The sequence below is a fragment of the Pantoea sp. RG18 genome, from assembly GCF_025910075.1.
In the GTDB taxonomy this organism is placed as follows: Bacteria; Pseudomonadota; Gammaproteobacteria; order Enterobacterales; family Enterobacteriaceae; genus Pantoea; species Pantoea agglomerans.
In genome coordinates, this window is sequence record NZ_JAPCIL010000014.1 from 56,697 (window position 1) to 172,039 (window position 115,343).

The following is a 115,343-nucleotide window of genomic DNA, read 5'->3' on the forward strand; positions in this document are numbered from 1 at the left end:
GGTCCGCTGTTTATCGGACTGCTGATCGGCACGGTGCTGCTGGTGGGTGCACTGACCTTTATTCCTGCTCTGGCGCTGGGCCCGGTGGCTGAGCATCTGCAACTTGTTCAGGGACAATCCTCATGAGTCGTCAACAACAGGCGTTATTTGACGCAGCATTGCTGCGTACCTCGGCCTGGGATGCAGTGAAAAAGCTCGATCCCCGGGTGCAGTTCCGTAACCCGGTGATGTTTGTGGTCTACCTCGGCAGTATTCTGACCTCGCTGCTGGCGCTGGCGATGCTGACCGGCCGGATCAGCGGCAGCGCCAGCTTTACCGGGGCGATTGCGGTCTGGCTCTGGTTCACCGTGCTGTTCGCCAACCTGGCGGAGGCGCTGGCAGAAGGGCGCAGTAAGGCCCAGGCCAGCAGCCTGAAAGGGGTGAAAAAGACCAGCTTTGCCAAAAAACTCTCAGCGGCGCGCTATGGCGCCGAGTGGCAGCAGGTCAGTGCCGATGAGCTGCGCAAAGGCGATGCCGTGCTGGTGGAAGCGGGCGACATCATCCCCTGCGACGGTGAAGTGATGGAAGGCGGTGCCTCGGTGGATGAGAGCGCCATTACCGGTGAGTCCGCACCGGTGATCCGCGAGTCGGGCGGTGACTTCGCCTCCGTCACCGGCGGGACCCGCATTCTCTCTGACTGGCTGGTGATCACCTGTAGCGCCAACCCGGGCGAAACCTTCCTTGACCGGATGATCGCCATGGTGGAAGGTGCGAAACGCCGCAAAACCCCGAATGAGATCGCCCTGACCATCCTGCTGGTGTCACTGACCATCGTGTTCCTGCTGGCGACCGTGACACTCTGGCCGTTCTCGGCATGGGGCGGAACGCCGGTCAGCATCACGGTGCTGGTGGCGCTGCTGGTCTGTCTGATCCCGACCACCATCGGCGGCTTACTGTCGGCGATTGGCGTGGCGGGGATGAGCCGGATGCTGGGTGCTAACGTCATTGCGACCAGCGGGCGTGCGGTGGAAGCCGCGGGCGATGTGGATGTGTTGATGCTGGACAAAACCGGCACCATCACGCTGGGTAACCGTCAGGCGACCCAGTTCCTGCCCGCGCCGGGCGTCAGCGAAGAGCAACTGGCCGACGCCGCACAGCTCGCCTCGCTGGCCGATGAGACGCCGGAAGGGCGCAGCATCGTGGTGCTGGCGAAACAGCGATTTAATCTGCGTGAGCGCGATCTCAGCAGCATGGGTGCCAGCTTTATTCCGTTCTCTGCGCAGACCCGCATGAGCGGCGTAAACGTGCAGGATCGACTGATCCGCAAAGGCGCGGTCGATGCGGTACGTCGCCACATCGAAGCGAACCATGGCCGTTTCCCGGCCGAGGTCAATGCGCAGGTAGAAGAGGTGGCACGCAGTGGCGGCACGCCGCTGGTGGTGTCAGAGGGCGCGAACGTGCTGGGCGTAGTGGCGCTGAAAGATATCGTCAAAGGCGGCATCAAAGAGCGCTTTGCCGAACTGCGCAAAATGGGTATCAAAACGGTGATGATCACCGGCGATAACCCGCTGACGGCCGCAGCGATTGCCGCGGAAGCGGGCGTGGATGACTTCCTGTCAGAGGCCACGCCGGAAGCCAAGCTGGCGCTGATCCGCCAGTATCAGGCGGAAGGGCGTTTAGTGGCGATGACCGGCGACGGCACCAACGATGCGCCAGCACTGGCGCAGGCGGATGTGGCGGTGGCGATGAACTCCGGTACCCAGGCGGCGAAAGAGGCGGGCAACATGGTCGATCTCGACTCGAACCCGACCAAGCTGCTGGAAGTGGTGCACATTGGTAAACAGATGCTGATGACGCGCGGTTCGCTGACCACCTTCAGTATCGCCAACGACGTGGCGAAATATTTCGCCATCATTCCGGCGGCGTTTGCGGCGACCTATCCGCAGCTCAACATGCTTAACGTGATGCACCTGCACTCGCCAGCCAGTGCGATTCTGTCGGCGGTGATCTTTAACGCCCTGGTGATTGTCTTCCTGATCCCGCTGGCCCTGAAAGGTGTCAGCTACCGCCCACTGAGCGCCGCTGCGCTGCTGCGCCGCAACCTGCTGATTTACGGTCTGGGTGGCCTGCTGGTGCCGTTTGTCGGCATCAAAGCGATCGATCTGCTGTTAGTGTTTTCAGGCATGGCCTGAGGAGAGAAAAATGAGTCAGTTACGTCCGGCAATTTTACTGTTGTTGCTGCTTACGCTTGTTACCGGCGTGGTTTATCCTTTGCTCACCACCGGTCTGGCGCAGTGGCTGTTTCCGTCCCAGTCCAGCGGCTCGCTGCTGGAGGAGGATGGCGTGGCGCGCGGGTCGGCGCTGATTGGCCAGAACTTTACCCAGCCCAACTATTTCTGGGGCCGCCCTTCAGCCAGTGGTGATAAACCTTATAATCCGCTGGCCTCAGGGGGCAGCAATCTGGCCGCCAGCAACCCGGCGCTGGACAAAGCGGTAGCCGATCGCGTCGCTGCGCTGCGGGCCGCGAATCCGCAGGCACCGGCCGCCGTCCCGGTTGAACTGGTCACCGCGTCAGCCAGCGGGCTGGATCCGGATATTTCGCCACAGGCCGCCCTTTGGCAGGCACCGCGTATCGCCGCCAGCCGCCAGTTGCCGTTGCCGCAGGTCGAGGCGCTGATAGATAAGATGACGCATCGTCCGCTGCTGCCATTCCTCGGCACACCGACCCTCAACGTGTTGCAGCTGAATATGGCGCTCAACGAACTGTAATGGTGTTAAGAGCCTATCCCATTAGGCTATTTTATTTGTCAGTCTGAACCTGGGCAGTGCTCACAATCCTCACGTACTACGTGTACGCTCCGGTTGTTCCGCGCTGTCCGTGTCCAGACTGTCTGCAACAATTACGCCTACTGGCATAGGCTCTAAGGAAGCGATGAACCACGAACCCCAGCGTCCCGATCCCGACGCGCTGCTGCAGGCTAACCGCGAGACTCATCGCGGGCAGCTGAAAATTTACTTTGGTGCCTGTGCTGGCGTGGGTAAAACCTACGCCATGCTGCAGGAGGCACAACGGCTGCGTGCGCAGGATCTGGATGTCTTAATCGGCGTGGTAGAGACCCATGACCGGCCGGAAACCGCACAGCTGCTGACAGGGTTAACTCTGCTGCCGCGTCGCGCAACCGGCCGCTCGCGTCATGCAGAGTTTGATCTTGATGCCGCGCTGGCTCGCCATCCGGCGGTGATCCTGATGGATGAGCTGGCGCACACCAACGTGCAGGGCTCGCGCCATCCCAAGCGCTGGCAGGATATTGAGGAGCTGCTGGAAGCGGGCATCGATGTACTGACTACTGTCAACGTACAGCATCTTGAGAGCCTCAACGATGTGGTGGGCGGCGTCACCGGCATTCAGGTGCGCGAAACCGTGCCCGATCCCTTTTTCGACAGCGCCGACGAAGTGGTGCTGGTCGATCTGCCGCCCGACGATCTGCGGCAGCGGCTGAAAGAGGGCAAAGTCTACATTGGCGACCGCGCGGAACGCGCCATCGAAAACTTTTTCCGCAAAGGTAACCTGTTCGCCCTGCGTGAGCTGGCCCTGCGTCGCACCGCCGATCGGGTGGATGATCAGATGCGCGCCTGGCGCGATCAGCAGGGACGGGAGCGCGTCTGGCACACCCGCGACGCCATTCTGCTCTGCATTGGCGACGACAGCGGCAGTGAAAAGCTGGTGCGCACCGCCGCCCGACTGGCGGCGCGGCTTGGCAGTGAATGGCATGCGGTCTATGTCGAAACGCCCCGGCTGCACCGGCTGCCGGAAGCGCGGCGACGGGCGATTCTGCGTACGTTACAACTGGCGCAGGAGCTGGGCGCGGAAACCGCGACCCTCTCTGAACCCGATGAAGCCGAAGCGGTACTGGGTTACGCCCGCGCGCACAATCTGGGCAAAATTGTCACCGGTCGTCGCCCGCTGCGGCGCTGGCGGCGTGACAGCTTTGCCGAACGGCTCGGCCAGCTGGGGCCGGATCTCGATCTGCTGGTGGTGGCGCTGGATGAGCCGCTGAAGGATGCGCCGCATCCGCTGCCGGATGGCCGCGTCACCAGCGAAAAATGGCGTATTCAGCTGCGCGGCGTAATGATGGCGCTGGTGCTCTGTATTCTTGTAACCGCCGCCGGGCAGTCGGTGCTGATCGGTTTCGATCCCGCCAACTGCGTGATGATCTATCTGCTGGCGGTGGTGATCGTGGCGCTGCGCTATGGCCGCTGGCCGTCGGTGATCGCCACGGTGATGAATATCGTCGCCTTTGACCTCTTCTTTGTTGCCCCCACCGGCACGGTGGCGGTCTCCGATCTGCAATATCTGGTGACCTTTGGCGTGATGCTGGCGGTGGGCGTAATCGTCGGCAATCTCACGGCAGGCGTGCGTTATCAGGCGCGGGTGGCGCGCTACCGCGAGCAGCGGGCGCGCCAGCTCTATGAGATGGCGAAATCGCTGGGCAGTGCGTTAACGCCGCAGGATATCGCCGCCACCAGCCAGCGGGTGCTGGATGCCACGTTACAGGCGCGCTGCCTGCTGCTGCTGCCGGATGAGCAGGGCGAACTGCAACCGGTGGGCGATGCGTTACCGGCCAGCGAGCCGGATCGCGCGATTGCTAAATGGAGTTACAGCAAAGGCCAGCCTGCGGGTGCGGGCACCGATACCTTACCGGCGGTGCCTTATCAGATCCTGCCGCTGAAAAGTGGCGCGCACTGCCGGGGTTTGCTGGTGGTGGAGCCGCAGAACCTGCGTCAGCTGATGATCCCCGAGCAGCAGCGGCTGGTGGAAACCTTTACGGTGCTGATTGCTAACGCACTGGAACGGATGGCGCTGTCGCATAGCGAGGCGGCGTCCCGGCTCTCGGCGGAGCGTGAACAGCTGCGCAATGCGCTGCTGTCAGCGCTGTCCCACGACCTGCGCACTCCACTGACCGTGCTGTTTGGTCAGGCGGAAATGCTGATGCTCGACCTGGCCAGCGACAACTCAAAATATGTGCCGCAGGCCAGTCAGATCCGCGAGCAGACGCTGAGCACCATCCGGCTGGTGAGCAACATGCTGGATATGGCGCGCATTCAGTCGGGCGGCCTCAACCTGCGTGAGGAGTGGCTGGCGCTGGAAGAGGTGGTCGGCGGGGCGCTGAGCAGCATGGCACCATCACTGAAAGGGCATGAGGTCCGGCTCGATCTGCCGGACGACATCGTGCTGATCAAAGGCGACAGCACGCTGCTGGAGCGGGTCTTCACCAACCTGATTGAGAACAGCCTGAAGTATGCCGGTAACAGCGCACCACGCGGCATTCGCGCCTGGCGTGCGGCATCACGGCTGGAGATCTCGGTCTGGGATAGCGGACCGGGCATTGCCGAAGACGACTTAAGCCGGATATTCGATAAATTCTGGCGGGGCGACAAAGAGTCGGCGGTGCCGGGCGTCGGACTGGGTCTGGCAATCTGTAAAACCATTATCGAGAGCCACGGTGGTCAGATCTGGGCAGAGAACAGGGCCGAAGGCGGCGCGGCATTTCGTCTCTCGCTGCCGCTGCCGCCGGTCCCTGAAATTTCTGACGAAGGGCTGAAATAACTTCACAGTTGATCGGTTATACTCCCGGACCTGTTTGATTATTCGTGGGATTGTATGGAACGTTTTACCGAAAACCTGATGTATGCATCGCGCTGGTTGCTGGCCCCGGTTTACATTGGACTTTCGCTGGGATTGCTGGCGCTGACCATTAAATTTTTCCAGGAAATTTTCCACCTGCTGCCCAACATTTTCAGCATTGCGGAAAACGATTTGATCCTGCTGCTGCTGTCGCTGGTGGATATGACGCTGGTTGGCGGCCTGCTGGTGATGGTGATGTTGTCAGGTTATGAGAACTTCATCTCTAAGCTCGATATCGACGAAGATAAAGAGAAGCTGAGCTGGCTGGGCAAGATGGACTCCGGCTCGCTGAAAAACAAAGTCGCCGCCTCCATTGTCGCCATCTCCTCAATTCACCTGCTGCGGGTGTTTATGGAAGCGCGCAACGTCGAAAACGACAAGCTGATGTGGTACGTGATTATCCACCTGACCTTTGTGCTCTCCGCCTTTGTGATGGGCTGGCTGGATCAGATGTCGCGCAGCGATAAAAAACCGAAGTAACCTCTCTGGCGGCCCGCTGAGGCGGGCGCCTGCTTTACCCTTTCCGCTCTGCTCCCCCTGAACGACCCGCTGGCTGTGAGGCCGGACGCGTGCCCGCCAGCTGCGGCATCACCTCTTTGATCATGGCAAAAAAGTGTTGCAGCCTGGCCGGGTAGTAACTCGCCCAGGGATAGGTCAGCCACACCGGCAGCGGCGGTGCCTGCCACGCAGGCATCAGCTGAACCAGGCCGCCATCCGCCAGATCTTCCTGCACCGCCCAGGACGAGACGATCGCGGCTCCCATCCCTGCCAGTGCCGCTTTGCGCACCGCATATAAACTGTCGCTGCTCAGCCGGGGCGTAATCGCCAGGTTCACCGGCTGGCCGTCGTCAATCTTCTGCAACACCACTTCGTTACGGTAAAAACTGGTCAGTGCCAGCCACGGCAGATCGCGCAGCTGTTCAACCCGCTCTATCGGCGGCTGCTGCGCCAGCAGGTGCGGGGCGGCCACCACAATACGCGGCACTTCTGCCAGCAGTATCGCCACCACCGAAGGATCGGTTGGCGCGCCGACCTGAATGGCGCAGTCCACATTCTCCGCCATAAAGTCGGGCGTGCGATCATTCAGCATCCACTCAATATTGAGCCGGGGGTAGCGGTGCAGATAGTCCACCAGCGGGGCGATCAGCTGATCCTGGCCAAAGGCGTGCGGGGCGCGAACCCGCAGCGTACCCACCGGGTCATCGCTGGCCCCGGTCAGCTCATCTTCCAGCGCATGCCAGGTCGCCAGCAGCTGCCGGGCCTGGGCGTAGCAGCGCTCGCCATCATCGGTAAGCTTCAGCGCATGGGTGGTGCGCAGGATAAGCTTGAGGCCCAGCCGCTGCTCCAGGCTCTGCAGTCGGCGGCTGACGGTGGGTTGTGTCGTGCCGAGCTGCGCGGCGGCGGCGGATAAGCTGCCGCTCTCTACAATACGGATAAAAGTCTGCATCAGATCGATGCGATCGCTGCTGTTAGGATTGTTCATACGCACCACGTATAACGGTTTTGCCTGATGTCAGTCTACCGCGTATAACCGCAATGCGCTTTAATGGCAGGACGAAATGATGAGGATTACAGCATGTCAGCCATACAGACCCAGACTCAAAATGAACCGCTCTCTGCGCCGCTGGTGTTTACTCTGGCCGCCGGTGCCGGACTCAGCGTCGCGTCGATCTACTACAGCCAGCCGATGCTGGATATCATCAGCAAGCAGTTTAACGCCGGCATCGGCGCGGTCGGCATGGTGCCGATGCTGACCCAGGCGGGCTATGCGCTGGGCATCCTGCTGCTGGCTCCGCTGGGCGATCGCCATGACCGGCGCACCATTATCTTTATCAAAGGCTTAATGCTGGTGGCGGCGCTGCTGCTGTGTGGTTTTTCCGGTGGACTCAGCGCGCTGCTGATTGCCAGTTTTATCACCGGCCTGACCGCCACCGTGGCGCAGGATATTGTGCCCGCTTCGGCGGCGCTGGCGCCGGAACGCAGTCGGGGTAAAACAGTCGGCACGGTGATGACCGGGCTGCTGGTGGGCATCCTGCTGTCGCGGGTGGTCAGCGGGGTGGTGGCAGAGTATTTCGGCTGGCGCACCATGTATATGATTGCTGCGCTGGCGGTGCTGCTGATTACGCTCACGCTGTGGCGGGTACTGCCGCGTTTCGCGCCAGGCACCTCGGTGAGCTATCCGCGCCTGTTGCTGTCGCTGGTTCACCTGTGGCGTCACCATCAGACGCTGCGTCGTGCCGCACTGGCTCAGGGGCTGTTGTCAGTGGGCTTTAGCGCCTTCTGGTCGACGCTGGCGTTAATGCTCAGCGACCGCTTTCATCTGGACAGTGCCGTGGCCGGGGCGTTTGGTTTAGCCGGTGCGGCGGGTGCCATGGCGGCACCGCTGGCGGGCAGTTTTGCTGACCGCATCGGTCCGGCAAGGGTCACGCAGGCTGGCGCCGCGCTGGTGACAATCTCCTTTGCGCTGATGTTTCTGCTGCCGCTGCTGCCAATGCCAGCCCAGCTGGCGCTGATTGTCCTCTGCACCATCGGCTTCGATTTAGGGGTGCAGGCCACCCTGGTGGCGCATCAGACGCTGGTCTATGGCCTGGCGCCGGAAGCACGCAGCCGCCTGAATGCGCTGCTGTTTACCGTGGTGTTTATCGGTATGGCCACCGGTGCGGCGCTGGGAAGTCTGGCGCTGGCACACTGGGGCTGGAATGGCGTGGTTGCGCTCTCGACCTTAGCCGGTGCCGCCGCGCTGGCGGTCCGCTTCGCCAGTCGACACCTGAAAAACTGACACCTCGCCCGTCAAAAAATGTGCCAGGCTTATTCATAAACCCGAAATAATCTGGAGTGTTATGAACTTTTTAGCCTGGACAGCAGCGACGGGCGGCCTTCTGCTGCTGATGTCGCTGGCTTCCGGTTGGATTCACCGGGGGCCAGTCACCTCATTTGGTCTGTTCCTTATCGCGGGCATTCTGTGCGGCCCGTGGGGATTTGATGTTATCCACATCGATATTGTTACCCATTCCGAAGCCGTGGCGCACATCACTGAAATCACCATGGCTGCCTCGCTGTTCATCACCGGCCTCAAGCTGCGTCAGCCGCTGCAAAATAACTGCTGGCACACCGGGCTGAAACTGGCTTTTCCCGCCATGCTGCTGACCGTGGCCGCGATGACCCTGCTGTCGCACTTCCTGGTGGGATTAGACTGGCCGATTGCACTGGCGTTTGGTGCCATTGTCGCGCCAACCGATCCGGTGCTGGCGAGCTTAATCTCGGTCAACGATGCGCAGGATGATGACTCGCTGCGCGTGGCAATCTCCAGCGAAGCGGGTATGAATGATGGTTCCGCGCTGCCGTTGCTGATGCTGGCGCTGCTGCTGTTTAATGGCGAAAGCCTGAGCGTGGCGATGCTGGGGCACTGGGGTGCGGTCGAGGTGCTCTGGGCAATTGGCGGCGGTCTGATCATCGGTTTCGTGCTGGGGCAGTTGATTGGCCTGCTGGCGACCCGACTGCGCAATGCCAATGGCGATGTGGCGCCCAATGATTTCCTGGCGCTGGCGCTGATTGCACTGAGTTATTCACTGGTGGAGTGGCTGGGTGCCTCCGGCTTCCTGGCTGCCTTCGCCGCCGGGCTGGGATTACGCCGTGCTGAGATGGGCGTGTTCCGTCGCCATCAGCCGGACGATCTCTCTGACGACGAGCGCGTGCTGCCCTCTGAAGCACTGGTGAACCCTAATAAACGCCTGGCGCATCAGGGCGACAACAATATGGTGAAGTCGATAGGGTTTGTGGTAGGCGACGCCCTCTCTTTTGGCGATACTATTGAACGTTTACTGGCGGCTGGCATGATGGTGGTGCTGGGCGTCACACTGGCGCAGCACTGGAACATCTACGGCGTGCTGATCGGCCTGGTGCTGTTTGTGGTGGTGCGGCCACTGGCCGTCTGGCTGGTGACGCTGCGCGCCGGACTGCCGCTGGGGCAGCGTCTGCTGATTGGCTGGCTGGGCATCCGCGGGATTGGCAGTCTGAACTACATCGCCTATGCCTGGACGCACGGTATGGAAGGCCCGCAGATGGAAATTATGACCAATATGGCGTTAACGCTGGTGGTCTGCAGCGTGGTGGTCCACGGCACCACCGTGTCGCCGCTGCTGAACTGGCGTCAGAAACGCCTAGAAGCCCTTCAGCGTAAGGTTTAACCCGAACTAACAGGAGTTAAGAATGAAAGTAACTCAGATAGTGCTGCTGAGCATCCTCGCCACCGGCAGCGCGCTGGCGGCGGACGAGGCTGACACTGAGCAGAATGTTTATGCCAGTCAGCTGTGCCACATTGTCAGCGGCGAGAAAAAGGTCGCCAGCGCGGATCAATATGTCGACCAGATGAAGTCCACCGTGGCGCGCAGTCAGTCGTCATCGGCGATGAATCAGCCCGAGTTCGATGAAGAGTCCGCGCGTGAAGTGGCCAGTGCCTGGCTGCAGCTGGGAGATGATGAGCGTGCCAAACTGCGCGTTAACGAACAGCAGTGTGAGCAGGCCGTGATGGCGCAGTTCCAGCAGGAAGATTAACCGCATCGGATTAAATAAAAACGCGCCTGCCGGGCTAATACTGATCAGTTAAGATTAAATTTGTAAAGGCTGTCACAGTCAAACGTGGCAGCTTTTTTTATGTGCGAGCGAGCCGCAAGTGCGGGCCTGCGCACCTCTGCTGCTGCCGGGCCGTCCTCGCGCCGCTCACGCGGTACCTTCGGCTTTGACGGCGTGCCGACGAACCGTTCGGGGATCGGCCCTCCCTGGCCGGCCCCGACCTGTCCACGCTTCCCGGCGTGGACTTCTGGCCCACCGTCACGCCTCAGCGCTGCGGATAACCCTTTCAGCAGCAGAGGCGCTCAGGCCTCCACTTTCGTGCCCTTTTTAACAATACACACTGAAGTTTCAGAGCAGGCCGGTGCCGGGCAGGGGAAGGCAATCCGCAGCGCTGAACAGAATGAGTCTGCCAGGAGAGCCCGCAGGACGCGGGCGAAAGGCGGGGCGGCACAGGATGTGCCATCCCCGGCGGTCCGTCAGGCAGAGGAATGACGTGAAGGAACCGCGCAGCGGCACGAGGACCGCCAGCCCCTGCCCGGCACCAGACTGCGTTATCACCTGTCGCTTAACTGATCAGCATTACGCCTGGCGGGCGCGTTTTTTTATGGCTTTTCAGGGGCCATTGCGTACATAATCGCCAGCCATGGCACCCGACTTGCATCTGTTGATTCTACTGCAGCCTGCCGCAACGGTTTGCTCACTCTTCTGGTATCACATAACAGGCATTATGATTACGCGTCGACGCTTTATTCTCGGCACGGGAGCGCTCGGGCTCTCCATGACCACCGGCAAAATATTTGCCCGCGATGACATTATTCCCCTCTGGCCGGACGATCCGCCCGGCGGCGGCGGCCCATCGGGCCAGTTGCATATTAACAGCACCGGTTCCTGGTCAAATATCGTCAGCCCGGCGATTCAGCGCTTTAAACCGGAAAATCCCAATGGCGAAGCGGTATTAATTGCAGCGGGTGGCGGTTATCGCTGGATCGGCATGGGACGCGAAGCCTGGCCGGTCGCGCGCTGGCTCAATGCCAATGGCTATACCGCCTATGTGCTCAGCTACCGGCTGCCGCATGAGAAGTGGCAGGCGGGGCGGCTGGCACCGCTGCAGGATGCGCAGCGTGCCATCCGGCTGGTGCGATCCTTTGAGCGCAAGGTGCATGTGCTGGGCTTCTCGGCAGGTGGGCATCTGCTGGGGCTGGCGGCGGCGCGTCCGGACTTTGAATCCTATCCGGCCATCGATCCGCTGGATGAAGTGGTGCCCAAAGTCGATAGCGTTGGTCTGATCTATCCGGTCATCACCCTGGAAGCGCCTTATCAGCACACCAATACCCATCTGATGATGGTCGGCAAAAATGCCACGCCGCAGGATGAGGCGAACTGGTCAGTGCAGAACTACGTAACCCGGCAATATCCGCCGACGTTTCTGGCGCAGGCCGAGGACGATCACACCTCAAATCCGTTTAACACCGAGCTGATGCGCGACACCTGTCGCCGTAATCGTGTGCCGGTTGAGCTGATTCAGATCAGCAAAGGCGGGCATGGCTTTGGCCTTGGCAAGGCGGGCACGCCAGCGGCGTTATGGGATCAGGCTTATGTTCGCTGGCTGGATCGCGTGAGCTGAGTTGCACTGGCGCGGTGCACGACTGCACCGGGGGATCCGTTCTCCCCCTGCCTGGCGCAAGGTCACCAGATCGAAGGTGACCCTTTGTCCCGGTCCCGGTTAATGCTGCGCCCTCTGCCATCTTAAATCTCCCAATCCAGAGCCAGACCCAACCCCTAAATATTGATATCAGCGGACTAGGCTGACAGGTCAGGGCGCATTAATAACTCATTCTTATTTATCACGTTAACGAGGATGTATGGAGCTAAGGGGCACTCACGCTTATTTCTGACTCTGTATACAATAAGATGAAAATCTCCTGCCGTTAGTACGGTACAAAATAGCTAAATAAGGACGCTTTAATAATTATCTTAATAAACAAACGGATCTGATTAATTCCCGGGCAAAGAACATTCCTATCTCCTATCCTTTGCTTCTTTTTTTCGCCATTACTTTGCTTTTTCCACCGATATATTGCCAGTTGATACAGATCAAAAATTGGCCAGAAATATCAGGTCTTATGGATTATAAAAAAACTAATGAAAGCGTTGAAGCGGGCGTGTTCGGATGACGCAATCGTCTTTCAATCCAAAGCGATTCTTCTTTTAAGCTTTATTTTGGCTGATTCTGCTACAGATGGTCGTAATAAAACCCGTAAGTTTTGAACTAAAATAAAAATCCCACTTTATTGTCTTCGTTAACGTTAGATGATTTCATAACGGCTACGCATAAGATGAGGCAAATCAGACAGCAATCCATCCTGGTCAGTTTATCGGTGGTTTCTGATTTAACTAAGAAATATTTAAGTTTTTCTTGCCGGCGATGATAAGCAACAACATCTTATTGCACTCTGTCGGATGAGTATTAAGGTCAGTCTGCTTCTCCGCCAGAACAGACTTATTTATTATTACTTTTTATTAACGATGTGGCGAGGTAGATAGTCAGGATTTTAACACACAACAAAGCGTTATATGCATGACGATCATCGAGGCATCGCTATTACAGACCAGGAACAGTGGAAAGGCGTGGCCAGGGCTGATTAAAAAGTGATGTACAAATAATGAAGTGATGTTTTTTAAATACCTGAATAAAAGTTATTATCTTGTTTTCATCATTGTTCTGGAGAACATCATGCTACCGGGTAATGAAGTAAATTTTATTGGCTATCTTATTGAAGGGAATGTGGTTTATTTACACAAGACAAAGCGACTAATTTGTTTGAATGGGTATGGTGAAGATATCATCCTGAGAAAAACCATGTCGCACGTATTAGAGTATCTTTTTGAAAATGCCACTATTGATGTTGTCACGGATTCGGAACTTATGGAGAACGTCTGGGATAAACATGGACTGAGTTCTTCTACGCAGCGGGTCTGGCAGGTTATGTCTAATTTAAAGTCGAAGCTCTTTTTTCTGGGTTTAAGTGATGATGTGATCCTGAGAGTTTCGAAGAAAGGCTATCTCCTCAAAAGCGACAGTGTGGAGAGGCTATTTAGCAGTCGTATCACTTCAGGCATTCATTAAATACAGCGATAAATTCACTAACGATAATCCTGTGGAAATGGACGTCGAGCCTGTGAATATAATCGGTAGTCATTAAATAATTTCATATATAAATGGATTTAATTACTGTCGGTTCGGTTTTTCCGCTGTTAATCAGCCTGGCTCTTGCTGGGTGTTGAAAATATGAAAAGAAACGCAGGTTTTACATTTCGCGTCAGCGGGCGCATTAATTTTCGTTGGGCGCAGTTGCAGGAAAAAACTGGCCCTGATGACCAGTTTTTCCCAATAGTATTCTTTTCGGGGAATTAACGCATCGTCACGAACTCTTCGGAGGCGGTCGGATGGATCGCCACGGTGCTATCGAAGTCCTTTTTAGTGGCACCCATTTTCAGCGCCACAGCGAAGCCCTGCAGCATCTCATCCATGCCGAATCCGATACCGTGAATGCCGACAATCTTCTCATCTGCACCCACACAGACCAGCTTCATGCGACACGGCTGACGATGCTGGGTTACCGCAGTGTACATGGCGGTAAATGACGATTTATAAACCTTCACCTGGTCGTCGCCATACTGTTCCCGTGCCTGCGGCTCGGTCAGTCCCACGGTACCAATCGGCGGATGACTGAACACCACCGTCGGAATATTGCTGTAATCCAGATGCTCGTCCGGTTTGTTGTTAAACAGACGCTCAGAGAGACGACGGCCCGCCGCGACCGCAACCGGCGTCAGCTCAACCGCACCGGTGTTGTCGCCCACGGCGTAGATGCCTGACACATTGGTGTTCTGGAATTTATCGACTTTGATATAGCCTTTGTCGTCCAGCGCGACGCCAGCGGCGTCAATATTCAGGGTATCGTTGGCGGGCTCACGGCCAATCGCCCAGACCAGGCAATCCACGGTATATTCGCTGCCGTTTTCCAGCTGCAGCGTCAGGCTACCATCGCCGTTTTTAATCACAGCTTTTGGAATAGATTCGGTATGCAGCGCCGGGCCTTCGCTGTTCATCACTTCGACCAGCGTTTCGGTGAGCAGCGGATCGAAGCTGCGCAGCGGCGCGTGTTTACGGACGAACAGATGCGTTTCTGAACCCAGCGCGTTAACCACGCCAGCCAGCTCAACCGCAATGTAGCCTGCGCCAATGACCGCAGTGCGTTTTGGCAGCGCGTCCAGCTCAAAGAAACCGTCGGAATCAATGCCGTACTCTGCACCCGGAATAGAAGGGTGGACCGGACGACCGCCGGTGGCGATCAGAATATGGTTAGCGGTGATAATCTCGCCGTTGACTTCAACGCTGTGCGCATCGACAAAGCGGGCAAAGCCTTTGATCACTTCGACTTTGTTTTTACCCAGCACGTTGTCATAGGAGTTGTGGATGCGATCGATGTAGGCGCTGCGGTTTTTCACCAGTGTGGCCCAGTCGAAGCGATTCACGGTGGTGTCGAAGCCATAATCCGGTCCGTAGAGATGGATCGCTTCGGCGATTTGCGCGGCATGCCACATGATTTTCTTCGGCACGCAGCCCACGTTCACGCAGGTGCCGCCCAGCTCTTTCGCTTCAATCAGGGCACATTTCTGGCCATACATAGCCGCACGGTTAATTGAGGCGATGCCGCCACTGCCGCCGCCAATGGCGAGATAGTCGAAATGTCGGGTCATTGAAGTATCCATCCGGTTGCATAAAAAATTGGGGTTGAGTGTAACGCTGCGGGTCGAAATGACGCAAAGTTTGCGCCTATGATTGTAATAGGGTTCTGTTTTTTCACTCGCTTACAGGGAAGCATACCATGCACCTTACTTTTCTCGGCACCGGCGGCGGTGCTCCCAGCCTGCAACGTAACGTCACGTCTATTGCTTTTACCCGCGCGCTGAGTGGTGAAACCTGGCTGTTCGACTGCGGGGAAGGCACACAATTACAGTTTATGCGATCCAGCCTCAAACCGGGCAAGCTGGATAAGATTTTTATCACCCATCTGCATGGCGATCATATTTTCGGGCTGCCGGGATTACTCACCAGCCGGTCAATGGCCGGGCTGACCACACCGATGACGGTCTATGGCCCCAGGGGATTAAAAACCTTTGTTGAGACGGCGCTGTCGATCAGCGGCTCTTACACCGACTACCCGCTGACCATCGTTGAGATTGAGGCGGGCTGGACGCTGGACGACGGTGAGTTTCGTATCAGCGCCTGGCCGCTGAGCCATCCGGTGGAGTGTTTTGGCTATCGCATTGAACAGCATGACAAACCCGGTCTGCTGGATGCTGCGCGGCTGAAAGCGGAAGGGGTGCCACGCGGCCCGTGGTTTCAGCAGCTGAAGCAGGGTGAATGCGTGACGCTGGAAGATGGGCGGGTAATCAACGGTGCTGACTATCTTGGCCCCGCGACACCCGGCAAAACGCTGGCTATCTTTGGCGATACGGCACCTACTGAGGTCGCGCTGCAACTGGCGGCCAATGTTGACCTGATGGTGCATGAAACCACGCTGGAGGCCGCGATGGTAGAAAAAGCCAACGGGCGCGGGCACTCCACCACACTGCAGGCCGCCGAAGTGGCAAAACGCGCCGGGGCAAAACGGCTGATCGCCACCCATTTCAGTTCACGCTATCTGGCAAAAGACATGAACCGCCTGCTGGCGGAGTGCCAGACGATTTTTCCCTGCACCGAGCTGGCCTGGGATCTGGCGGTTTTTAACCTCTAATGATGCAGTGCGGGATAAGTGAAAAACAGCAGATGGGTCAGGTTAAGGCCAAAGTGCAGGGCGGTCGCCAGCCATAAGCGGCCGCTCCAGTGCCACGCCAGCCCATATAACAGCCCGGCCAGGGTGGCGAAGATCACCAGCAACAGGCCGCCGCTCAGATGCACCAGACCAAACAGCAGCGCGCTCAGTAACAGCGCAGGGATGCCGCCCACTACCTGCTTTAATCGCTGCTGCAGATAGCCACGAAACAGGGCCTCTTCCGCCAGCGAAACAAAGAACAGGTTGGCGAGCATAAATGGCCCCAGCCAGTCCGGTGTATGTCGCTCAAACGCTAATCCGCTCAATAATACCGCGCAGTACAGCAGCAGCGGAATGGCGGCGATCAGCGCCAGTGCGGCGGGTAGCCGATAGCGTGGTGGCGTGGCAGGCGCGCGAAACAGCGTCGGCAGGCAGGCCAGCAGTACAAAAGGAATAAGCGCTTTATCGAAGTTAAACCCGAAGCTGAAAGGCACGCTGCGCGGTCCGGCCTGCACATCCTCTGCCTTAAGGGGATTATTAAAGCCTGGAAAAAGATGGAGGAGCAACCCGATGGCGATCAGCACCAGCAGCGCTTCGGTCCCTATTTGTCGTCGATGATGGTCACGGTCATAAATACGGAGTGCCACCACAGCGGCGGTGCCGGTAAACAGCAGCAGCGCCGGCCACGCTAATACGTCCTGATAAAAACCCAGCAGTGTGGCGAGCGCCAGTAATAATAATGCCAGCCGTCGGGCCGGTTGCAGCGCGGCCAGCGCGCCAGCCAGTATGATCCACATGGTAAAGACCTGATACAACGCCGCAGCACCGGTAGTGAGCGGCGTAGAAGACAAAGAGAGTTATTCGGGTACGATCTGGTTAACCGCGTAGTGGCCGGTACCCGTCGGAACCAGTTTCTGGTGCAGCCAAGGCAGCAGGGTATTCATCTGCTGGGCCAGTTTCCACGGCGGGTTAATCACGATCATGCCGGAGGCGGTCATGCCGCGCTGATCGCTGTCGGGACGGGCCGCCAGTTCGATCTGCAGAATATTGCGAATGCCGGTCGCTTCCAGGTCGCGCAGCATATGTTTGATCTGCTGGCGTAAAACCACCGGATACCATAACGCAAAGACGCCGGTGCCAAAACGTTTATGGCCTTCCTGAATCCCTTTCACCACTGCCTGGTAGTCGCTTTTCATCTCATACGGCGGATCGATCAGCACCAGACCGCGACGTGACGGCGGTGGCAGTTTCGATTTTAACTGCTGATAACCGTCGGCACGATCGACGCGGGCACGGTTGTCTTTGCTGAATTCGTTACGCAGCAGCGGATAGTCGCTGGAGTGCAGCTCAGTGAGTTGCAGTTTGTCATCTTCACGCAGCAGATGGCGGGCAATTAGCGGCGAACCCGGATAGTAGCGCAGCGTGCCGCTGCGGTTCAGCGCACGAATCGCATCAAAATAGGGTTGCAGCAATTCCGGCGCATCGGGCTGCTGCCAGATACGTGAGATGCCTTCCAGATATTCACCGGTACGCTCGGCGTGCTCGCCGCTAAGCTGATAACGGCCTGCGCCCGCATGGGTATCCAGGTAGAAAAACGGTTTCTCTTTCTCTTTCAGCGCCGTGATGATCAGGCTCAGAACGGTGTGCTTCAGCACGTCGGCGTGGTTGCCAGCATGGAAGCTATGGCGATAACTCAGCATTGTTTATCCTGTTGAATGTATAAGGTTTTAATTGATGGAAAATCAATTTATACCAATTATTACCTCACGTATTACCCACAGAACGACGCACAGCAACCGACGCAGGAAAAGCATGAGAATCCGCGATTATATCAGGGATGACCCACTGATGGGCCAGAAGCGTGATAACAAATCGGGATTACCGCGAGCCGCTCAGGGCGGGGCGTGTGGTTCCCGGCACGCAGTCACGGAAAGCGACCGCAAATCTTCCCCGACGCGCCAGCCAGCATTACGTGCATGAGATAAAAGCGTGCATCTTCCGTGCTGCTATTCGCGCGTTTCTTCCCCACCTCATCCTGGCTGCCATTGATTTTCGCTACACTAAGCCGCATGTTACTTAGATTGCGTTGCGCGACCCGCTGCGCCCCATACATCTATAAAGGACTGCGCTATGACCAATCCGCTACTGACATCTTTTACGCTACCCCCTTTTTCTGTCATTAAGCCTGAACATGTGGTGCCTGCCGTGACGGAAGTGCTGAGCCACTGTCGCGCAGAAGTCGAAAAAGTCGTGGCGCAGGGTGCGCCGTATACCTGGGATAATCTGGTTCAGCCGCTGGCGGAAACCGACGATCGCCTGAGCCGTATCTTCTCACCGGTCAGCCACCTTAATGCGGTGAAAAACAGCCCGGAGCTGCGTGAAGCCTATGAGCAGACGCTGCCGCTGCTCTCTGAATACAGCACCTGGGTTGGTCAGCATGAAGGGCTCTATCAGGCGTATCGCAACCTGAAAGAGGGCGATCAGTACGCTGCACTGGATCTGGCGCAGAAGAAAGCGGTCGATAATGCCCTGCGTGATTTCGAACTCTCCGGCATCGGCCTGCCAAAAGATAAACAGCAGCGCTACGGCGAAATCGCCGCGCGCCTCTCTGAGCTGGGTTCGGCTTACAGCAACAACGTGCTTGATGCCACCATGGGCTGGAGCAAGCTGATTACCGATGAAAGCGAGCTGGCCGGCATGCCGGAAAGCGCGCTGGCGGCGGCTAAAGCACAGGCTGAAGCCAAAGAGCAGGAAGGCTGGCTGCTGACGCTGGATATCCCAAGCTATCTGCCGGTCATGACCTACTGCGACAACGCCGCGCTGCGTGAAGAGATGTATCGCGCCTATGCGACGCGCGCCTCCGATCAGGGTCCGAACGCCGGTAAATGGGATAACGGCCCAATCATGGCGGAAGAGCTGGCGCTGCGTCACGAGCTGGCACAGCTGCTGGGCTTCGACTCCTACGCCGATAAATCGCTGGCGACCAAAATGGCGCAAAGCCCGTCCCAGGTAATCGACTTCCTTAATGACCTTGCGGAACGCGCCCGTCCGCAGGGTGAAAAAGAGCTGGAGCAGCTGCGCGCCTTTGCCCGTAAAGAGCACGGCGTGACCGAGCTTAATCCGTGGGATCTCACCTATTACGGTGAAAAGCAGAAGCAGCATCTCTACACCATCAGCGATGAGCAACTGCGCCCTTATTTCCCGGAAGAGCGTGCGGTCGCCGGTCTGTTTGAAGTGGTGAAACGCATTTACGGCATCACGGCGAAGCAGCGTAACGACGTTGAGGTTTATCATCCTGACGTGAAGTTCTTCGATCTGTTCGATGAAACCGGCGAACTGCGCGGCAGCTTCTATCTCGATCTCTACGCCCGCGAACATAAACGTGGCGGTGCCTGGATGGATGACTGCGTCGGCCAGATGCGTAAAGCCGATGGCAGCCTGCAGAAGCCGGTTGCCTACCTGACCTGTAACTTTAACCGTCCGGTGAAAGGCAAACCTGCGCTGTTCACCCATGACGAAGTGATCACCCTGTTCCATGAGTTTGGTCACGGCCTGCATCACATGCTGACCCGTATCGAAGCGCCTGGCGTCTCCGGTATCAGCGGTGTGCCATGGGATGCAGTCGAACTGCCAAGCCAGTTCATGGAGAACTGGTGCTGGGAACCGGATGCGCTGGCCTTTATCTCGGGCCACTTTGAAACCGGCGAACCGCTGCCGAAAGAGCTGCTGGATAAAATGCTGGCGGCGAAGAACTATCAGGCTGCGCTGTTTATCCTGCGTCAGCTGGAGTTCGGCCTGTTCGATTTCCGCCTGCATACCGAGTTTAATCCGGAGAAAGGTGCTCAGATTCTGGAAACCCTGCGCGAAGTAAAAAGCCGCGTGGCAGTGGTTCCGGGTCCGGAATGGGGCCGTTTCCCGCACGCTTTCAGCCACATCTTTGCCGGTGGCTATGCGGCGGGTTACTACAGCTATCTGTGGGCAGACGTGCTGGCGGCGGATGCTTACTCCCGCTTCGAGGAAGAGGGCATCTTCAACCGTGAAACCGGTCAGTCCTTCCTGGATAACATCCTGACGCGTGGCGGTTCTGAAGAGCCGATGGAGCTGTTCAAACGCTTCCGTGGCCGTGAACCGAAGCTCGATGCGATGCTGGAACATTACGGCATTCAGGGATAAGTCGGTTCGTGAAAATCTGTTTGCTCGATGAATCAGGCGCCGGAGACGGCGCCTTATCACGTTTAGCGCAGCGCTGGCAGCTGGAGCACGATGAAGACGCACTGCTGGCGCTGGTGCAGACCCCGACGCACCTTGAACTGCGCAAGCGTGATGAGCCAAAGCTGGGCGGCATTTTTGTTGATTTCGTCACTGGCGCGATGGCCCATCGCCGTCGCTTCGGCGGTGGACGCGGCGAAGCCGTCGCCAAAGCGGTCGGCATCAAAGGCGGTTATCTGCCGGATGTGGTCGATGCCACCGCCGGGCTGGGACGAGATGCGTTTGTACTGGCGGCGCTGGGCTGCCGGGTGCGAATGCTGGAGCGTCATCCGGTTGTCGCTGCGCTGCTGGAAGATGGATTGCAGCGCGGGTATCAGGATGCGGAAATTGGCCCCTGGCTGCGCGATCGGCTGACGCTGATTCATGCGGCCAGCGCACAGGCGCTGGGGGATATCACGCCGCCGCCGGATGTGGTCTATCTCGATCCTATGTATCCCCATCGCCAGAAAAGTGCGCTGGTGAAAAAGGAGATGCGGGTGTTTCAGTCGCTGGTGGGGCCGGATGAAGATGCTGACGCATTACTGGAACCCGCTCGCCGGCTGGCGAAGAAACGCATCGTGGTTAAACGGCCAGACTATGCACCGCCGCTGGCGGGTATTGTGACGCAGGCGGCCGTGGTAACCAAAAGCCATCGCTTTGATATTTACCCACCGCTTTAAAGCATAAAAAAGCCGGCTCTGCGCCGGCTTTAATCATTTATACGACGAAATTACGCCTCGTCTTCATCGCGCAGCGGCACAATCAGCATGTCGATATGCACGGTGTTGATCAGCTGACGGGCTGAGGACATCAGCTTGCTCCAGAAATCCTGATGATGACCACATACTACAAGGTCAACGTCATATTTTCTGATCGCGTCAACCAGTACCTGGCCGAGGTCGCCACTGCCGCTCAGCGTCTCACTGATCGGGTAGCCCGCCGCATCTGACAATCCTTTCAGCGCCGCATGCGTCTCTTCAGAGATACGCTTCTGCATATCCCCTAAGTTGACATCAATCAGGCCGGTGTAGAGGTCGGAGTAATTGACATCAACGTGAATCAGGGAAATTCTGGCATCGTACGGACGAGCCAGCGAGACGGCCTTATCCACCAGCAACTGGCTTTCGGGAGAAAGGTCTACTGCAATCAGGATATGTTTATAAGCCATGATAAAACTCCTTTCACGAGGTTAAGGATGGCATCCGGTGTTCCTGCCGCGTCACAGCTTAGCGAAATCCCTTGCGCGAGCGGGCGATGAGCGCCACCAAAGTGTCTACCTGCATTGCAGGTGATGATGTTGTTATGTCCTCAGTATAGCCTTCTCCCACTGTAAATGCTGCCGTTGCCGCCTGGCTTATGAATAAGATCAAGGCTATGCCAGATTTACTCGCGCTGAACGAAAATCATCGTTGGAAAAAATGTAAAGATTTCTCCTACACTGAAAAAAGGCGGTCCGATTCGCAACCGCTCAGGGGGTCGAAAAACTTTCGCAGTCCGGTGATTCAGTGGCTGGTTATTTCTGCAGGTGGACTCAGTGTCTGACGCTGGGCCTGTTGCTGCGATTCCAGCCGGGAGGGGGAGAATATGATCAGCACTATTGCGCTTTTTTGGGCGCTTTGCGTGGTGTGTATCGTGAATATGGCGCGCTATTTTTCATCTCTGCGCGCTCTGCTGGCGGTATTACGCGGTTGTGATCCGCTGCTGTATCAGTATGTCGATGGGGCGGGTTTTTTCACCTCTCATGGTCAGCCGAGCAAGCAGGTGCGGCTGGTCACTTATATCTGGGCAAAGCGCTATCTTGATCATCACGACGATGAGTTTATCCGGCGCTGCGAGCGGGTGCGTGGGCAGTTTATGCTGACCAGTGCGCTGTGCGGACTGGTGGTCATCAGTCTGGTGGCGCTGGCGATCTGGCATTAAAAAAGGGCGACTTGCGTCGCCCTTTTTTTTGCTGGCATCACACCAGTTTTAAGGCAATCCAGTAGAGCGAACCTGACAGCAGAATACAGACCGGCAGGGTGAAGATCCACGCCATGGCGATGTTCTTGATGGTCCGGCTCTGCAGCCCGCCACCGTCGACCAGCATGGTACCGGCAACCGATGAGGAGAGGATATGCGTGGTGGAGACGGGCATGCCGGTATAGCTGGCGACGCCAATCGACAGCGCTGCTGTCACCTGTGCTGACATTCCCTGCGCATAGGTCATGCCTTTTTTACCAATCTTCTCACCAATGGTGGTGGCAACACGACGCCAGCCAATCATGGTGCCGATGCCCAGCGCCAGCGCGACGGCCACAATAATCCAGATAGGCGCATACTCGATGGTGCCAAGCAGGTCGCTTTTCAGCTTATTGAGGAAGCGTTTGTCATCTGGCGAGGTTTCCTGCAGACGAGCCGCTTTATCAGCGGTATCGGAGATACACAGCAGCAGACGACGCATCTGACCGCGCTGATCAACCGTCAGCTGATCGTAGCTCTGCAGGTTATTCAGCAACACCTGCGCACCCTGTACCGCCTGTAATGCGCGCGCGCTGTCACAATGGAACTCCTGCGGGCTGCTTGCTGGCACTTCTTCCGGCGTTGGCAGCTTAGGCGGTGCCATCTGGATGATGTGGGTCAGCGAGGCGTTATGCTGCTGATAATACTGCTCCAGGTGATTGACTGCATCGCGGGTTCGCGTGATGTCGTAACCGGAGGCATTCATATTCACCACGAAACCAGCAGGTGCCACGCCAATCAGGACCAGCATGATCAGGCCGATCCCTTTCTGACCGTCATTCGCACCGTGGGAGTAACTCACGCCAATTGCCGAAACAATCAGGGCGATACGGGTCCAGAACGGCGGCTTTTTCTTGCCGTCGATCTTCTCACGGTCAGCAGGCGTCATATGAATACGCGCACGCTTTTTGGTATTGCTCCAGTAGCGACGCAGTATAAAGATTAAGCCGCCCGCCATCACCAGGCCGACAATCGGCGACAGGATCAGAGAAAGGAAGATGTTCAGCACTTTCGGGATGTTGAGCGCATCAACCACCGAGGTTCCGCTCATCAGGGCGTTGGTCAGACCGATACCGATAATGGCGCCGATCAGCGTATGGGAGCTGGAGGCCGGCAGACCGAGATACCAGGTGCCGAGGTTCCAGATAATCGCCGCCAGCAGCATAGAAAACACCATGGCGAGACCGTGAGCCGATCCAACATTTAACAACAGATCGGTGGGAAGCATATGAACAATAGCGTAAGCGACACTCAATCCACCGAGCAGCACGCCAAGGAAGTTAAATACACCCGCCATGACCACAGCAAGCTGGGCACGCATGGCACGCGTATAGATGACCGTCGCAACTGCGTTGGCCGTGTCGTGGAAACCGTTGATCGCTTCGTAAAACAATACAAACAGCAGGGCAAGAACCAATAACAGGCTAGTACTGAGGTCTAGACCAGCAAACAGATGTAGCATAAACGTTACGCCATTTTTGGAGGACATGAACGCGGCGCATTATCCGCGACAACGTGCTGTATGGGAAAGGAAAATATAGCGCTAATTTAACCTTTCGATGTAAGGCGTAAGGGTAACTCAGAGAAAAAGGGTTAGATATTAGACAGATACAATATGACACATTTGCGGCATTTTTTTGACGCTGGCGTCTCAGTGAGCAGATCACTACAATCTGCGCCTTTCCAGTTAAGTGAGCGAGTCGTAGTGGAACAGTTTGACGTTATCATCATTGGTGCCGGTGCCGCAGGGCTGTTCTGCGCCGCCCAGGCCGGGCAGCGGGGACGCCGCGTGTTACTGCTGGATAACGGCAAAAAGCCGGGACGTAAAATTCTGATGTCTGGCGGTGGCCGCTGCAACTTCACCAATCTCTACACCGAACCGGCGGCGTATCTGTCGCACAATCCTCATTTCTGTAAATCGGCGCTGGCGCGTTATACCCAGTGGGATTTTATCGATCTGGTTAATCGCCACGGCATCGCCTGGCACGAGAAAACCCTGGGCCAGCTCTTCTGCGACGACTCCGCCCAGCAGATTGTCGATCTGCTGCTGGCCGAATGTGACAAGGGCAATGTCACCCTGCGGCTGCGCAGTGAAGTGCTCAGCGTGGCGCGCGATGAAAGCGGCTATACCCTGCAACTTAACGGCAGCACGGTTCAGGCGGAGAAGCTGGTCATCGCCAGCGGCGGTCTGTCGATGCCAGGCCTGGGCGCCACGCCGTTTGGCTATAAAATAGCGGAGCAGTTCGGGCTGAGCGTCTTCCCGACGCGGGCGGCGCTGGTGCCCTTTACCCTGCACAAACCGCTGCTGGAGCAGTTGCAGACGCTGTCAGGCGTCGCGCTGGAGACCACTATCGATGCGCAGGATGGCACCCGCTTCAAAGAGGCGATGCTGTTTACCCACCGCGGCCTCTCCGGCCCGGCGGTGTTACAAATCTCCAGCTACTGGCTACCCGGAGAATTCGTCACCATCGATCTGTCGCCTGCCACGCCGCTTGAGGCGTTTCTGACGGCGCAGCGTGAAGCACACCCGAATCTCAGCCTGAAGAACAGCCTGGCGAAAATCCTGCCGAAGCGTCTGGTGGAAGTATTACAGGCGCTGAAGGTGGTGCCGGATATCACCCTGAAGCAGCTCAACAGCAAACAGCAAACCGAGCTGGCGCAGACGCTGCACGCCTGGCGCATTCAGCCAAACGGTACCGAGGGATATCGAACTGCTGAAGTGACGCTGGGCGGCGTGGATACCACACAGCTCTCCTCGAAAACGATGGAGGCGCGCGCGGTGCCGGGACTTTACTTTATTGGTGAAGTGGCTGATGTCACCGGCTGGCTGGGCGGCTATAACTTCCAGTGGGCGTGGAGTTCCGCCTGGGCCTGCGCCCAGGCGTTGTAAGGCGCTTACCAGCGCTGATGCACGTGAGGTGCGATCTTCTCCTGATAGATCTGCTTCAGCGCCGCCATCGTATCTGCAGAGAGCGCATCGACATCGCTGGCGCGGGCATTGGCTTCAGCCTGTTCGCGGTTTTTCGCGCCAGGGATCACCACGCTGACATCTTCGTTCATCAGGATCCAGCGCAGGGCAAACATCGCCATGGTGGTGTCGCCAGTGACAAAGCGGCGAATCTCGTCAACCGCCTCCAGCGCCACCTCATAAGGCACGCCGGAAAAGGTCTCGCCTTTATCGAACGCTTCGCCATTACGGTTAAAGGTGCGGTGGTCGTCAGCGGCAAACACGCTATCGGCACGCATTTTGCCGGTCAGCAGGCCCGACGCCAGCGGCACACGGGCGATGATCGCCACATCACGGCGTTTCGCTTCACGCAGCAGCAGTTCAGCCGGACGCTGGCGGAAAATGTTGTAGATCAGCTGAATTGACGAGACGTTTGGAAACTCCAGCGCCTTCAGACCTTCTTCAACTTTCTCAACGGAGACACCGTAGTGACGGATTTTTCCGGCAGCGACCATCTCATCCATCACCGCAAAGACGTCCGGGTTGTAGTAGACCTCGGTCGGCGGGCAATGCAGCTGCACTAAATCCAGCGTGTCGGTTTGCAGGTTCTCGCGTGAACGGTCAATAAAGGCGTTGAGGTTTTCAGCATTGTAACCTTCAGCCACATGTGGCGAGAGGCGACGCCCCAGCTTGGTGGCGACAAACGGACGTTCACCGCCGCGCTGATTCAGCACTTCTGCGATGATTTTTTCGGAACGGCCATCGCCATAGACATCGGCGGTATCAATAAAGGTGATGCCCGCATCCAGCGCAGCATTCAGCGCGGCTTTGGCATCCTCCATGCTCACTTCCCCCCAGGTTCCGCCAATGGCCCATGCGCCAAAGCCAATTTCGGAGACGCGCTGACCGGTACGGCCCAGTGTTCGTAGTTTCATGCAAACATTCCTCGATGCGTTTCAGACAGGGTGACAGAAAGCGGCTAACCAATGAGCTTAGCGCTTCCTGGCAGAGAGGCGATGTGACGTCGTTGCAGACCTGCACGGTAAAAATGCGATGCTGCTACGCCATGCTGCTGGTTACGTTGAAGATTTCAGCGGAAAACGGCATGGGCAACGCCACTACCGCTTCGCTAATTAATTGATTTTAAGAAATTTCACCCGAAATTAAACAGGCGAGAGTGTGGATTCGGTCACATACTTCAATTTTCAGGCCAATAAGTGGATCGCCATGTTTAAATTTGTTAAGTCGGTCTTTGCCAGTCCCGAGAAGTTTTTGCAGATCATGACCCGTCAGGATATCAACGATTCTATCGCTGAAGGTGAGCGCATCATCATTGATGAAAACGGTAATATCTCGGTTAACACGCTGAGCGAGGAAGTCCATGAAGATTTTTCCCGCCACGTGAATACGTTAAAGGGAGTGTGAGGTGGGTACCGCAATATTTATGGTGTTGATGGTCAGTGGTTACTGGTACACCAGCCGTGATTTGAACAGCCGCTTTAAAATCCGTCGTTCGTCGGGCTGGGATGTCTATTTCCTGGTCGCGCTTTACGGTTGTATTTTCGTCCTGCAGGGTGTGTTCGCGACCGGCATCGTCTGGTTACTGCTGCTCTGTATCTCCGGCATCGCCAACGCCGTCCAGATGATCCCCGGCGTTCATCTGAAGTGGCAGGTGGAGTTTATGAACTGGAGTTTCCTGGGCATCCAGGCTCCGGTGGTGATCATGCTCGCCTTTGCCATTCTGCTCTGTCTCTATCGCTCAAACTGGGCAGGCAGCGCACGACTGAACGTTTCCGGTCGTAAAGACCTCTATCAGCGACTGTCACGCTCCAATGGCGTGGAGCAATTATTGTTTCAATGCATGGAAGAGGGCGAACTGGCGTGGATTACGCTGAAGTCGCGCCGCATTTACATCGGCATGGTTCATGCCTCGACCTTTGAATATGAAAGCACCAAAAACATCGTGCTGATCCCGATGCTGAGCGGATATCGCGACAGCAAGACGCTGAAGCTGGCGGTGGAACATAACTACAGCAAGTGGTACGCCGAGCATGGCATCACGCTCGACTCGAAACCCAAAGATGCGATGTCGTTCCGTAAAGTGATCATGGTTGACCAGATTGAGAGTCTGTCACTGTTCGATCCGGCCAGCGCCACGGCGCTTTCAATGGGACATCCGCAGGAAGTGGAGAAGAGCCAGGGTAATGACGATGCGGACAGCCCGGACGATGAAAGCCGGGATGCCGCGGGTTAATCGAGCCCGATCTGTTTCCCTTAATGACAGCGCTTCATCAGGGGAAACAGATTCCACCTCACACCATATTTTCCGCCGTAAACAGCCGAAAGGCCACTTTCCCCGCCTGATAGACATCCGGCTGATAGCCGGTTTCGAGATGACTCAGCATCAGATCAATCGCTAAACGGGCATGCTGCTGAGCATGCTGGTCCAGGGTAAAGGCCACTTCATCGTTCAGCAGTAGCTGGCGGGTGACATCATAAAGCTCATGGGTGATGTAGGTGCATTTACCCAGCAGCTGGTGGGCGCGCAGGGTGTCGCTGACATCACTATTCCCCATGCCGGTGTTATAGACCCCTGCAATCGCCTGCGACGGACGCAGATGGCGGGCCAGCTCACTGCGGATGGTTTCCCGCTGATCCTGACCCGACAGCACTTCACGCAGATGACGCTGCGGCGCGCGCTGCTCCATGGCCTCACGAAATCCCGCGATGCGCTGACGATGGGCGCGGTAATCAAAACGGCCACTGACCATCAGAATGTCGCCGGGCTGATTCACTGTCTTACTCATCAGCAGTCCGGCTGTACGTCCCGCCTGATATTGGTCGATGCCAACATGACACAAGCGGTCGGCATCGGGCAGATCGGTGACAATGGTGATTACCGGCACATTGCGGCTGCGGCACAGCGCCAGTGCCCGATAGATGGGCGGCGAGTCATGCGCAAAAACAATGATGCCGTCGCGGGTGCTGCTGCGGGCGATAATGCTTTGCGCCAGCAGCTCAGGCTGCGCTTCGGCCACCAGGGTTTTGTGCAGTTTCAGGCGGCGATAGCCAAGCTGACTGGCGACCTCGCTGAAATGGGTGGTGAGCTGCTGAAAAAAGGATGAGCCGTTATTGCTGAGGAACACCTCAATCTGCCACGGATGCTGGTACTCCTCTGGCAGCAGACGCTTCAGCCCCACTTCGCGTGCGGCTTTCAGGACTTTACGGCTGGTCTCCAGGGAGACGCCGCCGCGCTCATTCAGCACCCGATCGACCGTCGCAATCCCGACGCCTGCCATTTTTGCCACCACCTCTAAGGTGAGCTTTTTCATTCAGACTCCATGCGAAAATGGCAAATTGACTGCTGCCTGCCAGACTGTTTATCTCTTCTAACCGGTTAAAAGTAAAAGATAAAGCGATTTAATGATGGAAAGCCATCAACAGCGCTACGCCGTGGGGTTTTACCTGCAGTGCGGTCGTCTGGCTAAAAAGCACAACTGGCCGCTGCCTGGGCAGATTTACCGTTAAGCTTGTGACGAGACAATCAACGAGGAATGAATATGGCTCAGCAAAAAGAGGTTCTGATTATTGGTGCTTCACGCGGTATCGGTCTCGCGGTGGCGCAGGCCTTTGCCGATGAGGGCTGGCAGGTCACGGCCACGCATCGTAGTGGCATCCCGGAGCAGGGTAACCGGCCAGACATTCACTGGCATTCGCTGGATATGACCCACTCATCAGCGGTTCAACAGTTTGCCAGCCAGCTCAGTGGCAAGTCGTTCGATGCGATTCTGATTAACGCCGGGATTTCCGGGCCTGCGCACCAGAAAGTGTCGCAGAGTGACGATCAGGCGCTGGCGCAACTGTTCCTGACCAATGCGATAGCCCCTGTTCGCAGCGCAGAGATCCTGTTGCCGCTGCTGAAACAGGATGGCGTGCTGGCGCTGACCTCATCCCAGCTCGGCAGCCTGAATGAAAATCCGGAGGCGCAGATGCCGATTTACTCGGCAAGCAAAGCCGCACTGAATATGCTGAGCCGCACGCTGACACCGGCAGTGGAAGCGCAGAGCGGGACGCTGCTGACGCTGCATCCCGGCTGGGTGAAAACGGATATGGGCGGCGAGAGTGCGCCCCTGACGGCAGAAGAGAGTGCCGCCGGTATCGTCCAGCAGCTGATCCAGTGGCGCGGTCGTGGTGGTCATCACTACGTCGATTACGCCGGCCAGCAACTGCAGTGGTAGGCTGAAGCGGGGCGGTTACGCCCCGATGTCACGCAGCGCTTTACCCTTCATCAGATTGCGTTCAATGTGCTCCAGCGTCACATGTTTGGTCTCCGGTACCAGCATCAGCGTCAGCACGATAAACACCAGGTTGAGCGCGCCGTAGAACCAGAAGGTGTTGGCATTACCCAGTTGATCCAGCATGGTCAGGAAGGTGGCGCCAACAATCATATTGCCGACCCAGTTAGTGGTGGTGGAGGCGGTAATGCCGAAATCACGCCCTTTCAGCGGCTGAATCTCTGAACAGAGCAGCCAGATCACCGGCCCGGCCGCCATCGCAAAGCCGACGATAAACATCAGCAGCATCGCGACAGCAAAGTATTTGCGGAAATCTGTTTCAACGCCGATGTGCAATAGCGTTCCCAGCACGCCCATGCCAACCGCCATCACCAGAAAACTGGTGGTGAGCATCGGCTTGCGACCCCAGCGATCGACAAAGAAGATCGCAATCAGCGTGGCCAGCATATTGACCAGCCCGACAATCACCGTGCCCCACATCTGCTCACTGGTGCTGGAGAAGCCGGCGATGTTGAAGATTTTAGGCGCGTAATACATCACCACATTCATGCCGGTAAACTGCTGCATAACCTGTAGCAGCATACCCAGCCACACCGCGCGGCGGAAATTGCCATTAGAACGGAACAGCGACCAGCCGCGCTGCTTCACCTGCAGGCTTTCCCGGATCTCTTCCAGCTCCTCCCGGGCCTGTTCGCTGCTGTTACGCAGCCGATCCAGCACCCGCTGCGCCTCGTTAAAGCGTCCGTGCGCCGCCAGCCAGCGCGGACTGTTGGGCAGAAACAGCACGCCGATAAACAGGATCACCGCCGGAATGGCGATCACGCCGAGCATCCCGCGCCAGTTACCGCTGTAGCTGAACGCGGTGTCGGAGAGATAGGCCACGACAATGCCGGTGGTCAGCATCAGCTGGTACATCGAAATCATTGAGCCACGAATACGTTCAGGCGCAATCTCCGCCAGATAGAGTGGCGCGGTGTAAGAGGCGATCCCAACCGCCAGACCCAGCATCACGCGGGCACAGACCAGCAACTCCACATCCGGTGAGAAGGCTGACCACAGCGAGCCAATGACAAACAGCGTCGCGCCCGCCAGCATACTTTTCTTCCGTCCCAGCTTTGATGACATCCAGCCCGCCGCCAGTGCGCCCAGCGCCGCGCCAAACATCATCGAACTCACTACCCACTCCTGCTGATGGTTAGTGATCTGCAAATCCTTCGCCAGAAACGGCAAGGCACCTGCAATGACGCCGATATCCAGACCAAACAGCAGGCCGGACAGCGCAGCCATAAAACAGACGAACCAGGTAAAGCGGTTCTGTTGATTTCCCGATTTTTTTGCCGCGACCATGCGAGTCTCCTTGCGGGGGTTCTGTGTCAATATTGTTAATGTTATGTAAACATAGTCGATGCCAGTGTGGGGGCGATCACACTTCCGGCTATCACCGGTGCCACACAGCATTGCTGCGATAAGAAAGCATCAGAGATCAGCGGGTTGGTTCAGGAGAGGGAAACTGCGGCCGGGGCACGATTACGCAAAACAGGGCGCGTCAGGTCAGGTTTTGCAACTACCCGCCTGCGGCATTACACTGCCGCTTTACTGCTATTGATTGAAGGTGCTTATGTCTGAACCTTTCCAGCGTCAGCCGCTGCCTCTGCCGGGCGGCCATAAAAAAGTCCTGCTGCACTCCTGTTGCGCACCCTGCTCGGGTGAGGTGATGGAAGCGATGCTGGCATCCGGCATTGAATACACGATCTATTTCTACAACCCGAATATTCATCCGCTCAAAGAGTATGAGCTGCGTAAAGAGGAGAATATTCGCTTTGCCGAAAAATTTGGTGTGCCGTTTATTGATGCGGACTATGACCGGGATAACTGGTTTGAGCGGGCGCGCGGCCTGGAGTGGTCACCGGAACGGGGTGAACGCTGCACCATGTGCTTTGATATGCGCTTTGAACGTACGGCACTCTATGCCCATGAGAACGGCTTTCCGGTGATGACCAGTTGCCTGGGTATTTCGCGCTGGAAAGATATGAAGCAGATTAACAGCTGCGGAGTCCGCGCAGCGGCGGCGTATCCGGATCTGATGTACTGGGATTTTAACTGGCGTAAAGGTGGTGGGTCGTCGCGCATGATTGAAATCAGCAAGCGCGAGAGTTTCTATCAGCAGGAATATTGTGGCTGTGTCTATTCACTGCGCGACACCAATCGTCATCGCGTCACCCAGGGACGTGAGCGTATTAAGATTGGTGTGCAATATTATCAGCCGGATGAATCCTGATTAACCTGGATCGCGGAAAGCGTCTGCCGGCGCATATCTGCGCGCTGAGCGCGTAACAGGCCGGACTGTTACGCCACAGCTCTGCTTTATGCTTTCCGCCCGACCGTAACTGCACAACGCACAGGGATCATCAACGTCGTCCAGCTGCTGCTTTGCCTCGTCCTTCATCAGACGTTTACGGCAGACGCTCGGCGTGCAACCCATAATCTGCTTAAAAGATCGGGTAAAAGATTGCTGGCTTTCAAAATGGTATTTCAGCGCCAGGCTGATGATGGGCGTGCGGCTGTTTTTTAAATCATGAACACTGGCGTTAAGCTTTTTCTTACGAATATATCGCGCCAGGGTTTCATTATGATAACGGGCAAAAAGTTTCTGTAAATACCACTTAGAGTAACCCGCCTTTTCTGCAATATCATCAACGCTTAAACGCTGGTCCAGATTATTATTAATCCACTCAGTGATAGAGACGATCACGCTTTCGTTATATTTATTTTCGTTCATAGAACCCCCTGTTTGATTTAAGAAGATTCTAAAATATTTATCTTAATGTGCTTATTCTTTGCGTAAAGATTTTTCAGGATTTTAATCGTTATCTCTGAAGATATTCATTTGAGGGGGTGTTATTAATAAAAAAGATGAATTGTGATTAATCTGTTGGTAATTGTAGGTGAATGAATAAGTGGTTCCGCGGGACAATAATCAAAATGAGCCGTGAGTCCGCAGCCAGACTCACGGTTTACCTTGCCGGAATCTCTGTAATCACGGCTATAGCACGGCACATCAATAGATTTTTGGCTGCGACATGCCAGGCTTACGGCTCACCTTTAACCTGGAGAACCCCCCGGATGAGCCCGACATACGCGCTGAAAAAACCGCTTGCCGCCTTGCTCACCTCGCTGGCGTTATTTGCTCATGCACCGGCCAGTGCCGCTGGTGTGTATGGCGAACAGCTGGAAGGATTTCAATACCCCTATCCGTTGCAGCATTTTGATTTTAAATCCCAGCAGCAGCCGCTGAGTATGGGCTATATGGATGTGAAACCGGCGCAACGGGCCAACGGCGAAACCGTGGTGCTGATGCACGGTAAAAACTTCTGTGGCGCGACCTGGGAAGAGACCATTCGCGCACTCAGTCAGCAGGGATATCGCGTTATCGCGCCCGACCAGATTGGCTTCTGCAGCTCCACTAAGCCAGCCAGTTACCAGTACAGTTTTCAGCAGCTGGCAGATAACACCCATCAGCTGCTCGCCCGGCTGGGTGTGAAGAAGGCGGTGATTATGGGTCACTCCACTGGCGGAATGCTGGCAACACGTTATGCGCTGATGTACCCGGAACAGACGCAGAAGCTGGTGCTGGTTAACCCGATCGGGCTGGAGGACTGGAAAGCCAAAGGCGCACCGTGGCGATCCGTGGATCAGTGGTATCAGCGCGAACTCAAACTCAGCGCAGAGGGCATTAAGAAGTATGAGCAGCAGACCTACTATGTCGGTCGCTGGAAACCCGAATATGACAAGTGGGTTGATATGCTGGCCGGACTCAACAGCGGGCCAGGCCACCAGAAGGTGGCGTGGAACTCCGCCTTAATCTACGACATGATCTTCACGCAGCCCGTATTTTATGAATTCGGCGATCTGAAAGTGCCCACCACGCTGATGATCGGCACCTCAGACACGACTGCCATCGGCAGTGATATCGCCCCGGCAGAGGTGAAAGCCCGGCTGGGTGATTACGCGGTACTGGGGAAAGAGGTCGCAAAACGCATTCCGGGGGCGCGCTTAATCGAATTCCCCGGTATGGGACACGCGCCGCAAATGGAAGAGCCGGCAAAATTTAACCAGACGCTGCTCGACGATCTGGCGCGTCCCTGAACCGTCAGGCGCTGCGGCGCCTGACCTTAGATCGCCACGCGTTTCTGCTTTTTACTGAGGTACATCTGCTCATCGCTGTCGTGCAGCAACTGCTCCAGCGATTGCGGATGCGCCGCGTCAAACTCCACGACGCCGGACGAGAATTGCAGGCGGTAACGGCGGTTCAGACTGACTGATTGCTGTTGCAGATAACGGTCAAACTGCAGGAGCAGCGCTTCGCTCTGCTGCTGCTGCAGACCATTAAACAGCACCACAAACTCATCGCCACCCAGACGGGCAAACAGATCCGAATGCTTAAACACCACTTTCATCGCATCGGCAAAGTCCATCAGCGCCCGGTCGCCTTCGCGGTGGCCCAGCGTGTCATTAATCTGCTTAAATTTGTCGAGATCGAGAAAGGTCAGGCAGGCAGGCCGGTTTTTCAGCCGGCACTCGTTCAGCACCATCTGTCCCAGCGTCATAAAGCCGCGACGATTGGTGATCTGCGTCAGTTCATCACAGGTGGCAGTCTGAAAGGCGACCAGTTCCGCTTCGGCCATGGCGGCCAGGTCGCGCATCGTGGCCTGATCCTCTTCATTAAACTGACGCGGTTCACGACCAATGATACAGAGGGTACCCATTTTAGCGCCGCCCGGTGCCCGCAGCGGACAGCCGGCATAAAAGCGGATATGCGGTTCGCCGGTAACCAGCGGATTATCATAAAAACGTTCATCTTCTGCGGCATCTTCAACGATCATGATCTCATCCTGCAGGATGGCATGACCGCAAAAGGAGATGTCGCGGGGCGATCCTGCGGGTTCATAGCCCTGAGCGGATTTAAACCACTGATGGTCAGCTTCCAGCAGGCTGACTAACGCGATAGGAACGTCATACAGGCGGCGCGCCAGACGGGTTAAACGATCAAATCGTTCTTCCGCTGGTGTGTTCATTATGTTCAGCGCACGCAACTGCGATAAACGTTGTGCCTCGTCGGCAGCGATTTCAGGTGCTTTCATCACAGAGCCCTTTATTTTTTTAGCTCAAGCCAGGTTCTGGTGTTTGCCTTACGGCGAAGAAGAAGAGCGTGACATAGCCATCACGCTCTTTATAAGGAGGGGATCAGAGCACTTTTTGTTCGGCGAGATCAAGGGCGAAATAGCTGAAAATCAGGTCTGCACCGGCGCGTTTAATCGCACCCAGGCTTTCCAGCACCACATTGCGTTCATCAATGGCACCGGCCTGAGCGGCGAATTTGATCATCGCGTATTCACCACTCACCTGATAAGCCGCCAGCGGCAATTCGGTACGTTCACGGATATCGCGCAGGATATCCAGATAAGCACCTGCCGGTTTCACCATCAGTGAATCCGCGCCCTGCGCCGCGTCGAGCAGCGATTCACGGATCGCTTCACGGCGGTTCATCGGGTTCATCTGGTAGGTTTTACGGTCGCCTTTCAGCGCCGTTCCGGCCGCTTCACGGAACGGGCCGTAAAACGAGGAGGCGAATTTGGTGGAGTAGGACATGATGGCGGTCTGAGTGAAGCCCGCCGCGTCCAGTGCCCGGCGAATCGCCTCAACCTGACCATCCATCGCCGCTGACGGGGCGATGAAATCCGCACCGGCTGCGGCGGCAACGACGGCCTGCTTACCCAGGTTTTCCAGGGTTGCATCGTTATCGACGCCGTGATCACACAACACGCCACAGTGGCCGTGGCTGGTGTATTCACAGAAGCAGGTGTCAGACATCACGATCATTTCTGGCACGGTATCTTTGCAGATGCGGGACATACGTGCCACCAGACCGTTCTCGTTCCAGGCATCGCTGCCGGTGGCATCGGTATGGTGCGAAATACCGAAGGTCATCACCGAGCGGATACCCGCTTTGGCGATGCGCTCAATTTCATAGGCGAGACGTTTTTCCGGAATACGCATCACGCCAGGCATCGCCTGAATCGCTTTGTAATCGTCGACTTCTTCTTCAACAAAGATGGGCAGAGCCAGATCGTTCAGGCTCAGTGAGGACTCCTGGAACATTTCACGCATTGAGGCGCTGGCGCGCAATCTTCTTGGGCGCTGGATAAGGGAATAATCAGACATTTTCATTCTTACGCAGGTGAAAAAAGTGACAACAGTTTACTCCCTTTGCCCGCGAGGGATGAAGGTTTGTGTGCGGTCAGGAGAGGGGAAAAGAACTCTCCCGCCGGGCGGCGGGAGAGCAGAACGATTACTCGTTGATATCCGGATGCTGTTGCACCAGGTTTTTACGTTTCGCTTCCAGACGGGAGATCTCTTCGTCGATATCTTCGATTTTGTGCTCGATGTTATCGTGATGTTCCTGCAGGATTTCGCGCGCTTCTTCCATATCAGAAGCCGCCGGTGTCGCGCCTTTCAGGGGCTTATTGGCAGTTTCTTTCATGTACAGACCGGTAATCAGACCAATCACTGCCACCACCATCAGATAGTAGGCTGGCATGTAGAGGTTATTGGTCGTTTCTACCAGCCAGGCAGCCAGCGTTGGCGTCAGACCGGCAACCAGTACCGAGATGTTAAACGCACTCGCCAGCGCACTGTAGCGGATGTGCGTCGGGAACATCGCAGGCAGTGAAGAGGCCATCACGCCAGTAAAGGCGTTGAGGATCACTGCCAGCAGCAGCAGACCACCAAAAATCAGTCCGAGTACGCCACTGTTGATCATCATAAAGGCAGGAATCGCGAAGATCATCAGGGCGATACTGCCGATGATGACAAACGGACGACGGCCGAAACGGTCACTCATCATGCCGATCATTGGCTGGACAAACAGCATACCGATCATGATGGCGATGATAATCATCACACCGTGGTCTTCGCTGTAGTGCAGGTTATGTGACAGGTAGCTCGGCATGTACGTCAGCAACATGTAGTAGGTGACGTTAGTGGCGATAACCAGACCGACACAGGAGAGCAGGCTGCGCCAGTGTTTGGTCGCAATCTCTTTAAACGATACCTGTGGACCATCCTGCAGGCCTTCGCGGTCGCCCTGTTCCAGTTTGTCCACGTGCTGCTGGAATGCCGGGGTCTCTTCCAGCGCATGACGCAGGTAAAGACCGATAATTCCCAGCGGCAGCGCGACGAAGAACGGCAGACGCCAGCCCCACTCAAGGAAACTCTCTTCTCCGATAATGGAGGAAATCAGCACCACCAGGCCCGCACCGAGCACGAAGCCCGCAATCGAACCAAAGTCGAGCCAGCTTCCCATAAAGCCGCGTTTACGGTCAGGCGAATATTCGGCCACAAAGATTGAGGCACCGGTATATTCACCGCCCACCGAGAAGCCCTGAGCCATCTTCGCTAACAGCAGCAGAATAGGAGCCCAGATGCCGATGGAGGCGTAGGACGGTATCAGGCCGATACAGAAAGTACTGACCGACATGATGATGATGGTGATGGAGAGGATTTTCTGACGACCATATTTGTCGCCCAGCATACCGAAGAACAGTCCACCCAGCGGGCGAATCAGGAAAGGAACAGAGAAAGTGGCGAGCGCCGCTATCATCTGAACGCCCGGCGAAACGTCCGGGAAAAAGACCTTACCCAGCGCATAGGCCACAAAGCCATAAACACCGAAGTCGAACCACTCCATCGCGTTGCCCAGAGAGGCCGCGGTGATGGCTTTACGTAAACGGGTATCATCGATGATAGTCACATCATCGATCCCAATTGGTTTTACACGCTTCCTACGCAATTTCATAGAATTACCCTGTATTGGAACACGAAAGTCCTCAACGGCGCGAGCCGGGTGTGAGTCGTTCAGACCGCTGCGTTGAGAAATTTAAGCATAGCCGTAAATAAGCACTGTTTATGCGCCGGCAGACACAATAATTACTGTTGTGATTATTGCGAACAGCGACAGAGTATACCGTTTTTGTGTGATATCTGTCATGTTTGGGCTACATCCGGCCTGTTTTTACAACAAATAGAGCTGTTTGCAACCGCAGAAAAATTATCACTGAGCGTGACGACCGCCGTTTTTTTCAGCAAAACAGGGTCAAAGAGAGGGAAGTTACGGGCCATGCTGGCACCGGAAGCGGTTATCCGCTTTGCATCACAGGGCGGAGAGCAGAAAGATGAGTGAATGTTGCTCGACTGGCGGTTCAGCTGCAATCTGCTCTGGTTCAGACGTCGGGTTCCTGCCGGGTCTGAAGAGCCAGCTCCCGCTCAATCGGCTGTTCGCCCCGATCGGTCAGCCAGGCAACCAGCGCCGTGTTGTCCATCGGGCGGGCATAATAATAGCCCTGGATAAAGACCACGCCGCGCCGTTGCAGATAGCTGAACTGTAACGCGGTCTCAACGCCTTCTCCCAGCACTTCCAGCTCAAGCTCATGGCTGAGCTGGATAATGGCGTCCAGCACCGGCGTTCTGCCTTCCAGAGATTCAATCGCGTTGATAAAGCCGCGATCGATTTTCAGATAATCTATCGTGAAGGTCTGTAAATAGCTCAGCGAACAGTGACCGGTCCCAAAATCATCAATCGCGACCTTCATTCCGCAACCACGTAACTGCTCCAGCTTGCGAGCCACCTCAGCGCCATCTTTGATCAGGCTGCGTTCGGTCAGCTCCAGGGTAATCAGGAACTGCTTATCTTTGATCCGTTCGGCAAACTGCAGCATATCGTCGACAAAGTCAGGATGCTGCAGATGATCCGCCGCCACGTTAATGGCCAGGTGGAAATGGGGCTCAACCTGCCACGCCTGCACATCCTCTGCAATTAAATCGAGCAGATGGCGGGTCAGCGGCACAATCATGCCTTCCGCTTCTGCTGCGCCGATAAAAATATCTGGCCGCACGCCTTTACCGTCGGGCGTTGTCCAGCGCAGCAGGGCTTCAGCGCCGCTGCAGCGTTGCAGCCGGTTATCGTAGACCGGCTGATAGTGCGCCCTGAACTGGCCGCTGGTGATGGCCCGGCGAATCTCATCGCGCCATGAAATACGCCGTTTCAGCCAGTTCGCCATCAGCATCATCAGCAGAATAGAGAAGATAGCGGCCATCGGCATGATGATAAACATCACCTGACGCCAGGCCGAGATCAGTTCAGAGGGTGAGGCAATGAGGGTGACAGAGAGCGGATAGCGATGGGAGATAGCCTGATAAATCATGGGTTCAAACCAGCTGGACGCGGCGATGTGCGGATCGCCAAACGAGATCGGCGCGCCGCCGCTGAACGTCATGCTGAAATGATAGAGATGGCTGCTGCTGATCGCGCGCATAAAATCGATCAGATACTGGCCATCAATCACTGCCCAGAATCCCTCGCCATCGGGCAAATCGCGCATAAAAATCACGGCCGGACGATTCGGTACGCCCGTTGTTCCGGCAATGGACAGACTCCACCAGGCTTTTCCGGTAACCGGCGCGTCGCGCATGATCATCTCTTTCAGCAGGCCTGGGCGTGAACCATACACCGATGAGCAGGCGATGTGATCCTGCTCCATTTTACCGATCGCACGAAAATAGGGGTTTAGCGAGCCAATGCGCTGCAACTGGTTTTCAATCTGGCTGCAGGGCTGATGATGAAACTGGCGCAGCACGGTAATCATATCCCAGGCGCTGTCGCTCATTCTCTCAGCCTGAGATAACAGCGTATTCGCCGCGGTGACCTGCTGCTGATGCACGGTGTGGCGCGCATCCAGGGCGGTGAAAAAAATGCCAATAATCAGAGGCAGCACGCCGGAAATAATAATCACCAGCCTGGCGTAGTCGCGTTTTCGTTTCAGTAGCGGCACCGCTGAATCCTCTGAGTATTATTGGTGTTATGCGGAGGTGCTGATCAGTGGCGCAGCATAGCATCTCTCCGGGCGGTGCAGATTAGCGTTTTTGCGATCAGGAGAACTGACTAAGGTCAATTATCGACCAGACATTGCATTTTTTGACAGATTGTTTGGTTTTCGTTGCGATGCAGCAAAACAATCAGGTGAAAACGGGAGGCAGGCAGGGCAAAAGGCCGATCCGCCGCAGTGGCCAGGAGAGACCCTGGCCCGTCACAGGGCGGGCGCAGGGCAGGACGTTTTATTTAATCGGCAAAATAGATCTGTTTCAGCGCTACTTCAACGCCGCGCAGTTCGGCAAGGCCTTTCAGGCGGCCAATGGCGGAATAACCGGGATTGGTGCGCTTATGCAGGTCGTCCAGCATCTGATGGCCGTGATCGGGACGCATGGGAATCGCCCGCAGGTTGCCCGCCCGACGGCGGCGCTGCTCTTCCGCCAGAATAACCTTGATCACGCTGACCATATCGACGTCGCCCGCCAGATGCGCCGCTTCATGGAAGCTGGCCGGGTTTGCCTCGCGTTTCGTGGCGCGCAGATGGATAAAGTTAATGCGGTCGGCATAGGTTTCCGCCATCTCAACCAGCGCGTTGTCGGCACGCACGCCATAGGAGCCGGTACAGAAACAGAAACCGTTGTGCAGGCTGTCCACGGTTTCTTTCAGCCACTGCATATCTTCCTGGGTAGAAATAATGCGCGGCAGGCCCAGAATAGGACGTGGTGGGTCATCCGGATGCACCGCCAGTTTAACGCCCGTTTCCTCCGCAACCGGCACGATGGCGCGCAGGAAGGTGGCCATATGCTCGCGCAGTTTCGCTTTGTCGATGCCGTCATACTGCGTCAGCTGCGCCTGAAACTGCTCCAGGGTGTAACCCTCTTCGGCGCCTGGCAGACCGGCGATAATATTGCGCACCAGGGTGCTTTTCTCTTCTGCGCTCATGGCGGCAAAGCGCTGAGCGGCGGCCTGCTGCTCGGCAGCGCTGTAATCCTGCTCCGCCCCCGGACGCTGCAACAGATAAAGCTCGAAGGCCGCGAAAGCGTCGGCGTCGAAGCGCAGCGCTTTTGCGCCATCCGGCAGCGTCCAGGCGAGGTCGGTTCTGGTCCAGTCCAGCACCGGCATGAAGTTGTAGCAGACGGTATCAATGCCGCAGGCGGCCAGATTGCGTATCGACTGCTGATAATTGGCGATATAGCGAAGGTAGTCACCACGCTGGGTTTTAATCGCCTCATGGACCGGGATGCTCTCTACCACCGACCAGACCAGACCTTTTTCCGCCAGCAGTGCCTGACGCGCTTTAATCTCCTCAACCGGCCATACCTCGCCGTTAGGGATATGGTGCAGCGCCGTCACAATGCCGGTCGCGCCCGCCTGACGCGCATCATCCAGTGAGACCGGGTCGTTGGGGCCGTACCATCGCCATGTATGTTCCATTTTTACTCCTCAACTGTGATGTGGCCCAGTGGTCAGGCCGCTGGACCAAGAGTATGATAGTGGAAAAAACAGGGCCGTGATCCGGATCGCAGCATGACAAACTGCATCGGTGAAGAGATCGCTTTTACGTGCAATCAGAGGAGAGGGTGATGACGCTGCCAGTAATAAAAACCGAGCGCCTGTACCGTCAGATCGCCAACGTCATCATGGCCGGTATCACGCGCGGTGACTTTGTGGCAGGTGGGTTGCTGCCACCGGAGCGTGAGCTGGCAAAACAGCTGGGTGTCAGTCGTTCATCAGTGCGTGAAGCATTGATTGCGCTGGAGATGACCGGCTGGGTCGATATCCGCACGGGCAACGGCGTTTACGTCGCCCAGCCGCTGCCGCAAGCCGTGGTTCCGCACGAGAGCGAAACCTGCAGTCTGCAGGATCTGTTGCAGGCGCGTGAAGCCTTTGAAGGGATGCTGGCAGGATTTGCCGCACGTAACGGCACCACCGTTCAGCGTGCAGCACTGCTGGCGCTGACCGCTGAACTGCAGCAGTACAATGAAAACGACGCGGCCTTTCTGGAGCAGGACAAGCGCTTCCATCTGCTGATCAGTGAGATGAGCGGCAATGATGTATTACGTGACCTGCTGGAGCAGTTATGGAACCGGCGCCACAGCCCGCATGTGCAGCGACTGGAGCGCCATTATGCCGATAACAGCTTCGCGCAGGAGATGAACGCTGACCATCAGCAGATCGCCAATGCGATTGTGGCGGGCGATGAAGCAGCAGCCCGTCAGGCGATGGAGAGCCATCTCCAGCACGTGCAGCAGCGGCTACTTGGTTAATGCCCGCGCCCGCTTAGGTCGTCCGGTGCCCAGCATAATCGCCAGACGGCTGCCGCCTGGCGTGGTCTCCATCAGAATTTTAGTAATGCTGGTGAGCGGCACCGAGAGCAGCATGCCGACCGGACCGAGCAGCCAGCCCCAGAACACCAGCGACAGAAACACCACCAGTGTCGATAAGCCAAGACCGCGCCCCATCAGGCGCGGCTCCAGCATATTGCCAAACACCATATGAATCGCGGTAAACAGCGCCGCCACCATCGCGGCATCAAACAGGCTGTTCAGTAACAACGCCTGCAGGAAGGGCGGGATACCAGCGATAATCGGGCCGATATTGGGAATAAAGTTGAGGATAAACGCCACGACACCCCATAACAGCGCAAACTTCACATCCAGCAGATAGAGACTCAGCCAGACCGCGATGCCGGTTATCAGACTCACCAGGGTTTTCAGCGCCAGATAGTGCGTGACGCCTTTCAGCGCTTTATGCAGTCCGGCGATGCGAATTTTCGGATTCACCAGCGCGTTGCGCATTTTATAGGGCAGGTGATGGACCTCAAACAGCATAAAGACCACGGTCAGCACCAGCAGCACGGTATTGGTCATCGCGCCGGAAAAGCCGCTCAGCGCCACGGTAGCCAGGTTCATCATGGTATTAGGATCGAAACGCTGTACCAGCGCATCGGTTGAAATATTGAGATGAAAGCCCGCCGCCAGATGTTGCAGCACCGTCATTTTCTGCTCCATGGTGGCACGCAGTTGCGGATAGAGATCGGAAAACTCACTCATTGAGCTGGCAATAATGGCACCCAGCAGCACGAGAGCGCAGAAGATTACCGTGATCACCAGCCCAATCGCCAGTCCACGGCGGAAGCCACGACGCATCAGCATCGTCACCAGTGGATTAAGCACAATGGCAAAGAACGCCGCCAGCAGAAGCGGGACCAGAATGTCTGACGCTGCCCGAACCCCGGCGAGGATAATGACCAGCATCGCCAGTTTTATCAGAATATTTTGTCCGATCTTTTCCCGTTGCAGCTCGCTCATTCTTTCTCTCGTAACGTAAATTGGCTGTTGAAAGTGTAGCTGAAACAAAATTAACAATCTGATTTATCAGAGAAACGGTAAAGCGCGGTGGCAGGTGGATGATGTAATCAGCGCCACAGAACTCAGCTATCGCGGCAGAGCAGCAACTCCCCATTGTGCCGGTTTTTACCCGGCTTTCTGCTGCACGTCCGGGCAGGGGCAGCCGCCCGATAACCGTGTCATTAAGAGGCACCAGTGGTGAAAGCGGGTATAGTTAAAGGATAAACCTTATCATTCAGCCAAATACGAGCGCGAGGACTCATGCCTGAACAGCCTGCAGCGGAACCGAACACCCCATCCGGAAACCTGAACATCTCTCTGCTGATCCTCTCTATCGTGGCCTACAACTTTGCCAGCTATCTCACTATCGGTCTGCCGCTGGCGGTATTGCCAGGATGGGTGCATGACCAGCTGGGCTTCAGCGCATTCTGGGCGGGCCTGGTGATCAGCCTGCAATATGTGGCGACGCTGCTGAGCCGCCCACACGCCGGACGCTATGCCGATCTCTGGGGGCCAAAGAAAGTGGTGGTGACCGGCCTGGTGGGCTGTCTGATCAGCGGGTTGTGTATTTTGCTGGCGGCGCTCATCGAATCACCGCTGTTAAGCCTGACGCTGCTCTGCGTGGGCCGCTTGATTCTGGGCGTGGGCCAGAGTTTTACCGGCACCGGCACCTCGTTGTGGGGTGTGGCGCGGGTGGGTTCGCTTCACATTGGCCGGGTCATCTCCTGGAACGGCATCGTCACTTATGGCGCGATGGCGATTGGCGCGCCGCTCGGCGTGGTGATATTCCGGGCGGGTGGCCTGCTGTGGCTGTCGCTGGTCATTGTTGCTATCTGCGTGGTGGGCATCGTCTGCGCGGTGCCGCGTCCGGCCGTAAAAGCCAGCCGGGCCAGACCCCTGCCGTTTCGTGCGGTGCTGGGGAAAATCGCCGGTTTTGGTGCGATTCTGGCGATGGGTTCGGCGGGTTTCGGTGTCATCGCCACCTTTATTACCCTGTTCTATCAGGATAAAGGCTGGGAAGGGGCCGCCTTTGCGCTCTCCCTGTTCAGCGGCGCTTTCGTCGGCGCGCGCCTGCTGTTCCCGAATGCGATTAACCGCCACGGCGGTCTGCGGGTCGCCAGCATCTGCCTGGCGGTTGAAGCCGCCGGACTGTTTCTGGTGGCCGTAGCGGGTGATCCCTGGATGGCAAAAGCAGGCGCATTTCTGACCGGTGCCGGGTTCTCGCTGGTATTCCCGGCGCTGGGCGTGGTTGCGGTAAAAGTGGTGCCGCAGCAGAATCAGGGCAGCGCGCTGGCGACCTACACCGCCTTTATGGATCTGTCGCTGGGGATAACCGGGCCACTTGCCGGATTCATCATGACTTATGCGGGTGTCTCACGCGTCTACCTGCTCACGGCGCTGCTGGTCTGCGTCGCTTTTTTCTGCACGCTGCGCATGCAGCGGCGTCAGGCGGTGTTGCCGGCAGCAGACGATTCTTCAGGATAAAAAAATGGCCCAGCAGCGGGCCAGAACGTCTTTTCAGACACAGATAAACCGATTAATGGTGCGCGCAAAGCGCAGAACAGGATTCAGGCTTGCAGCAGTTCAATACTGTTGCGGATCTGGCGTTCAATCTCCGCAGGGGTCCAGTTGCTGAGCTGACTGGAGAAAGGCTCAAAGGCATAAACGCCCTTATAGCCAAGCATCTCCAGCCGCTTCACCTGCACCACGCTCTTCAGTACATCGTTATCACTCAACATGATGCGTTCTTCATCGGTCAGTTCGGCGGTCGGACGGCGATCTTCCACGCCCGAAAGGTGCACCAGACCGATCTGGTTAACATCAATGCCTGCTGGAAACTCCTGCTCAGCCTGCTCATAGAGATGATGGTGAAAGGTATCCAGCAATAACTTAAAGGGCACGTCCGCCGCGGCGATCAATTGCTGCGTTTGTACCGCCGAACGCAGCGAGCTGACCGGAAAACCCAGTGGCTCCACCAGACCCTGAATGCCATAGTGGGCAAAGCGCGGGGCCAGCTGCTGCATCGCCGCCTGGGTTTGCTGAGGCGACACGGCTATCCCCTCATTCAGCGGACACATGACCAGCGCCTTTGCACCAATCTGTTGTGCTGTCTGTAACAGTGCTTCGGCCCGGGCCAGTAGCGCGTCATCAATGCGGTTAAACGGATAGAGCGCATTAATGGTGATGATATCAATATGATACCTGTCGGTCAGAGCGCGCAGCTGATCGGTGCTGAGATCGTCAGTGACGCTGCCGCCCGGCATGTCATTACGCAGTTCAACCTTGCTCAGCCCCAGACGCTGAACCAGCTGAAAAAATGCCTCCAGCGAGAGCCGGGGCGCAATTTTGCGGTTGATACAGAAACGGGTTGGATCGATGGCCATGCGCTGACTCCGGGACAGGAGGATGATGCGACCAAAGAGAACATTTATTTCATTAATAGTGAATAATGAAACACAAATTATTAGATCAGCCTCGCATTAATTTCATATTCCGTTTCAGCCCGATGCATAAAGGCTGGATCGACTTCGCAGTAAAACGCTCAAACCACTCCCCGGCTATTACCCTGCTACGCTAAGGCTGGCCGCTATTAGTGGCCTCCCGTCATCGTGATGCCGCGAGAGACTAAGTGGCGGGAAAAATGCGATCTGTGCCGCTAAAATCAAATTTTCCAAAAAGAACCATTTGAAAAATTTGTTCCACTGTAATAGCTTCATAGCACGCTTTCAGGTTTGCCTGGTCAGGCAGTGTGGCAGGTCGCATGGTCCGTCTGCAGGGAACTTAACCATCTAAAGAGGCAACATCATGACAATCATAGGTAACTTTATTGGCGGTAAAACCACTTTCAGCGCCAGCAACGAAACCATTCCTGTTTACGATCCGGCAACCGGCAAAGTGGTACGTGAACTGACGCAAAGTACCGCTGATGAAGTGGCCCAGGCGATTGGTGTCGCGCATGACGCTTTTGCCGCCTGGTCGAAAACCTCGCCGCTGCGTCGCGCCCGCGTTCTGTTCAACTTCAAAGCCCTGATGGAGAAGCACCGTGACGAGCTGGCGGCGCTGATTGTCTCTGAGCACGGCAAAGTCTGGTCTGATGCGCTGGGTGAACTGACGCGTGGCATCGAAGTGATTGAGTTTGCCTGCGGGATCCCCCATCTGCTCAAAGGCGAATATTCCCCGAACGTCGGCAGCGGCGTTGACAGCTACTCGCTGATGCAACCGGTCGGCGTCGTGGCGGGCATTACGCCGTTTAACTTCCCGGCGATGGTGCCGCTATGGATGTTCCCGATAGCCCTGGCCTGCGGTAACACCTTTGTGCTGAAGCCACCGGCGCTGGATCCTTCTGCTGCAGTGCGTATGGCTGAACTGCTGACCGAAGCGGGCCTGCCCGATGGCGTATTCAACGTGGTGCACAGTTCCAATGAAGATGCTGAGCAGCTCTATAAAGATCCGCGTATTGCCGCGGTGAGCTTCGTCGGTTCTTCTGGCGTGGCTGAGCATATCTATAAAACCGCCAGCGCCCACGGCAAGCGGGTACAGGCGTTTGGCGCGGCGAAAAACCACGCTATCGTTATGCCGGATGCCGACCTGGATGCCACCGTCAACGCCATTATGGGTGGTGCGTTTGGCTCTGCTGGTGAACGCTGCATGGCGCTGCCGGTTGTGGTCGCCGTGGGCGATGATACCGCCGACAAGCTGATCGCCCGTCTGACTCCGCTGGTGAACGCGCTGCGTATCGGCCCTGGCATTAATCAGGGCGCTGATGAAAATGAGATGGGACCGGTCGTTTCGGCGGCGCACCAGAAGAAAGTGCTGGGCTACATCGACAAAGGCGAGCAGGAAGGCGCGAAGCTGGTGGTCGATGGTCGTAACGTGCAGGTTGCAGGTCACGCCGAAGGTTACTACGTCGGCGGCACGCTGTTTGATCATGTCACCTCTGAGATGGTGATCTGGCGCGAAGAGATTTTTGGGCCGGTGCTGAGCATCATGCGCGCGCCGGACTACGACAGTGCGCTGCAACTGGTTAACAGCCATGAATTCGGCAACGGCAGCGCGATTTTCACCAGCAACGGTCACACCGCACGTGAGTTTGTGCAGAACGTTGAAGCGGGTATGGTCGGTGTCAACGTGCCGGTTCCGGTGCCGATGGCGTTCCACAGCTTCGGCGGCTGGAAGCGTTCAGTGTTTGGCGCGCTCAATGTTCATGGGCCGGATGGCGTGCGTTTCTATACCCGCATGAAAACGGCCACCGTACGCTGGCCATCCGGTCAGCAGACCGTGTCTGAATTCAGTATGCCAACCTTAGGCTGATTCATTTCAACGCTGATCCCGGTGCGCGACCGGCAGGATAATCTGCCGGTCGCTTTGTTCGCTGGCACCGCGCCCGCGAGCCCACCGCAGCGTCAATCGTGACAGAGAGGAGTATCAGGATGTCTTTACTGTCGAAAGCACAAGCCCCTGACGCGCAGGGTCGTATTCAGCATGTGACGCCTGAGCGCGCCGGCTGGCGTTATGTGGGATTTGATGCCTATTTGCTGAAGAAAGGGGAAACCCTGCGTCTCAGCAGTGGTGATAAAGAGCTGTGTCTGGTGCTGGTGGCCGGGCTGGCCTCGGTAAAAACCCGCCATGCTGATTTTCCCGGTATCGGTCAGCGCATGTCGCCTTTTGAGCGCGTTCCGCCTTATTCCGTTTATGTGCCGCATGATGATGAAGTAGAGGTTTACGCTGACAGCGATCTTGAGCTGGCGGTCTGTAATGCGCCCGGTCAGGGGAATCTGCCTGCGCGCCTGATTGCGCCAGCCGATGTCGGCGTTGAGCATCGCGGAAAAGGGCGCAACCAGCGCCTGGTTCACAATATCCTGCCTGACAATGAGCCGGCTGATAGCCTGCTGGTGGTGGAAGTCTATACCAACGAGGGCGATACCAGCTCTTATCCCAGCCACAAGCACGACCAGGAGGAGAGTGAAAACGAAACCTACCTGGAAGAGACCTACTATCACCGTTTCGATCCGGAACCTGGCTTTGCCATGCAGCGCGTCTACACCGACGACCGTTCCCTGGATGTCTGTATGGCACCCTATAATCGCGACGTGGTGATGGTACCGCGCGGCTATCATCCGGTAGCGACGCTGGCGGGATACAATAACTACTATCTGAACGTGATGGCGGGGCCGGTGCGGCTGTGGAAATTTACCTGGGAGAAAGATCACGCCTGGGTGAACAGCGACAGCTATCCGCGGAAAGCGTAAGTCTTCGCTGAAAAATAAACAGCAATTACGGTTTATAACCCGCGTTCATATCAGTAAAAAGGGCAGCCTGTCGCGCTGCCCTTTTTTGTGTGTGGAACTCAGCTGGTCTTTGCGTTGTTCAGTGCCAGCGAAACCGCCAGCGTCTGTGCCAGGCAGAGTGAAGCGACCTGCGAACGGAAGCCATCGACCTGCGCTTCACGTACCACAAAGCAGACATCGCTGAAGGCGGCCAACGGACTGACCTGACTGTCGGTAATGGCAATCTGATGCGCACCGCGTTTGGCACCCATTTCAACCACCTCGACCGCTTCACGTGCATAAGGCGAGTAGCTGATCGCAATCACTACATCTTTCGGGTTGACCAGGCTGAGCTGCTCGGTAAACATCCCGCCCAGGCCATCAATCAGGAAAGCGCGGCGCTCAAGATGACGCAGCGCGTAGACCAGGTAGGAGGCGACGCTGAAAGAGCGACGCAGGCCGATAACATAGATATTCTCAGCCTCATTCAGCAGTTTCACCGCTTTGTTCAGCTGCTCAGGATTAACCTGCATCGCCAACTGCTGCAGCGCCTGGCTGTTAACCATGGTAAAGACGTTGAGGATTTCCGCCGGACTTTCAGGCGCACTGGCGCTGTCGTCCGTGGAGGTCTGGCGAAACAGGCGAGCGCGCTCGGTATAGTTGACCGTCTCCTCCATCAGATGCTGACGAAAAACCTGTTTCATTTCGTTGAAGCCGCTGAAGCCAAAAGCATTCGCAAAGCGGATCAGCGTCGACGGTGGCACATCGGCCTGTTGAGCAATCGAGGCGACGGTATCGAAAGCAATACTGTTACTGTTATCAAGGATGTAGCGCGCAACCTGTTTAAGACGCTTGCTCAGCGTTTCGTAGCGGCGACGAATATCGTCCTGCAAGAGAGAAAGTTGGGTGGGATTATTGTTCATCACTTCTGCCCGTATAATTAGAATAATGGCTGCATAATGAGCGCTATAGTATCAGATGGATGGAAAATTTCATTTCTTTGCGTCAACGACGCGGTTTATTTCATGGCTTTATGAAATGGTTCACAGATTAGCTTTAGCGCCCGATGCATGACTTTTCGCGGGCAATGTCAGGATGAAAGCCGGGATGAAATGCCAGCAGGGATGGAAGTATGCAGTCTTTCACCATTCAGATTGGAATGGCTGCAGATTGCTGAAAAATCGGGTCTGGCAGCAACACATTAGCTAAACGAGCAGGGAACACGGTCAGAAGAGGAAAGCGTCCCGCACCAAGGATGGTGCGGGCCGAGCATGCCATGGATGGCAGCTTTCGCGTCTTTCCGATCTGACCGTGTTCCCTGTGACTGCACGGTCTAAAAGCGGCTTTTTGACAGAGCTGCAAATCAGGCGCGGGCAGCGCGCCAGTACTCAATCAGTCGCAGATAGTTGCCTTTAACCGTCTCAATCAACGCCTGATCGTCCAGCTCCCCCTGTAACCACTGGCGGGAAGGCTGACCAAAGATAGTGCGGCCTACCGCAAAACCTTTCACCCAGGGCGCTTTGGCCGCCGCGGCGAAGCCCGCTTTAAGCTTCTCTTCGGGCGCATCCAGACCGAGTAACAGAATGCCGCGACAGTGGGGATCCTGCTGCTCAATCAGACCGCTGATCGCCTGCCAGCTTTCCGCCGACAGCGGTGGCAGTTTCCACCAGTCAGGCTGGATGCCCAGACTGTAGAAATGGCTCAACATATCAAAGTAATACGTTTCATTCTTATCCGGGTTGTTGTCAGGCAGAATCACTTCCAGCAGCAGCTCATGACCGCTTTTGTTACAGCCGTTCCAGACGTCGAGCACCAGCTCATCCTGCTCTTTACGCAGTTCAGCACTATCATGTGGATGATAGAAGACCAGACATTTCACCACGTGTTCGGCAGGCCAGTCGATCAGCTGCGAGCCGATGTTGCCATGTTCCAGGCGCAGCGGCCGCGAGCTCGGCAGCTCAATCGGGCGGCCAATCCACCAGTTCTTACCGGTGATGGCGTTCAGCGCCTTCTGACCGTAGGTCGTATCCGCCAGAATCCCGCTTTTATTCTCTAATCCTGCTTCTCTGGCAGCCTGCTGAGCGGCTTCCAGCAGCAGCAGTTTCAGTTCCGGAATGCGGCTTTCGTCCATGCCCGCTTCCTGCGCCATATCCGCCAGCTGTTTGCGGTGGTCAAAGGCGAAGACATTCAGCTCCGGCCACTGCTGCTTGCGGGTAGTCACGCGGTGCAGATGGTTCAGACGGCTGTCGAGATCGGGACGCTTCACCTCTTTGTCGCGACTCAGGAAATCATCCAGCTCCGCTTTGGTTGGCATGGCGGGTGCGCAACCGTGGCGTGATACCACCAGCGCTCCGCAGGCGTTGGCGTAACGGCACGCCTGAGTCCAGCCCTCATCATTCAGCCAGCCGCGCAGCAGGCCAGACATAAAGGCATCGCCCGCGCCCAGCACGTTGAGAACCTCGACGCGTACGCCCGTGTGCAGCTCAGTCTGTTCCCAGCTATCCGGGATCTCGCCTTCAAACACCACGCAACCCAACGGACCGCGTTTGCAGACCAGCGTCGCCTGACTCGCCTGACGCACGTTTTTCAGCGCGGTCAGTGTGTCGGTGCTGCCACCGGCAATATGAAACTCCTCTTCGGTGCCGACGATCAAATCGAAATAGTGCACCACTTCCTGTAACTGCTGCGTGACCTGTGACGACTCAATGAAACGTGTTTCACCGTCGCCCAGAGAGGTCAGTCCCCACAACACCGGACGGTAATCGATATCCAGCGCCGTGCGCAGGCCGTTGCGGCGGGCGATATCCAGCGCTTTCAGCACCGCTTCGCGGGTCTGAGGATGGGATAAGTGGGTGCCGGTAACCGCTACGGCGCGCGCAGAGGTAATAAAAGCTTCGTCGATATCGTCCGGGACCAGACCCATATCGGCGCAGTTATCGCGGTAGAAAATCAGCGGAAAAGTCTCTTCATCTTTGATGCCGAGGATCACCAGTCCGGTCAGACGCTGCGGATCGGTGATTAGCGCATCGGTGTTACAGCCTACGCGCTGCAACTCTTCACGCAGAAAGCGACCATTATGCTCATCTCCCACCCGCGCCAGCATCGCCGATTTCAGCCCCTGAATCGCGGTGCCATAGGCGACATTGCCTGACGATCCGCCCAGATATTTAGCAAAGGAGGTGACATCTTCCAGTCGCGCCCCGATTTGCTGGCCATAAAAATCAACGGCGATGCGCCCGATACAAATCACATCAAGCGGTTTCTGTTGTGTACTCATACCTGTGGTTTCCTTCTGTGATTAGCAGCGCTGGCGGGCGTAAAGACCGACACCAGTTTCGCTCTGCTTCCGGGTCTGTAGGTGTCTGACTGGCTATGAGGGGAGTATGAGGAATAAAAATTCCATATTCAATACGAAATGAAATATCCATCGCAATTTTGTGAACCAGGTAAAACTCCTGATTGCCGCCCGCCTGCGCGAACTCTGCCAGCGTGATGTGCGGTATGTCAGGGTTGTGAAGGGGATCGCAGGAATCCGTACGCCAGTCAGGCAAGCTGCTGCATTGAAATGAATTTTTTCATCAGGCATCACTCTCTGTTAAACGTTCCAGATTTCCCCACTGTAATCGCCCGCCAGACCTGTTGCCGTCATTAAATTTGATCTCACTCGCAAAATGAAATGTTTCTTCTGTAATCGTGTTTTATGAAAAATATATTTGTTTATAATCGCCTCACGTTTCAGTTATTCAGGTCGCCTTTTCCGCCGATGACAACGCCTGGCGTTCTGTCGCGGAAGTCGGGGTCCACCAGCATGTAAGGAAGAATATGGGCACTATCAGACTGACCACGGCACAGGCGCTGGTTAAATTTCTTGATAATCAATTCATTGATGTCGATGGCGTTGAGACGAAGTTCGTAAAAGGCATCTTCGCCATTTTCGGACATGGCAACGTGCTGGGGCTGGGCCAGGCGCTGGAACAGGATAGCGGCGATCTGGTGGTCTACCAGGGCCGTAATGAGCAGGGTATGGCTCATGCTGCCACCGGCTTTGCGCGCCAGTCGCTGCGCCGCCAGATTATCGCCTGCAGTTCGTCTGTGGGGCCTGGTGCGGCCAATATGATCACCGCCGCGGCGACCGCTACCGCCAACCGCATTCCTCTGCTGCTGCTGCCAGGCGACGTCTTCGCCACCCGCCAGCCCGATCCGGTGCTGCAACAGATTGAGCAGAGCTACGATCTCAGCATCAGCACCAACGATGCCTTCCGCGCCGTCAGCAAATACTGGGATCGCGTCAGCCGCCCGGAACAGCTGATGTCCGCCTGTATCAACGCCATGCGCGTACTGACCGATCCGGCAGAAACCGGCGCGGTCACGCTGTCGCTGCCGCAGGATGTGCAGGGCGAAGCCTGGGATTACCCGGACTACTTCTTCCAGAAACGGGTGCACCGTCTGGATCGCCGCCTGCCGGTGGCGGCGCAGCTGGCAGATGCCCTGACGCTGATTAACCGTAAGCGCAAGCCGATGATTATCTGCGGCGGCGGAGTGAAATACTCCGAAGCGGGCGAGGCGCTGCGCCAGTTTGCCGAGCGCTATCAGATTCCCTTTGCGGAGACGCAGGCGGGCAAAGGCACGCTGGTCTCTGACCATCCGCTGAATGTCGGCGGCGTGGGCGAAACCGGCTGTCTGGCGGCTAACCTGCTGGCGAAAGAGGCCGATTTAGTGATCGGCATCGGCACCCGCTACACCGACTTCACTACCGCGTCGAAATGGATTTTCCAGCATCCCGATGTCAGCTTCCTGAACATCAACGTCAGCAACTTTGACAGCTACAAGCTCGATGGCGTGCAGCTGCTGGCTGATGCCCGCGAAGGGCTGACCGCGCTCACCGCCGGGCTGGCCTCGCAGCACTACAGTAATGACTGGGGCAATCAGATTGAGCAGGCGCAGAGCCAGCTGCTGAAAGAGACGCAGCGCGTCTACCTGGTGGAATATCACGATGGCGACTTTGTGCCGGAGATTGCGGATCATCTCGACCGCGAAGCAGTGTTCGCTGAGTTTAACCGCCTGACCCAGTCGCTACTGACGCAAAGCAGCGTGCTCGGCACCTTAAATGAGCAACTGCCGAAAGACGCAGTGGTAGTGGCAGCGGCGGGCAGTCTGCCGGGCGACCTGCAGCGCGTCTGGCGCACCAAAGATTACAACGCCTACCACGTTGAATATGGCTACTCCTGCATGGGTTATGAAGTGAATGCCGCGCTGGGTGTGAAGCTGGCGCAGCCGCAGCGCGAGGTCTATGCGCTGGTCGGTGATGGCTCCTTTATGATGCTGCATTCAGAGCTGGTCACCTCGATTCAGGAAGGGGCGAAGATCAACGTAGTGCTGCTGGATAACATGACCAACGGCTGCATCAATAACCTGCAGATGGAACACGGCATGGACAGCTTTACCACCGAGTTCCGGTTCCGTAATGCGGAAGGCGGCAAGCTGGACGGCGGCTTTATCCCGGTCGATTTCGCCGCTATTGCCGCCGGTTATGGCTGCAAAACCTATCGTGTGACCACGCTGGAGCAGCTTAAGGCGGCGCTGGAAGATGCCCGCACCCAGACGGTTTCCACTCTTATCGACATCAAAGTGCTGCCAAAAACCATGATCCACAAATATTTCAGCTGGTGGCACGTCGGCGTGGCGCAGGCCTCGAAGACCGAACGTTCTCAGGCGGTGGCGGACAAGCTCAACAGCCATCTGGATCAGGCGCGAAAATATTAATTTCAGGGCCGTGCCGCGGCCCGTTTTGCTCTTCTCCGTACGAACCCTACACAGGTGTAATTATGACTTTGAAACTTGGCGTCATCGGTACAGGTGCAATTGGTCAGGAACATATTCGTCGCTGCAGCCATGTGCTGCAGGGTGCACAGGTGGTTGCCGTCTCTGACATTAATGTCGAAGGTGCGCGTGCCGCACTGCAACGCCTGAATATTGAGGCGGAGGTATTCGAAAATGGACACGACGTGATTCAGTCTCCGAATGTTGATGCGGTGCTGGTCACCTCATGGGATCCGACCCATGAAGAGTTCACCTTAGCGGCGATTGCCGCCGGTAAACCGGTGTTCTGTGAAAAGCCGCTGGCGATGAGCGCCGAGGGCTGCCGCCGGGTCGTGGATGCAGAGATTCAGGCGGGTAAACGCCTGGTGCAGGTCGGCTTTATGCGTCCTTACGATGCGGGCTACCGTGCACTGAAAAAAGTGATCACCGATGGCGATATCGGTGAGCCGCTGATGCTGCACTGTGCGCACCGCAACCCGACCGTGCCGGAGAACTACACCACGCCGATGGCGATCACCAACACCCTGATCCACGAGCTGGATGTGCTGCGCTGGCTGACAAACGATGACTATAAAACGGTGCAGGTAGTCTTCCCGCGCGTCACCTCGAAGTCACACAGTCAGCTGAAAGATCCGCAGATCGTGCTGTTTGAAACCCAGAAAGGGGTTCGCATTGACGTCGAGATCTTCGTTAACTGCGCTTACGGCTATGACATCCAGTGTGAAGTGGTGGGTGAAGAGGGGATTGCCCGCCTGCCAGAGCCCTCTTCGGTGCAGCTGCGCAAAGAGGCCCGCCTCTCGAACACCATTCTGGTGGACTGGAAAGATCGCTTTATCGAAGCGTATGACGTTGAGCTGCAGGCGTTTATCAACGACATCAAAGCGGGCCAGTTGACCGGTCCTTCTGCCTGGGATGGCTTTGCCGCCTCAGTCGCCGCCGATGCCTGCATTAAAGCGCAGAACAGTGGTGCGATTGAGCCGGTAGAGATGCCGCCGCGTCCTGCTTTCTATAACTGATTTAGCTGTCTATGCGGCATGGCCGCTCTCCGCCTGGGAATAAGATAATGAACAAAGAGAATGTAAAACTGGCGATCGCCCCGATCGGCTGGACCAACGATGACATGCCGGATCTCGGCAGTGAGAATACCTTCCAGCAGACCGTCAGTGAGATGGCGCTGGCTGGCTTTACCGGCAGTGAAGTGGGCAGCAAATATCCCCGCGATCCGGCGATCCTGAAACCGATGCTCGACATTCGCGGCATCGAGATCTGCAACGCCTGGTTCAGCACCTTTTTCGCCAACGGCGACAAACAGAAAACTATCGAACAGTTCATCGAGCATATGAACTTCCTGCATGCAATGGGCGCGCGGGTGATTGGCTGTTCTGAACAGAGTAAAAGTATTCAGGGCACCGGGCTTGCGGTGTTTGAAGAGAAAGCCATTTTCAGCGATGAAGAGTGGCAGTTAACCGCGGAAGGCTACAACGAACTGGCCCGCATCGCGGCGGAGAAGGGGATGCGCGTGACGCTGCATCACCATATGGGCACCGGCATTCAGACCACTGAAGAGATTGACCGGTTTATGGAGATGACCGACGAGCAGGTCGGTTTGCTCTATGACACCGGCCACGTCTACTACTCCGAAGGCTCCCAGCAGAAAATGCTGGCGGTACTGGAGAAATATCTGCCGCGCATCTTCCACGTTCATCTTAAGGATGTGCGTGATGAGGTGGTCGCCGAGGTGCGTGAGAACCATCTTTCGTTCCTGGAAGGAGTGAAAAAGGGCACCTTTACCGTACCGGGCGATGGCGTGATCGACTTCAGACCGGTGTTCAAAATCCTGGATGATTACGGCTATAAAGGCTGGATGGTGGTTGAAGCGGAGCAGGATCCGGCACTGGCCAATCCGTTTGAATATGCGGTGAAAGCGCGGAAATATATTCGCGAGAATGCAGGTTTATAAAAAGCCCTTCTGAACGAAGGCTGGCTTCCCCGTGCAGGGAAGCCAGCCTTTTGTTTTACTTCAGCGTAATGCTTTTCACGATGTTGTCAGCATCGCTCTGCGCCTGCTGCTGATTATCACCTGGCAGCGTAATCTGCAGCGTCACCAGTTTGCCATCTACTTTCGCCAGAACCACTGAAGACCATGAGGTCTGGTTGTTGGCAGAAATCACCGTATCCAGCTGCTGTGCGGGCTGATCTTTCAGCGTCACAGATTTGTTCGACACCACCTGCAACTGCGGATCGCGGTTACGCTGCTGCTGTTCCATACGCTGCGACAGCACATCCAGCCCATCATTGGTCGGGTCGCCGGCAATCACAATAATGGCGCGGGCACCGGTTTCATCCGCATAAACTTGCATGTTAGTGGTCTGCGAACCCAGTTTACCGCTTTTATCGGACATGCCTGGTGGCAGCGAGAAGCTCAGTTTGCCATCCATCAGCGTGACGGTTTGCGCCGACTGACTGGCGCTGACGCCGTTGTCATTCGCCGCTTCATCTTTCTTCTGGTCACAGGCTGCTAAGCCGAGTACCAGTAAACCCATTCCTACATATTTCACCAGGTTGCGCATCAGAATCCCTTTTTAAGTTTCCAGTCAGGCATTAATACAACAGGAATCAGGTTGCAAACGCAACCTGATGATTGTCAGAAGATCTTAGCGGATAGTAGTGGAAACCGTATGGGCACTTAGCCGAAATTGACCTGGCGGGCGGTCTGGCGTTCAGCCAGACGTTTCAGCGCCGCGTTGAGCAGCACGCCGTAGGCGGGCAGGAAGAAGACCATGCAGATCAGCACTTTGAAGCTGTAATCCACCAGGGCAATCTCAACCCAGTGCTGCGCCATAAACGCATCGGGGCTTTTATAGAAGGCGATAAAGAAGAAGGCCAGCGTATCGCTGATATTCCCGAGGAACATGGCGCAGCCCGGCGCAATCCACCACTGTGGCAGGCGACGCAGACGGTTGAACACGTGAACGTCGAGGATCTGACCCAGCGCGTAAGCCATAAAGCTGGCGCAGGCGATACGGGCAACAAACAGATTCATCACTTCCAGTGCCTGCCAGCCCTGCCATTCACCCTGATAGAACAGCGCCGAGACACTGTAAGAGATAAACAGTGCCGGGATCATCACGGCCAGAATAATGCGTCGGGCCAGCGGTGCGCCAAAAATACGCACGGTGAGGTCGGTCGCCAGGAAGATAAACGGGAAGCTGAATGCACCCCAGGTGGTGTGGAAGCCAAACACTGAAATAGGCAACTGAACCAGATAGTTACTCGAAGTGATCACCAGCAGGTGAAACAGCGATAACCAGAAAAGCGCATGCATGCGCTGACGCGAAGAAAATGCGAGCATATTCAACCTTTTTAATGTTGGGGTGAGGGAACCCATTGCGGGACGCCGTTCGGGCAGCGCCTGGCAGTTTTATGAGCAAAAAGCGGCGGCATCTTACCGCGTTGTGCTTTTTATGCAATGGTTAATTTTAGCGCAATCGTTATCGCCTTGCTTCACCGCCAGCACGCGCTAGAATGAGCGCCCCTTACCTGAACCGAGTTGATTATGAGCGATGCTTTTTCCTCTGCCGACCATCAGCTGGATGCCCGTGGCCTGCGTTGCCCGGAGCCGGTGATGATGGTGCGCAAAACCGTACGCAGCCTGCAGGATGGCGAGACGTTGCTGATCATCGCCGATGATCCGGCCACCACGCGCGATATTCCCGGCTTCTGCCGCTTTATGGAACATGGCTTGCTGGAGCAGCAAACCGACACGCTGCCCTATCATTTTCTGATCCGCAAAGGCATGGCGGGTTAACGACAGCCGTACAGGCCGCCGTTAACCTCACTCTTCAGATCAGAAGCCGCCTGCTCAGGCGCGGCGACGCAGTAACCGCAGCGCGTTGGCGGTGACCAGCGCGGTCGCACCCGAATCTGCCAGCACCGCCAGCCAGAGTCCGGTCAGACCCAGCAGGGTTGTGACCAGGAAAATCGCCTTCAGCCCCAGCGCAATACCGATATTCTGACGGATGATGCGCCGAGTCCGGCGTGCCAGCGCAATCATCGGAGCCAGATTGCTGAGCTGATTACGCGTCAGGGCAGCATCGGCCGCTTCCAGCGCCACATCGGTGCCGCTGCCCATCGCAATGCCCAGCGTTGCCGCTTTCATTGCTGGCGCGTCGTTAATGCCATCCCCGACCATCGCCAGCGGCTGTTGCTGACTCAGTTCGCGGATCGCCGCGACTTTATCGGCGGGCAGCAGACTGGCGCGATAATCAATATCGAGCTGGCGGGCAATGGTCGCCGCAGCGCGCGGATTGTCGCCGGTCAGCATCAGGCTCTCAATACCCAGCTTTTTCAGCGCCTTTAACGCCTCGACGGCGTCGTCGCGCAGCTGATCGCGCAGAGCCAGCGCACCCAGCGCTTCGCCATCGCGCATCAGCACCACCAGGGTTTCACCTTCAGCTTCCTGTTGCGCTATCTGCGCATTTTGCTGCGGCGTCAGATCGGGTGCATGGCCGGGCGTCAGCAGCTGAATCTGCTGGCCAGCGACTTTCGCGCTGATGCCGCGTCCCGCCTGCACCAGCTGATCCTGCGCGTCAGGAATCACCAGATCACGCGCCTGCGCGGCCGCCACGATAGCGCTGGCCAGCGGATGGGTGGCACCCTGTTCCGCAGCGGCGCTCAGCGCCAGCATCTCTGACTCGCTGGCCGTGCCAAAGCGCAGGATCTGCGTCAGCTGTGGCTTGCCCAGCGTCAGGGTACCGGTTTTATCAAACGCCATTCTGCGCACCGAACTCAGCCGCTCCAGCGCCGCACCGCCTTTGATCAGTGCGCCCTGTCGCGCCGCCGCAGCCAGCCCGGAGGTAATGGCGGCAGGCGTGGAGATCACCAGTGCACAGGGGCAGCCAATCAACAGCAGTGTCAGCCCTTTGTAGATCCACGGCTGCCAGTCGCCTGCGCCGAGCAGGGGCGGCACCACCATCACCAGCAGCGACAGCAGCATGACCAGCGGCGTGTAAATACGGCTGAACTGGTCGATAAAGCGTTCGACCGGCGCACGATGCGTTTCCGCTTCTTCAATCAGTTGCAGGATACGGTCGATCGCGCTTTCACCCGGCTTCGACACCACTTCCAGCATCACCAGGCGATCAACGCTGGTAGCACCGGCGAGGATTTTTTCGCCGCTGGCCCGCGTTACCGGCAGTGATTCACCGGTTAGCGCGCTCTCATCGAAACTGGCAAGCGGACTGATTAAGCTGCCATCGACCGGCAAGCGGCTGCCCGCCGCGACTTCAATCACATCGCCGGGTTGCAGCGCTGCGAGTGGTACCTCAGTACGTTTGCCCTGTTCAAGGCGAATCGCCGATTCAGGCCGCAACGCCATCAGGCTGGTTACGCCGCTGCGCGCCCTGGAAGCGGCATAGCTTTCCAGCTGTTCGCCCAGCTGAAACAGCACCAGCACCATCGCGGCTTCAGCGTGTGCGCCAATAATCAGTGCGCCAGCTGACGCCAGCGTCATTAATGTCTCAATAGTAAAAGGCGATCCGCTGCGAAGACGCTGCCACGCGCCGCGCGCCACCGGGACCAGGCCGACCAGCGTGGTCAGCACAAACAGCCGATCGCCCCAGGCGGGCGCGAACTGGCTGAGAATGCTACTGGCAAGCACCAGCAGCGCCAGCAAAATCAGCATCCGGTTATGCTGCCAGCCCGGCGTAGCGGGGGATGTGGCCGACGTGGCTGATGGGGTTGCGAGCTGGAAGCCGGCTTTTTTCACCGCCTGTTCAACGGCGTTTTGTACGTCCTGGTCAGCGTTGACCACCAGTTTCTCGCTGCTGAACAAGACACGGGCGTCGGTCACGCCACTTACCTGACGGACAGCGGTTTCAATGGTGCGGGCACACGACGGGCAATCCATCCCGCTGACCTGCCAGCTAAAGGGATAACTGTCGGCACCTCGCCGGTCGCTTTCCTCAGCGGTGTCGGCGTCGTTGCCAGGGCTGCAGTGACTGTCACAGCAACAGCCTGCCGTCTCCGCAGGTACAGGCGTCGCGGCGTGGATAGAAAGGGAGAGGGGGCGGGCCTGGCGAACCTGGCACAGCGGTTTTGCTGCGGCGTGACTGGCACGGGGTTTGCCGCAGCCACAGGCGTGATGTTGATGCATATGGCCTCCAGAGTGTAAGAATAGTGGGATGAGCAACGCAGCCCATCCCTTATCCTACACTCTGGAGTGAACTCCAGAGTCAAGGCTATTTTTTCAGACGACCCACAACGAGCGCACGATCATAAAGTGACCAGCGAAGTAGCAGGCGGCGACAATCGCGCTGTCGGCGGTAAAGCGGCGACGATAGTGTGAGATAAACCAGACGGCGTTTGCCAGCAGCAGCAGACCGGCACCCACCATGATCGAGAAGCTGTAATCGGTCGGGCGGAAGAAGTACTGCTCGGTCGCTATCCAAGTCATCACCAGCGTCATGCCGATAAAGGTGCAGACAGGCCAGCGCAGATCTTCCAGTCGGCTCCAGATGACGCCAATCAGGGCGGCACCGATGATGAGCAGCGTCAGCGGAATTGGCCAGAAGAAGGTCATGGTCATGCTGGCGGCGAAGCAGAGGGTATAAAGCAGGTGCGACAGGAAGAAAGCCCCGATGGCATAGAGCATCTGCTGACGCGGCAGCAGCGTTAACGCATCACCGACCAGCGTCGCGACCAGACCGGCCAGAATCAGGTAGTCCGTAGTCTGCAGCACCGGTGCCTGCCAGGCCAGCCCGACAAGCAGCAGCAGCGTGACCGGCTTAAATAACCAGCGTTGCCATTGCGGGCCGCGATAGGTGGCGTCGACATAGAGCCAGCCGGAGAAAAGTACAGCGAGGAAAGACCAGAGCATTGTTTCTCCCTTTTTTGTTCAAAATGGTGAAAGATCCCAAAATATCCCTTTCAGTTTAGGTTAAGCCTCTGAGATGTGACAATCAGGCAACTCTGGTTGTATGCTTTGCCGCCTGATTAATCATCCTGCAGGCACAAGAACGCTATGAGCAAACCGCCGCTAATCTTTATCATCGTTCTGGCGATTATCGCCGTGCTGGCGACCCGTCAGTTCATTAAGCAACGCCGGGAAGTGGCGGTGAATGACGCTTCACCCGAGCGTTCTCTGCAGGTTGAGGTCAGAACCAAACGTGAATTTCCTGCACCCAATCGCCGTTCACGGCAGCGGGAAGTGATCGCCGGGGAAGAGATGCGCTACGAGGTGCTGTTTCACCCGCTGAACGGTGCCAGCGACATCAAAGTGCAGCTTAAAGAGGCGGAATATCATCAGCTGGACAAGGGCGCCAGAGGCGAGCTGAAGATGCAGGGCACGCGCTTTATCAGCTTCACACCCCGGCAGTAACCGGCGGGCATTGCACCCGCCCGGGATTATTTCTTGCGTGGGAAGTTTTTCTTCTGCCAGGCGACCAGTTCGAACACCCCGAACAGAAACACTTTGGCCTGGGTGACGCGATCAATCGGCGGCGCATCTTTGGTCTGCGTGGTGCGCAGTAACACCAGCTGCAGGCCATGCATCAGGATCATGAAAATCAGCGCAACGTTGATAAAATAAGTCAGCGGTTTCGGGTAGGGATGAACCAGGTTAGCCAGCAGAAATCCCCACACGCATAGCATCAACAGACGCCCCAAATTAAGTAACATCCTGCGTCTCCTGTTGACGTTGATACAAACGATAAGCCACTTGTCCGGCTATTTTCTCGCGATAAAGATCCCACTCCGGCGGCACCGGCGGTGCGCCATTTTCCACTTCACTTTCGACGTAAATCAGCGCCTGATCTGCCAGCCAGTGATTCTGCTCCAGCAGCTGTAACGTCTGTTCCAGCAATCCCTGACGAAACGGCGGATCGATAAACACCACATCAAAGGGTTCACCTGGCTGTGCCAGCCAGTTTAACGCATTGGTCTGAATCACGGTGCCATTACTGGCGCGCAACGTCTGCAGATTTTTTGTCAGCTGCTGCGCCACTGGCCGTTCCAGCTCCAGCAGCGTCGCCGATCCCGCGTAACGCGACAGGGCTTCCAGTCCTAATGCGCCGCTACCGGCAAAGCAGTCGAGGCAGCGCGCCTCTGGCAGCACCGGGGCCAGCCAGTTAAACAGCGTCTCACGTACCCGATCGGTGGTCGGGCGCAGTCCGGCGCTGTCCGGCACCGGCAGTTTGCGTCCGCGCCACTGGCCGCCAATGATGCGAATCTGCCCGGCACCGCCTGTACTGCGGGGGTTTTTATTCATCTTGCTCACAACTCGTCATAATTTGTTGCGTAGTTTAACGGGCGAATCGGTGAGAAGAAACGTTAAAAAAGGGTGCTGTGGTGAGCTGGCTGGAAAGTGTTAGACTACTGAGTTGCTGAAGTCATGCATTATTCTGCGGTTTACGCCGGTCTGGCGCTGACCAACTTTCATTGATTTACCCCTGGAAACCACGCGCGACCGGGACAAAGCCATCGAGGAGTGTCGTCACACAATGGCAAAAGAGAAAAAACGTGGCTTTTTTTCCTGGCTGGGATTTGGCAAAGAGGAAGAGAAACAACCTGTAGCGGAGGAGCCGACACAAGAGGTCGCAGAACCCGCAGAGCAGCAGGCAGAACAGGACGCCCCGGCATTAAGCCAGGCTGAAGCGCAAGCGGAAGAGACTGTCGTTATCACCGAAACGGTGGCCGGGCAGCAGCGTGAGGCGGAAGTCACCGCGGCAGCGCCGCACGAGTCAGCACCCATGGTGCTGGATGAAGCTGCGCCGATTGAGGCCGATCCTGAAGCGCTACTGGAAATCACCGCACCTGAACATGACGCGACGCCGGTTATTGACGCCGACGACGTGGTAAAACCAGCCGTTGATGCGGAACCCGCCGATGCGCCGTTAAGCGAAGAAGAGCTGAACGCCCTGGCACTGGGCGACGCCCCGATCGTTGAAACCCCGGACAGCGAAGCGGACGCGCCGTTAAGCGAAGAAGAGCTGACCGCGCTGGCGCTGGATGACGCCGGGATCGTTGAAACCCAGCACAGCGAAGCCGAAGCGCCGTTAAGCGATGAAGCGCTGACGCCGGACGAAGCTGCGATCGTTGAAATATCGGACAGCGAAACGGAAGCACCGCTCACCGAGGAAGAGCTGACCGCACTGGCACTGGCACTGGGCGAAGCCGAAGTCACCGACGCGGAACCGGCAGAGACATTATCCGATACCGTCAGCGATCTCCCGCTGGCCGCCGCGCCACTCATCGTGCAGGAGCAGGAGCGTCCCAGCAAAGAGGGCTTCTTTGCCCGCCTGAAGCGCAGCCTGGTGAAAACCCGTCAGAACCTCGGTTCCGGTTTTATCAGCCTGTTCCGTGGCAAAAAGATTGATGATGAGCTGTTTGACGAGCTGGAAGAGCAACTGCTGATTGCGGATGTGGGTGTGGATACCACTCGCCGCATCATCACGCATCTGACCCAGCAGGCAAACCGCAAGCAGCTGCGTGACGCGGAAGCGCTCTTCGGCCTGCTGAAAGCGGAGATGGCCTCGATTCTGGCGAAAGTGGATGCGCCACTGGACGTCTCAGGCAAAACGCCGTTTGTGATCCTGATGGTTGGCGTCAATGGTGTAGGTAAAACCACCACCATCGGTAAACTGGCGCGCCAGTATCAGGCTGAAGGCAAATCCGTGATGTTAGCGGCTGGTGATACCTTCCGCGCCGCGGCTGTTGAGCAGCTGCAGGTGTGGGGCCAGCGCAATAACATTCCGGTGATTGCTCAGCACACCGGTGCAGATTCCGCTTCGGTGATCTTCGATGCTATTCAGGCGGCTAAATCGCGTGGCGTTGACGTGCTGATTGCCGATACCGCGGGTCGTCTGCAGAACAAATCGCATCTGATGGAAGAGCTGAAAAAAATCACCCGCGTGATGAAGAAACTGGATGATTCAGCGCCACACGAAGTGATGCTGACGCTGGATGCCAGCACCGGACAGAATGCGGTCAGCCAGGCCCGACTGTTTAATGAAGCCGTTGGCGTGACCGGGATTGCGCTCACCAAGCTGGATGGCACCGCCAAAGGCGGCGTGATCTTCTCGGTGGCCGATCAGTTCGGTATTCCGATTCGCTACATCGGCGTCGGTGAAGGCATTGAAGATTTACGGCCGTTTAAGGCAGAAGATTTTATTGAGGCACTGTTTGCCCGAGAGGACTAATTAGGATGATTCGCTTTGAAGAGGTCAGTAAGGCATATCTCGGCGGACGTCAGGCGCTGCAGGGGGTAGATTTCCGTCTGCGTCCCGGCGAAATGGCGTTTCTGACCGGCCACTCCGGTGCCGGTAAAAGTACCTTGCTGAAGCTGATTTGTGGCATTGAGCGCCCGAGTGCCGGAAAAATATGGTTCAGCGGCCATGACATTTCCCGCCTGCGTAACAGTGAGGTGCCTTTCCTGCGTCGTCAGATCGGCATGATTTTCCAGGATCACCACCTGCTGATGGATCGTTCGGTTTATGAAAATGTGGCGATCCCGCTGATTATCTCCGGTGCCAGCGGCGAAGATATTCGTCGTCGCGTTTCGGCGGCACTGGATAAAGTGGGTCTGCTCGACAAAGCGAAAAGTTATCCGATTCAGCTTTCTGGCGGTGAACAGCAGCGTGTGGGCATCGCCCGTGCGGTGGTGAATAAGCCCGCCGTGCTGCTGGCCGATGAACCGACCGGTAACCTTGACGACGCGCTGTCAGAAGATATTCTGCGCCTGTTCGAAGAGTTTAACCGCGTCGGCGTCACCGTCCTGATGGCGACGCATGACAGCGGTCTTATCGCCCGACGCAACTACCGGATGATGACGCTGAATCAGGGACGTCTGCACGGAGGCCACGATGGTCAATAAACGCATTAAACGTCCGGCTGCGCCGAAAGCGAAGCAGCAGTCGAAGAGCAAAGCGCTGAAAGGCGGCTGGCAGGAGCAGTGGCGCTATGCGCTGCGCGGCACGCTTTCTGATATGTGGCGTCAGCCACTGGCCACCCTGCTGACGGTGATGGTCATCGCCATTTCACTGACGCTGCCCAGCGTCTGCTACATGGTGTGGAAAAACGTCAGCCAGGCGGCAACGCAGTGGTATCCGGCGCCGCAGTTAACCGTTTATCTCTCCAAAACGCTGGATGACACGGCGGCAGAAAACGTGGTGGCGCAGCTCAAGCAGGTCGAAGGCGTGGATAACGTCAACTACCTGACGCGGGAAGAGGCGCTGAACGAGTTCCGCAACTGGTCAGGCTTTGGCGGCGCAATGGATATGCTGGAGCAGAATCCGCTGCCTGCGGTGGCCATCATCACACCTAAGCTCAATTTCCAGAACTCAGACACCATGCAAAGCCTGCGCGATCGGGTAACTAAAGTGCAGGGCGTGGATGAAGTGCGGATGGATGATAGCTGGTTTGCGCGGCTGGCGGCGCTGACCGGGCTGGTGGGGCAGATCGCCTCAATGATTGGCGTGCTGATGATCGTGGCAGTGTTCCTGGTGATCGGTAACAGCGTCCGGCTCAGCATCTTTGCCCGACGCGACACCATTAACGTGCAGAAGCTGATTGGTGCCACTGACGGCTTTATCCTGCGTCCGTTCCTCTATGGCGGGGCGCTGCTGGGCTTCAGCGGGGCAGTGCTGTCGCTGCTGCTGTCGGAAGTGCTGGTGCTGCGTCTGCAGTCCGTTGTTGCCAGTGTAGCGACGGTATTTGGTACCACCTTCTCGCTGGAAGGCTTCTCGTGGGATGAGGCGCTGCTGCTGTTACTGATTGCGGCGATCATCGGCTGGGTGGCTGCGTGGCTGGCAACGGTACAACATTTACGTCGATTTACGCCGCAGTAAACGCCTGCAACATTTTTTTGTTATAATGGTCCTCTGCTACCGATGGTGGGTGCAGAGGATATTTCCCCTCTTCCCTTCCTGTCATCTGTGTGTAAAATATTCACCGCTATAATTGAACTTGTGGATAACTTTACCACTCTAAGTAGCACAGATTGCTTTCGGATTTCGCGCGACGTTGACGTAATGTATCGTCTGCGCAGGGAAATGTGCGGCAATTCCACTGAATTTGTGAGGGTTTGAATGACCAAAGAAATGCAAACTTTAGCTATTGCTCCTCTTGGCAACCTGGAGTCTTACGTCCGGGCTGCGAATACCTGGCCGATGCTCTCGGCAGAAGAGGAAAAAGCGTTGGCTGAACGGCTGCATTACCAGGGCGATCTGGATGCGGCAAAGACGCTGATCCTGTCTCACCTACGCTTTGTAGTTCATATCGCTCGTAATTACTCCGGCTACGGTCTGCCACAGGCTGACCTGGTCCAGGAAGGCAATATCGGCCTGATGAAAGCGGTACGTCGCTTCAACCCAGAAGTGGGCGTGCGTCTGGTTTCGTTTGCCGTGCACTGGATTAAAGCGGAGATTCACGAATACGTGCTGCGTAACTGGCGTATCGTGAAAGTCGCGACCACCAAAGCACAGCGTAAGCTGTTCTTTAACCTGCGTAAAACCAAGCAGCGTCTGGGCTGGTTCAATCAGGACGAAGTCGAGATGGTTGCGCGTGAGCTGGGCGTAAGCAGCAAAGATGTGCGTGAAATGGAATCGCGTATGGCCGCGCAGGATATGACCTTTGATATGTCTGCCGACGACGAGAGCAGCGAAGGCCGCTCTATGGCACCCGTGCTTTATCTTCAGGATAAAACCTCTGACTTTGCTGACGGCATTGAAGAGGATAACTGGGATGCGCATGCGGCTGACAAGCTGAGCTATGCGATGGAAGGTCTGGATGAGCGTAGTCAGCACATCATTCGCGCCCGCTGGCTGGACGAAGACAATAAAACCACGCTGCAGGAGCTGGCCGATCAGTACGGCGTGTCAGCCGAACGTGTCCGGCAGCTGGAAAAGAACGCCATGAAGAAACTGCGTATGGCGATCGAAGCGTAACGCACTTCGACATCTTAAGGGGCGACTTTATGTCGCCCTTTTTGTTTTTCTGCGCCTGACTATTCTACCGCCATTATCCAGCCGTCACTCTGCGCCCTGAAGCCACACGCCTGCATAAAGGCTGCCCGCACCTGCTGATCGTCACTGCCATCATCGGCAATCCACCAGTCCGCTATCGACCCATTCTGCCTGATCGTCTCCTCCAGTAAATATTGTCCCACCCCGCGTCGCCGGGTGACATCGCGCACCGACAGTCGGTGAATTTTGCCGTGGATCCCGGCGATTTCCAGCTGCAAACCCGCCAGTAGCCGGTCGTTAAAACGGGCAGCATAGAGACGATGGCGCTCATCCAGCTGCTGCTCCAGTTGTTCAATCTCCAGATCCGGCCAGACTTTGCCAAGATCGATGCGGTCCTGCGCGGTCAGCGTGGTTAAACGCTGGATAGTGAGCTTCATAACAAAAACCTCTGTAACAGGGGAAAGTGCAGCGAAAATGTACAACCAGAGTGCTACCACATTTTCATCAATAAAACAGGTCAAAAGATGGTCGGGATGCCAGGATGATAGTTGTAAACAGGGAGAGCGTGCGATCAATCCAGCATAACGCGCTGGCAAAGCGGTGAAAAACCGGCCGTTGCCTCCAGTGTATTATGCTGTTTCACTCAGTCAATTCTGAATATGTCAGTTGATTTACAGAAGAAACTTCCTGTTTAATAACCTGAAAAATAAAGCCTTATTAATAAAAAATGTCAGAAAAGTACGCTAACTCATTCATGCTTAATCAGTTTTCGACTTTATCTGACAGCACAAACACTCACAACATACACGACAAAACAAATGGGGTAGTCAGGATGAAAATGAAAGGTCGCGCATTACTGGCGGGATGTGTAGCACTGGCGATGAGCCATGCGGCGCTGGCTGAAGATATCAAAGTGGCGATTGTCGGCGCAATGTCTGGCCCGGTGGCGCAGTACGGCGACATGCAGTTCGCCGGTGCGACTCAGGCAATTGAAGATATCAACGCCAAAGGCGGTGTTAACGGCAACAAACTGGTTGCGGTGAAATATGACGACGCCTGTGACCCGAAACAGGCGGTTGCGGTAGCGAACAAGGTGATTAACGACGGCATCCGCTACGTGATCGGTCATCTCTGCTCTTCATCCACCCAGCCCGCTTCTGACATCTATGAAGATGAAGGCGTGCTGATGATTACCCCGGCGGCGACCGCCCCTGACCTGACTTCCCGCGGCTATAAACTGATTATGCGCACCACCGGTCTCGACTCCGATCAGGGGCCGACCGCCGCGAAATATGTGATGAGCGAGCTTAAACCGCAGCGCATCGCCGTAGTGCATGACAAACAGCAGTATGGCGAAGGCCTGGCGCGCTCCGTACAGGAGAGCCTGAAAAAGCAGGGCGCTAATATCGTGATGTTTGAAGGTATCACCGCTGGCGATAAAGATTTCTCTACGCTGGTCGCGCGCTTCAAGAAAGAGAACGTCGATTTCGTCTATTTCGGCGGTTACTACCCGGAAATGGGCCAGATCGTGCGTCAGGCACGTGCTGCGGGCCTGAAAACCCAGTTTATGGGACCGGAAGGCGTGGGTAATGCCTCGCTGTCGAACATCGCCGGTGCCGCTTCTGAAGGCATGCTGGTGACCCTGCCAAAACGCTACGACCAGGTTGAAACCAACAAACCGATCGTGGAAGCGCTGAAAGCGAAGAAACTGGATCCGACCGGACCGTTCGTCTGGACCACCTATGCCGCACTGCAGTCGCTGGCAACCGGCATGGAGCGCAGCAAGAGCGCTGAGCCGGACGCTATCGTGAAAAACCTCAAGGAAGGTGCCGCGGTGCCAACCGTCATGGGCAACCTGAACTGGGATGAGAAAGGTGACCTTAAGGGCTTTGAATTCGGCGTCTTTAAATGGCATGCCGATGGCACCTCGACTGCTGTGAAGTAAACCAGGCTGTTTTGTGGTGAGCGGGAGGCCGGTTAACCGGTTTCCCCTGACCAGCGACACGAACGCCTGGTGCTGGTCTGCCAGGCGTTTTTTGTACCCCGATCGCCCATGATCGGTTAAGTAAGGGTCAAGGTATGTCCGAGCAGTTTCTCTATTTTATTCAGCAGATGTTTAACGGTGTGACCCTGGGCAGCACCTACGCGCTGATCGCCATCGGTTACACCATGGTTTACGGCATTATCGGCATGATCAACTTCGCCCACGGCGAGGTCTACATGATCGGTAGCTATGTCTCCTTTATCGTGATTGCCGCCCTGATGATGATGGGCATCGACACCACCTGGCTGATGATTGCGGCCGGCTTTGTGATGGCGGTAATTATCTCCAGCGCCTACGGCTGGAGCATCGAGCGCGTCGCCTACCGGCCTGTGCGCTCGTCCAAGCGCCTGATTGCGCTGATCTCCGCCATCGGGATGTCGATATTCCTGCAAAACTACGTCAGCCTGACGCAGGGTTCACGTGACCTGGCGCTGCCGAGTCTGATTACCGGACAGTGGACGGTAGGCGAGAGCAACGGCTTTGCCGCCACGATTTCTACCATGCAGATAGTGATCTGGGTGGTGACGTTCCTGGCGATGCTGGCGCTGACCACCTTTATCCGCTATTCACGCATGGGCCGCGCCTGCCGCGCCTGCGCAGAAGACCTGAAAATGGCCAGCCTGCTGGGGATAAACACTGACCGCGTGATCTCGCTGACATTTGTCATCGGTGCCGCGATGGCCGCGGTGGCGGGCGTATTGCTGGGACAGTTCTACGGTTCAATCAACCCCTTCATCGGCTTTATGGCAGGTATGAAGGCATTCACCGCCGCCGTGCTGGGCGGGATTGGCAGTATTCCGGGCGCGATGATTGGCGGCCTGGTGCTGGGCATCGCCGAGGCGCTGACCTCGGCCTATCTCAGCACAGAATATAAAGATGTGGTCTCGTTTGCCCTGCTGATTGTGGTGCTGCTGGTGATGCCGACCGGGATTCTGGGCCGCCCGGAGGTCGAAAAAGTATGAAGACTTCCTTTATCAATGCCCTGATCTCCTCGGTGATGCTGCTGGTGCTCGCCACCTTCTTTATGGGGCTGCGCCTGAATCTGGACGGCACTAATCTGGTAGTGCAGAACGCCGGCAGCGTGCGCTGGAACTGGATCGCCACAGGCTGTGCGGTGGTGTTTCTGTTTCAGCTGCTGCGTCCGGTATGGCAAAGCGGCCTGAAGAAAATCTCCGGTCCGGCGCTGGTGTTACCGGGTCTGGATGGCTCGACGCCGAAGCAGAAGCTGGTGATGGCGGTGCTGATTATCGCCGCCGTTGCCTGGCCATTCCTGGTGTCACGCGGCACCGTCGATATCGCCACCATGACGCTGATCTACGTGATGCTCGGTCTGGGCTTAAACGTGGTGGTCGGCCTCTCTGGCCTGCTGGTGCTGGGTTATGGCGGCTTTTACGCCATAGGTGCCTACACCTTTGCGCTGCTGAACCACTATTACGGTCTCGGCTTCTGGCAGTGCCTGCCGCTCTCCGGCATAGTTGCCGCGCTGTTTGGTCTGCTGCTGGGCTTCCCGGTGCTGCGACTGCGCGGCGACTATCTGGCGATAGTGACGCTGGGCTTCGGTGAGATCGTGCGTATTCTGCTGCTGAACAATACCGCCCTGACCGGCGGGCCGAACGGCATCAGCCAGATCCCGAAACCGACGCTGTTTGGTCTGGAGTTTGGTCGTACGCCGCGTGAAGGCGGCTGGGATACCTTCCATAACTTCTTTGGGCTGAAGTACGATCCCAGCGACCGCATTATCTTCCTCTACCTGGTGGCGCTGCTGCTGGTGGTGCTGACGCTGTTTGTGATCAACCGGCTGCTGCGGATGCCGCTGGGCCGAGCCTGGGAAGCCCTGCGCGAGGATGAGATTGCCTGTCGTTCACTGGGCCTCAGCCCGACCCGCATCAAGCTGACCGCCTTTACCATCAGTGCCGCGTTTGCCGGTTTTGCCGGCAGCCTGTTCGCGGCACGTCAGGGCTTTGTCAGCCCGGAATCCTTTACCTTTGTCGAATCCGCCTTTGTGCTGGCGATTGTGGTTCTGGGCGGGATGGGTTCGCAGTTTGCGGTGATTCTGGCCGCCATTCTGCTGGTGGTGTCACGCGAGCTGATGCGCGATCTCAATGAGTACAGCATGCTGGTGCTGGGTGGCCTGATGGTGCTGATGATGATCTGGCGTCCGCAGGGCCTGTTGCCGATGAAGCGTCCGCATCTGAAGCTCAGAACCGGTAAACAAGGAGAGCAGGCATGATTCAGCCTTTATTAGCCGTTGAAGGCCTGATGATGCGCTTCGGCGGTCTGTTAGCCGTGAACAATGTGGCGCTGGAGCTGCGTCCGCAGGAGATCGTTTCGCTGATTGGCCCCAACGGTGCCGGTAAAACCACCGTGTTCAACTGCCTGACCGGCTTTTACAAGCCAACCGGCGGGACGATCACATTGCGTGAGCAGCATCTGGAAGGGTTGCCGGGCCAGAAGATTGCGCGGATGGGCATCGTGCGGACGTTCCAGCACGTGCGTCTGTTCCGTGAGATGACGGTCATTGAGAACCTGCTGGTGGCGCAGCATCAGCATCTGAAAAGCGGCGTATTTTCCGGTCTGCTGAAAACCCCGGCGTTTCGCCGCAGTGAGAACGAGGCGCTGGATCGTGCGGCGACCTGGCTGGAGCGGGTGGGGCTGCTGGATCTGGCTAACCGTCAGGCGGGCAATCTGGCTTATGGTCAGCAGCGTCGGCTGGAGATTGCGCGCTGTATGGTGACGCGCCCGGAGATCCTGATGCTGGATGAACCGGCGGCGGGCCTTAATCCCAAAGAGACGCACGAGCTGGACGCGCTGATTGCGGAGCTGCGTGGTGAACACAAGGTGTCGGTGCTGCTGATTGAACATGATATGAAGCTGGTGATGGGGATTTCTGACCGTATTTATGTGGTCAATCAGGGAACGCCGCTGGCTAACGGAACGCCGGAAGAGATTCGTAATAACCCGGATGTCATTCGTGCCTATTTAGGAGAGGCCTGAGATGGCAAATGCGATGTTAACCATTGAGAACGTCAGCGCCCACTACGGCAAAATTCAGGCGCTGCACAACGTCAGCCTCTATATCAATCAGGGCGAAATCGTCACCCTGATTGGCGCTAACGGTGCCGGAAAAACCACGCTGCTGGGTACGCTGTGCGGCGAGCCGCGCGCGACGCAGGGCACCATTACCTTTGATGGCAAAACCATCACCGACTGGCAAACCTCGCGCATTATGCGTGAAGCGATCGCCATCGTGCCGGAAGGCCGGCGGGTCTTTTCGCGCATGACGGTAGAAGAGAACCTGGCGATGGGGGGCTTTTTTGCCAGCCGTCCGGACTACCTGACGCGGATCAAGCGCGTTTATGAACTCTTCCCGCGTCTGGAGGAGCGTAAAATCCAGCGCGCCGGGACGATGTCGGGCGGCGAACAGCAGATGCTGGCGATTGGCCGTGCGCTGATGAGCCAGCCGCGCCTGCTGTTGCTGGATGAGCCGTCGCTGGGACTGGCACCGATCATTATTCAGCAGATCTTCGACACCATTGAGCAGCTGCGCAGCGAGGGGATGACGATTTTCCTGGTGGAGCAGAATGCGAATCAGGCGCTGAAGCTGGCGGATCGGGGCTATGTGCTGGAGAACGGGCATGTGGTGCTTGAAGACACAGGTGCAGCACTCCTTTGCAACGAAGCCGTCCGCAGCGCGTACCTCGGAGCTTAATATTCAGAGGCCTGGCTTACTGGTCAGGTTGTGGTTGGGCAGTGCTCGCCATCCTCACGTACTACGTGTACGCTCCGGTGGCTGCGCGCTGTCCGCCCGCAACCTGCCTGCGCCGCCGACGGCCTTGAGCATCGGTGTGGGTGTTGCCGCCAACGGGCTTTGAGTTTGCCCTTAAAAAGCAGGGACAAGTGCTGTCATTGCCAGTATCCGTTACAATTTATGTAAATAAACTCGACTTTGTAATGGTGTATAGCCGCTCAGATTGCTGAAAACCCAAATCAGGGTGAATTTGGCTGCAACGAACAAACTCAACGCACAGGGAACACGGGCAGAGGAGGAAAGCGTCCCGCGCCATGGACGGCGCGGGCCGAGCATGTCATGGATGACGGATTTTGCGTCTTTCCGATCTGACCGTGTTCTCTGTGCAGGGCTCAGTCTTACAGCAACCAAGCCAGACTTTGTCAACAAGCTCAGCTGCAGTTAGTCGCTCTGCCTTTTCCGCTATTCAGTCTGTCACCCGGCTGTCATCTTTCTGTTATTAATCCTTCATTTCCCCGTGTCATGTTACTTCGCGAAACAGAAATCCGTGATTTCACGCGTATTTACCTGCACAGGAAAATTCTATGTCCGTCGTTACCTTTCGTCGTAGCCTGATGAGCGTGCTGCTCGGTCTGACGCTCAGCAGCCATGCCATGGCCGCCACTGAGATCCCTTTCTGGCACTCTATGGAAGGCGAGCTAGGCAAAGAAGTGGATTCGCTGGCACAGCGTTTTAACCAGACGCATCCCGATTACAAAATTGTTCCGACCTACAAAGGTAACTACGAGCAGAGCCTGGCGGCAGGGATTGCGGCAGTGCGCAGCGGCAAAGCCCCTGCGGTGCTGCAGGTTTATGAAGTCGGTACGGCGACCATGATGGCCTCGCAGGCGATTGTGCCGGTGCATCAGGTCTTCAAAGACGCCGGAATCCCCTTTGATGAAAAGCAGTTCGTGCCAACGGTGGCGGGCTACTACAGCGACAGCAAAGGTCAGCTGATCTCTCAGCCGTTCAACAGCTCAACGCCAGTGCTCTACTACAACAAAGATGCCTTTAAAAAAGCGGGTCTGAACCCGGATCAGCCACCGAAAACCTGGCAGGAGCTGGCGACGGATGCCGCTGCACTGCGCAAATCGGGCATGAGCTGTGGCTACGCCAGCGGCTGGCAGGGCTGGATCCAGATTGAAAACTTCAGCGCCTGGCACGCTCTGCCGGTAGCGACCAAAAACAACGGGTTTGACGGACTCGACGCCGTGCTGGAGTTCAACAAGCCGGTACTGGTTCGTCATATCGAGCTGCTGGAAGCGATGAACAAGAAAGGGGACTTCACCTACTTTGGCCGCAAAGATGAGTCCACCGCCAAGTTCTACAACGGCGACTGCGGCATCACCACCGCCTCATCCGGTTCGCTGGCTGATATCCGTCATTACGCCAAATTCAACTTCGGCGTTGGCATGATGCCGTATGACGAGACCGTGCCGAATGCGCCGCAGAACGCCCTGATCGGTGGCGCCAGCCTGTGGGTGATGAAAGGCAAAGATGCGACAACCTACAAAGGCGTGGCTGAGTTTATGCAGTTCCTCGCTAAACCAGAAATCGCCGCGGAATGGCACCAGAAAACCGGCTATCTGCCGATTACCACCGCCGCCTACGAGCTGACTAAACAGCAGGGCTTCTACGATAAGAATCCGGGTGCGGATATCGCCACCCGACAGATGATGAACAAGCCGCCACTGCCGTTCACTAAAGGCATGCGTCTGGGCAATATGCCGCAGATTCGTACCGTGATCGACGAAGAGCTGGAAAGCGTCTGGACCGGCAAGCAGTCGCCGCAGAACGCGATGGATAACGCAGTGAAACGCGGTAATGAGTTGCTGCGCCGCTTCCAGCAGCAGGTGAAGTAATCTCTCCTTGCGGGCCAGCTCAGGCTGGCCCCTCTCTCTGACGCCAGGTATGCCATGTCTTCATCTCGTCCGGTCTTTCGCACCAGTCTGTTGCCCTATCTTCTGGTGCTGCCGCAACTGCTGATTACCGCCATCTTCTTTCTCTGGCCCGCCGGTGAAGCGCTGTGGTACTCGCTGCAAAGCCTCGATCCCTTTGGCATCTCCAGCAGCTTTGTCGGGCTGGAAAATTTCAGACGCCTGTTTGCCGATCCTTACTATCTGGATTCGTTCTGGACCACCATAAAATTCAGCGGCATGGTCACGGTGTTCGGCATGGTCTTTTCGCTGCTGCTGGCGGCGCTGGTGGATTATGTGGTGCGGCTGCGCCGTCTCTATCAGACGCTGTTGCTGCTGCCCTACGCCGTTGCGCCTGTCGTGGCCGCGGTACTGTGGATGTTCCTGTTTAATCCGGGCCTGGGCCTGTTCAGCTATCTGCTGAACCACATCGGCTACAACTGGAACTATGCGCAAAACAGCGGTCAGGCGATGTTCCTGATTGTGCTGGCATCGATCTGGCAGCAGATGAGCTACAACTTCCTGTTCTTCTTCGCCGCACTGCAATCGATCCCCAAATCGCTGGTGGAAGCCGCCGCCATTGACGGTGCCGGACCGGTGCGTCGCTTCTTCAACCTCTCGCTGCCGCTGATTACGCCGGTCAGCTTCTTCCTGCTGGTGGTGAATCTGATCTACGCCTTCTTCGATACCTTCCCGGTAATCGATGCCGCCACCGGCGGCGGGCCGGTGCAGGCGACCACCACGCTGATCTACAAAATCTATCGCGAAGGCTTTACCGGTCTGGATCTCTCCTCGTCCGCTGCGCAGTCGGTGGTGCTGATGCTGCTGGTCATCGGGCTGACGGTGCTTCAGTTCCGCTTTGTTGAACGTAAGGTGCAATACCAATGATTGAGAATCGACGCGGGCTGGATCTCTTCAGCCACATCGTGCTGGTGCTGGGCGTGCTCACCATCCTGTTTCCGCTCTATGTCGCCTTTGTGGCGGCGACGCTGGATAACGAAGCGGTCTATCAGGTGCCGATGACGCTGGTGCCTGGCACGCACCTGTGGGAGAACATCTCGCGCATCTGGACGCATGGCGTCAACGGCAACGGGCCGGCGTTTGGCCTGATGCTGCTCAACAGCATGATCATGGCGCTGGGCATCACCTTCGGCAAAATCACGGTGTCGATGCTGTCGGCGTTTGCGCTGGTCTGGTTTCGCTTTCCGCTGCGCACGCTCTTTTTCTGGCTGATCTTCATCACCCTGATGCTGCCGGTTGAGGTGCGTATCTTCCCGACAGTGCAGGTGATTGCCGATCTCAACCTGCTCGACAGCTACAGCGGATTAACTCTGCCGCTGATGGCTTCGGCCACCGCCACTTTCCTGTTCCGCCAGTTCTTTATGTCGCTGCCGGATGAGCTGGTGGAGGCGGCACGCATCGACGGGGCCAGCGCGATGCGCTTCTTTATCGACATTGTTCTGCCGCTGTCGAAAACCAATCTGGCGGCGCTGTTTGTGATCACCTTTATCTACGGCTGGAACCAGTACCTGTGGCCGCTGCTGATCATCAATGACGCCAGCCTCGGCACGGCGGTGGCGGGGATTAAAAGCATGATCTCCTCCAGCGGATCGCCGACCCAGTGGAATGAAGTGATGGCGGCAATGTTATTAACCCTGATCCCACCATTGGTGGTGGTGTTAGTCATGCAGCGTGCCTTTGTGCGCGGTCTGGTTGAGAGTGAGAAATAAGATGGCAGGCGTAACCCTTCAGGCAGTAACCAAATCCTACGATGGCAAAAATCAGATCATCCAGCCGCTGAATGTCACCATCAATGACGGCGAATTTATGGTGATGGTCGGTCCATCCGGCTGCGGTAAATCGACCCTGCTGCGCATGGTGGCCGGACTGGAGCGCGTCAGCTCCGGCGATATCTATATCGACGACCGGCGCGTTACTCAGGAAGAGCCAAAAGATCGCGGGATTGCAATGGTGTTCCAGAACTACGCGCTCTATCCCCATATGTCGGTGGAGGAGAACATGGCCTATGGCCTGAAAATCCGTGGCATGGGCAAAGAGCAGGTCCACCAGCGGGTGCTCGACGCGGCGCGCAGTCTGGAACTGGATCATCTGCTGATGCGTCGGCCTCGCGAACTCTCCGGCGGACAGCGGCAGCGCGTGGCGATGGGCCGCGCGATCGTGCGTGAACCGGCAGTTTTTCTGTTTGATGAGCCGCTCTCCAACCTTGATGCCCGTCTGCGGGTGCAGATGCGGCTGGAACTGCAGCAGCTGCATCGCCGCTTACAGACCACCAGCCTCTATGTCACCCACGATCAGGTGGAGGCGATGACGCTGGCGCAGCGGGTGATGGTGATGAACAAAGGGGTGGTCGAGCAGCTCGGCACGCCGGTCGAGGTGTATGAGCGTCCCGCCAGCCAGTTCGTTGCCTCGTTTATTGGCGCGCCCGCCATGAATTTACTGAAAGGGCAGTTCAGCAGCGATGGATCACGCTTTGACCTCGACGCCTCGCACGCTCTGCCGCTCAGCGACAGTAAAGCGAAATGGGCTAACCGGCCGGTGGTGCTGGGTATCCGGCCAGAGCACATCCGGCTCAGTAGCCGCGAGCAGGGCGGCGTGCCGCTGCGGGTCGATACGCTGGAGATGCTGGGGGCTGATAATCTGGCACATGGCCGCATCGGTGACACGCCACTGGTGGTACGCTTAGCCCACAGTGAACGCCCGCAGCCAGGCAGTACGCTGTGGCTGCATCTGCCGTCAGATGCGTTACACTTCTTCGATTCAACCCATGGAAAGCGTCTGGAATGAGCACACAACACTGGCCCTATCCCCACATCGTCGCCCATCGCGGCGGCGGTAAACTGGCACCGGAAAATACGCTGGCGGCGATCGACACTGGCGCGAAATATGGTCATCAGATGATTGAATTTGATGCCAAATTATCGGCCGATGCGCAGATCTTCCTGCTGCATGACGACACGCTCGATCGCACCAGCAACGGCTGGGGCGTGGCGGGTCAGCTGCCGTGGGAGAAGCTGTCGCAGCTTGATGCGGGCAGCTGGTTTGGCAACGCGTTTACTGGTGAAAAGCTGGCGCGGCTGGATCAGGTGGCGGCACGCTGCCGTCAGCATCAGATGATGGCGAACATCGAAATCAAACCGACCACCGGCAGCGATGCTGAAACCGGACGCGCCGTGGCACAGGCTGCCGCGATACTGTGGCAGGATCAGGTCGCACCGTTGCTCTCTTCGTTCTCTTTTGAGGCGCTGGAAGCCGCGATGAAGGCAGAGCCGCAGTTGCCGCGTGGCCTGCTGTCGCACAGCTGGGACCCGCAGTGGCAGGAGAAAACAGCTGCGCTGGCGTGCGTCTCAATTCACCTTAATCATAAGGTGCTGACCGCTGAGCGGGTCACCGAACTGAAAGCCGCAGGCCTGAAGATTCTGGTTTATACCGTGAACAGCCCGGATCGGGCGCGGGAATTGCTGAAATGGGGCGTCGATGCCATCTGTACTGATGCCATCGACATCATCGGCCCCGATTTTCATTAGTTCTGGTTTAGATTCTGATTCTGCTGGCCCGGCTGCGTGGTAATCACCCGCTGCTGGGCGCTGTTCCGCTGCTCCTGCATTTTACGCTGCGTGTCCTGCGTCTGACGCTGCTGATCCTGGCGCAGCTTCAGCTGTTGCTGTTGCTGCTGGGTCTGCATCTGCGACTGCATCCGCTGCTGGCTGGGGTTATAGCCAGGTTTATTCGGATCGTTAGTGCTGTTCAGCGTGTTCGCCTGACTGGCGAAAGGCAGCAGAGCGGCCAGAATAATCATCCACTTTTTCATCACTCCTCCTTCCTTAAAGCGACAGGGTTTCTGGTGCACAACGGCTTACACCGATATCAGGGTCGTAGCCATAAGTTTACCCGATATCACAGACCTTACTTTCCGATCTATTCCTGATTTGACTTAACCCCGGTTATTTTGCTGTATTTGTAGGCACTTGCAGAAATGATAAAAAAATGTAAATAACAATATGGGATGGTGGCAGGATGAAAATGCAGCAAACAGTGCGTCAGCTTAGCTGGTCGCTGGTGATGAGTTTCACCGTCGTGGCAGGCGCTAACGCCGCGCCAACGCAGGCTCCTCCGGTCTCCTACGGTGTGGACAGTGACACTTTTCACCCGGTAAAAGCGCAGCACGGCATGGTAGCGTCAGTGGATGCGATGGCGACGCAGGTTGGCGTCGAGATCCTGCGTCAGGGCGGCAATGCGGTGGATGCCGCGGTGGCGGTAGGCTTTGCGCTGGCCGTGACGCATCCGCAGGCGGGCAACCTCGGCGGCGGCGGTTTTATGCTGCTGCGCACTGCCTCTGGCCGCGCCACGGCTATCGATTTCCGTGAGATGGCACCGGGACACGCGTCGCGTGACATGTTCCTGGATAAGCAGGGCAACGCCGACAGCAAGCTCTCGCTGACATCACATCTCGCCTCCGGCACGCCGGGCACCGTAGCCGGACTGGCGCTGGCTGCGCAGAAATATGGCACTCTGCCGCTGAGCACGCTGCTGGCACCGGCGATCAAACTGGCGCGTGACGGTATTCCGGTCAACGACGCGCTGGCAGATGACCTGAAGACCTACGGCAAAGAAGTGCTGATCACCCATCCCAACAGCAAAGCGATTTTCTACAAACCGGACGGTACGCCGTGGCAGAAGGGCGATCGGCTGGTGCAGAAGAACCTGGCTCACAGCCTGCAACTGATTGCCCGTCAGGGGCCGGATGCTTTTTATAAAGGTGAAATCGCGGATGAGATCGCCGGAGAGATGGCGCAGCATGGCGGCCTGATCAACAAAGCTGACCTGGCGGCCTATCGTGCGGTCGAGCGTAAGCCAATTAGCGGGACATACCGTGGCTATGAAGTCTTCTCAATGCCGCCGCCGTCATCCGGTGGCATCCACATCGTGCAGATTCTGAATATCCTGGAGAACTTCGATCTGGCGAAGATGGGCTTTGGCAGTGCTGATGCCATGCAGGTGATGGCGGAAGCGGAGAAATATGCCTACGCGGACCGCTCGGAATATCTCGGCGATCCCGATTTCGTGAAAGTGCCGTGGCAGGCGCTGACCAGTAAAGCCTATGCCAAGACCCTGGCGCAGCAGATCGATGTGGCGAAGGCGCGGCCCTCCAGCGAGATCAAACCGGGCAAGCTCGAACCTTATGAAAGCAATCAGACTACCCATTTCTCGGTGGTGGATAAGCAGGGGAATGCGGTCGCGGTGACTTATACGCTTAACACCTATTTCGGCAGCGGGATTGTGGCGGGCAACAGCGGCATCCTGATGAATAACGAGATGGATGACTTCTCAGCCAAGCCAGGCACGCCCAATGTCTACGGACTGGTCGGCGGGGAAGCGAATGCGGTGCAACCGGCGAAACGTCCGTTGTCATCGATGTCGCCGACCATCGTCGCCAAAGGGGGCAAAACCTGGCTGGTGACCGGCAGTCCTGGCGGCAGCCGCATTATCACCACGGTGTTGCAGATGGTGGTTAACAGCATCGATTTCGGGATGAACGTGGCGGAAGCCACCAATGCGCCGCGCTTCCATCATCAGTGGCTGCCGGATCAGCTGCGGGTGGAGAAGGGCTTCAGTCCCGATACGCTGCGTCTGCTGGAAACCAAAGGTCAGCATGTGAAGGTACTGCCGTCGATGGGCAGTACGCAGAGCATCATGATCGGGCCGGATGGCATGCTCTATGGCGCTTCCGATCCGCGCAGCATCGATGATTTGAGTGCGGGTTATTGAGATTTGAGACTGCTGACAAACTCAAACCCGGGTGAATCTGACAGCAATAAATAAGCTTAACGCGCAGGGAACTGGGTCAGAAGAGGAAAGCGTCCCGCGCCAGGACGGCGCGGGCCGAGCATGTCATGGATGACGGCTTTTGCGTCTTTCCGATCTGACCCTGTTTCCTGCGCAGGCGCTAACTGACAGCGAACCTTGTCAGGGTTTATCAGCAGAAAGGGCGCCTTCGCTGCTCTTTCTGCTTCCACACGTCAGGCTTTAACCCGAGCCATATAATGCGCGTCGATCAGTTCACCGTGCCGCATTGCGAAGCCTTTAGCCGTTCCCTCAATCTCAAAACCGAAACGCTGATAAAGGGCGATAGCCGGGCCATTATCGACGAACACGGTCAGTTCCATTCGGCTCACCTGTAGCCAGTTGTCGCACAACGCGACCATTTCACGCATGAGTGCGGTTCCGACGCCACGCTGACGATAGCGTTCATCCACGCCCATACCCAGTGAGGCCACATGACGCCGTCTGGCGCGCTCTTCCACATGCAGCGCACACTGACCGACGACGACATCATCGATACAGGCCACCAACAGATGCGCATGGGGCTGAGGCGTCGCGAGACGGGTATGCCACATCTGGAGTGATGAGTGGGGCAAATGGAGTGTGCTGGCCTGGGTATCTGGCTGACCGTAGATCCTGTGAAGCGCAGCAGCATCTTCAGGCGTGACGTGGCGGACAACTATTTCACTCATGGTTTCTCCTTTAGCCCATTAAACCCTTTAAACATCAAGGTATTCACCGCGTTAATCAGGGTAAAAAATGTGAAAATGACTTTACAGACGCGAATGATAATGATTATTATTGTCATGCATTCTCGGGAGGTCGCCCGACAGCCTGAGAAAGCACGACATTGCTCACATTGCTTCCAGTATTATTTAGCCAGCTTATCCGCTGGCTTTTTTTTTGCCTGCCCTTCTTCAGTGCTTTTCAGCCACTGCTCAATGCTCATTCAACTATTTTGAACAGAGGCGTGAAGTTTTTCAGCTATCAATCAGACCGCCTCAGGGACAGACTATAAAAAACATTGAGGAGATTTGAACATGATTTATGTACGCAAAGCTGAAGAACGCGGTCACGCAAACCATGGCTGGCTGGATAGCTGGCACACTTTCTCTTTCGCCAGCTATCACGATGCGAACTTTATGGGTTTCTCCGCGCTGCGGGTCATCAACGAAGATGTGATTGATGGCGGTCAGGGATTTGGTACCCATCCTCACAAAGATATGGAAATCCTGACCTACGTGCTCTCCGGTACGGTTGAGCATCAGGACAGCATGGGCAACAAAGAGCAGATCCCGGCAGGGGAGTTCCAGATCATGAGCGCCGGCACCGGCGTACGTCACTCTGAGTACAACGCCAGCGAAAGCGAGCCGCTGCACCTTTATCAGATCTGGATCATTCCTGAGCGTACCGGTATCGAGCCACGTTACGATCAGCGCCGCTTCCCGGATGTGCAGGGACGTCAGCTGGTGTTAAGCCCGGATGCCCGTGAAGGATCGCTGAAAGTCTTTCAGGACATGACCTTATCGCGATGGGTAATGGCTGCCGGCGAACAGGACAATGTCGCGATTGATGCGGGACGTCGTATCTGGATTCAGGTGGTGAAAGGTGATGTTACCGTTAACGGCAACGCGATCACCACCAGCGACGCCCTGGCGATCTGGGACGAAAGCGCGCTGACCATTGAAGCCAGCTCGGCTGCAGAAGTCCTGCTGTTTGATCTGCCACCGGTCTAAGCAGATAACGGGCGCGCATCGTCGCGCCCGGTTGGCAATTTTGTGACAGAAAAGTGATAGACTCATCGTACTTTAGCTTTAAGGGCGATCCCAGGCGCTACGATGAAGAAGAAAAGACCGGTATTACAGGACGTTGCCGATCGCGTCGGCATTACTAAAATGACCGTCAGCCGTTACCTGCGTAATCCAGAGCAGGTCTCCGTTGCCCTGCGGGATAAGATTGCGGTGGCACTGGATGAGCTGGGTTATATCCCCAATCGCGCCCCCGATATGCTTTCTAACGCCACCAGCCGCGCCATTGGCGTACTGCTGCCGTCACTCACAAACCAGGTTTTTGCTGACGTATTGCGCGGCATCGAAGCCGTCACTGACGAAGCCAACTATCAGACGCTGGTCGCCCACTTTGGTTACAACCCGCAAAAAGAGGAGCTGCAACTGCGCTCGCTACTGGGCTGGAACATTGATGGGGTTATCCTCACCGAACGCACCCATACACCAGGCACGCTGCGCATGCTGGAAGTGGCCGGTATCCCGGTGATTGAGGTGATGGACAGCGTCACGCCCTGCCTGGATATGGCGGTAGGCTTTGATAACGTTGAAGCGGCCCGGCAGATGACGCAGGCGATCCTCAGCAAAGGTCATCGTCATACCGTCTACCTTGGCGCACGCCTGGATGAACGTACGCTGCAGAAGCAGCGCGGTTACGAAATCGCGATGCGCGAAGCGGGGCTGACGCCACGCAGTGTGATGATGGAAGATGCCTCTTCATTCAGCGCCGGTTGTGATCTGCTGCGTGAGGCGCAACGTCTCTATCCTGAAACAGATAGCCTGTTCTGTACCAATGATGATCTGGCGGTCGGCGCGATGTTTGAGTGCCAGCGCCAGGGATTGCAGGTGCCCTCTCAGATGGCGATTGCCGGTTTCCACGGCCATGACATCAGTCAGGTTGTCACGCCACAACTGGCGACAGTGCTGACGCCACGCGACCGCATGGGGCGTGAAGCTGCGGCGCTGCTGCTGGCGCGCATTGCCGGAGAAACCAGCGTCTGCCAGCCGCTGGATGTCGGTTTTGAGATCAGTGAAGGTGGCAGCATCTGATTGTGGCGTTTTTATGAGTCAGCTCACACTTTCATGCATTTCCTGGTAAAAAGGTTGCCAGGCTGTTAAGCGGCCAGGAGAATGAGAAACGACATTGTTATCGGTAACATTGGCAAATTCTCACCTGCCGGAGCAGAAAAATGACAACGCAATCCCCGTCGCATCACGTTTTTATCCTGATGGGCGTTTCAGGCAGCGGAAAGTCTGCCGTCGCCAATCAGGTCTCTCACCAGCTGAATACAGCCTTTCTTGACGGTGATTTTCTCCACCCACGCGCCAACATCCTGAAGATGGCCGATGGTCATCCGCTGGATGACAACGATCGCCAGCCGTGGTTACAGGCACTGAACGACGCCGCGTTTGCCATGCAGCGCACCCAGGCGATTTCCGTGATTGTCTGTTCAGCCCTGAAGAAAAGTTATCGCGACATCCTGCGTCAGGGAAATGACAATCTGCGTTTCGTCTACCTGAAGGGCGATTTCGACACCATCGAAGCCCGCCTGAAAGCGCGTAAAGGCCACTTCTTCAAGCCGCAGATGCTGGTAACGCAGTTTGCGACGCTGGAAGAGCCAGGGCGGGACGAGCCGGATGTACTGGTGGTGGATATCGCGCATTCACTGGACGATGTGGTGGCAGCTACGGTTGCGACTATCCAGGACGCTATCAGCCAGGGTTAGAGATGAATACCGCAACACTCGTTTTGACCGCAGCAGGCTCCGTCCTGCTGCTGCTTTTCCTGGTGATGAAGGCCCGTATGCACGCCTTCGTCGCATTGATGTTAGTGTCCATCGGTGCCGGGCTGTTCTCCGGCATGCCACTGAATCAGATCGCTGAAACCATGCAGAAGGGGATGGGCGGCACGCTCGGCTTCCTCGCGATTGTGGTCGCGCTGGGCGCGATGTTCGGCAAAATCCTGCATGAAACCGGTGCAGTTGATCAGATCGCCATCCGGATGCTGAAAACCTTTGGTCAGAGCCGTGCCCATTATGCGATGGGCATTGCCGGTCTGATCTGCGCGCTGCCGCTCTTTTTTGAGGTGGCAGTCGTGCTGTTGATCAGCATCGCTTTTGCGGTGGCACGGCGTACCGGCGGCAATCTGGTGAAGCTGGTGATCCCGCTGTTTGCCGGTGTGGCCGCAGCGGCGGCGTTTCTGCTGCCCGGACCGGCCCCGATGCTGCTGGCCTCGCAGATGCACGCAGACTTTGGCTGGATGATCCTGCTGGGTCTCTGTGCGGCGATCCCGGGCATGCTGATTGCCGGGCCACTGTTTGGCAACTTCATTGGCAACCACGTCTCGTTCAGCGCGCCGCCGGAAGATCATCAACCGGATGTCGATGAGAGCAAGCTGCCGTCGTTTGGCTTCAGCCTCTCACTGATTCTGTTTCCGCTGGTGCTGGTTGGCTTGAAAACCATCGGCGCACGCTTCACGACCGAAGGCACCACCCTGTATGAGTGGCTGGAATTTATCGGCCATCCCTTCACCGCAATCCTGCTGGCGCTGCTGGTGGCGATTTATGGCCTGGCTTACCGTCAGGGTATGGATAAAGAGCGGGTAATGCAGGTGTGCGGCAGCGCGCTGCAACCGGCCGGTATTATCCTGCTGGTGATTGGCGCGGGCGGCGTGTTTAAGCAGGTGCTGGTGGACTCCGGCGTGGGTCCGGTGCTGGGCAATGCGCTGACCGGCGCAGGACTGCCAATTGCGCTGGCCTGCTTTATCCTGTCGGGTGCGGTGCGGGTGATTCAGGGATCGGCGACGGTCGCCTGTCTGACCACGGTGGGCTTAATCATGCCGGTGATTGAACCGCTGCACTACAGCGGCGCTCAGCTGGCGGCGCTGTCGATCTGCATCGGCGGTGGCTCAATCATTATCAGCCATGTGAACGATGCCGGGTTCTGGCTGTTTGGTCGCTTCACCGGGGCCAGCGAAGCGGAAACGCTAAAGACCTGGACACTGATGGAAACCATTCTCGGCACTACCGGGGCTATCGTAGGTATGATTGCTTTCGAACTGCTTTCCTGACCAACCCGACGGGCTATCGGCCCGTCAGGTTTTTTTCCCGCGAGCGGGGGAAGAGTAAAAAAGGGAACAGCAGATAAGGCGCCACTACCAAAAGAACAATGATGCCGCGTGAATAGCCAGAGTCATTTATTCTCCTCACCCCACAGGAAAATACAGGCAAAATAAACAGCAGCAGCGCGATTAAGCCTATTTCATGTTGTGGCCCGGTAAACCATTGCAGATAACTGCAGAACCAGACCAGTTGAAACAGCAGGAAAATAAAATAGCTCGTCCTTCCTTCACGCCCCTCATAGTTAAACGTGCTCAGCAGACAGCTTTTGATAATCTGCAGCAGCCTGTTCATGCCCATTTTCTTCTTATCAGAGCAAAAACAACCAGCGTAATGGCGGCGGCAAGTAAGTAAACCCAGGCAAAATCAGTGACGTCAAGATGGATCAGCTGCACGTCATTCAACGCCGCTTTCCGGCCCGAGACGGATAATACGGTCAGGCCAGCTAAACAGAATATATTTGCCAGAAAGAATAGTGCCTGAAAGGCTGTTTCTTTAGCCGCGGACAGGAAGGCAATTTTTCTGAAACCCCACCAGGCTACCAGATAAACCAGCAGCCAGAGCAACGCGCAGAGTAGCGGGGCAACCAGATAACTGCGCATATCTGTGATCACCCCTGAATGGCCGCTGTTGGCATACTGCAGCACTTCCTGAAGGGAGACGTAACCTGTTATCAGATAGAGCGCGCCGAAAAAAAAGGGTAATAACAACCTCATTGCATTTCCCTCCGGGTTTTCAGACGCTGCATCAGCTGCGGCAGCTCTTTTCCGGGGTCCACCATCACCAGCTGTTTACTTTTTGCATCGTATTTCGCGGCGGCGGTCGGGTCACCTTTACCGCCTTCCGCCATCACAAAGCGGGCATCTGAACGGCCATAAAGGCCGACATGCGGAAAGGGATCGCTGCCAAAGGCAAGTACGTTGCGGCCAGGCAGGGTATATTCTCTGGTCAAAAAATCCGGGATTTTTTTTGAGTCGATGCCTGAAAAAGGCGTAGTGACAAAGCGGGAACCTGCATAGTCGAGGGAAAAGCAGGTACTGTTATCGGCTGCATTTTTCTGTACCAAATCCGCGCCAAACAGGATTTTTAAACGCTGCCAAACCGTCGCGCTGTCGGGTTCGATCTTCTTGCCTTCCAGATAAACTTCTTGTTTATGATAAAGTTGGTAAACCATTTTGTGAATCTGCACCATGGAGGCGCCAACACCATGCCAGTTCGGCGCATCCCTGCTGTAAAGCCGCTCAACGATAATAAACACGCCTGTCCCGGCATAATTTTCGATACTGCCCGCCATAGATATCTCCTTTTTTACAGCATTATATAAATATTATTGTTCATTTCAATGCCGTAACTTTGTGATAAACAGGCTGAATTAATGCGGCTACCTGCCGGCTTGTCAGGGTAAAAGGACAAAGGTGCGCTTATAACTTCAGATAAGCCCGAATGCCGTCCAGGAACATCTGAGTTGCCAGCATAATCAGTATTAATCCCATCAGCCGCTCCAGCGCATTCACGCCTTTATCACCCAGCAGCCGCAGGAACAGACCTGACATCAGCAGAATACCCACCGTCACGCCCCAGGCGATCAGCAGCGCGCCGACCAGGTGCGACATCTGATGCGGATATTGATGCGACAGCAGCATCAGCGTCGCCAGCAGCGATGGCCCGGCCACCAGTGGGATCGCCAGCGGCACCAGGAAGGGCTCTTCACCCGCCGGTAAACCAGAACTGCTGCTTTCCGCCGACGGGAAAATCATTTTAATGGCGATAAGAAACAGGATGATCCCGCCGGAAATCGACACCGTTTCAGTACGCAGATTCAAAAATGCCAGGATGCGTTCACCGGTAAACAGGAACAGCAGCATGATGATCAGAGCAATCAACATTTCACGGATCAGCACCACTCGCCGCCGTTTCGGCTCCAGATGCTTTAAAACCGACATAAAAATCGGCAGATTGCCCAGCGGATCCATAATTAACAACAATAATATTGTCGCTGAAATCATTTCAGTCATCGGTTTTACGCCATGTTGTTCACGAAAAAGCGGAGTTATTAGTTACGCTGCTGAAAAAGTTAGCGTAATCGAATTAATTCACTTGCTACCCGGCCTGCATTTTGTAGAGTGAAGGGACACAGGTATATCTTATTATTACGCAGAGCGGCGTGAAAATAGCACGCCGCTCTCTCCTCTGAAATGAAAAGCAGGTGTAACTGCCTTAGACGGACACGACATGAAGAATGTAGGTTTTGTTGGTTGGCGCGGTATGGTCGGCTCTGTGCTGATGTCCCGCATGAGTGAAGAGCGTGATTTTGATGCAATCAATCCGGTCTTCTTCTCGACGTCGCAGCATGGTCAGGCGGCACCCGCATTTGCGGGCAAACAGCAGGGCACACTGCAGGATGCGTTTGATATTGAGGCGCTGCGGGCGCTGGATATCATTATTACCTGCCAGGGCGGCGACTACACCAGTGACGTCTATCCAAAGCTGCGCGCCAGCGGCTGGCAGGGATACTGGATTGATGCGGCCTCCACGCTGCGCATGAAAGATGATGCCATCATCATCCTCGATCCGGTCAACCATGCGGTGATTCGCCAGGGCATCGACAGTGGGATCAAAACCTTTGTCGGCGGTAACTGTACCGTCAGCCTGATGCTGATGTCGCTGGGCGGCCTGTTTGCTCAGGACCTGGTGGAGTGGGCTTCGGTTGCCACCTATCAGGCGGCCTCTGGCGGCGGCGCGCGCCACATGCGTGAACTGCTGACCCAGATGGGCATGCTGCACGATCACGTTGCGCCTGCGCTGCAGAACCCGGCCTCCGCCATCCTCGACATCGAGCGTAGCGTGACCGACTTCACCCGTTCCGGCACCCTGCCGACCGATAACTTCGGCGTGCCGCTGGCGGGCAGCCTGATTCCGTGGATCGACAAACAGCTGGAAAACGGTCAGAGCCGCGAAGAGTGGAAAGGCCAGGCGGAGACCAACAAGATCCTCGCCACCCGTAACGTCATTCCGGTGGATGGATTGTGCGTGCGCGTCGGGGCACTGCGCTGCCACAGCCAGGCCTTTACGCTGAAGCTGAAACGCGACCTGCCGCTGGCTGAAATTGAGCAGCTGCTGGCCTCTCACAATGAGTGGGTCAAAGTGGTGCCGAATGACCGCGAACTGACGATGCGTGAACTGACGCCCGCCGCTGTCACCGGTACGCTGACCACGCCGGTTGGCCGGTTGCGTAAACTGAATATGGGGCCGGAATATCTCTCTGCCTTCACAGTGGGCGACCAGCTGTTATGGGGCGCAGCCGAACCGCTACGTCGCATGCTGCGGTTGTTAACCAGCTAAACAGAAAACATCGCCAAAGGCCGGATTTATCCGGCCTTTTTTGTTTTTGTCGTACACGAAACAATCTGCCGTTTCGCTTACTCAGTGATCAACTTCCCTTTTTTGCCGGTCGGTAAAGATTATTTTGCTTTAGTCCATGGCAAGTGCCGTGACCAAGCTATGATTTAACCATGATGTGCCACAGGTAACGCTTGTGCTTTCCGGATTAAATGGTTGTGGTACACGGCAAAAACACTTTTCCCACGGAATGGCCTGACTTCTTTGTCGTTGTACGTATGGCTCAATGAAGAGCAGCGCAGGTGAACCGCGACAGGCTGTGTCGCGTTCATTTCGGCTGCCAATTATCACAGGAAGAAAGTCATGTCAGAGCTTCCCGATCGCGATGCGATCAATGCCCTGTTTGCGGGTAATTATGCCGACCCTTTTTCGTTACTAGGGATGCACCGAACTCAGCAAGGCCTTGAAGTCAGGGCATTGCTCCCCGAAGCGCTTGAAGTGTGGGTCATTGAAACCTCCACCGGGCGCAAACTGGCTCAGCTGGTGTGTGAAGATGCACGTGGCTTCTTCAGTGGCGTCATTCCACGCCGCAAAAACCCGTTCCGCTATCAGCTGGCGGTGAACTGGCACGGCCAGCAAAACCTGGTAGACGATGCCTATCGCTTTGGCCCGCTGCTGCAGGAGATGGATCTGTGGCTGCTGGCAGAAGGGACGCACCTGCGCCCTTATGAGACGCTGGGCGCGCACGGTGACGTCATCGATGGCGTCTTCGGCACCCGCTTCTGCGTCTGGGCACCCAACGCCCGTCGCGTGTCAGTGGTTGGCGATTTCAACTTCTGGGATGGCCGCCGTCATCCGATGCGTCTGCGTCAGGAACTGGGCATCTGGGAGCTGTTTGTACCGGGCGCGGTCAACGGCCAGCTCTACAAGTATGAAATCATCGACGCCAATGGCGAACTGCGCATCAAAGCGGACCCGTACGCGTTTGAGGCGCAGATGCGTCCGCAAACTGCGTCGATGATCTGTGGTCTGCCAGAGCCGGTTGAGATGAAAGCAGAGCGCAAGGCGGCCAACGCCTTTGACGCGCCGATCTCCATCTATGAAGTGCATCTGGGCTCCTGGCGTCGTCACACCGACAACAACTTCTGGCTGAGCTACAAAGAGCTGGCTGAACAGCTGGTGCCCTACGTCAAAGAGATGGGCTTTACCCATATCGAACTGCTGCCGATCAACGAACATCCGTTTGATGGCAGCTGGGGCTATCAGCCGCTGGGCATGTATGCGCCGACCCGACGTTTTGGTACCCGTGACGAGTTCCGCGCCTTCATTGACGCCGCCCATGAGGCGGGCCTCAACGTGCTGCTCGACTGGGTGCCGGGCCACTTCCCCAGCGACGATTTCGGTCTGGCAAGATACGACGGCACCGAGCTCTATGAGCACAGCGACCCGCGTGAAGGCTTTCACCAGGACTGGAATACCCTGATCTACAACTTTGGTCGCCGGGAAGTGAGCAACTACCTGTCGGGCAACGCGCTCTACTGGACGGAGCGCTTTGGCATTGATGGCCTGCGTGTGGATGCGGTGGCGTCGATGATCTACCGCGACTACAGCCGCAGCGAAGGGGAATGGGTGCCGAATCAGTATGGCGGCCGTGAGAACCTGGAAGCGATTGAGTTTCTGCGTCACACCAACCGTACGCTCGGCACCGTGGCATCCGGTTCGGTGACCATGGCCGAAGAGTCGACGGACTACCCTGGCGTGACGCGTCCCACCGAAGACGGTGGGCTGGGTTTCTGGTTCAAATGGAATCTGGGCTGGATGCACGACACCCTCGACTACATGAAGGTCGATCCCATCTACCGCAAGCACCATCACGATCTGATGAGCTTCGGCATGATGTACAACTACACCGAAAACTTTGTGCTGCCGCTGTCGCATGACGAAGTGGTGCACGGTAAGCGCTCGATTCTCGATCGTATGCCGGGCGATGCATGGCAGAAGTTCGCCAACCTGCGTGCTTACTACGGCTGGATGTGGGGCTTCCCCGGCAAGAAACTGCTGTTTATGGGAAACGAATTTGCCCAGGGTCGCGAGTGGAACCACGATGTCAGCCTCGACTGGCATCTGCTGGAAGGGGACGACAACTGGCACCACGGCGTTCACCGTCTGGTGCGCGATCTCAACCACACCTATCAGTACTACACGCCGCTGCATCAGCTCGACTTCGATCCGGCAGGCTTTGAGTGGCTGGTGGTAAACGATGCGGAACACTCCGTCTTCGCCTTTGTCCGTCGTGACCGTGAAGGCAACGAAGTGATCGTGGTCAGTAACTTTACGCCGGTGCCGCGTCCGGGCTATCGCTTTGGCGTTAACCAGCCTGGCTACTGGCGTGAAGTGCTGAATACCGATCAGCATGAGTATCACGGCAGCGACGTGCGCAACCATCGTGTGCATACCGATGAGCAGGAGAGCCACGGGCGACCGCAGTCGCTGAGTCTCAATCTGCCGCCGCTGGCAACGGTATGGTTGGTGCGGGAGGCTGAATGACCATTACTGCCGGAGATCCCGAACCGCTGGGTGCCAGTTACGATGGCAAAGGCGTTAACTTCACTCTGTTCTCACAGCATGCCGGGCGCGTAGAGCTCTGCCTGTTTGATGAGCAGGGCGCAGAACAGCGTCTTGACTTGCCTGGCCGCAGCGGGGATATCTGGCATGGTTATGTTCCGGCGTTGAAGCCAGGACAGCGCTACGGCTACCGGGTGCATGGTCCCTGGGCCCCGCAGCAGGGACACCGTTTTAATCCGGCGAAGCTGTTGGTTGACCCCTGCGCCCGCGCGGTTGAGGGCGATGTACCGGATGACCCGCTGTTTCATGGCGGCGAGGCGCAGCCCGATCCGCATGACAACGCGGCGATTGCGCCGAAGTCACGGGTAGTCGCGGAGGATTTTGACTGGCAGGACGACGTCGCACCGGGTATTCCCTGGGGTAACACGGTGATTTACGAAGCCCACGTGCGCGGCCTGACGCAGCAGCATCCGGAAATTCCGGAAACGCTGCGCGGGACTTACGCGGCGCTCGGTCATCCTGTTATGGTGAATTACCTGCGCAGTCTGGGGATTACTACCCTTGAGCTGCTGCCGGTGGCGCACTTCGCCAGCGAGCCGCGACTGCTGCAGCTCGGTCTCAGCAACTACTGGGGCTATAACCCCTTTGCGCTCTGGGCGGTGGATCCCCGTTACGCCTCCGGTCAGCCGGACGTGACGCCGTTGCAGGAGTTTCAGCAGGCGGTCAAAAACCTGCACGCCGCAGGTATCGAAGTGCTGCTGGATGTGGTGTTCAACCACACCGCTGAACTGGATGAGATTGGCCCGACAATCTCCATGCGCGGCATCGACAACGCCAGCTACTACTGGCTCGATGAGCAGGGCGATTATCAGAACTGGACCGGCTGCGGCAACACGCTGAATATCCATCATCCGCAGGTGATGACGTGGGCTTTAGAGGCGCTGCGCTACTGGGTGCGGGTCTGCCACGTCGACGGCTTCCGCTTTGACCTCGCGCCGGTGCTGGGCCGCACACCGGATTACCAGCGTGATGCGCCATTTTTTGCGGCGATACGCGCCTGTCCGCTGCTCTCTCAGGTCAAGCTGATTGCTGAACCCTGGGATATCGGCCCTGACGGCTATCAGGTTGGTCGTTTTCCGCCGCCGTTTGCCGAATGGAACGATCAGTTTCGCGACACCGCGCGACGTTACTGGCTGCACGGCGACATAAGCAACGGCGAGTTCGTCCGTCGCTTTGCCGCCTCCAGCGATCTCTACCAGCATGATGACCGGTCGCCACACGCCACGGTTAACCTGATCACCGCCCACGACGGCTTTACGCTGTGGGATGTGGTGAGCTTCGAACGTAAACACAACGAAGCGAACGGGGAAGATAACCGTGATGGTCACGGCGATAACTACAGCCACAACCACGGCAAAGAGGGGCTGAACGTCAGCTTCGACGTGATTGAACGTCGCCGTCGCAGCGTGCGGGCACTGCTGACGACGCTGCTGCTGTCACAGGGCACGCCGATGCTGCTGGCAGGCGATGAGCGCGGCCACACCCAGCGTGGCAATAACAACGCTTACTGTCAGGACAACGCCCTGAGCTGGCTTGACTGGCAGGCGGATGAGAAGGGATTAGTCGGATTCACCGCTGCACTGATCGAGCTGCGCCAGCGCATTCCGGCGCTGACGGCAGATCGCTGGTGGCAGGACGGTGACGGCAATGTGCAGTGGCTCAATGCCGGTGGCCAGCCACTGCAACACGATGAATGGGCACAGGGGATGCACAGATTGCAGATCCTGCTGTCCGGCCGCTGGTTAATAACAATAAACGCCACGGATACGGTGAATGACATCGTGTTACCAGACGGAGAATGGCGCGCCCTTCCTCCTTTCGCCGGGGACGACAACCCCATCCTGCTAACTGTCTGGCATGGTCCCGCACACGGTGTGTGCGTGTTCCAAAAGCAATCATAAGGAGTCAGACATGGTTAAGTTAGATAGAACAGATCACCTGATGCTGGCCCGCCAGCTCCCTACACAGACGGTTGCTCTGATCCTCGCCGGCGGACGCGGTACGCGCCTGGTCGATTTAACGGCCAAACGTGCCAAACCGGCGGTGCATTTCGGCGGCAAGTTCCGCATTATCGACTTTGCCCTCTCCAACTGCGTCAACTCCGGTATCCGACGGATTGGCGTGATTACTCAGTATCAGTCTCATACCCTGACTCAGCACATCCAGCGTGGCTGGTCGATCTTCAATGAAGAGATGAATGAGTTTGTCGATTTGCTGCCAGCGCAGCAGCGATTTTCGACCGAACAGTGGTATCGCGGGACGGCCGATGCCGTGACGCAAAACCTTGATGTGATTCGCCGCTATCAGGCGCAGTACATCGTGATCCTCGCCGGGGACCACATTTATAAGATGGATTACTCACGCATGCTGCTGGATCACGTGGTCAACGAGGCGAAATGTACCATCGCCTGTTTACCGGTGCCGGTGCATGAAGCCACGGCGTTTGGCGTGATGGCGGTGGACGAAGAGAACATGGTGATCGATTTCGTGGAGAAACCCGCGAAACCGCCCACCATGCCGGGTGATGACACCCAGGCGCTCGCCAGCATGGGGATCTACGTTTTCAATGCAGACTATCTCTATGAACTGCTGGAAGAGGATCTGCAGACGCCAGGCTCTAACCACGACTTCGGCAAAGATATCCTGCCGAAAATCGTGGCAAGCGGCGAAGGCTATGCGCACTCCTTTGCGCTCTCCTGCGTACAGAACGATGACAATGCGCCGCCTTACTGGCGCGACGTCGGGACGCTGGAAGCCTACTGGCGCGCCAATCTCGACCTGGCATCGGTGATGCCTGAACTCGATATGTATGACGTCACCTGGCCGATTCGTACCCACATGGAGCCGCTGCCGCCGGCCAAATTTGTTCAGGATCGTTCCGGCAGTCACGGGATGACCATGAACTCGCTGGTCTCGGGGGGCTGCATCATCTCCGGTTCAGTGGTGGTCAATTCGGTGCTGTTCCCGCGGGTACGCGTTAACTCTTTTTGCAATATAGATTCAACTGTACTGCTGCCTGATGTGGTAGTGGGCCGATCGTGTCGTCTGCGTCGCTGCGTCATTGATCGTGCCTGCGAGTTACCGGAAGGCATGGTCATTGGCGAAAACCCGGATGAAGACAGTCGCCGGTTTCACCGTTCGGATGAAGGCATCGTACTGGTAACCCGCGCCATGCTGGCCAGGCTGGCCAAAGCGGGGCTGTAAGCGATAAGCGAAACTTACGCAATCGGCACGCGGAGCGTGTCGGATAACTTAATGAGGTCGAGGATGCAGGTTTTACATGTCTGTTCGGAACTTTTCCCGCTGCTAAAAACGGGCGGACTGGCTGATGTAGTCGGGGCATTACCTCAGGCACAAATTGCGGGCGGCACGGATACGCGGGTACTACTGCCCGCTTTTCCCGCATTGCGCAAAGGCATACCTGATCTCCAGGTCGTGACAGAGCGAGAAACATTTGCCGGTCATGTACGTCTGCTATTTGGTGAATTTAACGGTGTGGGCATCTACTTGATTGATGCTCCCGGCCTCTACGATCGTCCGGGTAGTCCCTACCATGACGAATCGCAGTTTGCGTATGTCGACAACTATCTGCGCTTTGCGCTGCTGGGCTGGGTTGGCTGTGAACTGGCGTGCGGCATGGACGCGATGTGGCGTCCCGATATTGTGCATGCCCATGACTGGCACGCAGGCCTGACCTGCGCCTATCTGGAAGCGCGTGGTCGTCCGGCTAAATCGGTCTTCACCGTGCACAACCTGGCGTATCAGGGGCTGTTCATGGCGCACCACATGGAAGAGATTGGCCTGCCATGGTCGTTCTTTAACATGCACGGGCTGGAGTTCTTCGGTCAGATCTCCTTCCTGAAAGCGGGACTTTTTTACGCCGACCATATCACGGCGGTCAGCCCGACTTACGCCCATGAAATTACTTCTGCCGAATATGCTTACGGCATGGAAACCCTGCTGGCACAGCGGATGCGTGAAGGCCGTCTCAGCGGCATTCTCAACGGCGTTGATCCCTCTATCTGGGATCCGGCGCACGATCTGCTGCTCAGCGCGCGTTATAACCGCGACACGCTGGAAGCGAAAGCGGAGAACAAACGTCAGCTGCAGGTGGCGATGGGTCTGAAGGTAGATGATAAAGCGCCGGTGTTCTGCGTGATCAGCCGTCTGACCAAACAGAAAGGGCTGGACCTGGTGCTGGAGGCGCTGCCCGGCTTGCTGGCGCAGGGCGGTCAACTGGTGCTGCTGGGCCAGGGCGATGCTGAACTGCAGCAGGGCTTCCTGGCGGCGGCGGCAGAGCATCCGGGCAGCGTCGGCGTGCAGATCGGCTATCACGAAGCGTTCTCACACCGCATTGTCGGCGGCGCAGACGTGATTGTGGTGCCGAGTCGCTTTGAGCCCTGCGGTCTGACACAACTTTATGGCCTCAAGTATGGTACGTTGCCGTTAGTGCGCCGCACCGGCGGGCTGGCCGATACCGTGAATGACAGCTCACTGGAGAATCTGGCCGACGGCATCGCCAGTGGATTCAGTTTTGAAGATGCAAACGCCTGGTCACTGCTTCGGGCTATCCGGCGCGCGTTTGTGTTGTGGTCCCGTCCTTCGCTCTGGCGCTATGTTCAGCGCCAGGCAATGGCGATGGACTTTAGCTGGCAGGTGGCAGCACAAGCCTACCGTGATCTCTACCAACGTTTGATGTAACGGATTGGGAAAACTGGATATGAATGCACCTTTCACTTACGCCTCACCAACGTTGACGGTTGATGCCTTAAAGCATTCGATTGCCTATAAATTGATGTTTACCATCGGCAAAGATCCCTCTATCGCCAATAAGCATGAGTGGCTTAACGCCTCGCTGCTGGCGGTGCGCGACCGGATGGTGGAGCGCTGGCTGCGTTCCAGCCGTGCTCAGCTGTCGCAGGATGTCCGGCAGGTCTATTACCTGTCGATGGAGTTCCTGATGGGCCGCACGCTGGGCAATGCGCTGCTGGCGATGGGGATTTATGACGATCTCAACCAGGCGCTGGATGAGATGGGACTGGATCTGGCCGAGCTGATGGAAGAAGAAAACGATCCGGGGCTGGGCAACGGTGGTCTGGGTCGCCTGGCGGCCTGTTTCCTCGACTCGCTGGCGACGCTGGGGATGCCGGGCCGTGGCTATGGCATCCGGTATGATTACGGCATGTTCAAACAGAACATTGTGGAAGGTGAGCAGAAAGAGTCGCCGGATTACTGGCTTGAATATGGTAATCCGTGGGAATTCCAGCGTTTCAATACCCGTTACAAAGTGCGCTTTGGTGGCCGCGTCCAGCACGAAGGCGCGAAAGTGCGCTGGCTGGAGACCGAAGAGATCCTGGCGATGGCCTATGACCAGATCATTCCGGGCTTTGACACCGACGCTACCAACACCTTACGGCTATGGGGCGCGCAGGCCAGCAACGAAATCAACCTCGGCAAGTTCAACCAGGGCGACTACTTTGCGGCGGTGGAAGATAAAAACCACTCCGAGAACGTGTCGCGCGTGCTCTATCCGGATGATTCGACCTACTCAGGCCGCGAGCTGCGCCTGCGTCAGGAATATTTCCTGGTCTCCGCGACGGTGCAGGACATTCTGAATCGTCACTGGCGGATGCATCAGACCTGGGACAACCTGGCGGATAAAATCGCTATTCACCTGAATGATACCCATCCGGTGCTGGCGATCCCCGAACTGATGCGTCTGCTGATCGACGATCATAAATTCAGCTGGGACAACGCTTTTGACGTCTGCTGTCAGGTCTTCTCCTACACCAACCATACGCTGATGACCGAAGCGCTGGAAACCTGGCCGGTTGATATGATCGGCAAGATCCTGCCGCGTCACCTCAGCATTATTTTTGAAATTAACGACTTCTTCCTTAAGACCATTCAGGATCACTATCCCGATGACCTGGATCTGCTGTCGCGCATTTCGATCATCGACGAAAACGATGGCCGCCGGATACGCATGGGCTGGCTGGCGGTGGTGGTCAGCCACAAAGTAAACGGCGTTTCGGAGCTGCACTCCAACCTGATGGTACAGTCGCTGTTTGCCGATTTCTCCCGCCTGTTCCCTGGTCGCTTCTGTAACAAAACCAATGGCGTCACTCCGCGTCGCTGGCTGGCGCTGGCGAACCCGGCGCTGTCAGAGGTGCTGGATGAGGAGATTGGCCGCAACTGGCGCACCGATCTCAGCCAGCTGGGGGAGCTGAAGGCGCAGATCGACTATCCGGCGTTTATTGAAAAAGTGGCGGTCGCCAAGTATCAGAACAAGCGTCGGCTGGCCGACTGGGTGGCGAAGAATCTGGACGTGGTGCTCGACCCGAACGCGCTGTTTGATGTGCAGATCAAGCGCATTCACGAGTACAAACGCCAGTTGCTCAACGTGCTGCATGTGATCACCCGATACAACCGTATCAAGGCCGATCCGCAGGCGGATTGGGTGCCACGCGTCAATATCTTTGCCGGTAAAGCGGCGTCGGCCTATTACGTTGCCAAGCACATCATTCATCTGATCAACGATGTCGCCAATGTGATCAACAACGATCCGCAGGTGAAGAACAAACTGAAGGTGGTCTTCATCCCGAACTACAGCGTGAGCCTGGCGCAGATCATTATTCCGGCGGCCGATCTCTCTGAGCAGATCTCTACCGCAGGGACAGAGGCGTCCGGCACCAGTAATATGAAATTTGCGCTGAATGGCGCGCTGACCATCGGAACGCTGGATGGGGCCAACGTTGAAATGCTGGATCACGTCGGTGAAGAGAACATCTTCATTTTCGGTAATACCACGCCGCAGGTCGAAGCCCTGCGTAAAGGGGGCTATAACCCGCGTGACTATTATGAAAAGGATGAAGAGCTGCATCAGGTGCTGACTCAGATTGCTTCCGGTCTGTTCAGTCCGCAGGATCCGGGCCGCTACCGCAATCTATTCGATTCACTGGTCAACTTCGGCGATCACTACCAGTTGCTGGCGGATTATCGCAGCTATGTGGATACCCAGGATAAAGTGGATGCGCTCTACCGTAAACCGGATGAGTGGCAACGCCGCGCGGCTAAAAACATCGCCGGAATGGGCTACTTCTCGTCGGACCGTACGATTCAGGAGTACGCTGATGAGATCTGGAATATCTCGCCAGTAAGGTTGTAAGGCGCGTGCAGTCAGGTTTCTGACTTTCTTTGCGGCCGAGGGATCGGCCGCACTCTCCTGTGCTCTCTTTGCTCACCGTCTATCCCGCTCCTCTTTCAGAAGGTTCAGCCTCTTATCGCCTCTGCCTCCGTAAGTGCCTCTTGTGCGAGCCAGATCATTACACCCTGGCTGAGAATCGCTACTATGCGGGAAAGCAAAATGACCCTACAGGCAACAGCAGCAATGAGTGACAACATCAACCAGGAAATTACCTTCCGTAAACTCAGCGTCTTCATGATGTTTATGAGCAAGGGCAATATCGCCCGTACGGCGGAAGCGCTGGCGCTGAGCAGCGTCAGCGTGCATCGCGCACTGCATACGCTGGAAGAGGGCATCGACTGCCCGCTGTTTATCCACAAGGGCCGCAACCTGGTGCCACTGCCTGCCGCCTGGACGCTGCTGGACTACTGTCGCGATGTGACCACCCTGATGGGCAAAGGCATTGAAGAGGCGCGCAAAGTCGCAGGCATCGGCGGAGGGCGTCTGCGACTTGGCACGCTCTACTCCCTGACGCTGGAGACCATTCCCCGGCTGATCATGGGCATGAAGCTGCGTCGGCCCACGCTGGAGCTCGATCTGACCATGGGTTCTAATCAAATGCTGCTGAATATGCTGGAAGATGACGCGCTGGATGCGATTCTGATCGCCACCGATGACGGCGAACTCAGCGACGCGCATTTTGATGTGATTCCGCTGTTTGAGGACAGGATCTTTCTGGCCACACCGGCCGGTGAGACGCGGGACGGAGCCGGTCCGGTGGATCTGCGTGATTATGCCGACCGTGATTTTGTCTCGCTGGCTGAAGGGTTTGCCACCTATGCTGGTTCGCAGGAGGCGTTCCAGATAGCCGGATTTGAACCGCGTATGGTCACCCAGGTGAATGACATCTTCTCGATGATAAGCCTGGTGCAGGCGGGCGTCGGCCTGGCACTGATCCCGGGACGGATGAAGAAGGTGTATGAAAACAACATTCAGCTGCTGACGCTCGCTGAGCCTTACCAGATGCGTCAGCAGATCTCGATTGTCTACTCACATCGCCGCGAACGGGATAATGACCTGCTGGCACTGGCGGCAGAAGGGCGGATGTATGCCCGCAGCCTTACTGACTCAGCCGTTTAACCAGATGGAGTGCAACCTCAACGCTGTTGCGCTCCAGACAAATCGCGTCGCCCTGCCAGCCCGCCTGAAGCGTCAGGCCGGTCAGCACATTGCCAGGCGGCATCTCAATCGCCAGTCGGGCATCGCGCTGATTGGCTGAAACCATCGCATCATTCCACTGCACCGTACGCGCCATATTAAAGGCAAGATCGTCGGCAATCTTCTCCGGCTCCCAAATCACGCGTCCGGTTGAACCGCTGAGGTAAGCGCAATGGGGACGGGAAAGGCTGACGGACCCGAATGCGCGCGCCAGTTCTGCGGCGGGCTTATCCAGCAGCGCGCAGTGCGACGGCACGCTCACCGCGAGTTTAATCGCTTTGCTGGCACCGGCATCCAGCGCTTTCTGCGCGACTACCGCCATATCCTCGTCGCGGCCAGCAATTACAATCTGTGTTTCCGCATTCAGGTTGGCGATATAGGTGTTGCTGCCGGGCAGCAGTTTCTCCAGACGACTCAGCGTCAGGCCGGTGATGGCGGTCAGGCCATATCCCTCCGGATAAGCCTGCTCCATCAGATCGCCGCGCAGTGCCACCAGCCGCAGAGCATCACTGAAATCCAGCGCGCCGGAAATCACCGCAGCAGGAAACGCACCAATCGACAGACCGCTGACGATATCGGGTTTCACCCCACGGCGGATCAGCTCGCGCGCCCAGGCTACACCGCAAATCAGCAGACTGAGCTGCACGGCGCGCGTGTGGCGCAGTGCATCGGCACTGTCGAGCTGGTCAGTCTCGTCGCCCAGTACTGCACGCACGCTGTTTAACAGGGCGTCGCCGTCTGGAAGGTGCTGTAACATCCCGGCACGCTGAGTGCCCTGGCCGGGAAAGGTAAAGAGTATTTTCATTGTAGCTCCCTGCTCCAGGGTGAAGCGGTCAGTATCGGCCCGGTAACGGTTTTAACCAGCGCGCGGCCTTCACGCAGCCACTCGATGAGGGCAAACGCGCCGGACGGCGTTTCTATCTGCGTATCGACCCGACAGGCCAGCGTGTCGGTTTGCGCCTGCCAGCGTTGCAGCGCATCGCGCGCCAGCGGCTCTGGCGCGCGAATAACTAAATCAAGATCGCTGGCGGCATGCAGCGTGGGTTGCTGAGTTGCCAGTGCGTAACCGGTACTGCCGGTAATGCCCCAGCGCCACGGCCAGTCGTGCTCACTGAGGGCAATCGCCGCGCCGACCGGCGCATAAGCGGTGAACGGCGAGGCAAGCAACTGCGCACGCGCTGCCAGCATCTCCGGCGTGACAACGCGAACGATATCCGCTGCATTGACCCATCCGGCGGCGCGCTGTTCGCGGCGCTCGCCGCGCACACCCACCGGTATCAGCCCGGTTTCGCTCCGGTCGCGCCGCACCACGACCGGAAGGCCGGGATGCCATAACTGACTGACCCAGCTCTCACTGATGGCGGCTAAGGCGTTGCCGTCTCGCAGCCAGAGCAGATCGTGGGGGCGCGGTACAGAGCTCATATTACATTCCTGATGTCAGCGTAATGAACAGCGGTAATGACAAAATACAGAGAATAGAGCTGAGCAGCAGCACAGCCTCTGCATCCGGCGACTGCACGCCAAAGCGGTTGCCAAACACCACCCCGAAGAAACCGGCGGAGAGCGCAATCATCAGAATGGCGGTAATGGCCACAGGACCGCTGAGACCCAATGCCAGCACCAGACCCCAGGCGATAAAGGGCTGAATCAGCAGTTTAGTCACCGTGCCGACGCCCACCACCGCGTTGAGTTTCAGTTTGCGTGCCGACAGGATGACACCGGTCAGGAAGAGTGCAGCGGCGGTGGCAGCCAGACCCAGCGGTTTGATGGCGGCCAGCACCAGATCAGGCATTTTAACGCCCAGCGCTGATAACACCACTCCAATCAACGGTCCCAGTACGATCGGTTTTTTCACTGAACGCCACATCAGAATTGGCAGCATGGTCAGGGTTGAACCGTGTTCGGTGCCGTCGGCAAACGCTTTTTCACGTTCCAGAATCAGCAGGCAAAGCGGTGTAAGCAGCACTGAACCACAGGCGATGGAGACCGCTACCGAGAGCGAAGTGGCACCATTTTCACCCAGCACGCTGGCCAGAATGGGCAGGCCCAGCGCGGCGTAATTTGGCAGCGCCACCGTCAGCGTCAGCACAGCCGCATCCTGCGGTGACTTTTTGAAAACTTTTGTAGCCGCGAAATAGACAGCCCCATAGGTAATCCACATTGCGCCGGTAATAACCACAATCAGCGGCCATTGCGCCACGATGCCCGGCCAGGGCGTTTGTACAGTGGCACTGAACAGCGCGGCGGGCAGCGCAAAATCCATGACGAAAATATTCAGCAGAGAGACGTCTTTGTTGTTGACCATTCCGGCCTTACCGGCCCAGAAACCCAGAAGCATGATGACAAAAATCGGAGCAAGGGCATGAACAATTATATAAATCATAAATCACCTGTATTTAAGAAAGAATTTTCTGTTAACAGCGATGTTTATAATTCTGAACACGGCCACTGCCCCGGGGCGCACTTAGCAATGCGCCCCGTCAGACCGGTTTCGGCAGGTTTATTTTTTTATTTAATTACCAGGTTGCGCGCATCCGCTCGCGAACCAGGGAGGAGCTGTGGCGATTGGATGCGCCCAGCCGGTTTTTCAGGCTCGGATCCTGACGCGCATCGCTAATGGCTTTCTGCAACGCGATCTCGACCATCGCCACATCGGCGTCAGAAGGCGCATCGGGATTGGCCACGTTCAGCAGATCGGAGAGCAGACCCAGCGTGGCGAAGTTATTCACGTCATAGGCCATCGGCGGAATGGTCGCCGCCAGTTTCTCCAGCGCCTCCACCGAACGCAGCGTGATACGCGCGGCGGACTCTTTACCCATCGCGTGCACCAGCACACCCTGATCGTTGAGCGCAATCAGGCGGTTGGCCTGATAACCGTGCGCCAGGAAGGCACCAGACATTGCTTTGCCAACAATCAGTCCAATCACCGGATGACCCGCAAGGCGTGCTTTGGCATAAGCGCCCGCAGCCCCCGCCAGCGCCTGATGAATACCGAACGCCTCTTCGCGACGGCCATAGGCCTGACTCGGTACGTCGATCACCGCCACAATCGGGCGTTTCACGTCGCTGTTCTTGTCCTCTTCCAGCGTTTCATTCACCACTTTCGCCAGCGTCCAGCCTTCCAGCAGACCGACTTCGCCCCTCGCGGCACGCGGATAGTGGTTTTGTGCATCGGGCACCACGGCGATAAAGCGCACGCTTTCACCATTAAGTTCACCGTCCGCCACCTGGACAGAGGCACACAGGCCGCTGAGGCGCTGCGCATCAGGTGCAAGTTTTTCCAGCCAGGTTGCACCGCGGCTGTTTGTCTGGGTCATTATTTATCCTCCCGGGCGAAAAGCTGTTTAATCTGCGCCGTGTCCGCCTGCTGACGGGTGTCGAACTGTGTCAGACGTGGCAGGAAATCGGCATACTTATCGCTGCGGTGCTGCGCCGGAACGCCTTTGGCGATGCAGTCATTCATCGCACTCTTAACCGCATTGACGCCATCACCGACCAGCGCATCGACCAGGCCGCTGGCGTAGCGGATTTCACCGCCAGTCATGCTCCAGATAAACGGGCGATCGCGCGAGTCATACTCTTCAATGCCCGCTTCCTGCTCAATCACCTGCGGACCGTTCAGCCCCAGGCGCGCTTCACGCGTCACAATCAGGTAGCTGCACAGCGCAGCGGCGATGGACATCCCGCCAAAGCAGCCGACGGTACCGGCAATAATGCCGATAACCGGGGTATAGCGGCGCAGATCGACAATCGCGGCATGAATATCGGCAATCGCCGCCAGCCCCAGATTGGCTTCCTGTAAACGCACGCCGCCGGTTTCCAGGCAGAGCACCGCCTGAGTGGGTATTCCATTGCGGTTGTCTTCGGCTGCCAGTTCCAGCGCCGCCGCCATTTTGGCACCGGAGACTTCGCCCATGCTGCCACCCTGGAAGGTGCCTTCAATGGCGATAACCACCGCAGGCTGCCCGTTCAGCGTGCCGCGTGCCACCACCATGCCGTCATCTGACTGCGGCACCACACCCTGCGGGGCCAGCCACGGCGACATGATGCCTTCGAAAGGATCCAGCAGTTCGCGATAGCTGCCGTCGTCCAGCAGTGCACGGGCGCGCTCACGGGCGCGTAATTCAATAAAACTGGCATCGTTACGCATGGCTCACCTCCTCAAAAACCTGTTCAATACGGATACGCGCCACGCCGGGTGTCGCGCCGAAATCGTGAATAATCAGCTTTCCGGCAGGCAGACCGTTGGTTAAATTCAGGCGGTCAAACAGCGCCTTCCAGCGGGCGTCACTGTTATCCAGTGAGGTGGTGATATCAATGCTAAGCGTTTGTCCTTCAGTTGCGGTGTACAGCACTTCCATATCACCGGAACCAACGACCCCTGCCAGAGCTTTACCGCTGAGTGAGCGGTTAGCAGGTAAAGATAATGTGATGTGTTCCATAATGGCCTCTAGAAATAAGAATGTTCAGGTGAACAGACCCGATCAATAAACAGCGTCGCGGCCAGCAAATCGGCGGCCCCGCCAGGCGAAGCGTTTAGCGACAGCATGCGCTGATCGAGCTGCGCCAGCGCCTTCTGGCCGCCTGCTGTGCGACAGCCGCCAGACAGCAGCACGGCTCGTGCTCCCTGCTGCATCGCTTTCAGTCCGGTCATACCGGCCCGTGACAGCACGCAGGTATCGCTGAGCGAGGTCATGATCGCCATCAGCGCATCAAGGCGGGCTTCATTTTCACTGGCACCCGTTGCACGACTGGTCAGCAGCTGCGGCAGCGCCAGCTTCATCACGTGAGGAAACGCCTGCTGCGCCTCTTCGCGTGCGCCGGGCACCTGATAGCGATGCGTCGCTTTTAACCCTTTGCTGAACAGTTTTGGTGCGGCGCGGTCGGGCAGGCTGGCCAGCGCGGCTGCTGTGCGGGTCAGCTGGTCGGCACTGGCCGCGCCACCGTGCATGGCTGCAGCACTGACCAGCAGTCCCAGCGCCCAGATCGCACCCCGATGGGTGTTGACGCCGCCGGTTGCCGCCATCATCTGCTGTTCACCGTCACGGCCCAGCCGACCCACCGTTTCACGCAGGGCAATATCAGCAGGACGCAGCCAGCTGTGACGGGCCAGCGCCAGAAAGGTCGGCACAAGGCTGTGAGCGGAACGCTCCATCAGCGCCAGCGTCAGATCCTGATGCGCGCCGTTCCCCCGACTGTCTACCAGACCCGGCTTGGGGCTTAGCCGCGCTTCATCGGTCAGACAATCGCGCGCAATCATCGCCAGCTGGCTGGCCTGCGCCTCGGTTTGAGTCTGCGACAGAAGTTTCATTACCAGCTCCGGAATTTTGCCGGTGGGTTATAAAGACCACCCGACCATTCCACCAGGTCAGAGACGCTGCTGGCGGCGAGCAGTGAGCGGGTCGCATCTGAACGACGAATGCCCATATCTTCCGGATAGACCACTTTGCCGCTTTTACGCAGGGCCGCCACGCGCGCCGCATCGACGCCAAGGCCGATATCGGTGATACCGGCTACCGCAGCGACCATCGCACGGCGCTCTTCAAGGCTTTCCGCGCGATAGAGATAGGCAATACCCTCTTCGGTCAGCACGTGGGTGACGTCATCGCCATAGATCATCACCGGTGCCAGCGGCATACCGGTCGATTTCGCCACTTCAACGGCATCTAGCGTTTCAACAAAGGTCGGTTTGGCACCGGCCTGGAAGGTTTCCACCATCTGAACCACCAGTTTTTTACCGCGCTGCATCGGATCCGGTTCGGTGATCATATTGAGCCATGCAGGCGTGGCATGGCGTCGGCCGTGCGGATCGTGGCCCATGTTAGGCGCACCGCCGAACCCGGAAAGGCGACCGCGGGTCACGGTTGAGGAGTTTGCCAGGCCATCGACCTGCAGGGTGGCACCGATAAACATATCCACCGCATACTGACCTGCCAGCTGACAGAAGGCGCGGTTAGAGCGCATAGAGCCGTCGCTGCCGGTGAAGAAGATATCGGGACGGGCGCGAATGTACTCTTCCATGCCCAGCTCGCCACCGAAGCAGTGCACGCTCTCAACCCAGCCGCTCTCAATCGCCGGGATCAGCGTCGGATGCGGGTTAAGGGTCCAGTGCTTACAGATTTTGCCTTTCAGGCCGAGTTGTTCGCCGTAGGTAGGCAGCAGCAGTTCGATCGCGGCGGTATTAAAACCGATACCGTGGTTAAGTGACTGCACCTGATGTTCGGCGTAAATGCCTTTAATCGCCATCATCGCCATCAGGATATGTTCCTGCTTAATCAGGCGCGGATCGCGGGTAAACAGCGGTTCGATAAAGAAAGGTTTATCGGCTACGACGATGTAATCGATCCAGGAGCCAGGAATATCGACGCGGGGCAGGTCGGTCTCGTCATCGACCAGCTCATTTACCTGGGCAATCACGATACCGTCACGGAACGCGGCGGCTTCCACCAGGGCAGGCGTATCTTCAGTACTCGGGCCGGTGTAAAGGTTGCCTTTGCGGTCAGCTTTATAACCGGCAATCAGCGCGACGTTTGGACTCAGATCGACATAAAGGCGGGAATAGAGTTCGATATAGGTGTGGATTGCGCCTATTTCCAGCTGACCATCTTCTAACAACTGAGAAATACGCAGACTTTGCGGACCGGAAAAAGAGAAGTCGAGTTTACGGGCAATGCCTTTTTCGAAAATATCCAGATGCTCACTGCGACCCACGCTCGGCATAATCATATGCAGGTCGTGTACTATCGCCGGATTAACCTCAGCCAGGGTACGTGATAAAAAATCGGCCTGCTTCTGGTTATTCCCTTCCAGTACCACCCGGTCGCCCGGTGCAATCAGTTTTTCAAATGCTTCTACAGCTCTTTCAGTAGGAATGACTTTGCCATCAACAGGGAAGGATGCCAGACGACGCGCTTTTTCACTGCGGCGCGTGTTCCATTCCCGGGCAGGCGTTTGGCCTGTGTTCATTTCAACCTCCTGATTAAAATAACGGTTGTTTCGTTTTTACTGAGGAAAGTTTGTGCTTTCTGATGACGTCGTTCAATTAAGCAAAAAGCCTGAACGTTATATTTACAGTAACAATAGGATGTGAACGTTTTGATATGCGAAGCAGAAAGAGTTGAGTCTAGGCGCTGACCAAAAATGTGATCGCATAAACGGATTTCTGTATAAAGAATGGTGTGAGCCTGGCATTTTTAATAAAAAGTACGTCGTACAAAAATAAACTCTGCTACACGCTGAAAAGCGCAACCTGTCGGATCAGCACCCGGATTCACCGACCCGCTATCGCAGAGATAAAAAAAGCAGGCCGAAGCCTGCTTTCTGATTCTTTAGTTAGTTACTGTCCGTTTATGATGCCAGCGACAGGGCGGGTTTAGCTTTCGCTGCCAGCCACTCGGTGACTCGCGCCTGCTGCTCTTTGGTCAGCCACATGCCCTGTTTGGTACGACGCCAGATAGCATCATCCAGCTCACGCACCCACTCATGCTGCACCAGGTAGCGTAATTCTGCTTCGTAAAACTCGTGACCGAAGTTCTCGCCCAGATCGTCCAGGCTTTTCGCGCCAGCCAGCAGGGTTTCAGTGCTGCTGCCGTAGGTGCGCGAGAAGTGGCGCGCCATATTTTCACTGATAAACGGATAGCGACGACGCAGGCTGGCCGCATAATCTTCACGGGTGCCGGAGATATTTCCGCCTGGCAACACGCAGTTCTTCGTCCATGCCGGGCCCGCGTTCGGGTAGTACTTCGCCAGTTTCTCCAGCGCATGTTCTGCCAGCTTACGGTAGGTGGTCAGCTTGCCGCCAAACACCGACAGCAGCGGAGCCTGACCATTATCGTCGCGCACATCCAGGGTGTAATCACGGGTGATCGCCTGTGGCGAATCGGATTCGTCATCACACAGCGGACGGACACCGGAATAGGACCAGACGATATCGTCAGCGGTGAGCTGCTTTTTAAAGTGTCCGTTGAACACTTTCAGCAGATAGTCGGTCTCGCTGTCATCAATATTGACGTTTTTCGGATCGCCTTTGTACTCGACGTCGGTGGTACCGATGATAGAGAACTCATCCATCCACGGGATGACAAACACGATGCGGTTATCTTCGTTCTGCAGAATGTAAGCCTGCTTTTCGGTATGGACGCGTGGCACCACAATGTGGCTGCCCTTGATCAGGCGAATACCGTAAGGTGATTTCAGCTTCAGGCTGTCGTCGAACAGCTGTTTGACCCACGGGCCGGCAGCATTGACCAGGCCTTTCGCCTGCCAGGTAAAGGTTTTACCGCTGTCGACATCTTCCGCTTCGACCTTCCACAGGCCGCCTTCACGCCAGGCACGGGTCACGCGGGTGCGGGTACGGACTTCGCCGCCACGCTTCACGACTTCCTGTGCGTTCAGTACCACCATGCGGGCATCATCGACCCAGCAGTCAGAATATTCGAATCCGCGCGTAATTTCCGGCTTCAGGGCCGAATCCGCGCCAAATCGCAAACTTTTACTGCCTGGCAGACTGGTACGCTTGCCAAGATGGTCATACATAAACAGGCCGGTACGGATCATCCACGCCGGACGCAGATGCGGACGGTGCGGCAGACGGAAGCGCATCGGGAACGCCAGATGCGGAGCCATTTTCAGCAGCACTTCACGCTCGGCCAGTGCTTCACTGACCAGACGGAATTCGTAATGTTCAAGGTAGCGCAAGCCGCCGTGAATCAGTTTTGAACTGGCAGAGGAGGTCGCGCAAGCCAGATCCCGCGCCTCCAGCATTAACACCGACAGTCCGCGTCCTGCAGCGTCTGCTGCAATGCCGGCACCGTTGATGCCGCCGCCGATCACGATCAGGTCTTTGGTTTCCACGTCATCTCCTCCGATGTTCGGAATAGTTCACTAATGTTCGTTTTCGAGCATAATCATAATCGCAAACCAACATTGACGCCAGCTTTTAACCAGGTAAAAACATTTTTGCGTGATATAGCTAACATTCTGCCCACCAAAAAAACCGATAGCCGTAACGATTGTCAGGTTATTGGCGTGGATTCTCGGGTTACACTACGCGCTATTGTGACGCTGTTATGAGAGATCCCATGGAAACGTTCGAATGTATTGATGTGCAGCAGGCGCAGGCGCGTCTGGCGCAGGGTGCGCTGCTGGTAGATATCCGCGATCCGCAAAGTTATGCCCTGGGTCATGCGGCGGGTGCGTTGCATCTGACCAACACCAACCTCAGCGATTTTGTCAGCGGTGCCGATCACAGCCTGCCGGTGCTGGTGATGTGCTATCACGGCAACAGCAGCAAAAGCGCGGCACAATATCTGCTGGGACAGGGCTTCAGCGCGGCGTACAGCATTGATGGCGGCTTTGATGCCTGGCGTGCTGCCTTTCCTCAGCAGGTTGCCCTCGGCAGCGAATAGATTGCCGCTCGTCACATGGAGAGTTACTGATGCGCATTACCCAATTTAATCAGCCCCGCATGGCGCAGGCCTTTGTTGACTACATGGCGACGCGGGGCATCACGCTGCGTATTGAGCATGAAAATCACTACGTCATCATGCTGGATGATGAGAGCAAGATTTCACTGGTCGAAAACGAACTCCAGCAGTTTTTGCACGACCCTAACCATCCGCGTTATCAGGCCGCCAGCTGGCACAGCGGAAAAACTGACAGTGGCCTGCGCTATGAGCGCAGCAATATCTGGGCGAATATCCGTGAGCGTGCCGGTCCGCTGACCATGACGCTGATGGTGCTCTGTATCGCGATATTTATTCTGATGCAGGTCATGGGCGATCGCACCGTGATGGCCTGGCTCTCCTGGCCGGATGCCGATCAGCATCTTCAGGTCTGGCGCTGGTTCAGCCATGCGCTGCTGCACTTTTCACTGCTGCACATTCTGTTTAATCTGATGTGGTGGTGGTATCTGGGCGGCGCGGTTGAGAAGCGACTTGGCAGCGGCAAACTCTTTGTCATCCTGCTGATTTCGGCTCTGCTCAGCGGCTGGCTGCAGGCGAAGTTCAGCGGCATCTGGTTTGGTGGCCTGTCGGGCGTGGTCTATGCCCTGATGGGTTACTGCTGGCTGCGCGGGGAGCGCGATCCCGACAGCGGCGTCTATCTTGAACGGGGATTGATCGGTTTTGCGCTGGTCTGGCTGGTGATTGGCTGGTTTGGCGTCTTTGGTCTGGCTATTGCCAACGCGGCGCACGTCGCCGGTCTGGTGGTCGGACTGGCGATGGCGCTGGTGGATACGCGTAAAGTCACGCGTCGTTAGACAGGATTATGCGGGTTAACAGGAGAGGAACGTGAAGCAGACGCAACGTCATGACGCGATTATCGATTTAGTCCGTCGTCAGGGATATGTCAGTACTGAGGAGCTGGTGGATCATTTTGAGGTCAGCCCGCAAACCATTCGTCGCGATCTCAACGATCTGGCCGATCAGAACAAAATTCAGCGTCACCACGGCGGCGCGGCGCTTCCCTCCAGCTCTGAGAATACCGCCTGGCACGACCGTAAAATGATGTGGTCAGCGGAAAAAGCGCGGATTGCCCAGCGCGTGGCCAGCCAGATCCCGGATGGTGCCACGCTGTTTATCGATATCGGCACCACGCCGGAAGCGGTGGCGCATGCGCTGCTCAACCACAGCGATTTGCGCGTGGTCACCAATAACCTTAACGTCGCCATGCTGCTGATGGATAAACCCGATTTCCGGGTCATTATCGCGGGCGGTGAAGTGCGGACCCGTGATGGCGCGGTAATGGGTGAAGCGACGCTCGACTTTATTTCTCAGTTCCGGCTCGACTACGGCATTCTGGGGATCAGCGGCATCGATATGGATGGTTCGCTGCTGGAGTTTGACTATCACGAAGTCCGCACCAAGCGTGCCATCATTGAAAATTCACGCTGCGTGATGCTGGTGGTGGATCACTCGAAGTTTGGCCGTAACGCGATGGTCAACCTCGGCAACATGAGTCTGCTTGACTACCTCTACACGGACAAAACGCCGCCTGCCAGCGTAATGAAGGTGATTGAGCAGCATGAGGTTCACCTCGAACTCTGCTGATTCCTGCCACGCCAGCCCCCCGGCTGGCGTTTTTCTTTGATTGCTGTCGCTTTTTTCCTCACTCCCGTCTTTACTTAACGGTTGCTGGCACCCGGTTGCCAGTCCGTGCGCTTTCTATTTTTGCTTCACCTCATTGCGTAACAGAAGGGAGTGATATGCCGCAGCAAAAATTTAATAAAGCCCGTTTTAATGCCGCCTTTACCCGCCAGTGGCAACAGTTAAGTCTCCGTTCCGCCCAGCAGATGACCCCGCACCAGGCGTGGCAGGCGGTCAGCGCGGCGCTGGCGGAGCTACTGGACGCACAACCGGCACCGCGTCCGGCTGTGCAGCAGCGTCACGTTAATTACCTCTCGATGGAGTTTCTGATTGGCCGTCTGACCGGCAACAACCTGCTCAATCTCGGCTGGTATAACGACGTCAAAGCGGCGCTGGCTGAGCACGAGTTCGATTTAACGGAACTGCTGGAGCAGGAGGTCGATCCGGCGCTGGGTAACGGCGGGCTGGGACGACTGGCCGCCTGCTACATGGATTCGATGGCAACGGTGGGGCAGTCCGCCACCGGCCACGGACTGAATTACCAGTACGGCCTGTTTCGCCAGTCTTTCGATGATGGCCAGCAGATTGAAGCGCCCGATGACTGGCAACGTGAGCGCTATCCCTGGTTCCGCCACAACGCGGCGCTGGATGTGGAAGTCGCGATGGGTGGCCGGGTAGAAAAGCAGGAAAACGGCGGTGTACGCTGGCTGCCCGATTTTACGCTGCGCGGTGAGGCCTGGGATTTGCCGGTGACCGGCTACCGCAACGGCGTGACGCTGCCGCTGCGTCTGTGGCAGGCAGTGAGTGCGCATCCGTTTGATCTCACGGCGTTTAACGACGGCAATTTTCTGCAGGCGGAGCAGCCGGGCATCGAGGCGGCAAAACTGACCAAAGTGCTCTATCCCAATGACAACCATCAGGCCGGCAAGCGGCTGCGCCTGATGCAGCAATATTTCCAGTGCGCCTGTGCGGTGGCGGATATCCTGCGTCGTCACCATCTGGCGGGACGCAGCATTCACAGCCTGCCTGACTTCGAAGTGATTCAGCTCAACGATACACATCCCACCATCGCCATCCCGGAGATGCTGCGCGTGTTGCTGGATGAGCATCAGCTGAGCTGGGATGAGGCGTGGCAGATCACCAGCCGGTTGTTTGCCTACACCAACCACACGCTGATGCCGGAGGCGCTGGAGCGCTGGGATGAGAAGCTGATGCGCAGTCTGCTGCCGCGCCATATGCTGATCATCAAAGAGATCAACCAGCGGCTGAAAAAGCAGGTGAAGCAGCGCTGGCCGGATGACAAAGCGATGTGGCACAAGCTGGCGGTGGTCGCTGACGGTCAGGTGCGGATGGCGAATCTCTGCGTCGTCAGCGGGTTTGCGGTCAACGGCGTGGCGGCGCTGCACTCAAGCCTGGTGGTCAGCGATCTTTTCCCGGAATATCACCAGCTCTGGCCGCAGAAATTCCACAACGTCACCAACGGCATCACGCCGCGCCGCTGGCTGAAGCAGTGTAATCCGGCGCTGGCCGGGCTGATTGATGAGACGCTGAAAACCGAGTGGGCCAATAACCTTGAGGCGTTAAGCGGTCTGGAGGCGTATGCCGACGATCAGGCGTTTCGTCAGCGCTATCGCAGCATCAAACAGCAGAACAAAGCGCAGCTTACGGAGTATATCGCCCGCCACACGGGGATTATCGTGAACCCCGCCGCGCTGTTCGATGTGCAGATCAAACGGCTGCATGAGTACAAGCGCCAGCACCTCAGCCTGCTGCATATCCTCTACTGCTATCAGAAAATCTGTCATAACCCGGAGGATGTCACCTTTACGCCACGGGTGTTCCTGTTCGGGGCCAAAGCCGCGCCGGGTTATTACCTCGCCAAAAATATCATTTACGCCATTAACAAGGTGGCGGAAGTGGTGAACAACGATCCACGGGTCGGCGACCGACTTAAAGTGGTGTTTATCCCGGACTACCGCATCACCGTGGCCGAACTGATGATCCCGGCGGCCGATCTCTCAGAGCAGATCTCCACCGCCGGGTATGAAGCCTCCGGCACCGGCAACATGAAGCTGGCATTGAACGGTGCGCTGACGATTGGCACGCTGGATGGCGCCAATGTCGAGATTGCCGAACAGGTGGGTGAGGAGAATATCTTTATCTTCGGTCACACCGTGGATGAGGTCAAAGCGCTTAAGGCGAAAGGCTATAACCCGAAAAAGGTGCGTAAGCAGAACAAGCCGCTGGACGATCTACTGAAATCGCTGGAGAAGGGCAAATTCAGCAACGGGGATAAACATGCGTTTGACCTGATGCTGGAGAGCCTGACGAAACATGGCGATCCCTGGCTGGTGCTGGCCGATTTCCAGGCCTACATCGAGGCGCAGCAACGGGTGGAAGCCCTGTGGCGCGACCCGGAAGGCTGGACCCGCGCCGCCATCCTCAATACGGCACGAACCGGCATGTTCAGTTCGGACCGGTCAATTCGTGACTATCAGCAACGTATCTGGCAGGCACCGCGCTAAGGAGCAGCAATGAAGCAACATTCACTCGGTCAGGCCGCCCGTGCCGCGGGAATTTCACTTGACTACATCAACGTCAATGGCGAGAAAGAGGCGATCAGCGATGAGACCCTGCAGGCGCTGCTGGCGGTGATGGACGATCCGCAGGACGCAAAAAAATCGCCGCTGCCGCCGGTCGCGGTGTTCAGCGGCAGTGGCAAGCGACAGCTGACGCCACAGGGCAGCGGCGTTTACCGCTGGCAGTTGCAGACTGAAAAGGGCAAACAGCACAGCGGCGAGTTAACCGCCGGTGAGCCTTTTACGCTGCCTGGCCCGCTGGCGCAGGGGTACCACCAGCTCACACTCAGTAAGGGCAAAAAAAGCTGGCAGACGCGGCTTATCGTCGCGCCGCGCCGCTGCTATCTGCCTCCGGCGCTGGAAGCGGGGGAAAAACGCTGGGGTGCGCTGGTGCAGCTCTACACCGTGCGCTCTGAACAGAACTGGGGCATCGGCGACTTCGGCGATCTCGACCAGCTGCTGGTGCAGCTGGCTGAACGCGGTGGCGATTTCGTCGGGCTGAATCCGCTGCATGCGCTCTATCCCGCCAGCGCCGGTTTCGCCAGTCCGTACAGCCCGTCGTCGCGCCGCTGGCTGAACGTAATCTATATCGACGTCAGTCAGGTGGCCGATTTTCAGCAAAGCGCGGCGGCACAGAAGTGGTGGAACAGCGCCAGAACCCGGAAGGCGCTGACCAAAGCACGTGAGGCGGAGCTGGTTGACTACGAGGCGGTAATGGCGCTTAAGCTCGCTGCGCTGCGGCACGCCTGGGCACACTTTCAGGCGCGAGACAGCCAGAGCGAAGAGCATCAATCCTGGGCGGCCTTTGTGCATGAAGGCAGCGACAGCCTGCGTTATCAGGCCGCCTACGACGGCATACAGCTGGAGCGGCGGGCAGACAAGGCGCAGCAGGGCGGCTGGCCTGCGTGGCCGGAAGGGTGGCGCAACAGCCAGTTGCCGGAGGTGCAGCAGTGGTGTGCACAGCATGAAGAGGAGATCGCCTTCTGGCAATGGCTGCAATGGCTGGCGCAGCAGCAGTTCTCTGGCTGCTGGACGCACAGTCAGGCGCTGGGCATGAGCGTCGGACTCTATCGTGACCTGGCAGTGGGCGTGGCGGAAGGCAGCGCGGAAACCTGGCACGACCCGGAGCTTTACCGCCTCAAGGCCTCGGTAGGTGCGCCGCCTGACCGTCTCGGTCCGCTGGGACAAAACTGGGGCTTACCGCCGATGGATCCGCATGTCATGAAGGCGCGCGGCTACCAGCCATTTATCGACATGCTGCGCGCCAACATGCGCGACTGCGGCGCGCTGCGCATCGACCATGTGATGTCACTGCTGCGTCTGTGGTGGGTGCCTGCCGGGGAGACGGCGGATAAAGGCGCCTATGTGGCCTATCCGGTCAACGATCTGCTGGGCATCCTGGCGCTGGAGAGCCACCGGCTGCGCTGCATGGTGATTGGCGAAGACTTGGGCACCGTCCCCCAGGAGATTGTCAGCCTGCTGCGTAAAAGTGGCGTCTTTTCATGGAAGGTGCTCTGGTTTGAGCAGGAGAAGGATGAGCGCTATCGCGCGCCGCAGGACTATCCGCGCCAGTCTATCGCCAGCGCCAGCACGCATGATCTGCCTACGCTGACCGGCTTCTGGGAGCAGGGCGACCTGGCGCTGGGTGAGAAGATTGGCCTCTATCCGGGCGATGCGGTGAAAGCGTTACATCAGCAGCGCGCCGCGCAGAAGCAGGCGCTGCTGGATGCGCTGCATCAGGCGGGTGCCTTACCGGCACGCAGCCAGAAGAAGGCAGAGAAGCTCACCATGACGCCTGCGCTGAATCGGGCAATACATCGCTTCCTGGCGGATACCGACAGTGCGCTGCTTGGCCTGCAGCCTGAGGACTGGCTTGGCATGACCACGCCGGTCAACGTCCCGGGCACGGTGGAGCAGTACCCTAACTGGCGACGCAAGCTGAGCAAAACGCTG

General features: G+C 57.0%; 102 protein-coding genes (2 of these 102 cut by a window edge). 61 read left to right on the forward strand and 41 right to left on the reverse strand.

Annotated elements, in window-relative coordinates:
- The 5 genes from kdpA to OK409_RS15220 form a co-directional block, all read left to right on the forward strand.
- Positions 1 to 126, forward strand: the 3' portion of a protein-coding gene (gene kdpA, locus OK409_RS15200; protein ID WP_089414975.1) for a potassium-transporting ATPase subunit KdpA. The gene continues 1,563 nt to the left of window position 1, outside the view; only the last 126 of its 1,689 coding nucleotides appear in the window; its start codon lies off the left edge, out of view; it ends in the stop codon at positions 124 to 126.
- The gene (kdpB, locus tag OK409_RS15205) at positions 123 to 2,171 is read left to right on the forward strand and encodes a potassium-transporting ATPase subunit KdpB (protein WP_010671495.1); all 2,049 of its coding nucleotides are present in this window, start codon (positions 123 to 125) and stop codon (positions 2,169 to 2,171) included. Before kdpA ends, kdpB begins: the two co-directional genes overlap by 4 nt.
- Before the next feature lie 10 nt (positions 2,172 to 2,181).
- Positions 2,182 to 2,748, forward strand: a complete 567-nt coding sequence (kdpC, locus tag OK409_RS15210) for a potassium-transporting ATPase subunit KdpC (protein ID WP_010253435.1) — start codon at positions 2,182 to 2,184, stop codon at positions 2,746 to 2,748.
- Between the two features lie 163 nt (positions 2,749 to 2,911).
- Positions 2,912 to 5,587, forward strand: coding sequence for a two-component system sensor histidine kinase KdpD (gene kdpD, locus OK409_RS15215; protein ID WP_264367194.1), 2,676 nt, complete (start codon positions 2,912 to 2,914; stop codon positions 5,585 to 5,587).
- A 54-nt stretch (positions 5,588 to 5,641) separates the two neighbouring features.
- Positions 5,642 to 6,145 (forward strand): TIGR00645 family protein, encoded by a 504-nt coding sequence (locus OK409_RS15220; RefSeq protein ID WP_010253431.1) that lies wholly within the window; start codon positions 5,642 to 5,644, stop codon positions 6,143 to 6,145.
- Between the two features lie 34 nt (positions 6,146 to 6,179).
- Here OK409_RS15220 and OK409_RS15225 read toward each other — a convergent pair whose 3' ends face one another.
- Positions 6,180 to 7,148: a LysR family transcriptional regulator gene (locus OK409_RS15225; RefSeq protein ID WP_022623981.1), complete on the reverse strand. Its 969-nt coding sequence runs from the start codon at positions 7,146 to 7,148 to the stop codon at positions 6,180 to 6,182.
- Between the two features lie 93 nt (positions 7,149 to 7,241).
- Between OK409_RS15225 and OK409_RS15230 the strand changes: the two genes are divergently transcribed.
- The 5 genes from OK409_RS15230 (at position 7,242) to OK409_RS15250 (ending at position 13,364) form a co-directional block, all read left to right on the forward strand.
- Positions 7,242 to 8,444 carry an MFS transporter gene (locus OK409_RS15230; RefSeq protein ID WP_010253427.1) on the forward strand — a complete coding sequence of 401 codons (1,203 nt, stop codon included), beginning with the start codon at positions 7,242 to 7,244 and terminating at the stop codon, positions 8,442 to 8,444.
- Between the two features lie 61 nt (positions 8,445 to 8,505).
- Entirely contained in the window at positions 8,506 to 9,852 is a 1,347-nt protein-coding gene (locus tag OK409_RS15235; protein WP_010671500.1) for a cation:proton antiporter, read from the forward strand.
- 22 nt (positions 9,853 to 9,874) lie between these two features.
- Positions 9,875 to 10,219, forward strand: coding sequence for a hypothetical protein (locus OK409_RS15240; protein WP_033780939.1), 345 nt, complete (start codon positions 9,875 to 9,877; stop codon positions 10,217 to 10,219).
- A 745-nt stretch (positions 10,220 to 10,964) separates the two neighbouring features.
- Positions 10,965 to 11,861: an alpha/beta hydrolase gene (locus OK409_RS15245; RefSeq protein ID WP_022623984.1), complete on the forward strand. Its 897-nt coding sequence runs from the start codon at positions 10,965 to 10,967 to the stop codon at positions 11,859 to 11,861.
- A gap of 1,110 nt (positions 11,862 to 12,971) precedes the next feature.
- Positions 12,972 to 13,364 carry a winged helix-turn-helix domain-containing protein gene (locus OK409_RS15250; protein WP_228379714.1) on the forward strand — a complete coding sequence of 131 codons (393 nt, stop codon included), beginning with the start codon at positions 12,972 to 12,974 and terminating at the stop codon, positions 13,362 to 13,364.
- Between the two features lie 284 nt (positions 13,365 to 13,648).
- Here OK409_RS15250 and gorA read toward each other — a convergent pair whose 3' ends face one another.
- Positions 13,649 to 15,001 carry a glutathione-disulfide reductase gene (gene gorA / locus OK409_RS15255; protein WP_264367195.1) on the reverse strand — a complete coding sequence of 451 codons (1,353 nt, stop codon included), beginning with the start codon at positions 14,999 to 15,001 and terminating at the stop codon, positions 13,649 to 13,651.
- A gap of 128 nt (positions 15,002 to 15,129) precedes the next feature.
- Between gorA and rnz the strand changes: the two genes are divergently transcribed.
- Positions 15,130 to 16,041, forward strand: coding sequence for a ribonuclease Z (gene rnz / locus OK409_RS15260; protein ID WP_010253411.1), 912 nt, complete (start codon positions 15,130 to 15,132; stop codon positions 16,039 to 16,041).
- Here the strand turns inward: rnz and OK409_RS15265 are convergent.
- Both OK409_RS15265 and OK409_RS15270 read right to left on the reverse strand, forming a co-directional pair.
- Positions 16,038 to 16,856, reverse strand: coding sequence for a CPBP family intramembrane glutamic endopeptidase (locus OK409_RS15265; RefSeq protein ID WP_264367227.1), 819 nt, complete (start codon positions 16,854 to 16,856; stop codon positions 16,038 to 16,040). The two genes, rnz and OK409_RS15265, sit on opposite strands and share 4 nt — an antisense overlap.
- Before the next feature lie 60 nt (positions 16,857 to 16,916).
- On the reverse strand, positions 16,917 to 17,759 hold the full coding sequence (locus OK409_RS15270; protein WP_008926315.1) for a 23S rRNA (adenine(2030)-N(6))-methyltransferase RlmJ: 843 nt from the start codon (positions 17,757 to 17,759) through the stop codon (positions 16,917 to 16,919).
- A 112-nt stretch (positions 17,760 to 17,871) separates the two neighbouring features.
- Between OK409_RS15270 and OK409_RS15275 the strand changes: the two genes are divergently transcribed.
- The 3 genes from OK409_RS15275 (at position 17,872) to rsmJ (ending at position 20,987) form a co-directional block, all read left to right on the forward strand.
- Entirely contained in the window at positions 17,872 to 18,039 is a 168-nt protein-coding gene (locus OK409_RS15275) for a hypothetical protein (RefSeq protein ID WP_172608845.1), read from the forward strand.
- Positions 18,040 to 18,189: 150 nt separating this feature from the next.
- On the forward strand, positions 18,190 to 20,232 hold the full coding sequence (gene prlC, locus OK409_RS15280; RefSeq protein ID WP_154210742.1) for an oligopeptidase A: 2,043 nt from the start codon (positions 18,190 to 18,192) through the stop codon (positions 20,230 to 20,232).
- Between the two features lie 8 nt (positions 20,233 to 20,240).
- Complete coding sequence (gene rsmJ, locus OK409_RS15285) at positions 20,241 to 20,987, forward strand: 16S rRNA (guanine(1516)-N(2))-methyltransferase RsmJ (RefSeq protein WP_010253398.1); 747 nt, start codon at positions 20,241 to 20,243, stop codon at positions 20,985 to 20,987.
- A gap of 50 nt (positions 20,988 to 21,037) precedes the next feature.
- On the opposite strand, the gene uspA is transcribed toward rsmJ, so the two are convergent.
- On the reverse strand, positions 21,038 to 21,475 hold the full coding sequence (gene uspA / locus OK409_RS15290; RefSeq protein WP_010253396.1) for a universal stress protein UspA: 438 nt from the start codon (positions 21,473 to 21,475) through the stop codon (positions 21,038 to 21,040).
- Between the two features lie 416 nt (positions 21,476 to 21,891).
- Between uspA and uspB the strand changes: the two genes are divergently transcribed.
- Positions 21,892 to 22,227: a universal stress protein UspB gene (gene uspB / locus OK409_RS15295; protein ID WP_010253393.1), complete on the forward strand. Its 336-nt coding sequence runs from the start codon at positions 21,892 to 21,894 to the stop codon at positions 22,225 to 22,227.
- A gap of 37 nt (positions 22,228 to 22,264) precedes the next feature.
- Here uspB and pitA read toward each other — a convergent pair whose 3' ends face one another.
- The gene (gene pitA, locus OK409_RS15300; RefSeq protein ID WP_031292107.1) at positions 22,265 to 23,767 is read right to left on the reverse strand and encodes an inorganic phosphate transporter PitA; all 1,503 of its coding nucleotides are present in this window, start codon (positions 23,765 to 23,767) and stop codon (positions 22,265 to 22,267) included.
- Between the two features lie 243 nt (positions 23,768 to 24,010).
- Here pitA and OK409_RS15305 point away from each other — a divergent pair, with 243 nt between their 5' ends.
- Positions 24,011 to 25,195, forward strand: coding sequence for an NAD(P)/FAD-dependent oxidoreductase (locus OK409_RS15305; protein ID WP_010671506.1), 1,185 nt, complete (start codon positions 24,011 to 24,013; stop codon positions 25,193 to 25,195).
- Between the two features lie 5 nt (positions 25,196 to 25,200).
- Here the strand turns inward: OK409_RS15305 and OK409_RS15310 are convergent, their stop codons facing one another.
- Complete coding sequence (locus tag OK409_RS15310) at positions 25,201 to 26,187, reverse strand: aldo/keto reductase (protein WP_031593468.1); 987 nt, start codon at positions 26,185 to 26,187, stop codon at positions 25,201 to 25,203.
- 292 nt (positions 26,188 to 26,479) lie between these two features.
- On the opposite strand from OK409_RS15310, the gene OK409_RS15315 reads away from it, so the two are divergent.
- Both OK409_RS15315 and OK409_RS15320 read left to right on the forward strand, forming a co-directional pair.
- Positions 26,480 to 26,677, forward strand: a complete 198-nt coding sequence (locus OK409_RS15315; protein WP_033773307.1) for a hypothetical protein — start codon at positions 26,480 to 26,482, stop codon at positions 26,675 to 26,677.
- Position 26,678: 1 nt separating this feature from the next.
- A complete protein-coding gene (locus tag OK409_RS15320) occupies positions 26,679 to 27,506 on the forward strand; it encodes a hypothetical protein (protein WP_264367196.1) in 828 nt (275 codons plus the stop codon).
- A gap of 58 nt (positions 27,507 to 27,564) precedes the next feature.
- On the opposite strand, the gene OK409_RS15325 is transcribed toward OK409_RS15320, so the two are convergent.
- Positions 27,565 to 28,584, reverse strand: a complete 1,020-nt coding sequence (locus OK409_RS15325; protein ID WP_264367197.1) for a LacI family DNA-binding transcriptional regulator — start codon at positions 28,582 to 28,584, stop codon at positions 27,565 to 27,567.
- A gap of 228 nt (positions 28,585 to 28,812) precedes the next feature.
- On the opposite strand from OK409_RS15325, the gene OK409_RS15330 reads away from it, so the two are divergent.
- On the forward strand, positions 28,813 to 29,490 hold the full coding sequence (locus OK409_RS15330; RefSeq protein WP_010253382.1) for an SDR family oxidoreductase: 678 nt from the start codon (positions 28,813 to 28,815) through the stop codon (positions 29,488 to 29,490).
- A gap of 15 nt (positions 29,491 to 29,505) precedes the next feature.
- On the opposite strand, the gene OK409_RS15335 is transcribed toward OK409_RS15330, so the two are convergent.
- A complete protein-coding gene (locus tag OK409_RS15335; protein ID WP_060681245.1) occupies positions 29,506 to 30,894 on the reverse strand; it encodes a sugar porter family MFS transporter in 1,389 nt (462 codons plus the stop codon).
- A 271-nt stretch (positions 30,895 to 31,165) separates the two neighbouring features.
- Between OK409_RS15335 and OK409_RS15340 the strand changes: the two genes are divergently transcribed.
- On the forward strand, positions 31,166 to 31,825 hold the full coding sequence (locus OK409_RS15340) for an epoxyqueuosine reductase QueH (protein WP_010253376.1): 660 nt from the start codon (positions 31,166 to 31,168) through the stop codon (positions 31,823 to 31,825).
- On the opposite strand, the gene OK409_RS15345 is transcribed toward OK409_RS15340, so the two are convergent.
- The gene (locus OK409_RS15345; protein ID WP_264367198.1) at positions 31,826 to 32,326 is read right to left on the reverse strand and encodes a helix-turn-helix domain-containing protein; all 501 of its coding nucleotides are present in this window, start codon (positions 32,324 to 32,326) and stop codon (positions 31,826 to 31,828) included. It lies immediately after the preceding gene.
- A 344-nt stretch (positions 32,327 to 32,670) separates the two neighbouring features.
- On the opposite strand from OK409_RS15345, the gene OK409_RS15350 reads away from it, so the two are divergent.
- Positions 32,671 to 33,693, forward strand: a complete 1,023-nt coding sequence (locus OK409_RS15350; RefSeq protein ID WP_033785699.1) for an alpha/beta fold hydrolase — start codon at positions 32,671 to 32,673, stop codon at positions 33,691 to 33,693.
- A gap of 26 nt (positions 33,694 to 33,719) precedes the next feature.
- On the opposite strand, the gene OK409_RS15355 is transcribed toward OK409_RS15350, so the two are convergent.
- The 5 genes from OK409_RS15355 to uxuA form a co-directional block, all read right to left on the reverse strand.
- Positions 33,720 to 34,688 carry a sensor domain-containing diguanylate cyclase gene (locus tag OK409_RS15355; protein ID WP_010253370.1) on the reverse strand — a complete coding sequence of 323 codons (969 nt, stop codon included), beginning with the start codon at positions 34,686 to 34,688 and terminating at the stop codon, positions 33,720 to 33,722.
- Between the two features lie 103 nt (positions 34,689 to 34,791).
- Positions 34,792 to 35,769 (reverse strand): porphobilinogen synthase, encoded by a 978-nt coding sequence (gene hemB / locus OK409_RS15360; RefSeq protein ID WP_010671515.1) that lies wholly within the window; start codon positions 35,767 to 35,769, stop codon positions 34,792 to 34,794.
- Positions 35,770 to 35,896: 127 nt separating this feature from the next.
- Entirely contained in the window at positions 35,897 to 37,402 is a 1,506-nt protein-coding gene (proP, locus tag OK409_RS15365; RefSeq protein ID WP_010253365.1) for a glycine betaine/L-proline transporter ProP, read from the reverse strand.
- Positions 37,403 to 37,826: 424 nt separating this feature from the next.
- On the reverse strand, positions 37,827 to 39,434 hold the full coding sequence (locus OK409_RS15370) for an EAL domain-containing protein (RefSeq protein WP_182500872.1): 1,608 nt from the start codon (positions 39,432 to 39,434) through the stop codon (positions 37,827 to 37,829).
- Positions 39,435 to 39,721: 287 nt separating this feature from the next.
- Positions 39,722 to 40,906, reverse strand: a complete 1,185-nt coding sequence (gene uxuA / locus OK409_RS15375; RefSeq protein ID WP_022624002.1) for a mannonate dehydratase — start codon at positions 40,904 to 40,906, stop codon at positions 39,722 to 39,724.
- Positions 40,907 to 41,055: 149 nt separating this feature from the next.
- On the opposite strand from uxuA, the gene OK409_RS15380 reads away from it, so the two are divergent.
- A complete protein-coding gene (locus tag OK409_RS15380; RefSeq protein WP_033780958.1) occupies positions 41,056 to 41,739 on the forward strand; it encodes a FadR/GntR family transcriptional regulator in 684 nt (227 codons plus the stop codon).
- On the opposite strand, the gene OK409_RS15385 is transcribed toward OK409_RS15380, so the two are convergent.
- Positions 41,728 to 42,783 (reverse strand): AI-2E family transporter, encoded by a 1,056-nt coding sequence (locus tag OK409_RS15385; protein WP_010253354.1) that lies wholly within the window; start codon positions 42,781 to 42,783, stop codon positions 41,728 to 41,730. The two genes, OK409_RS15380 and OK409_RS15385, sit on opposite strands and share 12 nt — an antisense overlap.
- 300 nt (positions 42,784 to 43,083) lie before the next feature.
- Between OK409_RS15385 and OK409_RS15390 the strand changes: the two genes are divergently transcribed.
- Positions 43,084 to 44,307: an MFS transporter gene (locus OK409_RS15390; protein ID WP_264367199.1), complete on the forward strand. Its 1,224-nt coding sequence runs from the start codon at positions 43,084 to 43,086 to the stop codon at positions 44,305 to 44,307.
- 83 nt (positions 44,308 to 44,390) lie between these two features.
- On the opposite strand, the gene OK409_RS15395 is transcribed toward OK409_RS15390, so the two are convergent.
- The gene (locus OK409_RS15395; RefSeq protein WP_264367200.1) at positions 44,391 to 45,206 is read right to left on the reverse strand and encodes a TIM barrel protein; all 816 of its coding nucleotides are present in this window, start codon (positions 45,204 to 45,206) and stop codon (positions 44,391 to 44,393) included.
- A gap of 421 nt (positions 45,207 to 45,627) precedes the next feature.
- On the opposite strand from OK409_RS15395, the gene OK409_RS15400 reads away from it, so the two are divergent.
- Positions 45,628 to 47,133, forward strand: coding sequence for a CoA-acylating methylmalonate-semialdehyde dehydrogenase (locus OK409_RS15400; RefSeq protein ID WP_010671520.1), 1,506 nt, complete (start codon positions 45,628 to 45,630; stop codon positions 47,131 to 47,133).
- Between the two features lie 119 nt (positions 47,134 to 47,252).
- Positions 47,253 to 48,071, forward strand: a complete 819-nt coding sequence (iolB, locus tag OK409_RS15405; protein ID WP_010671521.1) for a 5-deoxy-glucuronate isomerase — start codon at positions 47,253 to 47,255, stop codon at positions 48,069 to 48,071.
- A 98-nt stretch (positions 48,072 to 48,169) separates the two neighbouring features.
- Here iolB and OK409_RS15410 read toward each other — a convergent pair whose 3' ends face one another.
- Together OK409_RS15410 and OK409_RS15415 are read right to left on the reverse strand one after the other, a co-directional pair.
- Complete coding sequence (locus OK409_RS15410; protein ID WP_010253340.1) at positions 48,170 to 49,012, reverse strand: MurR/RpiR family transcriptional regulator; 843 nt, start codon at positions 49,010 to 49,012, stop codon at positions 48,170 to 48,172.
- Between the two features lie 440 nt (positions 49,013 to 49,452).
- A complete protein-coding gene (locus tag OK409_RS15415) occupies positions 49,453 to 51,366 on the reverse strand; it encodes a bifunctional 5-dehydro-2-deoxygluconokinase/5-dehydro-2-deoxyphosphogluconate aldolase (protein WP_163763334.1) in 1,914 nt (637 codons plus the stop codon).
- Positions 51,367 to 51,911: 545 nt separating this feature from the next.
- Here OK409_RS15415 and iolD point away from each other — a divergent pair.
- From iolD to iolE, 3 genes are all read left to right on the forward strand, one after another.
- A complete protein-coding gene (gene iolD, locus OK409_RS15420; RefSeq protein WP_264367201.1) occupies positions 51,912 to 53,852 on the forward strand; it encodes a 3D-(3,5/4)-trihydroxycyclohexane-1,2-dione acylhydrolase (decyclizing) in 1,941 nt (646 codons plus the stop codon).
- 62 nt (positions 53,853 to 53,914) lie between these two features.
- Positions 53,915 to 54,925 carry a Gfo/Idh/MocA family protein gene (locus OK409_RS15425; RefSeq protein WP_033780961.1) on the forward strand — a complete coding sequence of 337 codons (1,011 nt, stop codon included), beginning with the start codon at positions 53,915 to 53,917 and terminating at the stop codon, positions 54,923 to 54,925.
- Positions 54,926 to 54,972: 47 nt separating this feature from the next.
- Positions 54,973 to 55,869, forward strand: coding sequence for a myo-inosose-2 dehydratase (gene iolE / locus OK409_RS15430; RefSeq protein ID WP_010253335.1), 897 nt, complete (start codon positions 54,973 to 54,975; stop codon positions 55,867 to 55,869).
- A 55-nt stretch (positions 55,870 to 55,924) separates the two neighbouring features.
- Here the strand turns inward: iolE and OK409_RS15435 are convergent, their stop codons facing one another.
- Both OK409_RS15435 and OK409_RS15440 read right to left on the reverse strand, forming a co-directional pair.
- The gene (locus tag OK409_RS15435) at positions 55,925 to 56,479 is read right to left on the reverse strand and encodes a DcrB family lipoprotein (protein ID WP_264367202.1); all 555 of its coding nucleotides are present in this window, start codon (positions 56,477 to 56,479) and stop codon (positions 55,925 to 55,927) included.
- 116 nt (positions 56,480 to 56,595) lie between these two features.
- Positions 56,596 to 57,261, reverse strand: coding sequence for a 7-cyano-7-deazaguanine/7-aminomethyl-7-deazaguanine transporter (locus OK409_RS15440; RefSeq protein ID WP_010253331.1), 666 nt, complete (start codon positions 57,259 to 57,261; stop codon positions 56,596 to 56,598).
- A 204-nt stretch (positions 57,262 to 57,465) separates the two neighbouring features.
- Here OK409_RS15440 and tusA point away from each other — a divergent pair, with 204 nt between their 5' ends.
- Entirely contained in the window at positions 57,466 to 57,717 is a 252-nt protein-coding gene (tusA, locus tag OK409_RS15445) for a sulfurtransferase TusA (protein ID WP_264367203.1), read from the forward strand.
- Between the two features lie 54 nt (positions 57,718 to 57,771).
- Here tusA and OK409_RS15450 read toward each other — a convergent pair whose 3' ends face one another.
- On the reverse strand, positions 57,772 to 60,063 hold the full coding sequence (locus OK409_RS15450; RefSeq protein ID WP_258993320.1) for a zinc/cadmium/mercury/lead-transporting ATPase: 2,292 nt from the start codon (positions 60,061 to 60,063) through the stop codon (positions 57,772 to 57,774).
- Between the two features lie 93 nt (positions 60,064 to 60,156).
- The gene (locus OK409_RS15455; RefSeq protein ID WP_086906610.1) at positions 60,157 to 60,786 is read right to left on the reverse strand and encodes a lysoplasmalogenase; all 630 of its coding nucleotides are present in this window, start codon (positions 60,784 to 60,786) and stop codon (positions 60,157 to 60,159) included.
- Positions 60,787 to 60,930: 144 nt separating this feature from the next.
- Here OK409_RS15455 and OK409_RS15460 point away from each other — a divergent pair, with 144 nt between their 5' ends.
- The gene (locus tag OK409_RS15460) at positions 60,931 to 61,287 is read left to right on the forward strand and encodes a DUF2500 domain-containing protein (protein WP_264367204.1); all 357 of its coding nucleotides are present in this window, start codon (positions 60,931 to 60,933) and stop codon (positions 61,285 to 61,287) included.
- Positions 61,288 to 61,313: 26 nt separating this feature from the next.
- Here the strand turns inward: OK409_RS15460 and OK409_RS15465 are convergent, their stop codons facing one another.
- Both OK409_RS15465 and rsmD read right to left on the reverse strand, forming a co-directional pair.
- Positions 61,314 to 61,586 (reverse strand): DUF1145 family protein, encoded by a 273-nt coding sequence (locus OK409_RS15465; RefSeq protein WP_003852192.1) that lies wholly within the window; start codon positions 61,584 to 61,586, stop codon positions 61,314 to 61,316.
- The gene (rsmD, locus tag OK409_RS15470; RefSeq protein ID WP_010671526.1) at positions 61,576 to 62,175 is read right to left on the reverse strand and encodes a 16S rRNA (guanine(966)-N(2))-methyltransferase; all 600 of its coding nucleotides are present in this window, start codon (positions 62,173 to 62,175) and stop codon (positions 61,576 to 61,578) included. Before rsmD ends, OK409_RS15465 begins: the two co-directional genes overlap by 11 nt.
- A 232-nt stretch (positions 62,176 to 62,407) precedes the next feature.
- Here rsmD and ftsY point away from each other — a divergent pair, with 232 nt between their 5' ends.
- The 4 genes from ftsY to rpoH all read left to right on the forward strand — a co-directional run bounded on the left by ftsY (position 62,408) and on the right by rpoH (position 66,850).
- Positions 62,408 to 64,105, forward strand: a complete 1,698-nt coding sequence (gene ftsY, locus OK409_RS15475) for a signal recognition particle-docking protein FtsY (protein ID WP_264367205.1) — start codon at positions 62,408 to 62,410, stop codon at positions 64,103 to 64,105.
- Between the two features lie 5 nt (positions 64,106 to 64,110).
- Positions 64,111 to 64,779 (forward strand): cell division ATP-binding protein FtsE, encoded by a 669-nt coding sequence (gene ftsE / locus OK409_RS15480; protein ID WP_010253318.1) that lies wholly within the window; start codon positions 64,111 to 64,113, stop codon positions 64,777 to 64,779.
- Complete coding sequence (ftsX, locus tag OK409_RS15485) at positions 64,769 to 65,752, forward strand: permease-like cell division protein FtsX (protein ID WP_010253316.1); 984 nt, start codon at positions 64,769 to 64,771, stop codon at positions 65,750 to 65,752. Before ftsE ends, ftsX begins: the two co-directional genes overlap by 11 nt.
- Positions 65,753 to 65,992: 240 nt before the next feature.
- Positions 65,993 to 66,850, forward strand: a complete 858-nt coding sequence (gene rpoH, locus OK409_RS15490) for an RNA polymerase sigma factor RpoH (protein ID WP_010253314.1) — start codon at positions 65,993 to 65,995, stop codon at positions 66,848 to 66,850.
- Between the two features lie 59 nt (positions 66,851 to 66,909).
- Here rpoH and panM read toward each other — a convergent pair whose 3' ends face one another.
- A complete protein-coding gene (panM, locus tag OK409_RS15495; RefSeq protein ID WP_033759053.1) occupies positions 66,910 to 67,305 on the reverse strand; it encodes an aspartate 1-decarboxylase autocleavage activator PanM in 396 nt (131 codons plus the stop codon).
- A 395-nt stretch (positions 67,306 to 67,700) separates the two neighbouring features.
- Between panM and OK409_RS15500 the strand changes: the two genes are divergently transcribed.
- The 10 genes from OK409_RS15500 to ugpQ all read left to right on the forward strand — a co-directional run bounded on the left by OK409_RS15500 (position 67,701) and on the right by ugpQ (position 78,160).
- The gene (locus OK409_RS15500) at positions 67,701 to 68,813 is read left to right on the forward strand and encodes a branched-chain amino acid ABC transporter substrate-binding protein (RefSeq protein ID WP_010253311.1); all 1,113 of its coding nucleotides are present in this window, start codon (positions 67,701 to 67,703) and stop codon (positions 68,811 to 68,813) included.
- Between the two features lie 134 nt (positions 68,814 to 68,947).
- Entirely contained in the window at positions 68,948 to 69,874 is a 927-nt protein-coding gene (gene livH, locus OK409_RS15505) for a high-affinity branched-chain amino acid ABC transporter permease LivH (RefSeq protein WP_009087789.1), read from the forward strand.
- Positions 69,871 to 71,142, forward strand: a complete 1,272-nt coding sequence (locus tag OK409_RS15510; RefSeq protein ID WP_010253305.1) for a high-affinity branched-chain amino acid ABC transporter permease LivM — start codon at positions 69,871 to 69,873, stop codon at positions 71,140 to 71,142. The genes livH and OK409_RS15510 overlap by 4 nt, the downstream gene beginning before the upstream one ends.
- Positions 71,139 to 71,906, forward strand: coding sequence for a high-affinity branched-chain amino acid ABC transporter ATP-binding protein LivG (gene livG / locus OK409_RS15515; RefSeq protein ID WP_022624012.1), 768 nt, complete (start codon positions 71,139 to 71,141; stop codon positions 71,904 to 71,906). The genes OK409_RS15510 and livG overlap by 4 nt, the downstream gene beginning before the upstream one ends.
- A 1-nt stretch (position 71,907) precedes the next feature.
- Positions 71,908 to 72,621 (forward strand): high-affinity branched-chain amino acid ABC transporter ATP-binding protein LivF, encoded by a 714-nt coding sequence (livF, locus tag OK409_RS15520; protein ID WP_033780966.1) that lies wholly within the window; start codon positions 71,908 to 71,910, stop codon positions 72,619 to 72,621.
- Positions 72,622 to 73,244: 623 nt separating this feature from the next.
- Positions 73,245 to 74,561, forward strand: a complete 1,317-nt coding sequence (gene ugpB / locus OK409_RS15525) for a sn-glycerol-3-phosphate ABC transporter substrate-binding protein UgpB (RefSeq protein WP_010253297.1) — start codon at positions 73,245 to 73,247, stop codon at positions 74,559 to 74,561.
- Between the two features lie 54 nt (positions 74,562 to 74,615).
- Complete coding sequence (gene ugpA / locus OK409_RS15530; RefSeq protein WP_010253295.1) at positions 74,616 to 75,503, forward strand: sn-glycerol-3-phosphate ABC transporter permease UgpA; 888 nt, start codon at positions 74,616 to 74,618, stop codon at positions 75,501 to 75,503.
- A complete protein-coding gene (ugpE, locus tag OK409_RS15535) occupies positions 75,500 to 76,345 on the forward strand; it encodes a sn-glycerol-3-phosphate ABC transporter permease UgpE (RefSeq protein ID WP_010671530.1) in 846 nt (281 codons plus the stop codon). The genes ugpA and ugpE overlap by 4 nt, the downstream gene beginning before the upstream one ends.
- 1 nt (position 76,346) lies before the next feature.
- The gene (locus tag OK409_RS15540; protein ID WP_264367206.1) at positions 76,347 to 77,420 is read left to right on the forward strand and encodes a sn-glycerol-3-phosphate import ATP-binding protein UgpC; all 1,074 of its coding nucleotides are present in this window, start codon (positions 76,347 to 76,349) and stop codon (positions 77,418 to 77,420) included.
- Positions 77,417 to 78,160 carry a glycerophosphodiester phosphodiesterase gene (gene ugpQ, locus OK409_RS15545; protein ID WP_010671531.1) on the forward strand — a complete coding sequence of 248 codons (744 nt, stop codon included), beginning with the start codon at positions 77,417 to 77,419 and terminating at the stop codon, positions 78,158 to 78,160. Before OK409_RS15540 ends, ugpQ begins: the two co-directional genes overlap by 4 nt.
- Here ugpQ and OK409_RS15550 read toward each other — a convergent pair.
- Positions 78,157 to 78,444, reverse strand: coding sequence for a DUF2756 domain-containing protein (locus tag OK409_RS15550; protein WP_022624015.1), 288 nt, complete (start codon positions 78,442 to 78,444; stop codon positions 78,157 to 78,159). The genes ugpQ and OK409_RS15550 overlap by 4 nt on opposite strands.
- Before the next feature lie 206 nt (positions 78,445 to 78,650).
- Between OK409_RS15550 and ggt the strand changes: the two genes are divergently transcribed.
- Positions 78,651 to 80,402 carry a gamma-glutamyltransferase gene (gene ggt / locus OK409_RS15555; RefSeq protein WP_031292113.1) on the forward strand — a complete coding sequence of 584 codons (1,752 nt, stop codon included), beginning with the start codon at positions 78,651 to 78,653 and terminating at the stop codon, positions 80,400 to 80,402.
- 251 nt (positions 80,403 to 80,653) lie between these two features.
- Here the strand turns inward: ggt and OK409_RS15560 are convergent, their stop codons facing one another.
- Positions 80,654 to 81,148, reverse strand: a complete 495-nt coding sequence (locus OK409_RS15560; RefSeq protein ID WP_033768045.1) for a GNAT family N-acetyltransferase — start codon at positions 81,146 to 81,148, stop codon at positions 80,654 to 80,656.
- Between the two features lie 348 nt (positions 81,149 to 81,496).
- On the opposite strand from OK409_RS15560, the gene OK409_RS15565 reads away from it, so the two are divergent.
- From OK409_RS15565 to gntU, 4 genes are all read left to right on the forward strand, one after another.
- On the forward strand, positions 81,497 to 82,192 hold the full coding sequence (locus OK409_RS15565) for a pirin family protein (RefSeq protein ID WP_010671535.1): 696 nt from the start codon (positions 81,497 to 81,499) through the stop codon (positions 82,190 to 82,192).
- 102 nt (positions 82,193 to 82,294) lie between these two features.
- The gene (gene gntR / locus OK409_RS15570; RefSeq protein WP_010671536.1) at positions 82,295 to 83,290 is read left to right on the forward strand and encodes a gluconate operon transcriptional repressor GntR; all 996 of its coding nucleotides are present in this window, start codon (positions 82,295 to 82,297) and stop codon (positions 83,288 to 83,290) included.
- Between the two features lie 140 nt (positions 83,291 to 83,430).
- The gene (gntK, locus tag OK409_RS15575) at positions 83,431 to 83,967 is read left to right on the forward strand and encodes a gluconokinase (RefSeq protein WP_033759042.1); all 537 of its coding nucleotides are present in this window, start codon (positions 83,431 to 83,433) and stop codon (positions 83,965 to 83,967) included.
- A 2-nt stretch (positions 83,968 to 83,969) separates the two neighbouring features.
- Positions 83,970 to 85,310, forward strand: a complete 1,341-nt coding sequence (gntU, locus tag OK409_RS15580; protein ID WP_010671538.1) for a gluconate transporter — start codon at positions 83,970 to 83,972, stop codon at positions 85,308 to 85,310.
- A gap of 13 nt (positions 85,311 to 85,323) precedes the next feature.
- Here gntU and OK409_RS15585 read toward each other — a convergent pair whose 3' ends face one another.
- From OK409_RS15585 to OK409_RS15600, 4 genes are all read right to left on the reverse strand, one after another.
- Positions 85,324 to 85,653 carry a DUF805 domain-containing protein gene (locus OK409_RS15585; RefSeq protein WP_081113823.1) on the reverse strand — a complete coding sequence of 110 codons (330 nt, stop codon included), beginning with the start codon at positions 85,651 to 85,653 and terminating at the stop codon, positions 85,324 to 85,326.
- Positions 85,650 to 85,961, reverse strand: a complete 312-nt coding sequence (locus tag OK409_RS15590; RefSeq protein ID WP_244649727.1) for a hypothetical protein — start codon at positions 85,959 to 85,961, stop codon at positions 85,650 to 85,652. The genes OK409_RS15585 and OK409_RS15590 overlap by 4 nt, the downstream gene beginning before the upstream one ends.
- A gap of 110 nt (positions 85,962 to 86,071) precedes the next feature.
- The gene (locus tag OK409_RS15595) at positions 86,072 to 86,653 is read right to left on the reverse strand and encodes a hypothetical protein (protein WP_264367207.1); all 582 of its coding nucleotides are present in this window, start codon (positions 86,651 to 86,653) and stop codon (positions 86,072 to 86,074) included.
- A 127-nt stretch (positions 86,654 to 86,780) separates the two neighbouring features.
- Positions 86,781 to 87,374: a YhgN family NAAT transporter gene (locus OK409_RS15600; protein ID WP_003853054.1), complete on the reverse strand. Its 594-nt coding sequence runs from the start codon at positions 87,372 to 87,374 to the stop codon at positions 86,781 to 86,783.
- A gap of 217 nt (positions 87,375 to 87,591) precedes the next feature.
- Here OK409_RS15600 and asd point away from each other — a divergent pair, with 217 nt between their 5' ends.
- The 7 genes from asd to OK409_RS15635 all read left to right on the forward strand — a co-directional run bounded on the left by asd (position 87,592) and on the right by OK409_RS15635 (position 99,649).
- Complete coding sequence (gene asd, locus OK409_RS15605; protein ID WP_010671542.1) at positions 87,592 to 88,701, forward strand: aspartate-semialdehyde dehydrogenase; 1,110 nt, start codon at positions 87,592 to 87,594, stop codon at positions 88,699 to 88,701.
- 360 nt (positions 88,702 to 89,061) lie between these two features.
- On the forward strand, positions 89,062 to 91,245 hold the full coding sequence (glgB, locus tag OK409_RS15610) for a 1,4-alpha-glucan branching enzyme (RefSeq protein WP_010253252.1): 2,184 nt from the start codon (positions 89,062 to 89,064) through the stop codon (positions 91,243 to 91,245).
- Complete coding sequence (glgX, locus tag OK409_RS15615) at positions 91,242 to 93,224, forward strand: glycogen debranching protein GlgX (protein WP_157353901.1); 1,983 nt, start codon at positions 91,242 to 91,244, stop codon at positions 93,222 to 93,224. Before glgB ends, glgX begins: the two co-directional genes overlap by 4 nt.
- 10 nt (positions 93,225 to 93,234) lie before the next feature.
- A complete protein-coding gene (gene glgC / locus OK409_RS15620; protein ID WP_010253246.1) occupies positions 93,235 to 94,527 on the forward strand; it encodes a glucose-1-phosphate adenylyltransferase in 1,293 nt (430 codons plus the stop codon).
- A 63-nt stretch (positions 94,528 to 94,590) separates the two neighbouring features.
- The gene (gene glgA / locus OK409_RS15625; protein WP_010253243.1) at positions 94,591 to 96,024 is read left to right on the forward strand and encodes a glycogen synthase GlgA; all 1,434 of its coding nucleotides are present in this window, start codon (positions 94,591 to 94,593) and stop codon (positions 96,022 to 96,024) included.
- A 19-nt stretch (positions 96,025 to 96,043) separates the two neighbouring features.
- The gene (gene glgP, locus OK409_RS15630; protein WP_010253240.1) at positions 96,044 to 98,491 is read left to right on the forward strand and encodes a glycogen phosphorylase; all 2,448 of its coding nucleotides are present in this window, start codon (positions 96,044 to 96,046) and stop codon (positions 98,489 to 98,491) included.
- A gap of 222 nt (positions 98,492 to 98,713) precedes the next feature.
- The gene (locus OK409_RS15635) at positions 98,714 to 99,649 is read left to right on the forward strand and encodes a LysR family transcriptional regulator (RefSeq protein WP_010253237.1); all 936 of its coding nucleotides are present in this window, start codon (positions 98,714 to 98,716) and stop codon (positions 99,647 to 99,649) included.
- Here OK409_RS15635 and mdcH read toward each other — a convergent pair.
- The 9 genes from mdcH to glpD form a co-directional block, all read right to left on the reverse strand.
- Complete coding sequence (mdcH, locus tag OK409_RS15640) at positions 99,630 to 100,532, reverse strand: malonate decarboxylase subunit epsilon (protein ID WP_010253234.1); 903 nt, start codon at positions 100,530 to 100,532, stop codon at positions 99,630 to 99,632. The genes OK409_RS15635 and mdcH overlap by 20 nt on opposite strands.
- A complete protein-coding gene (locus OK409_RS15645; RefSeq protein WP_264367208.1) occupies positions 100,529 to 101,149 on the reverse strand; it encodes a malonate decarboxylase holo-ACP synthase in 621 nt (206 codons plus the stop codon). Before OK409_RS15645 ends, mdcH begins: the two co-directional genes overlap by 4 nt.
- 1 nt (position 101,150) lies before the next feature.
- A complete protein-coding gene (locus tag OK409_RS15650; RefSeq protein WP_010253228.1) occupies positions 101,151 to 102,110 on the reverse strand; it encodes an AEC family transporter in 960 nt (319 codons plus the stop codon).
- 133 nt (positions 102,111 to 102,243) lie between these two features.
- The gene (gene mdcE / locus OK409_RS15655; RefSeq protein WP_022624027.1) at positions 102,244 to 103,044 is read right to left on the reverse strand and encodes a biotin-independent malonate decarboxylase subunit gamma; all 801 of its coding nucleotides are present in this window, start codon (positions 103,042 to 103,044) and stop codon (positions 102,244 to 102,246) included.
- A complete protein-coding gene (locus OK409_RS15660; protein ID WP_031592682.1) occupies positions 103,044 to 103,877 on the reverse strand; it encodes a biotin-independent malonate decarboxylase subunit beta in 834 nt (277 codons plus the stop codon). Before OK409_RS15660 ends, mdcE begins: the two co-directional genes overlap by 1 nt.
- Entirely contained in the window at positions 103,870 to 104,169 is a 300-nt protein-coding gene (mdcC, locus tag OK409_RS15665; RefSeq protein ID WP_010253220.1) for a malonate decarboxylase acyl carrier protein, read from the reverse strand. Before mdcC ends, OK409_RS15660 begins: the two co-directional genes overlap by 8 nt.
- Before the next feature lie 8 nt (positions 104,170 to 104,177).
- Positions 104,178 to 105,038, reverse strand: coding sequence for a triphosphoribosyl-dephospho-CoA synthase (locus OK409_RS15670; protein WP_050680525.1), 861 nt, complete (start codon positions 105,036 to 105,038; stop codon positions 104,178 to 104,180).
- Positions 105,038 to 106,693 (reverse strand): malonate decarboxylase subunit alpha, encoded by a 1,656-nt coding sequence (gene mdcA / locus OK409_RS15675; protein ID WP_010253213.1) that lies wholly within the window; start codon positions 106,691 to 106,693, stop codon positions 105,038 to 105,040. The genes OK409_RS15670 and mdcA overlap by 1 nt, the downstream gene beginning before the upstream one ends.
- Positions 106,694 to 107,074: 381 nt before the next feature.
- A complete protein-coding gene (gene glpD, locus OK409_RS15680) occupies positions 107,075 to 108,580 on the reverse strand; it encodes a glycerol-3-phosphate dehydrogenase (RefSeq protein ID WP_010671548.1) in 1,506 nt (501 codons plus the stop codon).
- A 227-nt stretch (positions 108,581 to 108,807) separates the two neighbouring features.
- Here glpD and glpE point away from each other — a divergent pair, with 227 nt between their 5' ends.
- The 5 genes from glpE to malQ all read left to right on the forward strand — a co-directional run.
- Positions 108,808 to 109,134 carry a thiosulfate sulfurtransferase GlpE gene (gene glpE, locus OK409_RS15685; RefSeq protein ID WP_033759026.1) on the forward strand — a complete coding sequence of 109 codons (327 nt, stop codon included), beginning with the start codon at positions 108,808 to 108,810 and terminating at the stop codon, positions 109,132 to 109,134.
- Between the two features lie 29 nt (positions 109,135 to 109,163).
- A complete protein-coding gene (gene glpG / locus OK409_RS15690) occupies positions 109,164 to 109,985 on the forward strand; it encodes a rhomboid family intramembrane serine protease GlpG (protein WP_010671549.1) in 822 nt (273 codons plus the stop codon).
- Positions 109,986 to 110,016: 31 nt separating this feature from the next.
- A complete protein-coding gene (locus OK409_RS15695) occupies positions 110,017 to 110,775 on the forward strand; it encodes a DeoR/GlpR family transcriptional regulator (protein WP_010253201.1) in 759 nt (252 codons plus the stop codon).
- A gap of 155 nt (positions 110,776 to 110,930) precedes the next feature.
- The gene (malP, locus tag OK409_RS15700) at positions 110,931 to 113,336 is read left to right on the forward strand and encodes a maltodextrin phosphorylase (protein ID WP_064691040.1); all 2,406 of its coding nucleotides are present in this window, start codon (positions 110,931 to 110,933) and stop codon (positions 113,334 to 113,336) included.
- 9 nt (positions 113,337 to 113,345) lie between these two features.
- Positions 113,346 to 115,343, forward strand: the 5' portion of a protein-coding gene (malQ, locus tag OK409_RS15705; protein WP_264367209.1) for a 4-alpha-glucanotransferase. Its footprint extends 84 nt past the window's final position; the window shows 1,998 of its 2,082 coding nt (coding positions 1-1,998); its start codon is at positions 113,346 to 113,348; its stop codon lies off the right edge, out of view.

Bases quoted from the DNA above. Each gene is read 5' to 3' on its own strand.
- OK409_RS15510 (WP_010253305.1), top strand. From the start codon at position 69,871: ATGAAGACTTCCTTTATCAATGCCCTGATCTCCTCGGTGATGCTGCTG.
- OK409_RS15225 (WP_022623981.1), bottom strand. From the start codon at position 7,148: ATGAACAATCCTAACAGCAGCGATCGCATCGATCTGATGCAGACTTTT.
- ftsE (WP_010253318.1), top strand. From the start codon at position 64,111: ATGATTCGCTTTGAAGAGGTCAGTAAGGCATATCTCGGCGGACGTCAG.
- gntK (WP_033759042.1), top strand. From the start codon at position 83,431: ATGACAACGCAATCCCCGTCGCATCACGTTTTTATCCTGATGGGCGTT.
- iolB (WP_010671521.1), top strand. From the start codon at position 47,253: ATGTCTTTACTGTCGAAAGCACAAGCCCCTGACGCGCAGGGTCGTATT.
- uspA (WP_010253396.1), bottom strand. From the start codon at position 21,475: ATGGCTTATAAACATATCCTGATTGCAGTAGACCTTTCTCCCGAAAGC.
- glgX (WP_157353901.1), top strand. From the start codon at position 91,242: ATGACCATTACTGCCGGAGATCCCGAACCGCTGGGTGCCAGTTACGAT.
- livH (WP_009087789.1), top strand. From the start codon at position 68,948: ATGTCCGAGCAGTTTCTCTATTTTATTCAGCAGATGTTTAACGGTGTG.
- OK409_RS15600 (WP_003853054.1), bottom strand. From the start codon at position 87,374: ATGACTGAAATGATTTCAGCGACAATATTATTGTTGTTAATTATGGAT.
- OK409_RS15265 (WP_264367227.1), bottom strand. From the start codon at position 16,856: ATGTGGATCATACTGGCTGGCGCGCTGGCCGCGCTGCAACCGGCCCGA.
- glpG (WP_010671549.1), top strand. From the start codon at position 109,164: ATGCGCATTACCCAATTTAATCAGCCCCGCATGGCGCAGGCCTTTGTT.
- OK409_RS15540 (WP_264367206.1), top strand. From the start codon at position 76,347: ATGGCAGGCGTAACCCTTCAGGCAGTAACCAAATCCTACGATGGCAAA.
- proP (WP_010253365.1), bottom strand. From the start codon at position 37,402: ATGAAATTGCGTAGGAAGCGTGTAAAACCAATTGGGATCGATGATGTG.
- ugpQ (WP_010671531.1), top strand. From the start codon at position 77,417: ATGAGCACACAACACTGGCCCTATCCCCACATCGTCGCCCATCGCGGC.
- OK409_RS15230 (WP_010253427.1), top strand. From the start codon at position 7,242: ATGTCAGCCATACAGACCCAGACTCAAAATGAACCGCTCTCTGCGCCG.
- iolE (WP_010253335.1), top strand. From the start codon at position 54,973: ATGAACAAAGAGAATGTAAAACTGGCGATCGCCCCGATCGGCTGGACC.
- OK409_RS15245 (WP_022623984.1), top strand. From the start codon at position 10,965: ATGATTACGCGTCGACGCTTTATTCTCGGCACGGGAGCGCTCGGGCTC.
- OK409_RS15650 (WP_010253228.1), bottom strand. From the start codon at position 102,110: ATGATTTATATAATTGTTCATGCCCTTGCTCCGATTTTTGTCATCATG.
- rsmD (WP_010671526.1), bottom strand. From the start codon at position 62,175: ATGAATAAAAACCCCCGCAGTACAGGCGGTGCCGGGCAGATTCGCATC.
- OK409_RS15345 (WP_264367198.1), bottom strand. From the start codon at position 32,326: ATGAACGAAAATAAATATAACGAAAGCGTGATCGTCTCTATCACTGAG.
- glgA (WP_010253243.1), top strand. From the start codon at position 94,591: ATGCAGGTTTTACATGTCTGTTCGGAACTTTTCCCGCTGCTAAAAACG.
- OK409_RS15670 (WP_050680525.1), bottom strand. From the start codon at position 105,038: ATGAAACTTCTGTCGCAGACTCAAACCGAGGCGCAGGCCAGCCAGCTG.
- OK409_RS15560 (WP_033768045.1), bottom strand. From the start codon at position 81,148: ATGAGTGAAATAGTTGTCCGCCACGTCACGCCTGAAGATGCTGCTGCG.
- OK409_RS15440 (WP_010253331.1), bottom strand. From the start codon at position 57,261: ATGCTCGCATTTTCTTCGCGTCAGCGCATGCATGCGCTTTTCTGGTTA.
- pitA (WP_031292107.1), bottom strand. From the start codon at position 23,767: ATGCTACATCTGTTTGCTGGTCTAGACCTCAGTACTAGCCTGTTATTG.
- OK409_RS15250 (WP_228379714.1), top strand. From the start codon at position 12,972: ATGCTACCGGGTAATGAAGTAAATTTTATTGGCTATCTTATTGAAGGG.
- iolD (WP_264367201.1), top strand. From the start codon at position 51,912: ATGGGCACTATCAGACTGACCACGGCACAGGCGCTGGTTAAATTTCTT.
- panM (WP_033759053.1), bottom strand. From the start codon at position 67,305: ATGAAGCTCACTATCCAGCGTTTAACCACGCTGACCGCGCAGGACCGC.
- OK409_RS15460 (WP_264367204.1), top strand. From the start codon at position 60,931: ATGAGCAAACCGCCGCTAATCTTTATCATCGTTCTGGCGATTATCGCC.
- mdcA (WP_010253213.1), bottom strand. From the start codon at position 106,693: ATGAACACAGGCCAAACGCCTGCCCGGGAATGGAACACGCGCCGCAGT.
- OK409_RS15435 (WP_264367202.1), bottom strand. From the start codon at position 56,479: ATGCGCAACCTGGTGAAATATGTAGGAATGGGTTTACTGGTACTCGGC.
- mdcH (WP_010253234.1), bottom strand. From the start codon at position 100,532: ATGAAAATACTCTTTACCTTTCCCGGCCAGGGCACTCAGCGTGCCGGG.
- OK409_RS15220 (WP_010253431.1), top strand. From the start codon at position 5,642: ATGGAACGTTTTACCGAAAACCTGATGTATGCATCGCGCTGGTTGCTG.
- glgC (WP_010253246.1), top strand. From the start codon at position 93,235: ATGGTTAAGTTAGATAGAACAGATCACCTGATGCTGGCCCGCCAGCTC.
- ftsX (WP_010253316.1), top strand. From the start codon at position 64,769: ATGGTCAATAAACGCATTAAACGTCCGGCTGCGCCGAAAGCGAAGCAG.
- OK409_RS15270 (WP_008926315.1), bottom strand. From the start codon at position 17,759: ATGCTGAGTTATCGCCATAGCTTCCATGCTGGCAACCACGCCGACGTG.
- OK409_RS15450 (WP_258993320.1), bottom strand. From the start codon at position 60,063: ATGCATCAACATCACGCCTGTGGCTGCGGCAAACCCCGTGCCAGTCAC.
- uspB (WP_010253393.1), top strand. From the start codon at position 21,892: ATGATCAGCACTATTGCGCTTTTTTGGGCGCTTTGCGTGGTGTGTATC.
- OK409_RS15635 (WP_010253237.1), top strand. From the start codon at position 98,714: ATGAGTGACAACATCAACCAGGAAATTACCTTCCGTAAACTCAGCGTC.
- gorA (WP_264367195.1), bottom strand. From the start codon at position 15,001: ATGACCCGACATTTCGACTATCTCGCCATTGGCGGCGGCAGTGGCGGC.
- prlC (WP_154210742.1), top strand. From the start codon at position 18,190: ATGACCAATCCGCTACTGACATCTTTTACGCTACCCCCTTTTTCTGTC.
- OK409_RS15380 (WP_033780958.1), top strand. From the start codon at position 41,056: ATGACGCTGCCAGTAATAAAAACCGAGCGCCTGTACCGTCAGATCGCC.
- OK409_RS15310 (WP_031593468.1), bottom strand. From the start codon at position 26,187: ATGAAACTACGAACACTGGGCCGTACCGGTCAGCGCGTCTCCGAAATT.
- OK409_RS15400 (WP_010671520.1), top strand. From the start codon at position 45,628: ATGACAATCATAGGTAACTTTATTGGCGGTAAAACCACTTTCAGCGCC.
- OK409_RS15660 (WP_031592682.1), bottom strand. From the start codon at position 103,877: ATGCGTAACGATGCCAGTTTTATTGAATTACGCGCCCGTGAGCGCGCC.
- kdpB (WP_010671495.1), top strand. From the start codon at position 123: ATGAGTCGTCAACAACAGGCGTTATTTGACGCAGCATTGCTGCGTACC.
- rpoH (WP_010253314.1), top strand. From the start codon at position 65,993: ATGACCAAAGAAATGCAAACTTTAGCTATTGCTCCTCTTGGCAACCTG.
- ugpB (WP_010253297.1), top strand. From the start codon at position 73,245: ATGTCCGTCGTTACCTTTCGTCGTAGCCTGATGAGCGTGCTGCTCGGT.
- OK409_RS15350 (WP_033785699.1), top strand. From the start codon at position 32,671: ATGAGCCCGACATACGCGCTGAAAAAACCGCTTGCCGCCTTGCTCACC.
- gntR (WP_010671536.1), top strand. From the start codon at position 82,295: ATGAAGAAGAAAAGACCGGTATTACAGGACGTTGCCGATCGCGTCGGC.
- OK409_RS15645 (WP_264367208.1), bottom strand. From the start codon at position 101,149: ATGAGCTCTGTACCGCGCCCCCACGATCTGCTCTGGCTGCGAGACGGC.
- tusA (WP_264367203.1), top strand. From the start codon at position 57,466: ATGAGCGATGCTTTTTCCTCTGCCGACCATCAGCTGGATGCCCGTGGC.
- rnz (WP_010253411.1), top strand. From the start codon at position 15,130: ATGCACCTTACTTTTCTCGGCACCGGCGGCGGTGCTCCCAGCCTGCAA.
- glgP (WP_010253240.1), top strand. From the start codon at position 96,044: ATGAATGCACCTTTCACTTACGCCTCACCAACGTTGACGGTTGATGCC.
- hemB (WP_010671515.1), bottom strand. From the start codon at position 35,769: ATGTCTGATTATTCCCTTATCCAGCGCCCAAGAAGATTGCGCGCCAGC.
- OK409_RS15455 (WP_086906610.1), bottom strand. From the start codon at position 60,786: ATGCTCTGGTCTTTCCTCGCTGTACTTTTCTCCGGCTGGCTCTATGTC.
- malP (WP_064691040.1), top strand. From the start codon at position 110,931: ATGCCGCAGCAAAAATTTAATAAAGCCCGTTTTAATGCCGCCTTTACC.
- OK409_RS15315 (WP_033773307.1), top strand. From the start codon at position 26,480: ATGTTTAAATTTGTTAAGTCGGTCTTTGCCAGTCCCGAGAAGTTTTTG.
- uxuA (WP_022624002.1), bottom strand. From the start codon at position 40,906: ATGGAACATACATGGCGATGGTACGGCCCCAACGACCCGGTCTCACTG.
- OK409_RS15550 (WP_022624015.1), bottom strand. From the start codon at position 78,444: ATGAAAAAGTGGATGATTATTCTGGCCGCTCTGCTGCCTTTCGCCAGT.
- OK409_RS15585 (WP_081113823.1), bottom strand. From the start codon at position 85,653: ATGAACAGGCTGCTGCAGATTATCAAAAGCTGTCTGCTGAGCACGTTT.
- OK409_RS15325 (WP_264367197.1), bottom strand. From the start codon at position 28,584: ATGAAAAAGCTCACCTTAGAGGTGGTGGCAAAAATGGCAGGCGTCGGG.
- kdpC (WP_010253435.1), top strand. From the start codon at position 2,182: ATGAGTCAGTTACGTCCGGCAATTTTACTGTTGTTGCTGCTTACGCTT.
- OK409_RS15240 (WP_033780939.1), top strand. From the start codon at position 9,875: ATGAAAGTAACTCAGATAGTGCTGCTGAGCATCCTCGCCACCGGCAGC.
- OK409_RS15340 (WP_010253376.1), top strand. From the start codon at position 31,166: ATGTCTGAACCTTTCCAGCGTCAGCCGCTGCCTCTGCCGGGCGGCCAT.
- ggt (WP_031292113.1), top strand. From the start codon at position 78,651: ATGAAAATGCAGCAAACAGTGCGTCAGCTTAGCTGGTCGCTGGTGATG.
- OK409_RS15390 (WP_264367199.1), top strand. From the start codon at position 43,084: ATGCCTGAACAGCCTGCAGCGGAACCGAACACCCCATCCGGAAACCTG.
- OK409_RS15385 (WP_010253354.1), bottom strand. From the start codon at position 42,783: ATGAGCGAGCTGCAACGGGAAAAGATCGGACAAAATATTCTGATAAAA.
- OK409_RS15500 (WP_010253311.1), top strand. From the start codon at position 67,701: ATGAAAATGAAAGGTCGCGCATTACTGGCGGGATGTGTAGCACTGGCG.
- OK409_RS15595 (WP_264367207.1), bottom strand. From the start codon at position 86,653: ATGGCGGGCAGTATCGAAAATTATGCCGGGACAGGCGTGTTTATTATC.
- glgB (WP_010253252.1), top strand. From the start codon at position 89,062: ATGTCAGAGCTTCCCGATCGCGATGCGATCAATGCCCTGTTTGCGGGT.
- OK409_RS15355 (WP_010253370.1), bottom strand. From the start codon at position 34,688: ATGAAAGCACCTGAAATCGCTGCCGACGAGGCACAACGTTTATCGCAG.
- OK409_RS15395 (WP_264367200.1), bottom strand. From the start codon at position 45,206: ATGGCCATCGATCCAACCCGTTTCTGTATCAACCGCAAAATTGCGCCC.
- OK409_RS15410 (WP_010253340.1), bottom strand. From the start codon at position 49,012: ATGAACAATAATCCCACCCAACTTTCTCTCTTGCAGGACGATATTCGT.
- livF (WP_033780966.1), top strand. From the start codon at position 71,908: ATGGCAAATGCGATGTTAACCATTGAGAACGTCAGCGCCCACTACGGC.
- livG (WP_022624012.1), top strand. From the start codon at position 71,139: ATGATTCAGCCTTTATTAGCCGTTGAAGGCCTGATGATGCGCTTCGGC.
- mdcE (WP_022624027.1), bottom strand. From the start codon at position 103,044: ATGACCCAGACAAACAGCCGCGGTGCAACCTGGCTGGAAAAACTTGCA.
- ftsY (WP_264367205.1), top strand. From the start codon at position 62,408: ATGGCAAAAGAGAAAAAACGTGGCTTTTTTTCCTGGCTGGGATTTGGC.
- ugpE (WP_010671530.1), top strand. From the start codon at position 75,500: ATGATTGAGAATCGACGCGGGCTGGATCTCTTCAGCCACATCGTGCTG.
- OK409_RS15330 (WP_010253382.1), top strand. From the start codon at position 28,813: ATGGCTCAGCAAAAAGAGGTTCTGATTATTGGTGCTTCACGCGGTATC.
- OK409_RS15565 (WP_010671535.1), top strand. From the start codon at position 81,497: ATGATTTATGTACGCAAAGCTGAAGAACGCGGTCACGCAAACCATGGC.
- glpE (WP_033759026.1), top strand. From the start codon at position 108,808: ATGGAAACGTTCGAATGTATTGATGTGCAGCAGGCGCAGGCGCGTCTG.
- gntU (WP_010671538.1), top strand. From the start codon at position 83,970: ATGAATACCGCAACACTCGTTTTGACCGCAGCAGGCTCCGTCCTGCTG.
- OK409_RS15590 (WP_244649727.1), bottom strand. From the start codon at position 85,961: ATGCGCAGTTATCTGGTTGCCCCGCTACTCTGCGCGTTGCTCTGGCTG.
- OK409_RS15235 (WP_010671500.1), top strand. From the start codon at position 8,506: ATGAACTTTTTAGCCTGGACAGCAGCGACGGGCGGCCTTCTGCTGCTG.
- OK409_RS15275 (WP_172608845.1), top strand. From the start codon at position 17,872: ATGAGAATCCGCGATTATATCAGGGATGACCCACTGATGGGCCAGAAG.
- OK409_RS15335 (WP_060681245.1), bottom strand. From the start codon at position 30,894: ATGGTCGCGGCAAAAAAATCGGGAAATCAACAGAACCGCTTTACCTGG.
- OK409_RS15425 (WP_033780961.1), top strand. From the start codon at position 53,915: ATGACTTTGAAACTTGGCGTCATCGGTACAGGTGCAATTGGTCAGGAA.
- OK409_RS15465 (WP_003852192.1), bottom strand. From the start codon at position 61,586: ATGTTACTTAATTTGGGGCGTCTGTTGATGCTATGCGTGTGGGGATTT.
- OK409_RS15415 (WP_163763334.1), bottom strand. From the start codon at position 51,366: ATGAGTACACAACAGAAACCGCTTGATGTGATTTGTATCGGGCGCATC.
- ugpA (WP_010253295.1), top strand. From the start codon at position 74,616: ATGTCTTCATCTCGTCCGGTCTTTCGCACCAGTCTGTTGCCCTATCTT.
- mdcC (WP_010253220.1), bottom strand. From the start codon at position 104,169: ATGGAACACATCACATTATCTTTACCTGCTAACCGCTCACTCAGCGGT.
- kdpD (WP_264367194.1), top strand. From the start codon at position 2,912: ATGAACCACGAACCCCAGCGTCCCGATCCCGACGCGCTGCTGCAGGCT.
- asd (WP_010671542.1), top strand. From the start codon at position 87,592: ATGAAGAATGTAGGTTTTGTTGGTTGGCGCGGTATGGTCGGCTCTGTG.